Annotated in this window: 78 protein-coding genes, 2 tRNA genes and 3 pseudogenes; 27 read left to right on the forward strand and 56 right to left on the reverse strand. The window is 59.7% G+C overall.

What is annotated here, in order from left to right; translation table 11 throughout:
• Positions 1–211 precede the first annotated feature (211 nt).
• From EGJ27_RS23460 to EGJ27_RS23490, 7 genes are all read right to left on the reverse strand, one after another.
• Positions 212–691, reverse strand: a complete 480-nt coding sequence (locus EGJ27_RS23460; protein ID WP_125833129.1) for an SRPBCC family protein — start codon at positions 689–691, stop codon at positions 212–214.
• Between the two features lie 36 nt (positions 692–727).
• Positions 728–4,183, reverse strand: a complete 3,456-nt coding sequence (locus tag EGJ27_RS23465) for a non-ribosomal peptide synthetase (RefSeq protein WP_125833130.1) — start codon at positions 4,181–4,183, stop codon at positions 728–730.
• Complete coding sequence (locus EGJ27_RS23470) at positions 4,180–5,127, reverse strand: diiron oxygenase (RefSeq protein ID WP_125833131.1); 948 nt, start codon at positions 5,125–5,127, stop codon at positions 4,180–4,182. The genes EGJ27_RS23465 and EGJ27_RS23470 overlap by 4 nt, the downstream gene beginning before the upstream one ends.
• A 35-nt stretch (positions 5,128–5,162) precedes the next feature.
• Positions 5,163–5,933 carry a DUF3050 domain-containing protein gene (locus tag EGJ27_RS23475; RefSeq protein WP_125833132.1) on the reverse strand — a complete coding sequence of 257 codons (771 nt, stop codon included), beginning with the start codon at positions 5,931–5,933 and terminating at the stop codon, positions 5,163–5,165.
• A gap of 794 nt (positions 5,934–6,727) precedes the next feature.
• Positions 6,728–7,465, reverse strand: a complete 738-nt coding sequence (locus EGJ27_RS23480; protein WP_125833133.1) for a GntR family transcriptional regulator — start codon at positions 7,463–7,465, stop codon at positions 6,728–6,730.
• Between the two features lie 308 nt (positions 7,466–7,773).
• Positions 7,774–8,781: an aldo/keto reductase gene (locus EGJ27_RS23485; protein WP_125833134.1), complete on the reverse strand. Its 1,008-nt coding sequence runs from the start codon at positions 8,779–8,781 to the stop codon at positions 7,774–7,776.
• 178 nt (positions 8,782–8,959) lie between these two features.
• Positions 8,960–9,655, reverse strand: a complete 696-nt coding sequence (locus tag EGJ27_RS23490; protein WP_125833135.1) for an HAD-IA family hydrolase — start codon at positions 9,653–9,655, stop codon at positions 8,960–8,962.
• A gap of 339 nt (positions 9,656–9,994) precedes the next feature.
• Here EGJ27_RS23490 and EGJ27_RS23495 point away from each other — a divergent pair, with 339 nt between their 5' ends.
• Entirely contained in the window at positions 9,995–11,479 is a 1,485-nt protein-coding gene (locus EGJ27_RS23495) for a YdgA family protein (protein WP_125833136.1), read from the forward strand.
• 153 nt (positions 11,480–11,632) lie between these two features.
• On the opposite strand, the gene EGJ27_RS25390 is transcribed toward EGJ27_RS23495, so the two are convergent.
• From EGJ27_RS25390 to tssA, 19 genes and pseudogenes are all read right to left on the reverse strand, one after another.
• Entirely contained in the window at positions 11,633–12,541 is a 909-nt protein-coding gene (locus EGJ27_RS25390) for a methyl-accepting chemotaxis protein (protein ID WP_371920882.1), read from the reverse strand.
• Positions 12,542–12,544: 3 nt separating this feature from the next.
• A pseudogene (locus tag EGJ27_RS25395) lies at positions 12,545–13,651 on the reverse strand (FIST signal transduction protein); the annotation flags it as partial.
• Between the two features lie 315 nt (positions 13,652–13,966).
• Positions 13,967–14,580: pseudogene (locus EGJ27_RS23505) on the reverse strand (RHS domain-containing protein); the annotation flags it as partial.
• A gap of 83 nt (positions 14,581–14,663) precedes the next feature.
• On the reverse strand, positions 14,664–15,275 hold the full coding sequence (locus EGJ27_RS23510; RefSeq protein ID WP_158619386.1) for an Imm43 family immunity protein: 612 nt from the start codon (positions 15,273–15,275) through the stop codon (positions 14,664–14,666).
• Positions 15,276–15,285: 10 nt separating this feature from the next.
• Positions 15,286–15,507, reverse strand: a complete 222-nt coding sequence (locus tag EGJ27_RS25400) for an AHH domain-containing protein (protein WP_125833139.1) — start codon at positions 15,505–15,507, stop codon at positions 15,286–15,288.
• Positions 15,508–15,554: 47 nt separating this feature from the next.
• Positions 15,555–16,715 (reverse strand): ankyrin repeat domain-containing protein, encoded by a 1,161-nt coding sequence (locus tag EGJ27_RS23520; RefSeq protein ID WP_177523092.1) that lies wholly within the window; start codon positions 16,713–16,715, stop codon positions 15,555–15,557.
• On the reverse strand, positions 16,712–21,112 hold the full coding sequence (locus tag EGJ27_RS23525; RefSeq protein ID WP_125833140.1) for an RHS repeat-associated core domain-containing protein: 4,401 nt from the start codon (positions 21,110–21,112) through the stop codon (positions 16,712–16,714). The genes EGJ27_RS23520 and EGJ27_RS23525 overlap by 4 nt, the downstream gene beginning before the upstream one ends.
• 12 nt (positions 21,113–21,124) lie before the next feature.
• Positions 21,125–21,550 carry a DcrB-related protein gene (locus tag EGJ27_RS23530; protein ID WP_125833141.1) on the reverse strand — a complete coding sequence of 142 codons (426 nt, stop codon included), beginning with the start codon at positions 21,548–21,550 and terminating at the stop codon, positions 21,125–21,127.
• 15 nt (positions 21,551–21,565) lie between these two features.
• The gene (locus EGJ27_RS23535) at positions 21,566–23,500 is read right to left on the reverse strand and encodes a type VI secretion system tip protein VgrG (RefSeq protein ID WP_125833142.1); all 1,935 of its coding nucleotides are present in this window, start codon (positions 23,498–23,500) and stop codon (positions 21,566–21,568) included.
• 189 nt (positions 23,501–23,689) lie between these two features.
• Positions 23,690–26,371 carry a type VI secretion system ATPase TssH gene (gene tssH / locus EGJ27_RS23540; RefSeq protein WP_125833143.1) on the reverse strand — a complete coding sequence of 894 codons (2,682 nt, stop codon included), beginning with the start codon at positions 26,369–26,371 and terminating at the stop codon, positions 23,690–23,692.
• Entirely contained in the window at positions 26,364–27,416 is a 1,053-nt protein-coding gene (tssG, locus tag EGJ27_RS23545; RefSeq protein WP_125833144.1) for a type VI secretion system baseplate subunit TssG, read from the reverse strand. Before tssG ends, tssH begins: the two co-directional genes overlap by 8 nt.
• Positions 27,380–29,239: a type VI secretion system baseplate subunit TssF gene (tssF, locus tag EGJ27_RS23550; protein WP_125833145.1), complete on the reverse strand. Its 1,860-nt coding sequence runs from the start codon at positions 29,237–29,239 to the stop codon at positions 27,380–27,382. Before tssF ends, tssG begins: the two co-directional genes overlap by 37 nt.
• Complete coding sequence (tssE, locus tag EGJ27_RS23555; RefSeq protein ID WP_371920881.1) at positions 29,236–29,748, reverse strand: type VI secretion system baseplate subunit TssE; 513 nt, start codon at positions 29,746–29,748, stop codon at positions 29,236–29,238. The genes tssF and tssE overlap by 4 nt, the downstream gene beginning before the upstream one ends.
• Complete coding sequence (locus EGJ27_RS23560; RefSeq protein ID WP_125833147.1) at positions 29,745–30,191, reverse strand: hypothetical protein; 447 nt, start codon at positions 30,189–30,191, stop codon at positions 29,745–29,747. Before EGJ27_RS23560 ends, tssE begins: the two co-directional genes overlap by 4 nt.
• On the reverse strand, positions 30,188–30,643 hold the full coding sequence (locus tag EGJ27_RS23565; protein WP_125833148.1) for a type VI secretion system amidase effector protein Tae4: 456 nt from the start codon (positions 30,641–30,643) through the stop codon (positions 30,188–30,190). The genes EGJ27_RS23560 and EGJ27_RS23565 overlap by 4 nt, the downstream gene beginning before the upstream one ends.
• An 86-nt stretch (positions 30,644–30,729) precedes the next feature.
• Positions 30,730–31,218: a type VI secretion system tube protein Hcp gene (locus tag EGJ27_RS23570; protein WP_125833149.1), complete on the reverse strand. Its 489-nt coding sequence runs from the start codon at positions 31,216–31,218 to the stop codon at positions 30,730–30,732.
• 173 nt (positions 31,219–31,391) lie between these two features.
• Positions 31,392–32,885 carry a type VI secretion system contractile sheath large subunit gene (tssC, locus tag EGJ27_RS23575; protein WP_125833150.1) on the reverse strand — a complete coding sequence of 498 codons (1,494 nt, stop codon included), beginning with the start codon at positions 32,883–32,885 and terminating at the stop codon, positions 31,392–31,394.
• Positions 32,886–32,900: 15 nt separating this feature from the next.
• Entirely contained in the window at positions 32,901–33,416 is a 516-nt protein-coding gene (gene tssB / locus EGJ27_RS23580) for a type VI secretion system contractile sheath small subunit (protein ID WP_125833151.1), read from the reverse strand.
• Between the two features lie 95 nt (positions 33,417–33,511).
• Entirely contained in the window at positions 33,512–34,537 is a 1,026-nt protein-coding gene (gene tssA / locus EGJ27_RS23585) for a type VI secretion system protein TssA (RefSeq protein ID WP_177523093.1), read from the reverse strand.
• A gap of 392 nt (positions 34,538–34,929) precedes the next feature.
• Between tssA and tagH the strand changes: the two genes are divergently transcribed.
• From tagH to EGJ27_RS23655, 15 genes are all read left to right on the forward strand, one after another.
• On the forward strand, positions 34,930–36,345 hold the full coding sequence (tagH, locus tag EGJ27_RS23590; RefSeq protein WP_125833153.1) for a type VI secretion system-associated FHA domain protein TagH: 1,416 nt from the start codon (positions 34,930–34,932) through the stop codon (positions 36,343–36,345).
• Between the two features lie 44 nt (positions 36,346–36,389).
• A complete protein-coding gene (gene tssJ / locus EGJ27_RS23595) occupies positions 36,390–36,887 on the forward strand; it encodes a type VI secretion system lipoprotein TssJ (protein ID WP_125833154.1) in 498 nt (165 codons plus the stop codon).
• Positions 36,888–36,902: 15 nt separating this feature from the next.
• The gene (gene tssK / locus EGJ27_RS23600) at positions 36,903–38,237 is read left to right on the forward strand and encodes a type VI secretion system baseplate subunit TssK (RefSeq protein ID WP_125833155.1); all 1,335 of its coding nucleotides are present in this window, start codon (positions 36,903–36,905) and stop codon (positions 38,235–38,237) included.
• 6 nt (positions 38,238–38,243) lie between these two features.
• Positions 38,244–39,563 carry a DotU family type VI secretion system protein gene (locus EGJ27_RS23605; protein WP_125833156.1) on the forward strand — a complete coding sequence of 440 codons (1,320 nt, stop codon included), beginning with the start codon at positions 38,244–38,246 and terminating at the stop codon, positions 39,561–39,563.
• On the forward strand, positions 39,560–43,063 hold the full coding sequence (tssM, locus tag EGJ27_RS23610; protein WP_125833157.1) for a type VI secretion system membrane subunit TssM: 3,504 nt from the start codon (positions 39,560–39,562) through the stop codon (positions 43,061–43,063). The genes EGJ27_RS23605 and tssM overlap by 4 nt, the downstream gene beginning before the upstream one ends.
• A complete protein-coding gene (gene tagF, locus EGJ27_RS23615) occupies positions 43,060–43,713 on the forward strand; it encodes a type VI secretion system-associated protein TagF (protein ID WP_125833158.1) in 654 nt (217 codons plus the stop codon). Before tssM ends, tagF begins: the two co-directional genes overlap by 4 nt.
• Positions 43,713–44,441 (forward strand): PP2C family serine/threonine-protein phosphatase, encoded by a 729-nt coding sequence (locus EGJ27_RS23620; protein ID WP_125833159.1) that lies wholly within the window; start codon positions 43,713–43,715, stop codon positions 44,439–44,441. The genes tagF and EGJ27_RS23620 overlap by 1 nt, the downstream gene beginning before the upstream one ends.
• An 11-nt stretch (positions 44,442–44,452) precedes the next feature.
• Positions 44,453–47,485, forward strand: a complete 3,033-nt coding sequence (locus EGJ27_RS23625) for a serine/threonine-protein kinase (RefSeq protein WP_125833160.1) — start codon at positions 44,453–44,455, stop codon at positions 47,483–47,485.
• Positions 47,485–48,201: an ABC transporter ATP-binding protein gene (locus EGJ27_RS23630; RefSeq protein WP_125833161.1), complete on the forward strand. Its 717-nt coding sequence runs from the start codon at positions 47,485–47,487 to the stop codon at positions 48,199–48,201. Before EGJ27_RS23625 ends, EGJ27_RS23630 begins: the two co-directional genes overlap by 1 nt.
• Positions 48,201–49,397: an ABC transporter permease gene (locus EGJ27_RS23635; RefSeq protein ID WP_125833162.1), complete on the forward strand. Its 1,197-nt coding sequence runs from the start codon at positions 48,201–48,203 to the stop codon at positions 49,395–49,397. The genes EGJ27_RS23630 and EGJ27_RS23635 overlap by 1 nt, the downstream gene beginning before the upstream one ends.
• A complete protein-coding gene (locus EGJ27_RS23640; protein WP_125833163.1) occupies positions 49,390–51,123 on the forward strand; it encodes an SUMF1/EgtB/PvdO family nonheme iron enzyme in 1,734 nt (577 codons plus the stop codon). The genes EGJ27_RS23635 and EGJ27_RS23640 overlap by 8 nt, the downstream gene beginning before the upstream one ends.
• Before the next feature lie 86 nt (positions 51,124–51,209).
• The gene (gene tagQ, locus EGJ27_RS23645; RefSeq protein WP_125833164.1) at positions 51,210–52,151 is read left to right on the forward strand and encodes a type VI secretion system-associated lipoprotein TagQ; all 942 of its coding nucleotides are present in this window, start codon (positions 51,210–51,212) and stop codon (positions 52,149–52,151) included.
• An 80-nt stretch (positions 52,152–52,231) separates the two neighbouring features.
• Complete coding sequence (locus EGJ27_RS23650; RefSeq protein ID WP_125833165.1) at positions 52,232–53,137, forward strand: NAD synthetase; 906 nt, start codon at positions 52,232–52,234, stop codon at positions 53,135–53,137.
• Positions 53,134–53,718, forward strand: a complete 585-nt coding sequence (locus tag EGJ27_RS24815; RefSeq protein ID WP_158619388.1) for a hypothetical protein — start codon at positions 53,134–53,136, stop codon at positions 53,716–53,718. Before EGJ27_RS23650 ends, EGJ27_RS24815 begins: the two co-directional genes overlap by 4 nt.
• 337 nt (positions 53,719–54,055) lie before the next feature.
• Positions 54,056–55,705: an acyl-CoA synthetase gene (locus EGJ27_RS23655; RefSeq protein ID WP_125833166.1), complete on the forward strand. Its 1,650-nt coding sequence runs from the start codon at positions 54,056–54,058 to the stop codon at positions 55,703–55,705.
• Here EGJ27_RS23655 and EGJ27_RS23660 read toward each other — a convergent pair.
• From EGJ27_RS23660 to EGJ27_RS23680, 5 genes are all read right to left on the reverse strand, one after another.
• Positions 55,695–56,519: a hypothetical protein gene (locus EGJ27_RS23660; RefSeq protein ID WP_125833167.1), complete on the reverse strand. Its 825-nt coding sequence runs from the start codon at positions 56,517–56,519 to the stop codon at positions 55,695–55,697. The genes EGJ27_RS23655 and EGJ27_RS23660 overlap by 11 nt on opposite strands.
• 269 nt (positions 56,520–56,788) lie before the next feature.
• On the reverse strand, positions 56,789–57,268 hold the full coding sequence (locus tag EGJ27_RS23665; protein WP_125833168.1) for a glycine zipper domain-containing protein: 480 nt from the start codon (positions 57,266–57,268) through the stop codon (positions 56,789–56,791).
• Positions 57,269–57,468: 200 nt separating this feature from the next.
• A complete protein-coding gene (locus EGJ27_RS23670; RefSeq protein WP_177523094.1) occupies positions 57,469–59,799 on the reverse strand; it encodes an FdhF/YdeP family oxidoreductase in 2,331 nt (776 codons plus the stop codon).
• 2 nt (positions 59,800–59,801) lie between these two features.
• Positions 59,802–60,638 carry a formate dehydrogenase accessory sulfurtransferase FdhD gene (gene fdhD, locus EGJ27_RS23675; protein WP_125833170.1) on the reverse strand — a complete coding sequence of 279 codons (837 nt, stop codon included), beginning with the start codon at positions 60,636–60,638 and terminating at the stop codon, positions 59,802–59,804.
• Between the two features lie 103 nt (positions 60,639–60,741).
• Positions 60,742–61,623, reverse strand: a complete 882-nt coding sequence (locus EGJ27_RS23680; RefSeq protein ID WP_125833171.1) for a LysR family transcriptional regulator — start codon at positions 61,621–61,623, stop codon at positions 60,742–60,744.
• A 153-nt stretch (positions 61,624–61,776) separates the two neighbouring features.
• Here EGJ27_RS23680 and lysM point away from each other — a divergent pair, with 153 nt between their 5' ends.
• Positions 61,777–62,223, forward strand: a complete 447-nt coding sequence (lysM, locus tag EGJ27_RS23685; RefSeq protein ID WP_125833172.1) for a peptidoglycan-binding protein LysM — start codon at positions 61,777–61,779, stop codon at positions 62,221–62,223.
• A 114-nt stretch (positions 62,224–62,337) separates the two neighbouring features.
• On the opposite strand, the gene yrfG is transcribed toward lysM, so the two are convergent.
• Positions 62,338–63,000, reverse strand: coding sequence for a GMP/IMP nucleotidase (yrfG, locus tag EGJ27_RS23690; RefSeq protein ID WP_125833173.1), 663 nt, complete (start codon positions 62,998–63,000; stop codon positions 62,338–62,340).
• Positions 63,001–63,098: 98 nt separating this feature from the next.
• Here yrfG and nudE point away from each other — a divergent pair, with 98 nt between their 5' ends.
• Together nudE and cysQ are read left to right on the forward strand one after the other, a co-directional pair.
• Positions 63,099–63,665, forward strand: a complete 567-nt coding sequence (gene nudE, locus EGJ27_RS23695) for an ADP compounds hydrolase NudE (protein ID WP_125833174.1) — start codon at positions 63,099–63,101, stop codon at positions 63,663–63,665.
• Positions 63,662–64,504, forward strand: a complete 843-nt coding sequence (cysQ, locus tag EGJ27_RS23700) for a 3'(2'),5'-bisphosphate nucleotidase CysQ (protein WP_125833175.1) — start codon at positions 63,662–63,664, stop codon at positions 64,502–64,504. Before nudE ends, cysQ begins: the two co-directional genes overlap by 4 nt.
• Before the next feature lie 67 nt (positions 64,505–64,571).
• On the opposite strand, the gene EGJ27_RS23705 is transcribed toward cysQ, so the two are convergent.
• The 6 genes from EGJ27_RS23705 to rfbB all read right to left on the reverse strand — a co-directional run bounded on the left by EGJ27_RS23705 (position 64,572) and on the right by rfbB (position 70,846).
• The gene (locus EGJ27_RS23705) at positions 64,572–65,039 is read right to left on the reverse strand and encodes a YiiD C-terminal domain-containing protein (RefSeq protein ID WP_125833176.1); all 468 of its coding nucleotides are present in this window, start codon (positions 65,037–65,039) and stop codon (positions 64,572–64,574) included.
• Positions 65,026–66,411, reverse strand: a complete 1,386-nt coding sequence (locus EGJ27_RS23710; RefSeq protein WP_125833177.1) for a sigma-54 dependent transcriptional regulator — start codon at positions 66,409–66,411, stop codon at positions 65,026–65,028. Before EGJ27_RS23710 ends, EGJ27_RS23705 begins: the two co-directional genes overlap by 14 nt.
• A complete protein-coding gene (locus tag EGJ27_RS23715) occupies positions 66,408–68,222 on the reverse strand; it encodes a cache domain-containing protein (protein WP_125833178.1) in 1,815 nt (604 codons plus the stop codon). Before EGJ27_RS23715 ends, EGJ27_RS23710 begins: the two co-directional genes overlap by 4 nt.
• 127 nt (positions 68,223–68,349) lie before the next feature.
• Positions 68,350–68,895, reverse strand: coding sequence for a dTDP-4-dehydrorhamnose 3,5-epimerase (gene rfbC, locus EGJ27_RS23720; RefSeq protein ID WP_125833179.1), 546 nt, complete (start codon positions 68,893–68,895; stop codon positions 68,350–68,352).
• Positions 68,892–69,767 carry a glucose-1-phosphate thymidylyltransferase RfbA gene (gene rfbA / locus EGJ27_RS23725; RefSeq protein ID WP_125833180.1) on the reverse strand — a complete coding sequence of 292 codons (876 nt, stop codon included), beginning with the start codon at positions 69,765–69,767 and terminating at the stop codon, positions 68,892–68,894. The genes rfbC and rfbA overlap by 4 nt, the downstream gene beginning before the upstream one ends.
• The gene (rfbB, locus tag EGJ27_RS23730) at positions 69,764–70,846 is read right to left on the reverse strand and encodes a dTDP-glucose 4,6-dehydratase (RefSeq protein ID WP_125833181.1); all 1,083 of its coding nucleotides are present in this window, start codon (positions 70,844–70,846) and stop codon (positions 69,764–69,766) included. The genes rfbA and rfbB overlap by 4 nt, the downstream gene beginning before the upstream one ends.
• A gap of 259 nt (positions 70,847–71,105) precedes the next feature.
• On the opposite strand from rfbB, the gene EGJ27_RS23735 reads away from it, so the two are divergent.
• The 4 genes from EGJ27_RS23735 to EGJ27_RS23750 all read left to right on the forward strand — a co-directional run bounded on the left by EGJ27_RS23735 (position 71,106) and on the right by EGJ27_RS23750 (position 77,325).
• On the forward strand, positions 71,106–74,018 hold the full coding sequence (locus EGJ27_RS23735; RefSeq protein WP_125833182.1) for an aminotransferase: 2,913 nt from the start codon (positions 71,106–71,108) through the stop codon (positions 74,016–74,018).
• Positions 74,019–74,293: 275 nt separating this feature from the next.
• Entirely contained in the window at positions 74,294–75,409 is a 1,116-nt protein-coding gene (gene aguA, locus EGJ27_RS23740) for an agmatine deiminase (protein ID WP_125833183.1), read from the forward strand.
• Between the two features lie 240 nt (positions 75,410–75,649).
• Entirely contained in the window at positions 75,650–75,814 is a 165-nt protein-coding gene (locus tag EGJ27_RS23745) for a hypothetical protein (protein ID WP_256672910.1), read from the forward strand.
• 230 nt (positions 75,815–76,044) lie between these two features.
• Entirely contained in the window at positions 76,045–77,325 is a 1,281-nt protein-coding gene (locus EGJ27_RS23750; protein WP_125833185.1) for an OprD family porin, read from the forward strand.
• Between the two features lie 78 nt (positions 77,326–77,403).
• Here the strand turns inward: EGJ27_RS23750 and EGJ27_RS23755 are convergent, their stop codons facing one another.
• Positions 77,404–77,880, reverse strand: a complete 477-nt coding sequence (locus tag EGJ27_RS23755) for a hypothetical protein (RefSeq protein WP_125833245.1) — start codon at positions 77,878–77,880, stop codon at positions 77,404–77,406.
• A gap of 182 nt (positions 77,881–78,062) precedes the next feature.
• On the opposite strand from EGJ27_RS23755, the gene EGJ27_RS23760 reads away from it, so the two are divergent.
• Positions 78,063–78,608, forward strand: a complete 546-nt coding sequence (locus EGJ27_RS23760) for a GNAT family N-acetyltransferase (protein WP_125833246.1) — start codon at positions 78,063–78,065, stop codon at positions 78,606–78,608.
• A gap of 828 nt (positions 78,609–79,436) precedes the next feature.
• Here EGJ27_RS23760 and EGJ27_RS23765 read toward each other — a convergent pair.
• The 6 genes from EGJ27_RS23765 to EGJ27_RS23800 form a co-directional block, all read right to left on the reverse strand.
• Positions 79,437–81,107, reverse strand: coding sequence for a P-loop ATPase, Sll1717 family (locus EGJ27_RS23765; protein ID WP_125833186.1), 1,671 nt, complete (start codon positions 81,105–81,107; stop codon positions 79,437–79,439).
• Between the two features lie 584 nt (positions 81,108–81,691).
• Entirely contained in the window at positions 81,692–82,756 is a 1,065-nt protein-coding gene (locus EGJ27_RS23770) for a restriction endonuclease (RefSeq protein ID WP_125833187.1), read from the reverse strand.
• Between the two features lie 660 nt (positions 82,757–83,416).
• Entirely contained in the window at positions 83,417–83,692 is a 276-nt protein-coding gene (locus EGJ27_RS23780) for a hypothetical protein (protein WP_125833189.1), read from the reverse strand.
• Positions 83,689–84,669 (reverse strand): integrase domain-containing protein, encoded by a 981-nt coding sequence (locus EGJ27_RS23785; protein WP_125833190.1) that lies wholly within the window; start codon positions 84,667–84,669, stop codon positions 83,689–83,691. The genes EGJ27_RS23780 and EGJ27_RS23785 overlap by 4 nt, the downstream gene beginning before the upstream one ends.
• Positions 84,670–85,577: 908 nt before the next feature.
• A complete protein-coding gene (locus tag EGJ27_RS23795; RefSeq protein ID WP_125833191.1) occupies positions 85,578–86,906 on the reverse strand; it encodes an integrase arm-type DNA-binding domain-containing protein in 1,329 nt (442 codons plus the stop codon).
• A gap of 163 nt (positions 86,907–87,069) precedes the next feature.
• Positions 87,070–87,145: transfer RNA gene (locus EGJ27_RS23800), tRNA-Thr, on the reverse strand.
• 812 nt (positions 87,146–87,957) lie between these two features.
• Between EGJ27_RS23800 and EGJ27_RS23805 the strand changes: the two genes are divergently transcribed.
• The gene (locus EGJ27_RS23805; RefSeq protein ID WP_125833247.1) at positions 87,958–88,941 is read left to right on the forward strand and encodes a J domain-containing protein; all 984 of its coding nucleotides are present in this window, start codon (positions 87,958–87,960) and stop codon (positions 88,939–88,941) included.
• 324 nt (positions 88,942–89,265) lie between these two features.
• Entirely contained in the window at positions 89,266–89,562 is a 297-nt protein-coding gene (locus EGJ27_RS23810; protein WP_125833192.1) for a DUF6124 family protein, read from the forward strand.
• Positions 89,563–89,934: 372 nt separating this feature from the next.
• Here EGJ27_RS23810 and EGJ27_RS23815 read toward each other — a convergent pair whose 3' ends face one another.
• The 5 genes from EGJ27_RS23815 to EGJ27_RS23835 form a co-directional block, all read right to left on the reverse strand.
• A complete protein-coding gene (locus tag EGJ27_RS23815) occupies positions 89,935–91,152 on the reverse strand; it encodes a methyltransferase (protein WP_125833193.1) in 1,218 nt (405 codons plus the stop codon).
• 58 nt (positions 91,153–91,210) lie between these two features.
• Entirely contained in the window at positions 91,211–91,900 is a 690-nt protein-coding gene (locus EGJ27_RS23820; protein ID WP_125833194.1) for an ABC transporter permease, read from the reverse strand.
• Positions 91,897–92,592: an ABC transporter permease gene (locus EGJ27_RS23825; RefSeq protein ID WP_125833195.1), complete on the reverse strand. Its 696-nt coding sequence runs from the start codon at positions 92,590–92,592 to the stop codon at positions 91,897–91,899. The genes EGJ27_RS23820 and EGJ27_RS23825 overlap by 4 nt, the downstream gene beginning before the upstream one ends.
• 74 nt (positions 92,593–92,666) lie before the next feature.
• The gene (locus EGJ27_RS23830; RefSeq protein WP_125833196.1) at positions 92,667–93,416 is read right to left on the reverse strand and encodes an ABC transporter substrate-binding protein; all 750 of its coding nucleotides are present in this window, start codon (positions 93,414–93,416) and stop codon (positions 92,667–92,669) included.
• A gap of 14 nt (positions 93,417–93,430) precedes the next feature.
• Positions 93,431–94,204, reverse strand: a complete 774-nt coding sequence (locus EGJ27_RS23835; RefSeq protein WP_125833197.1) for an ABC transporter ATP-binding protein — start codon at positions 94,202–94,204, stop codon at positions 93,431–93,433.
• 537 nt (positions 94,205–94,741) lie between these two features.
• Between EGJ27_RS23835 and gabP the strand changes: the two genes are divergently transcribed.
• Complete coding sequence (gene gabP, locus EGJ27_RS23840) at positions 94,742–96,136, forward strand: GABA permease (RefSeq protein WP_125833198.1); 1,395 nt, start codon at positions 94,742–94,744, stop codon at positions 96,134–96,136.
• 169 nt (positions 96,137–96,305) lie between these two features.
• On the opposite strand, the gene EGJ27_RS23845 is transcribed toward gabP, so the two are convergent.
• The 6 genes and pseudogenes from EGJ27_RS23845 to mutY all read right to left on the reverse strand — a co-directional run bounded on the left by EGJ27_RS23845 (position 96,306) and on the right by mutY (position 100,134).
• Complete coding sequence (locus tag EGJ27_RS23845; RefSeq protein WP_125833199.1) at positions 96,306–96,791, reverse strand: hypothetical protein; 486 nt, start codon at positions 96,789–96,791, stop codon at positions 96,306–96,308.
• 101 nt (positions 96,792–96,892) lie between these two features.
• Positions 96,893–97,399: a methyl-accepting chemotaxis protein gene (locus EGJ27_RS25405; RefSeq protein WP_371920883.1), complete on the reverse strand. Its 507-nt coding sequence runs from the start codon at positions 97,397–97,399 to the stop codon at positions 96,893–96,895.
• Positions 97,400–97,462: 63 nt separating this feature from the next.
• Positions 97,463–98,239: pseudogene (locus tag EGJ27_RS25410) on the reverse strand (PAS domain-containing protein); the annotation flags it as partial.
• A 380-nt stretch (positions 98,240–98,619) separates the two neighbouring features.
• A tRNA-Phe gene (locus EGJ27_RS23855) sits at positions 98,620–98,695 on the reverse strand.
• Between the two features lie 102 nt (positions 98,696–98,797).
• Positions 98,798–99,070: an oxidative damage protection protein gene (locus EGJ27_RS23860; RefSeq protein ID WP_125833201.1), complete on the reverse strand. Its 273-nt coding sequence runs from the start codon at positions 99,068–99,070 to the stop codon at positions 98,798–98,800.
• A complete protein-coding gene (gene mutY, locus EGJ27_RS23865) occupies positions 99,067–100,134 on the reverse strand; it encodes an A/G-specific adenine glycosylase (protein WP_125833202.1) in 1,068 nt (355 codons plus the stop codon). The genes EGJ27_RS23860 and mutY overlap by 4 nt, the downstream gene beginning before the upstream one ends.
• Positions 100,135–100,405 lie beyond the last annotated feature (271 nt).

Here is a 100,405-nt window from a genome sequence, read left to right on the forward strand (position 1 = left end):
CGATGTATCGCCGATGGTAGTGTGGGGTTTCCCCATGTGAGAGTAGGTCATCGTCAAGATTCATTCCGAAACCCCTGTCTGCTCACGCAGACAGGGGTTTTGTCTTTTTGGGGGCCACAGCGCACCTTGGCCCTGCTTTCGACTGTAGCCCCACGTATAAAGCCAGCACCTGTTTCCAGGGCTGGCTTTATGCCGAGCGTAGCACTCACATTCAACTAAACAGCTTGCCTACGTTGCGCATGGCATCGTCCGCAAATCCTTGAAGGAATGCCTCGAATGCCGATGGCGATTCAGGACTGTCCGGCAGCGGATCTGCCACGATGGTCCAGGTCGCGATGCACTGCTCGTGTCCTGCGGGCTCTACGGTCATGGCCGCCCAAAGACTGCCAACGGGCAGACTGGTGTGGATCAGCGTCCAGGTCATGAACAGCGCCTCATCGTCGCAACTGTTCAATTGCTCGACGACAACGTTGCCATCCTTGAACTGCTTTCTGCGTACCGAGCCTGGTCCGCTGCCTGTTACCTCGGTGCTTTCCAGGGCCGGGATGAAAGCCTGGAAGCCGCCAAAGTTACCGACGACTGCCCAGACACCTCGGGCGTCGCTTGGGATCGCAATGGCTGAAACCACGCGGCATTGGCTGGGGTTTACGATCCGGGTGTCGGGTTTCAGGTTGTGGTGAAGGGAAGACATAGAGTGCTCCTTGCATGAGGTGAGTAAATCACCGACTCAAATGAAGTCGATGGCTTTCAGGTAGGCGCAGCCGGTTTGCAGCAGCGCCGGGGTTTTGCCTGGGTAGTGCGTGCCCATCTGTCGGACTGCAGCCTGGGCGTTGCTGAACTCGATCATCGAGATATCGCCGATGTCTTCTTCAAAACCGTCGAGGTAAAAACCGAGCACACCGAACAACGCGTTATGACTGTCGACCCGATGAAGCTGGGCCTGCCATTGCGCCACGCTCACCAGCTCGAACTGCCGCCCCGCTGTACGAAATGCGTCCACGTAGCTACGCCAGCTCAGCGGTTCGGGGTTGTGCAGGTTGAATACCGCCCTGTCGGGCTGATAGCGGCTGGCCTGAAAGCCAATGAAACGGGCGAGGAAGTCCACCGGCATCAGGTCAAAGTTGATGGCGAAGTCAGGCACCACGCCTAGCTGCATAGAGCCCTTGAGCATCAGCAGCAAACGGTTTTTTTCCGGCTGGCACACGCCGCTCAGGCTATGAAAGCCAATGTTGCCGGGGCGGTAGATGTTTACCCACGCCCCCAGCGCTACTGCCCGGCCCAGAATGCGTTCGGCCACCCACTTGCTCAGGTTGTAGCCGTTGCGGATATAGATGGGGGGTGTGGTAGCGGCAGGTTGTTCCAGTACCCGGCCTTGGCTGTCCACCGCGCTGCAAGCCGATAAGGTCGATACGTAATTGAAGATCTTCTTGCGGCGACCCTCGCACAGTTTCAGGCACTCATGAATGGGCGCTACGTTGTCCTTGGCCAGCGTTTCGTAATCCTGCACGTGATTGACGTTGGCCGCGTTATGCACAAGGGCACCAAACTCCCTGTCCAGTCGATCATAGGCCTCATCGCTCAGGCCAAGCCGAGGCCGGGCGATATCTGCGGCGTAAACCGTCACGCGGCCGAGGTCGAGATGGTCCAGGCCGTATTCCCGCAAGGCCTGCTGGAAACGCTCATTGGCACTGAGCCCGGCACTTTCCCGTACCAGACACGCTACTTCACTCGCGCCCCACGCCAGCAGTGCTTCGACGACATGAACGCCAAGAAAGCCGTTGGCACCGGTCACGATCACCTTGTGCACGTCGCCCAGCTCGCTGACCGACAGTGCCGCCAGCGTCAACTCGGCATTGGCGTCTGCGAATGCCTGTGGGTTCAGGTTGCTGGCCAGTAAACCCTGGCCATCGATCAGGCTTGCCAGGGTCAGGATGGTCGGTGCTTCGATAAAGCGGTTGATGGGGATACTGCGCCCGAACCGCTCGCGAATGCCCAGCAGCAGGCGAGACAGGAGAATCGAATGCCCACCCAGATTGAAGAAACTTTCGTCGATGGAAATATCGTCTATCGGCAGCTCCAGCAGGTCGGCCCACAGCTCGATCAGCTGTCGCTGTTGAGCGGTTTCCGGCAGACGCCGCGTGCGTGAAGCGGCAAAGGCCACCTGAATGTCCAACAGCGCCTTGCGGTCCACTTTGCCGTTGCTGGCGAATGGCATGCCGGCCAGCTCGGTGTAGGCAGCCGGTTGCATGTAGTCAGGCAGCAGACGGTGTGCGTGAGCGCGCAGCAGCTGCCGGGCGTCAGTGGCAGACGTCATCGGTTGGGAGGTGAACGCCAGAATGCGTCGCTGCTCATCGATCACGACGGCTACCTGCTTATACAACTGGCTGCTGCGCAGGCAATGCTCGATTTCCTCGGGTTCGACGCGAAAGCCACGAATCTTCACCTGATTGTCGCGCCGCCCGGTCAGCTCGATCCCGCCTGGAGTCCACTTGCCCATGTCCCCGGTACGGTACGCGCGCAGCCGCTGACCATCAGGCAAGTTCAGCCATACGTAACGTTCGGCGGTCAGCTCCGGCTTGCCGATATAGCCCAGGCCAACGCCGGGGCCTGCGATATACAGCTCGCCCAGCGTGTGCTCGGCCACCGGTTGCTGCTGCTCGTCGAGAATCAATACCTGGCTGTTGGCGATCGGCGTGCCAAGGTGGCGATTGCCGGTGTCCTGGGTGAAGCGTCCGGCAGTGACCAGCACCGTGGCCTCAGTTGGGCCATACAGATTGTGGAAGCGGCATTGGTCCGCCAGGCGCTCGATGACCCACGGTTCGCAGACATCGCCCCCGGTCATGATGTGCTCAGGCCCAAGCGGTTCATCCAGCGGCATGATGCTCAGCAGCGCGGGTGGCAGAAACGCATGGCTGATGCTTCCACGCAGCAGTTCGGCCAGTCGATGCGGATCGCGACGTTGATGCTCGTCAGGAACCACCAGCTCGGCACCGCACAGCCAGGTGGGGAAAATGTCGATCACCGACGAGTCGAAGCTCGGTGTCGAGAATTGCAGAACCCGGCTGTGCTCAGTCAGCCCTGCATATTCGGCGTACCAGGCCGTGAAGTGGCTGAGGTTGCGCTGGCTGAGCATCACGCCTTTGGGCTGGCCAGTGGTGCCGGAGGTATACAGCGCCATGCAGGGCGAGTCGCAGGCCGATGGCTCGCCGGCCAGCAACGAGCCGCGTGCATCGGCCGGGATACCGCTGATGTCCAATGCCGGAAACTCGGCCAGCGCCAACGGATGCGAGCCGTCGTGCAACAGCAGCATGGCACCGGAGTCTTCCAGAATGTACTGCTGGCGTTGTATCGGCTGGGCAGGATCAAGCGGCAGATAGACCGCGCCGCTACCCAGAATAGCCAGAATGCCCGCATACAAGGCCGGCGACTTCGACAGGCAGATGCCGATAACCGGCGTCTTCTTGTGTTTTGCTCGGGTGGCCAGCAACGGAGCCAGGTGGCGCTGTATGGCCAGCGCCTGGCCGTGCAGCTCCTGGTAACTGAAGGTTCTGCCCGCGATACGCAAGGCCGGGCGCCCGGCGTGGACTTGCATGCTGTGTTCCACGCGCTGGACCCATGGCGTCTGGGCGATTTCAAGCAGATGTGGCTGCGTTGTGTGATTGAAACGGTGTTCGAAGAGTAGAGGCTCCAGGGTCTGCAAGCCGCCTTGGGTATCGCTTTGCGAAGGTAGCTCGGTGGGCAGGTTGGCAAAGTGGTGGGCATCGCGTGCCAGACGGCTGACCTGCAAGGCTACCCATTCCACCAGTGCTGCCACGGCTGCGTCATGCAGCATGCGACCGTTGCCTGAGGCTTCGGGCGGTAGCCATTGCCGTCCGATCAGGCGCTGGGCACGGGCCGTGCCGTACCAGCCCAGCAGCTCCAGACGTGGAAGTCCTTGCGCCGGCGACGAGCTATGGCCGATGCGCAGGCTCAGGCAGGCAGATCTGGCAGGTGATACCGTGCCAGGCGCCTCCAGGTCGAGGCTGCCGTCATCGATCAGCAAGGCGACGTTGTCGAGTCGGCTGCTCCGCACGGCCTCATGGGTTTTGAGCTGACGCACACCGTGGCCATGATCCTCCAGTTCTCGGCTCAACACGCTCAGGGCCGGTGTTCTGCCGATCAGCACAAGATCCAGGCGCTTCATGACAGCACCTCCTGTGCGGGCAGGTAGGCGGCAAGCGCTTGCGCAACGCAAGGATCCTGCAACATCGAACTGGCGCCGAAGAAACGCATGATGTTGCCTACCAACGGATGATGCCGGTTGATGGGAAAGCTCATCGCCCGACTCTCTGCCTTGAGCGCCTGTTTCACCGCTTCGTCCACCGGCAACTGTTCAGTCAGGGCGAAGTCGAAAGCGTTCTGGATATCGTTGGTCAGGTACTGGGCGATGAACACCGGCATAATCTGCGCAATGCACTCGCGATCGGCGACTGACGCCGTGTGCCAGTAGATCCTGACCAGGCGTGTCCAGAACCCGGAGTGACGGCCCTCATCCAGCAAATGGTCGGCCATCAGTCCCTTGATCGACTGTTTGACCGAGTCGTCTCTGGCGAAGGCGGCCACGTCGTTGGTAACGGTATTTTCCGCGACCGCCACGCAGATCAGTTCGACCGCGCTGCGCAGGTGATCCGGCGCCAGTGCCAACGCCGCGGGAATTGCCCGGCTCAGTTCTATTTCATCCGGCAGGGCGATGGGTTCGATTCCGGTCATGGCAATGGTCTGCTGCATGAAATCCATCGCCACCAGTGCGTGATAATCCTCGTCGACGACCACGGTCATCGCGTCATAACGGCAGGCGAAGGGAAAGTGAATCGCAAAATGCCCTTTGGCGATCCCGCGGGCAGTCTTGTCGACGATCTCGGTTTCGAAGATCACCACGTCGTTGATGAATTTGTAGAGGCTCTGGACCAGAGCGTAATCACGCAGCTGCGGGCATTCGCGAATGAAGGTTTCACTGAGCACCAGCGGCTGGCGGCTGAGTGGGTAGATCAGTTTGTCGTCGTTTTCCAGCAACCTGCGTGGACGCGTACGAATGGTGGCGCGGCCTTCCCAGGCATCGATGAATGAGCGGTAGTCTTCGGCTTTCATGACGGCTTCCTTGTTGAGTCCCGGTGGCTTGATCGTCAGGCAGTGGCCTGCATCTCACGCATGGTCAGGCGAAGGGTGTCCCACAGCTGGATACGGCTCTCCACGGCTGCGATGGCGACCTGATACACCTCGCGCTGGCGTTGCTCGTCGCCCTCGACCAGACGAGCAAGCAACTGCTCGGCGGCCGGCCCGTGTTCATCGGAGTCGACCTCGATGTGGCGTTGCAGGTAGTAGCGAAACACCGGCGCCTGCTCGATGCCGATGCCCCAGCGATCAAGGATGGTCTGAAACATTTGGGGGATGACGCTCTCGCGGCCATGCAGGAATGCGGCGGCAACGCTGTGGGCCTGGGCATGCAGTGCGGTATGCAACGTGTGACTGACGAACGTCGAAGCCGCCTGTCCGGCATTGACCCGTTGCAGCGCAACGGCGTAATGCACGCCCTGGCTCTGCAGGTCGATGAAGCGCTCGATCTGCAGCGTGCTGGCGCCGATTTCACGCATGGCATCCAGGTACAACTCGAAGTGGCTGTAATGCCCGCCTCCTGGCCTGTCGTCGGTTTCTTCACCCAGCACGATCTCGTTGATCAACCGGGCCGCCGACGGATCGGTTGGCGGCAGCCACGGTAGCCGGGTGCAGGTCAGTTCCTGCTGAAGCCGTTTGGTCAGGGTCATGAAATCCCAGACGGCAAAGACATGGGTTTCCATGAAGCGCCTCAATACATGCAGCGAATCTATTTCGGCGAAGATCGGATGACGGCTGAGTTCAAGTTTCTTGTGATCAAGTAGCGTTTTCTGACAAAGCATGGCGATACCCTGATAGTTATCAGTTGCACAGGAAGTGAGTAACTTGTCGGTCCAGGACAAGTCGGATTGTGTTCAACATTGCCGCTTCAGGGCCTCTGGAAGACAGGCGAGCTAAAGCCTGTAGTTGAGTAGCTCAACGACCCTTGAAGTTGAATGTTTCCGGAGCTGACGCCCGGTTGATGCCGCGTTTGCAGCGCTTCTTGACGAGGCTGATGGCGATTACGGCCAAATGCAGAAGTGGCTGCCAGGAAAAGTTAGAACACTTTTTGTCGTAGGTGCAATTGTTTTTCAATTTATTTTAGTTTGAGGTTTTTTGAAGTTGCAAGTGCATGTATAAAACTTTGAATATGGTTTTATATGGATGCAGGCAACCCTTTCGGCTAATAAAGGCCAAAATTATAAATAATGAACGAATGCCTCGTTCAGCGTCGCCGTGATGCTGAACATTCAATTTTTTTAAATGGGTGCGGGCGATAGTCGAATGGACATTCCAGTGTCTCCACGCCCTTTCTCAAAAGCTCCTTTTCTCAGGCGTTCGAATGAACGAGGTGCTGCTCCGTCATCCGCAGCAGCGCATCCTGACCAGCGCTCGCCATCCGGCTGGCTCCACTCTGGTCCAAACCGAGTGTGCCTCATTCCATGGATGACGGCCTGTCAGTCCGGCAGGGGGAAAGCACGGAATAAAGGCCGGGCGATGAAGGGGGATTTTCAGCTTGGGCGAGGCGTGGGGGAACAGACCGGAGATGGTCACGCACATTCAGTACCGGCCGAGCCTGGGGCAGGATACGAAGCCGTCAGGCAGGGCTCTTTTTGGGTCCGCCCACGGGTTTTGCTTCTTTTTCGGCGAGGGAGTTGAGATAGCGGGTGATGGCTTTGACGCCTCGGTTGAGATGCACTTGCAGCACTTCCACTGTCCGCTCGACGTCTTTCTCTTCAGCCAGGTGCAGTAGCTGCCAGTGATCATCCTGAGCGAGTTTGCCCAGGTTCATCTTTTCGAGGTTGAAGCGCAGGAAGCGCTCTTCCTCGTTCAAGCCTTGCTCCACCAAACGCATCAGGCGCTGGTTCGACGCCTTGGCGTACAGAGCCATGTGGAACATCCGGTTCAGCGTGCCGAAATGGGTGTAGTCGGTTTCGACTTCCATCATTTCGATGCATCGCCGCGCGGTGGCCAGGTCGTCCGCATCGAGCAGGGGAACGGACAAGCGCAGGGCCTCGGACTCAAGCAGAATGCGCAATGCATAGGCATCGACTGCATCCTCGCCGATCAGTGGCGCGACCACCGCACCTTTATTGGTTTCAACCCGCAACAGCGACTGCGCTTCGAGCTGGCGCAACGCTTCACGGACCGGCATGCGGCTTACCCCAAATAGCGAAGCCAGCTCCTGCTGGCGCAGGGCAGTGCCGCTGGGCAGGCTGCCGTCGAGGATCGCATTGCGCAGTTTTTCTTCGATCAACGCCCTGGCTTGGTTCGCGGGAATCTGCTCGTTACCCAGTACGGCAAGCAGGAATGCCTCTCTATCGGTTTTGCGCATGGGCATAATTCTTCACCACCTGGCTGGACTGGACCCTGGAACTGTCCGGACTCTATCCGGCCAGGACGCAGCTTGCTTGCACATCACAGGGTCAACTGCAGATGTCAGTTTCACAGGGCGGGACAAATTCGGCATATTCCTTTTCGACTGGGTGGTGGGTCGGGATATGTCGCCAGTTTAGCCGGTCCTTAGGCAGGCGAAGCATGAGCATATAGATGCTTATGGATTTTTCAGCTAAAGCCTTATAACCAAACCGGCTCATCACGTGCGCTGTGATGAGCTGGCAGGATGAGCAGCATGCCCATGCTTCAGCCGGGGAACCGCCCGGAAACGAAATGCTGCACGTCATTGAAACCTGGTGTCGACGCGTGGCCCGGTGTGACCAGCGAGTCGATGAACGCCTCATCCTCGGCAGTGATCTTCACATCCAGCGCACGGGTGTAGCTGTCCCACTGCTGCTCGGTGCGCGGGCCGACAATCGCCGAGCTGACTGCCTTGTTGTTGAGAACCCAGGCAATGGCGAATTCGACGGTACCCACTCCTTTATCCGCCACGTATTCCTGAATCCGCTGGGCAATGCGCAGCGATTCCGCGCGCCATTCGGTTTCCAGAATGCGTTTGTCCTGTCGCCCGGCGCGGCTGTCGCTGTCCGGGACCGCATCCGGTGCATATTTTCCGCTCAGGACGCCGCGGGCCAGCGGGCTGTAGGGCACTACACCCAGCCCATGAAAGGCGGCGGCGGTGATCTGCTCGGTTTCGGCCTGGCGGTTGACGATGTTGTACAACGGCTGGCTGATGACCGGCTTGTCCACGCCAAGACGCTGGGCAACGTTGACGATTTCCGCAATGCGCCAGCCGCGGAAGTTCGACACACCCCAATAGCGAATCCTGCCGGCGCGGATCAGGTCGCCGATTGCCGACACTGTGACTTCCAACGGCGTGTCGTGATCCTCTTTGTGCAGGTAGTAGATGTCCAGGTAATCAGTTCCCAGACGCCGCAGGCTGTTATCGATGGCATTGAAGATGTGCTTGCGGGTCAGACCCGAGCGATTGGGCAGGCCATCGGCAGGGCCGATGGCGACTTTGGTTGCCAGGATCCAGTCGCTGCGCCGTGAAGCGATGGCCTTGCCGACTATTTCTTCAGAGCGTCCGGCGTTGTACACATCCGCCGTGTCGACGAAGTTGACCCCTTGATCCCACGCCTTGTCGATGATGCGTGCCGAATCCTCGGCGTTCGTCTGCTCGCCGAACATCATTGATCCCAAGGTCAGGGTCGAAACTTTCAGGCCGGACTGGCCAAGGGTTCGATAGGTCATCTCGCTATTCTCCATGTCGTGGTTGGGCTGTGAACGGGGAATACTGGCCGGTTGGCGACCGAGTGGGAAAGAATGAAAAGTCAGGTCGTTAGAAGATAGAAGCGATTCGGCGGTGGCGGCCAATGGGAGAGGCTATGAGCATGTCGCGAACCGACCACAGCCGGTTCGCGGCCACGCTTCAGGACTCGGTCATGGGCGGCAAGCCCCAGGCCTGGAGCGGAAACTCGGCCAGCGAAGCCAGCAGGAGATCGGCGTGCGCGTATTGCTCGACCGGCATGTGCGAGTCGGGCACCGCCACGGCAGACATCCCGGCAGCCTTGGCAGCGGTCACGCCAAAAGGGGAGTCCTCAAAGACCAGGCAGTCTTCAGGCGCCACACCCAGCCGGCGTGCCGCCACCAGAAAGATATCCGGAGCGGGCTTGGCAGCGCCGACTTCCGGGTCGTCCGCCGTTACGACCGTCTCGAACAGTTCGAACCAGGCGCGATGGAGCGTCGTCTTGGCGTGGAAGTAATGCACCGACGAACTGGTGCCCACGGCGATAGGGATGTTGTTGGCGGCCAGATGGCGCACCAGCGCCTCGGCACCTGGCATCGCCGCCGCGCGTGGAAAGCGCTCGTCCAGCATGGGCTCGCGGACTTCCAGAAACTCCTCGATCGAGATCGGCAGCTCCAGCGCCTGAATCACATAGCCTGCGAAGTCCCGTGCACCCCGGCCGATGGTGTGCTGTTTTACCGACCAGTCGAAGGTCTTTCCATAACGGTTGGCGATCAGATTGGTGACTTCGGTATAGACCCCTTCGGTATCCAACAGCAGACCATCCATATCGAAAATCACGGCCTTGATCGGGCGTCGCTGGTTTTGCTCTGCACTCATGTCGTCACATCCGTTAACCAATTCGTTACCAGACTAACGGTTCGGCCAAGAACATGGCTACCCCTGTATTTGCGCATCGGCGACGGTAACGAACCACGGAACGCAGGTTCCACTGAGCGCGAAAAGGCGTGGTCCGCCACAGATCCGGGCATCACTGCTGGGCCGAGTGTGCGGTCGATGATAATCTTTCGCGTCTCTTCACCCTACGCCCGATCCTCGGGCAGGCGGTCCGCAGCGCAATCGGCACCACAGTGCAAAAGCCTGTCATCCCGCCGTTCATGCCCATGCCGTGGGACAGGGAAGACCTTCAATCAATAGAACGGATATCGTCGAGTCACTATGAACAAAGCAGCAGGTATAGCAGTAGGTGTCGTGGTCGTGGTGGGTGCCTTGGCAACCGGTGGTGCCTGGTACACCGGCACCAGGCTTGAAGGCGTCCTGACCGATTCGATTCAGAAAGCCAACCAGGAACTGAGCAAATCCTTCAAGGGCAGCAACACCAGCGTGACCCTGGAAATGGTCTCGCTGGATCGTCATGTCTTCAGCAGCACCGCACATTACCGTGTCGACATCCAGAACCTGACCGATAGCACCCTCAGTTCCGAACTGCGGTTCGTCGATCACATCGAGCACGGTCCGTTGCCACTGTCTCGAGTGAAAAGACTGAACCTGGTGCCAGTCATGGCACTGAGCAATGTTGAAATGGAGAAGACCGAGGCCTGGGAGAAGTGGTTCGCGCTGAGTAAGGACGCGGCGCCGATCAAAGGCCAGACCAGCGTCGGTTACGACCGCTCCACCAAGGGCTGGTTGCAGATGGCACCGTTGGAGATGAACGATACGGACGGCACGTTCAAGTTCTCCGGCCTGAAGGTGAACTTCGATGCCACGGAAAATGCCGAGAAGCTGCGCCTGGATGGCGCCATGGACAACCTGCAACTGAATGTCGATTCGCCGGACGGCCCGGTGAGCATCGAGGCCAAGGGCCTGACGTTCGACACCGGCGGCACCAAGGGCAAGTCCGGGTTCTATCTGGGCCACTCGACGATGAAGCTGCAGGATGCGGGGTTCCAGGTAATGGGCAAGCCGCCGGTTCGGCTCAAGGACTTCACCAATACCAACTTTGCCCAGGAAGAAGGCGGCAAGTTCGCCGCGCAGGTGAACTACGACATCGGCATGATTGCCTACGCGGGCAAGGATGTGGGCGCTGCGCACCTGGGCATCAAGATCGCCAACTTCGACGTGGTCGCCACGCAGTCGCTTTATGAGCTGTACCAGACCAGGATCCTGCCGCAACAGCAGGCCGCTGCCGCAACCGGCATCCCGCAGCCATTGCAGCTGGAACCGGCTGACGAGCAGCGCCTGCATGCCGATCTGGCGACGCTGCTGGCGGGCAAGCCACATATCGAAATGGACAAGCTGTCGCTCAAGACCACCAATGGTGAAAGCCACATGCGTCTGGCGATCGACCTGACCGAGCCGGGTTCGCTGGACCAGCCTGCCGACGCGATCGCGATGAAGGCACTGGGCCAAATCAACGCCAAAGTGGTGCTGTCCAAACCGATGATTCGCGACCTCGCCACTCAACAGGCGATTCGTGAAGGCCAGACCGACCTGAAGCTGATCGCGGAGCAGGCTACCGCAGCCAGCGACATGGCCAGTGCCATGGCGGAAATGATGCAGTTGGCAAAAGTCGAAGGCGACAACATCGTTTCTGAGCTGCACTACGCCAACGACGTAGTCGACTTCAACGGCCAAAAGATGCCAGTGCAGCAATTCATGGCAAACGTGCTGGGCAAAGTCGGCGCGCTGGGCGGCGGTCAGTAAGGTTGCAAGTCCGTCATCGCCAGCAAGCCGTAATCCTGTGGAAGCCCGCTTGCTGGCGAAGGCGCTGGATCAAGCGATAGAGCTGTGATCCAGACCACCGTCGCGGGCGAGCGCGCTCCTGCAATCAGGCATGAAACCCGGCGCTGCCCGTCATTACTGGGTCAAACCCACCAGGGTATCCGCCAATTGGCGGGTACGTTGCGAGGTGCCGGCTGTCATGTCGCTGGAGCCTTCCAGCTCGGTCAACAATCCAGTCAGCGTGCCGACTTCCGCCGACTGCTCCTCGATATGCTGCGCGACCTTGCGAATCTCTTCGGCAAGCCGGTCGATATCGGTCCCGATGTCACTCGCGTTCTGTGAAGTCTTCTGCGCCAGCTGGCGCACTTCATCGGCCACCACCGCAAAGCCCCGACCCATATCGCCCGCCCGTGCCGCCTCGATGGCCGCGTTGAGGGCCAGCAGGTTGGTCTGCCCGGCAATCTGCTGGATGGTCTGCACCACCGACTGAATGCGCAAACTGGACTTGGCCAGTTCCCGCGAACTCAACACCACATCGTCAGCCTGCTCGGCCAGGCTCTTGACCGTTGCACCGGCCTTGTCGATAACCTTCTCCTGATTGGAAATGGTCTGCGTCAGCTCATCCATCGACACGTGCAGCTCGCCCGAGTAATGGCGCAACTGATCGGCGATTTCTTCCTGATCCTGATGCGCCTTGATCAACACATCACCCAGATCACTCAACCCGCTGAACACCGGCTGAATCTGTTCGTCCAGCCCGCTGGGATCGATGGACTGCGCAAAGTTGCGCTGTTTGAACTGGTCGATCTGCTTGACCACCACATGGCTGAGCCCGGCCAGTTTCTTGATCTGCCGACGCAGAAAGAACGCTTTGAACTCGCCGTAGTAGGCGATGAAGTTATCGATGTATTCATCGCGAAACGGCTGGTCCTCGGCGGCCTTGAAAAAGAACACCGCCGTCAGCGTCTGGTTCAGGTTCAGCCCAAGGATCTCACCGAAGGTCGAGAACCCCACCACGGGCGTGTCGCCAAACACATCGTTCATGCGCCCCAGTTCGCTGCCGTTGTTCAGGCGACGCAGAATGCAATCGCTGAGCAGACCAAGCAGCGGCTTGCCGGACTTACCCTGCAGGAAGCGGTTGAAGTCCTTGCGCGTGGTATCGATCATCGAGGTGCGCTTGACCATCACCAGCTCTTCGCCGGGCGCCACGTCGCAGAACAGGTGAACCCGCTCGCTTTCATAATCGATACGCGCGATGGAGCGCACGAACAGTTCTTCCCCCACGCGAATGGCGAAGGAATACTGCGCCAGCTTACTCTCCAGGTCGCGGCGTTCGCATTGCAACGCGTCGCACAAGGCCGCGACCATGGTGGTGATCTCGCCTCGAGAGTTGACCACCTGGCTGATGTAGCGCTCTTCCAGCGATGCAGTCAGAACACTCAGGCTCAGTGAGGTGGCCTCGAAGTTCTGGCTTTTGAAAACGCCGAAGCGTACGTTCCTGGCGCTCTTGAGAAACACCACCTGAGCATGGTTCTGGTAACTGCGCTTGCCATCGTGGATCAGGGTTTTCTGGAAGTCCCCTTTACCACCGGCCGAGCCGCCGACGAACAGGCACGGAAAACGCCCGGACTCGTACAGCGCCTCCATGAAAAAGGATTCCGACGCCGACAACCCGTCGAAAGTGACATAGGCCAGCGTGTCGCGATGGTCGATGGGCGTGCTGACCTGGGTACGCTTGATCGAGTCGGTCAGGCGCGCGATCCGTTCACGCATGGACAAGCGCTTGCCTTGACCGCGGATGTCTTCGCTGTGCAATGGAATATGCACCACTTCTGCACTCTTGATCACACTGGAATCGAACAGTGCCAGGACAATCCGATCCCACTGGTTACCGGCGGCGCAATACAGCGAATCGTTGCTGGAACTCAGCTCGCCTGAAGTCGTGCACAGGCTGATCTTCGCGTTGGGAAACCGCGAAGCAACGGCACGCGCCACTTGATCGAAATCGACATGCGGAGAGACAAAACCGGTCAGGTACACCGGCTCGAAACTCAGGCCCGACAATTTGTCATTCAGATCCCGGGCCGTGGTGATGACACTCAGAACACCACCGGCGCGTGAAGCCTTGGTCTGAAAACGCGATAGAAAACTCATGGTTGAATCCGCAAAGTAAGGGGAGGGATCGCAAAAAACGTAGCCCGATGCTTTGCCATCGGCGGAGAAACGATTCAGCGTAGTAGCCTGGCAATGAATTTTGCCTATGAGTCACGCCCGTGCCGCCAGAATGCCGCTGCTGGGGATGGGGAAGAAGTGCAAGGGCCGGAGAACAGGGTGTTTTTAGAGGAGCAGCGCTGACGCCGACGGAAACGGGAAGGCACCGGGTAGAAATCGATCTGACGAACGGTCGCGAGGTTTCAGGCTGGTGCAGCTTCAGTCCCAAGGGCCTAATCACCTGGACTGGAACGGTAACCGTCCGATATCCGGTTCATAAAACCGAAACGTGTTGAAGCGCAGACCCGTCACTCGGTCCCGGGACTGGCCCTTAAAGCGCAGGTTTTGTTTTTCTAAGTATTACGGCTCGCGGGTTTCTTAGGCGGTATTGCCCCAGACGTGGTAGCGCGCCTGCCAGACGGTGTGGCCGTCGTTTTCGGTCAGTTGTTCGGGCAGGCCGTTGAGGTCGATGTAGTAGTAGCGGATGTTTTGTAGGGCGCCATTGCCGTCGACGCGGGCCAGCGGTTCGTAGCCGTTGTCGGCGTACACGTACAAACTGGTCTGGCTGTTCTTGTGTTCCTGCAGCAGGCGCATGCCGTCCCAGGTGAAACGGGTTTCGCCCAGCGGGAAACCGTGGCTGTCGTGTTCAGACTTCTCGATTCGGCGTCCCAACGGGTCGTACACCATCTTCACGATGGTTTCCCGCGCGCCATGCTGGTTGCGCACTTCCACGAGCCGGTGTTCAGCGTCGTAAGCAAAGCGCTGCACGCGATGGCTGCCGCTGCGTTTCTCGATCATCGCCCGAAGGCGTCGTAGCGATGACGCTTGTCCTGATAGGCCAACAGCTCGTTGTGAACCACAAGGTCTACGCCTTGAGGTGAGCTGTCCGGCATGCTGAAGCGTCCGATATAGTCAGTATCGGTCCAGATCCATTATGGTCGGTGACGATCGATATTTAAGCTCGACCAATTTTCCCAATTTCCCTAGAATCAACGATTTCAAAACCTTTTAGTTCTATTTTTTGGAGCATTTCAGCTGCGTAAGCCGAGAAAAAAATATACCCCAACAGGCTCGTGTCTCGAATACTGAAAACGTCCTTGTCGACGTCCGGTTTGACTGCCAGGCTTGCAATATGTTTTATTTCTCCAGTCTTTCTATAGTCAATATTTGAATTCGAACGGTCGATGATCTCGATGGATTCTCGATGCTCTGCACGCTGGCGAATGAAGTAATAATTGCTGGCCCCGCTTTTTTCGCCTTTAGGTGTCACTATATCAAGCTTTGCGATCTCCCAATTTCCTTTTGATAGAGTTTCAAATATAGAAAAAAAATGTTCGCTAATGATGTGTCCGCCAAAAGCTGAACGGAAATCGAAGTCGTATTTTTTGTCTTTGGTGACGAGGATAAGCTTAGCAGGAAGGCTCGCAAGCGTTTCGCCGGGTTCTACGTAGTACCAGCTTTCTCCCATGCCTTCGTCATAGATGCCGGCGTAAAATACCTCATTAAGCACGCCGTCAATAAAGGATGGGCAATATTTTTCTTTTTTCATTGCAAGTGTGTAATGCATTTGAACCTCGTTAGCAAAGTCGACCAGTTGTCGATTTGGTTCGTATTCTTCCTGAGATGGTTTTCTTTCGAAGACTACGTTGGAGTGACTCGACTTGTTGTTTTGCCTGCGCCTTTGATAAAGAATTAGCATAGTAGCGATTCTTGATGCGCTCTATTTTCTCATCGACAAGTGCCGAATAGTCTTTGTGCGAGCCGTTGTGATAAATCTTGGCGCCAATTGTTGAACACATTTTAGTTTAGCGGCGATAATATCATAGCTTTATCAGCCGCTAGGTGGCTATTCGATACCGGCGGGCTTGGGCAAGCATATACTGCCCCAGCTCCCTGTCTGCTTTCGCTGTACAAGAGATATTAGAGATTCTCCTGAAGGACAGCCTTTTTTTCCGAATTTAACGGGTGTCAGAACAAAGAGAAAAACTTTATCGTCTTCATCTGTATCGGCTGCGTCAGGTTTTTTGTTCCATGCCTTGTTCACTACAAGGAGTGCATCTATTTCATCTGGCCAGGCAAGATCGGAGTAGGCGTCTTGCGATCGACAGATCAGCATACTTTCTTTGAGTGGAGCATTATTTTTCGTGCGATCCGCAAGCCTTGAAAGAAGGTGTACTGGGAATGCCCAAGGGTCGTCGAGCGAAAGATCTAGACGAGGCAATGGCCAGTCCCCGGGGAGGCACAGAAAAAGCTCGGTACGAGGAACGTTGCGGAACAAACCAACGGTGAAGAGCAGTTTTAGTTTGTTTTTCCCATCGATACAACTGATACGCAGCTGTACGCCATTCGTGCTTATGGTGGGCGCAAATTTCTCTGGTAATACCCAGCCGGCTGTATTGTGAACAAAATTTATAATCGGCCCGCCGAACTGTTCATCTGCACTGACAGTAATATCCTTGACGCTTAATGCGCCCCGCTTTTCGAGAATCTCTTTGATCTCGTCTTGCCCCCAGGCTTCGGCTAGATCTCTTGGCGAAATATTCAGCCTTGTGTGCAGCCTGTTGATATCTGCCCCATTATCGATCAATAGCTCACAGGCTTCCCGATGACCGGAAATTACTGCTTCCATCAGAGGAGTAGTGATACTCAAATTGTCGGCATCGACATGAGCTCCTTTTTTCAGGAGAAGTCGCATGGTCAGCAAATGGCCGTTGGCGGCAGCATTATGAAGAGCTGTAGAGTATCCTTCTTCGCTGGCAGTGACGTTAATGTCGATACCCAGCTCGATCAATCTTTCGCAGATGCGCGACTTTCCATACTCTGCAGCTTCGTGAAGTAGCCCGCCGCGTCCACGCAGCCCATGTCTTGGCGCATCCCTAAGCTCTGGGATGTGTTTTAATGCCTCCTCAACGCAAGAAAGCTGGTCATTTTTTATATAAGAATATAAGTCTAATAAAGTTCCACGATTTTTTTCGCATATAACTGCCATGTCGTCATTTTTTTTCAAAATCTGTTCCTTTCCATTAACTTGCCCATCGCTCGGAGCTCTTCTACCACTGATGCTTTTCCGCCTTTGTCTGCAATGGACAGTGCTTCAAAAACCTTCTTCGCGCTAGCAATAGAATGATTACCTGCGCCGTTCTGCGCCCATGTGAAATTACGTAGGTCATTGTTCAGGCCGATCTTGTGCTTTGCTAATATCTCCTGCGCACCCGTAATGTAGCGTTGATTCTCAGGCTTCCAGGTGCGAGGCGCCTTTTCTCTTACAATATGGTGATAGTGCGGATTGACCATGCCTGCGGGGGCTGGCCCCATTTTGGCCTTATCCGCTTTGCTCAAGCGGCAGACCTCCCACCCCCACGGATCCACCCACCCAATCGGATTCGGCGCGTATTGATACAGGTTGATCCCACCCGCCAACCCAATCGGATCCGGGGTGGTAAACCGTCCGATATCCGGATCATAGAACCGAAACGTGTTGAAGTGCAGCCCTGTCTCTCGGTCCAGATACTGACCCTGAAAGCGCAGGTTCTGTTCTTCGAGGTAGTACGGCTCGCGGGTTTCTTCGGCGGTATTGCCCCAGACGTGGTAGCGCGCCTGCCAGACGGTGTGGCCGTCGTTTTCGGTCAGTTGTTCGGGCAGGCCGTTGAGGTTGTTGTGGTAGTAGCGGATCCTTTGCAGGGCGCCAATGCCGTCGACGCGGGCCAGCGGTTCGTAGCCGTTGTCGGCGTACACGTACAAACTGGTCTGGCTGTTCTTGTGTTCCTGCAGCAGGCGCATGCCGTCCCAGGTGAAACGGGTTTCGCCCAGCGGGAAACCGTGGCTGTCGTGTTCAGACTTCTCGATTCGGCGTCCCAAGGGGTCGTACACCATCTTCACGATGGTTTCCCGCGCGCCATGCTGGTTGCGCACTTCCACGAGCCGGTGCTCGGCGTCGTAAGCAAAGCGCTGCACGCGATGGCTGCCGCTGCGTTTCTCGATCATCCGCCCGAAGGCGTCGTAGCGATAACGCTTGTCCTCATAAGTCAGCAGCTTGTTGTGGACCACCAGACCTGCGCCTTGGGGTGGGCCGTCGAGCAGGTTGGCGGCGGCGTCGTAGGCGAAGGTTTCGCGCTGACCTTGCTGGCTGTCCTGGCTGGCGATGATGCGCCCGGTGGCGTCGTAGTGCAGCAACTGGCGATGTTCGCTGCGTGGTTGCTGGTCTAAACGACCGATCAGGTTATCGGCGGGGTCGAACTCGAAGTGCTTTTGCGCGGCCGCCGGCAGAATCGGTGCTTGGCTAGCATGTCGGCGTTTACGCGAGCGAAGACGTCCGCTGCGGTCGTATTCGCTGCGGGTGCTGATCTGGCCCTGGGTGCGCAACACTTCACGATGCAGGCGATCACGCTCGAAGTCGCTGATCAGCTGACCATCCAGATTAATCTGGTGCAGATGACCGCTGCCGTAATACAGATGGTTGAGCCATCGGCCGTCAGGAAGCTGGGTCTGGAGCAGATTACCCAGCTCGTCGTAGTGATGTTTCAAGCTGCCGGCAGCACTTTGATCCTCCACCAGCTGGCCAAGCGCGTCGTAGCTGAATTTCAGCCGGGATGACTGGCCGGCGTGGTCGATGAACGCTGCTTCGGTCAGTTGATCGACCGGGTTATAGGTGTATTCCGTACGGCCGTCGTCGGTGATTTTGGCGATCAGGCGCCCGACCGGGTCGCGCTCCAGCAGATGAATGATCGGCGGGACGGCTTCACTCGGTACCAAGGCCAGACCGCTGCCGAAAGGCGCCGGTACCCACTCCACGCGAGTGGCATTATCCAGAGGGTCATAGCCGTAGCGTCGGGCGCTGCCGTCAAGGTCGGTTTGTTCAGTCAGGCGATCACCTGCATCCCACGCAAACCGATAGCTTTCACCATTTTCGTTGGTCAATGCCTGCAAGCGGCCGTAGATGTCGTAGCTGAACTGCACACCTCTGCCGACCGCATCGATTCGTTGACGAACCTGGCCGCGACGGTCGTATTGATAACCGGTGGCGTGTCCCGCGGGATCGACATAGCCGGTGAGCTGCCCGCTGCCGTCGCGCAAGTATTGCTCGACCCGCCCATCCGGCAGCTGACTGCGCAGCAGTCGGCCTTGCGCGTCATGTTCATAGGTGGTGCGCTCGCCCAGCGCGTCGGTGACGACCTGTAGATAGCCATGCCGGTCGTAGCTGAAACGGGTTGGATATCCCGAGCAGTCGACATGCTCGATCAGCTGCCCCAGCTCGTTCCATTGAAGGGTCTTGCGTTTGTCGGTGGCGTCGATGATTTCCACGGTCTGGCCATGGTTGTCGTAGCGATAGCGGGTCACCTGGCCGAGCGGGTCGATCTCGTCGGTGCAATTGCCGCGTGGGTCGTAGCGATACTGCCAGCTGTTGCCCGCCGCATCGGTTTCTACCGCCGGCAGCGACCAGTGCTCCAGCCACAGAGTCGATTCGCGGCGGCCCAGCGGATCGAGCGTTTCGGACAAGTTGCCCGAATCGTCGTAGCTGTAGCTGTACTGCCCACCCTGAGGATCGGTAGCGCTCAGCAATTGACGTTCATCGTTCCATTCAAAGCGCCAGGTGTTGCCGAGATTATCGGTGTATTCGGTGATTTGATGTTGCGGGTTCCAGCGGCGCAGGCTGCTGCGTTGCAGGCCATCCACCACACGGGTCGCGCCATTGCTCAGGTCATAGCTGAACGCATAGCTGTCACCTTCATCGGTCCAATGTCGGACCACACGCCATTCAACGCCATCGATCTGCGCCCACTCGTAGAAGCAGCGCAACCCCGTGGGTAATTGGTGCTCGACCATGCGCCGATCAAGGTCGTAGGCAAAGCGGCGCTGGATCTGGCCCAGCGCATTGCGAACTTCCGCAAGGTCGCCACGACTGTCGTACGCATAGCTGACCAGTACCTCGCGCTGTTGATCGGGATAGAGCCGCTCGACTTGCTGCAGCCGCTCGGGCCATTGCTCGCTATAGACCAGTTCCACCTGGACCCAATCGAGCGTGTCGCGCAGGCGCACCAGCTTGCCCGCCGCATCGTAGTCGAGGTAGATGCGGTTGTCGTTGCGGTCGCCCAACTGGCTCAGTCGTAGATGCGAAGCATTTTCCGGCGTGGGCTCGAAAAGCCGATACAGGCCCTCGTCGCTTTCGATCAGCAGACGACCATCGGGATTGCGTCGCACGACCAAGCCTTGGCCAGCGCTGAAGGCTGCGCTGCCTGGCGCAATGGCGCCCATGTCGATGCGCCGTGCTTGTTCATCGTTGTACAGCAGTCGCTCACCGCCATCGGGGTGAGGTTCGATGTGTACGCTGATTTCATAAGACAGGCTCCAGCCCGCGCCGAGCAGACTGTTACTCCGCTCGTCACGGCTGTTGTAAAAGCGTTGCCAGTCGATGGCGAGCACGCCCGGCAGCACGAAATCCAGTTCATCCAGACCGCCCAGTACCTTGGCGCCAGTGGCGGCATGTACCGGGTTGGGCGAGCCGGTCATGGCGTTGCTCAGCGCTCCGGTCGCCTGGCTGACCACAAAGGAATTGACTCCAGACAACAACATGCAGGGCAGATTGGCCTTGAAGTTGCCTTTCTTGCCTTTGAGCATCATCAGTGCCGTCAATGCCAGGCCGACGCCAGGCGTTTTACCACTGCGGATCTCGCGGACCACCACCGATCCGCCGCCGATGGTGACATTCGAGGACACCATTCCGGACGACACCACCTTGGCGTCACACGTACTGCGGTCGCCACTGCGCACGGCGGGCTGGCCGTTGATGCTGACCTTTTCCGAGCCTTCGGCGAGAAACTGCGGAGGCATCGGCGGGTGCTTGCTGCAAATCACCAGATCCAGCGGCTTGGGCACTGCGCCTGGCGTCGGTGTGGCGACAGTCGGGCGCCACATCTGCGAGAAAAACTCTTTGGCGACATCCACAAAGCCGGGTCCTTCACCCTGCGGCTGTTCGGCAGGTTTTGCCGCTTCAGACTCGCTGTTCGATGTGCCGCCTGGATTCATATGTGCGGGCACGGCACCGGCTGCGCGAGCCGCCGGGATCGAGTTGGTGAAGGTGTCAGTGGAGCCGGTGAGAATGGTGGCCTGTACCGTGGGCGGGAACAGGCTGTTGGCAAGGCCCTCGCACATCTCGCTCAGGCCTTTGTCGACGCAGGTCTTGCTCATCGCCAGGCCGACAATGACGCCCACCACCGCGCCCAGCACGCAGCCGCCGACCCCGGCCGTGGCAATCGTGAATCCCGTCGCCGCCGCCACGGCTGCTGTTGCCAGCATGCCGATGGCGACGTTGGCCGCCACCTCCAGAACGCCGCCCAGAATATCGGCCATCATCGAGCTGTGTTCGAGCCCGTCGCCCAGTCGGGCGGCCCAGAGAGCGTCAGACATTCAGAAGGCTCGTCACGCGAAAGTCAGTGTCTGCTTGAGGACAGCCCAATGGTTGGCCTCTGGTTCGCCCAGTGGCTGAGCTTTCACGTAGCTGAGGGCAATCATTTTGCGAGTACCCGGCTGTACAAAGGCGAGCTGGAGCTGATAGACGTTTTCCGTGCCCTTGCTGAACTGGCTTCGCATTTCGATGGCATCGATAGCCTGGTCAGCGGCTATACGCACGTTCTGAACCTGCTGATAGCGCAAGTCCTGTACCTGCTTTTCCAGGCGCTTGAGTTGATCGTCGAAATTGCTCTGCAGGGTTTCGCCCTCGGCCAGCACGCTGCGACTGATGATCAGCGAGGTTCCCAGTGTCGGAAACTTGAGAATATTGATCGAAGCGTCCTGCAGCTCGCTTTCCGGTAGCTGAAACTGAAGCTCATTGATGCGATACGTCATGAAGGCGAAATCTCTTTATTTGGGCTTGGGAAAGACAGCAGCGACGTTGGCGTCGATGGACGCTTTGACGCCCTGGCCTTCAGGTGCCGCGTCGGGACCTTTGCCGTTGTTCAGGTGCAGCACGCCGCCGGTATTGAACTGTGCGTCGCCGCTTGCATGGAAACTGATCTGCACGCCGCTCAGGTTGATCTGGCCACTGGCGTTGAGCTCCAGCACACTGGCGCCGCACACCAATCGCAGGTTTTCACCCACCTCGATCAGATAGCTCTGGCTGATGCTGTCGGTCTTGCTCTTGCCGACCGCCAGCACATCGTCCTGTCTGACGATGCGCACGCGGTTATTGCCGATCAGCACCGTTTCATCGTGGCCGATGCTTTTGACCCGGTCGTGGCCGACCGAATGACTCTCATCCACTTCAACCACAATGTCCTGATTGCGCTCGGCATGGATGTACAACTGCTCGGCTCCCTTCTTGTCCTCCATGCGGATTTCGTTGAAGTTGGCCGGCGTGCCGCCTTTGCTTGAGCGGCTCTTCATGCCGCTCTGGGTCGCGTTGGCGGGCAGGTCGTAAGGCACGGTCTGTTCGGCGTTGTAAACGCGGCCGGTGATGATCGGGCGGTCGGGGTCGCCTTCCAGAAAACTGACGATCACTTCCTGGCCGATCCGCGGGATCTGCATCGCCCCCCAGTTCTTACCGGCCCAGGCCTGTGACACTCGAATCCAGCATGAGCTGTTTTCGTTGGACTGGTCGTGGCGATCCCAATAGAAATGCACCTTGACCCGGCCGAACTGGTCGGTCCAGATTTCCTCGCCGGCGGGACCGACCACCAGCGCAGTTTGCGGGCCTTTGACGATCGGGCGCGGGCTGTTGGCCAGCGGGCGGAAGCTTTGCTGGGCGTCGATGCAGGTCATACCGCATTCGAACTGCACGCCGCCCGCGCCCGCGCCGCTTTCCAGGCTTTCCTGAGCGATGTAGTAACGCGTCGCGACGATCAGGTATTCGCGGTTCTGATCCTGACGCCCGAAGCCGGACAGGCTGAACAGATTGCCGGCGCCCAGACCCCGTGCGTTGCCGCTCAGCTCGATTCGCTCGTGCAGACTCTGCAACGCTTCGAGGCGAGTGCGGGCGTAATGCTCGCCGTCCTGGCTTTGCACGTAGGTGCCGGGGTAGTCGAACAGCGGGTAATCGCCAGCCGTGTGCGGGCGCGGCATCGCCGAGCGCACTTCGATACTGGCGCTGGGGCGCTGGAAGTCGTAGTCGTTGAGTTCCAATGAGCCGGACTGGACTTCCTGCGCCAGGCGCCAGTCGTTGATGTGGTCGCGTTCGCGATGCTGGCCGTCGGGCGGGAAATAGGGCACCGATTCATAACCGGGCACCGGCTGGTGAGCGCCGTAGGCGTCGGCCAGTACCAGCACATGCCGGTCCTTCTCATGGCGGAAGAAATAGTAAATCCCTTCCTGCTCCATCAGACGGCTGACGAAATCGAAGCTGTTTTCCCGGTACTGAACGCAATATTCCCACTCGCGATAAGGCTTGCTGAGGGCGTCCTCGAAATCGGAGAAGCCCAGGTCGCGGAAGACTTGTTTGATGATCTGCGGGATCGTCTGGTTCTGGAAAATTCGGCAATCGGAAGTGCGGCTCAGCAGCCAGAGCCAGGGGCGCAAGGTCACGTGATAACTAGCGAACTGGCCTTGTTCGACGCTCTGACTGCAGCGCGCCACGATGCCGTGAAAATAGCGCTGACCGCCGCCGGCCAGTTGCAGCGCCAGACTCATGGGTTTGCCCAGCAACTGATTGAGGTCGATGGCGCCATCGGAGGAGGTCAGCTGCAGGTCGTAGCTGAACAGACGCCCCAGCTCATCGCCGCCGCTCATGTCCTTGAGCAGCAGCACGTCCGGCCCTAACGGGCTGGTGATTTGGGCCAAGCGGGTGAGTTGCTGGAAATTCATCGGTTATCTCGTTGCACTGAGTTCATTGCTTCCCCGACGGCGAGGTTGCGATGCACGTACCGGCCTTTTCAACAGCAATTGAGTTGGGCCCGTAGGAGCGAGCTTGCTCGCGAAGGCGGCTTTTCGGGCGACAGGGCTGGCGAGGCTGCACTGGCCGGTACGCCGACAAGCTGGGTCCTACGGCTTTGATCATTGGATCTGGTCACTGAACTGGTAATGAAAGTCGTTATCCCGCTGGCTGATACGCACGCCGGCCAAGGCCTTGCCTTCGAGCATGCGGGTCAGGAATTCGCGACTCATGTCCGGCAGCAGGGTATTGGTCAGGATGGTGTCGATCATGCGGCCGCCGCTTTCGGTTTCGGTGCAGCGCGATACGATCAGATCGATGACCTGGTCGTCGTAATCGAACGCAACCTTGTGGGTGTTTTCCACGCGCTTCTTGATCCGGTCCAGTTGCAGGCGGGTAATCGCCTTGAGCATGGTGTCGCTGAGCGGGTAGTACGGAATGGTCACCAACCGGCCCAGCAGCGCAGGCGGGAAAATCTCCAGCAACGGCTGGCGCAGGGCCTTGGCGATGGCTTCGGGATCCGGCACGTCCAAGGTGTCCTTGCACAGGTGCGAGATCAGCTCGGTCCCCGCGTTGGTGGTCAGCAGGATCAAGGTGTTCTTGAAATCGATGACCCGGCCTTCGCCATCTTCCATGACGCCTTTGTCGAATACCTGGAAGAAAATCTCGTGCACGTCCGGGTGGGCTTTCTCAACCTCGTCCAGCAACACCACGCTGTAGGGCTTGCGCCGCACGGCCTCGGTGAGCACACCGCCTTCGCCATAGCCGACATAGCCGGGTGGCGCGCCCTTGAGCGTCGATACAGTGTGAGCTTCCTGGAACTCGCTCATGTTGATGGTGATGACGTTCTGCTCACCGCCATACATGGCTTCGGCCAGCGCCAGCGCGGTCTCGGTCTTGCCTACGCCGGAAGTGCCGGCCAGCATGAAGACGCCGATAGGCTTGCCCGGATTGTCGAGCCCCGCGCGTGACGTCTGGATGCGCTTGGCGATCATCTGCAGCGCATGGTCCTGGCCGATGATGCGTTTTTTCAGATGCTGGTCCAGATTGAGGACCGTCTCCAGCTCGTTACGCGCCATGCGGCCCACCGGAATTCCGGTCCAGTCGGCGACCACCGAAGCCACTGCCTGATAATCCACCGTGGGCAGGATCAGCGGGTTCTCGCCTTGCAGTGCGCTCAAGCGCTGTTGCAGGTCGACCAATTGTTCACGCAGCGCCTGACCTTGATCGGTGCCAGCATCGCTGTCGACCACGCCTGCGCTTTCCCGCAATTGCGCGCGCAGCGCCAGCAATTCGTCGACCAGCGCTTTCTCATCGGCCCAGCGGGTTTCCAGTGTGGCCAACCGTTCGTGTTCAGCGACCAGCAGCGCCTCGGTACTGGTCTTTCGCGAGCCGATGCCAATGCCGATGGCCTGCTCGCGGGCGATGATCTGCAGCTCGGTTTCCAGTGCCTCGATCCGACGGCGGCTGTCGTCAACCTCGGCTGGAACCGCGTGCAGGCTGATGGCGACCCGTGCGCAGGCAGTGTCCAGCAGGCTGACGGATTTGTCGGGCAACTGACGGGCCGGAATGTAGCGGTGAGACAGTTTGACCGACGCTTCCAACGCTTCATCGAGGATCTGCACCTGATGGTGCTGCTCCATGGTCGAGGCGACGCCGCGCATCATCAACAGTGCCTTGTCTTCGGATGGCTCGGCCACTTGCACAACCTGGAAGCGGCGAGTCAGGGCAGGGTCCTTCTCAATGTGTTTCTTGTACTCGGCCCAGGTGGTCGCCGCGACCGTACGCAACGAGCCGCGTGCCAGCGCCGGCTTGAGCAGGTTGGCGGCGTCTCCGGTGCCGGCCGCGCCACCAGCGCCCACCAGCGTATGGGCTTCGTCGATAAACAGGATGATCGGCTTCGGCGAGGCCTGCACGTCTTCGATGACCTGGCGCAGACGCTGCTCGAATTCGCCTTTCATGCTTGCGCCCGCTTGCAATAGCCCGACGTCCAGGCTGCGCAGTTCGACGTCCTTGAGCGCAGGCGGCACATCGCCGGCCACGATGCGCAAGGCAAAGCCTTCGACCACTGCGGTTTTGCCGACGCCCGCTTCACCGGTCAGGATCGGGTTGTTCTGGCGACGGCGCATGAGGATATCCACCAATTGGCGAATCTCTTCATCGCGACCCACGATAGGGTCGAGCTTCCCGCTGCGCGCCTGCTCAGTCAGGTCGACGGTGAATTTCTTCAGAGCTTCCTGCTTGCCCATGGCGCTGGGCGACATCGCACCACTGGCTTCGCCCGGCACGGCACCGGCACTGAAACCGTCACTGGCGCCAAGGGCGTTTTCCGGGGAGTCGCCCACATATTCGTCGAAGCGCTCGCTCAGGCTTTCGACCTTGACCTTGTCGAACTCCGCAGACAGGCCCAGCAGTGCATGGCGCAGGCTGGGCGTTTTGAGGATACCGATCACCAGATAGCCGGTGCGCACCTGACTTTCGCCGAACATCAGGCTGCCGTAGACCCAGCCACGTTCAACCGCTTCCTCGACATGGGACGACAGGTCGGTGATCGACGTCGAACCCCGCGGCAGGCGATCCAGGGCGTCGGTCAGATCCCGTGCCAGACGCGCCGGTTCGATGTTGAGCTGACGCACGATGCGGTGCAGGTCCGAATCCTGAAGCTGCAACAGTTGGTGGAACCAGTGCGCCAGTTCGACATACGGATTGCCCCGCAATTTGCAGAAAACCGTGGCGGCTTCGATGGCTTTGTAAGCCACGCTGTTGAGCTTGCCAAACAGTGCTGCGCGACTGATCTCACCCATGTTCATTGCTCCCTGAAAGTTGTGCGGACGAAGTCTGGTCGGCGTAATGCCGGGCCAGAATCAGATCCTTGGCATCGTGTTGGCGTTTGCCCAGCCAGGTGTTGAAACCCAGCCGCTGGCGTCCGTTGAGTTGGAAGGGCGGGATTTCGGGTTGTTCCAGAATCAGGTTCAGATCCCAGTCCAGCTCGTGGCCCATATATTCGGCGACCCAGGCCACCAGCTCTTTGAACGGCTGGCCGTCAGGCAGCATGCCCATGTAGTCGGCAAGCTTGAGCGGCCCCAGGCGAATGCGGAATTTGTGCTGGCGATCCCATACGTAGCGGCCCAGACAGAAGTCGTTGCCCAAACGGTTGGAGCTGACGCCCACGCGGCTGCGCTCAGGCAGTTCTAGCCATTGACCTACGTATTCCTCGATCTCGACCGGCAGCCCAAAGTACTCAGCCAAAATGGCCCGCAGCCCGTCGGGATAACGCGTCTGGGCGGCCAGATGGCCGCTGAAATGCAACTTGGCGGTATCGGGAATCAGCCCTTGGCCCAGCAGGCTGGACATGCCGCGCCCGCTCAGCGAGGCCAGCCTGACCGACCAATAATCGTCGTCGGGTCGGTCGTGGCTGACCGTGGGCCTGGCCTCTGCCCAGGCGCGATAGAACAGGCTCAACAGACGATGATGGAACACGTCCAGGAAACGTTTGCTGGCGCTGTCTGCGTTGTTGCGCTGGCGCTCGCGCACATATTCGGTGATGTGCAAAGGCAGCGGTCCGTTCGGGCCGCCGAGGCCGAAGAAGAATTGCTCCAGTCGGGCCGGCTTGTCGCCTTCCGCTGGTTTCACCGATGCCAGTGTGGCGGGCGCAAACGAGCTTTCCGGTTGCTGGCCCAGGCGCAGCGGATCGTCTGCCAGGCGTAGCGAATGGCCCAATCGCGGCAAATCGGGCGACTCGCACTCGATGCGACGCAGTGCCTGGAAGAAATCGTATTCCCAGGGCTGATCCTGCATGTCGTTTAACGTATTCACAGGGTCGGACGGCGTCCTGGCTTGGCTTTCCATCGCATGATCTCGCCGCGTTCGGTGGTACGGATCACCGTCTCGGTAAAACTGTTGATCGACACGTAACGTGCCAGGAAACGCTCGAAAACAGCACCCAGCAGAAACACGCCGGTGCCGCGGAAAGCGTTCTCGTCGAATTCCAGAGTGATTTCCAGCCCACGACCAAACACGATCGGCCCCGGCATCGGCAGGCGCCTTGTGCAAGGTTTGCTGCTGACGTCGCGCAAGCCTTCGATCTGCAATTGCAGCGCCGCATCATGGTCGTCGCCGTACAGGCGCAGCAATTCACGCAACGCCGCAGCGCCCTGACCTCGCTCGCTCAGCGACAGGTAGTTGAGCGACAGCTGGCTGATCAACCGCCATGCCTTGTTGTCGTGCGCATGACTGGCGCGGGGTTGGCTGGGGCCGGCCAGGCAACGAATGGCTGCCACCGGAGCGCTGTCGGCCAGGGTGAAATCGGTCTTGCCGGTGCCCACGCTCATGAATAGCGGCAGGTCGCGGTTGGTGCATAAAGCGCTAAGGCCCAGTTGCCGCAGATCATGCCGATAAGGCGCCTGCTGGCTGTCGACCAGGCTGATGAACGTTTCGCTGCCGACGTAGTTCGAGCGTGTCCCGTTGCGCCGCTGCTCGCTGGAAAGTACCCGAGGCTCGCGCCGCAACACGTAGTAAGCCTTGTCGCGACCATAGCGTGACGGATCGCGCACGGCGTAGAACGGCAGGAATGGTTGATCCGGGCCGGTGCCATGGCCGGTCACGGACTTGAGCGAGTGGACCTCGAAATCCATCGGCCGGGTACGGTCGGCGATGGCGTGGTGCTCGTTGACCCGGTCAGACAAGTGAATACGGTCCAGGCGGCGTGGGAACAGGTTGATGGCCGGCGTGCAGAACGGCACGAACTGGTCGGCGCCAATGCTGCTTTCAAGGGGCTGGTCGAAGCGGTCGAACAGCACGATCAGCTCCAGTTCCTGACCATCGCAACGCTGTACGGCGCGAGTCAGCTCGGCGAATTCGACGAACAGAAAACGCTGGGGCAGGGCGAAGTATTCCTGCAACAGCCGATAGCCCTGGAAGGCTTGCGGCACCACTGGCAAAGCGGCTTCGCGGTCATCGAACCCGCAAGGGCGCAATGCGTCCGCCGGCAGGCGCTCGACCCAATCCGCTCCAGGCTGGCGGGCAAATACCGCGCAGGCATTGCCCAGCAATTGTTCGTAAAGCCTGAACGGCTGCTCATCCGCGCCACTGAGATAGAGCGGCAGGTTGTTCAGGTCCATTTTGTCGAACGTCAGCTCGGCACCTGCGCGCAGCGTGATGCGCAAACCGGCCTTGGCCTTCGGCTCACTGGCGGCCAGACGACCCAGCACTGCGGAAGGATTACCAAAATACTGCGCATCGCTGACCTTGATCGGCCACAAGGTCACCTCATGAGCGGTCCGGTATTCGCAGGACGTCTGTGAGTCACGTCCCAATGCGCCACGCAGCACACTGTCACGGGGCAAGGTGAACCCCTGGCTCAGCGAGCCTTCGTCCGGGTCGGTCTGCATCTGCACGACGGTCATCGACGGCGTCGGCGCCAGGTAGTGCGGGTAGGCGATTTCCAGCAGGTTGTGGGTGAAGGTCGGGTACTCGGCATCGAGCTTGAGGTGCACTCGGGCTGTGAGATAAGCAAAACCTTCCAGCAAGCGCTCGACGTAAGGGTCAGCGCAATCGAGCCCCGACAGCGTCAGGCGCCCGGCAATCTTGGGGTACTCACGAGCAAACTCGGCGGCACTTTCTCGAATGTGCTGCAGTTCCTGATTGTAAAGCCCGAGCAGGCGCGGGTTCATGTACGTCTCCGTTGATCGGCGGGCAATACCTTGACGTGGCCGGACTCCAGATCCAGTTCAGTGCGCAGCAACAAGGGCAGGGCGACGGGCTGTGCCCAAAGATCGCCCTGAATCTCGAAACTCAAGGCGTTGTGATTCATCTGGTCGTGACCCACCCGAGCGCGCACGCTCAAGGTGTGAGGCAGGATGCGCGGCTCGAAGGTGACGATGGCGCGGCGGATCAGGCTTTCCAGCATGCCGATATCGATGCTCGATGCGCTGTTGCCCGCCAGCGCCGGTAGCCCGAAATTCACTACCGTGGTGCCCGCCTGACTGTGCAGCGTCGTATCGGCATCCAGCAGGGAAGTGGTGTTCAACAGCCAGGCGAGGTCACGCAGCACCGAAGCCTTGAGCTGGTTCAGGGACAGCACCCGCTTGTCCGCGCTTTCCTGCGGATTGGTCGGATCGTCGTCGGTAAGGCGATCGAGCAGGGACGGTTGCAGACGCTCGCGCGGAATCAGGTCGTTCACCAGTCGAACATCGCCGTGAACAGTTTCTGATCATGGCCGCGCGAGCACATGCCGGCCTGATTGACGCTGGAGATCTCCAACACGCCATTGCGCAAGCGCAGCGCCTGGGCAGTCTGCACGCAGTCGAAGCCAGATTCAGCGGCGCGCTCATCGTGGGTCAGCAGGACAATGGGCGTTGATTTGAAGGTTTCCACTCGCGCCCGGCCGTTACGATCCTGGCTGAACTGGCAGGGCCAGGGCAGTTTGGTCGCGAGTCGGGCACCGTTCGGCTTGAGCACCGAGCATTTGCCCTCGACATTGATAAGCGAGAGATTTTGCCCGCCCAGGCTGACTTGAGGTGAGTCGCCCGTTGTGGCGGAAGTCGAAGATCCGGACTCGGCGCAGGCGTTGAGGCTGAACGACAGCAGGCCGAGCAGGACTGTTCTGACGATAACGCGGCTCATGTCAGCTCCCAGAACCAGACTTGTCTGGACATGTAGTTGCCGTCGGAATAGCCGGTGGTACGGCCGCGATTCCATAGGTCGATATGGTCGCCCGAGCGTTGGTCCAGGTCTTCATTGGGCTGGGTGAAGCAGTCCTTGAAAAAGATCAGGCCGGTCTTGTGCTGAAGCTTGAGCCGTTCGGTCGCCGATCCGCCGAGAATCAGCGGCCGTCCCAGGTGGTGTTTCCATAGCCAGTTCGCCAACGATTCGGCGCCTCGGGCGTGCTCGTGCTTGCATTTGGGTTCGGTATAAGTGGATTTGTTGACCTTGATGGTCAGCTCGGCATTCAGCGTCATGCTCATGCGTATGGCGCACTGGTTCGCCCAAGGCCCGTCGCAGGGCTTGGCGTCAGGGTAAGTGTTCAGTAGATCGGAATACGCCCGCCACAGGTTGATGAACGAAGGCTTGGCCATGACTCTGTTTCCCTACAGAAAGAGGAGCGAAATGACGTTTCGTCGTCAGCAGATGCCCCCGGCCTGAATCGCCGGGGGCCGGCTAATCAGCGCTTGGTGTTAGAGCGAATGTTCCAGCCGTACTTGATCGGGCCGCCTTCCTTCGAGCCGTCGGCCTTCTGTGGCTGGTAGTCGACCGTGACCTGAGCGAAGTTCAGGGTGACGTTTTCCACCATGCGGTCATCGCTGCCCGAGCCGCCGGTGCTCAAGGAGGTGATGATCACTTCTTCCAGGTTGATGATCATGTACTCGACCTGGCTTTCGCCGCCGGCCTTGCGCACGGTCAGTTTGACCTTGTCGATGTGCTTGCCGCTGGAGCAATGCATCATCAGGTTTGGAGTGGCCTTGTCGACGTATTTGGTGATCGACAGGTCCTGGATGTTCACTTTGCCTGCACCGCCGCCGGTGCCCTGATGCATATTGCCGGACTGGGACATGCCCCAGCTCCAGTTCAGTACATCGACTTCGTCCTTGTGGGCCTTGTCCATGGACTCACCCTTGATGTCACCGATCTTGATGAAAATATCGACAGCCATGTTATCTCCTGATGTGGCATGGGCCACTGAATTGATTGATCACACCCAGGCATGAACTGTAGGAGCGGACTTTTCCGCGAAGAGGCCGGTACAGACGCTGCATTTGCGCGCCCTACTGCTCCGTCATCGCGGGCACGTCCGCTCCTACCTATGCCGCTTGAAGCATCCTTTCCTCAGGCACCCTTGGCCGAAGGCAGCTTCGAAACCAGGCGCAGCGATACGGTCAGCCCTTCCAGCTGGTAGTGCGGGCGCAGGTAGAAGCGCGAGTTGTAGTAACCCGGATTGCCCTCGACGTCCTCGACAACCACTTCGGCTGCAGCCAGCGGATGCTGGGCCTTGGTGGTTTCGGTGGAGTGCGCCGGGTCGCCGTCGACGTAATTGAGGATCCAGTCCTGCAGCCAGCGCTGCATCTCGTCCTTCTCTTTGAACGAGCCGATCTTGTCGCGCACGATGCACTTGAGGTAGTGAGCGAAGCGGCAAGTGGCGAACAGGTACGGCAGGCGCGCGGCCAGGTTGGCGTTGGCCGTGGCGTCCGGATCATCGTATTCGGCAGGCTTCTGCAACGACTGGGCACCGATGAACGCCGCGAAATCGGTGTTCTTCTTGTGCAGCAGCGGCATGAAACCGTTCTTGGCCAGCTCGGCCTCGCGCCGGTCGGAGATGGCGATCTCTGTCGGGCACTTCATGTCGACGCCGCCATCGTCCGTGGGGAAGGTGTGCGCCGGCAGGTTTTCCACTTCACCACCGGACTCGACACCGCGAATCCGCGAGCACCAGCCATAGTGTTTGAACGAACGGTTGATGTTCACCGCCATCGCATACGCGGCGTTGGCCCAGGTGTATTTGGCGCTGTCTGCGCCGTCGGTGTTTTCTTCAAAAGCGAAGGCTTCCACCGGATCGGTCTTGGCACCGTACGGCAGGCGCGCCAGGAAGCGCGGCATGGTCAGGCCGATGTAGCGCGAGTCTTCCGATTCACGCAGCGAGCGCCAGCCGGCGTACTCCGGTGTGGTGAAGATCTTGGTCAGGTCGCGAGGGTTGGACAGCTCCTGCCACGAACCCATGCCCATTACCGTCGGCGAAGCCGCAGCGATGAAAGGCGCATGCATGGCTGCGCAGACCTTGGACAGCTCGCCCAGCAGCTCGACATCCGGAGGCGACTGGTCGAAGTAGTAATCTCCGACCAGGCAGCCATAGGGCTCGCCGCCGAACTGGCCGTACTCTTCTTCGTACATCTTCTTGAACAGCGGGCTCTGGTCCCATGCCGTGCCCTTGAATTTCTTCAGGGTCTTGTGCAACTCAGGCTTGGAAATGTTCAGCACCCGAATCTTCAGCTGCTCATCGCTTTCGGTGTTGCTGACCAGATAGTGCAGGCCACGCCAGGCGCTTTCCACTTGCTGGAAATCCTGGTGGTGGATGATCTGGTTCACTTGGGCGGTGAGCTTGGCGTCGATGGCGGCAATGATCGACTCGATCGATTTGATCGCATCGTTGGACACCAGGTCAGTCTGCGCCAGAGCCTGCTCGGCCAGGGTGCGCACGGCAGTTTCCACCGCCTCGCGAGCACGCTCGGTCTTGGGTTTGAATTCTTGCAACAGCAGCGATGCGAATTCACTGGTCTGTTCGGTGGCCCCTGTCAGGGCCTGAGTTTCGCGACTCGATTCGGTCATGATCTGTGGTCCTGATTACGCGTTGGGCTCGGCGTCCTGAGGCTTTGGCGCACTCGCCAGGGCCTGGAGCAGCGCGGGGTCCTTGATGGCTTTCATGATGATTTCTTCTGCGCCGGTCTTGCCGTCCATGTAGGTCAGCAAGTTGGCCAGTTGAGTCCGCGCTTCGAGCAGCTTGTTCAGCGAGTCGACTTTGCGCGCCACGGCGGCCGGGCTGAAGTCGTCCATGCTTTCGAAGGTGATATCCAGGCTCAGGTTGCCTTCGCCGGTCAGCTCGTTAGGCACGTGAAATGCCACGCGCGGCTGCATGGCCTTGAGGCGCGAGTCGAAGTTGTCGACGTCGATCTCAAGAAACTTCCGGTCGGCGACGGCGGCCAGGGGCTCGGCAGGCTTGCCGGCCAGATCGGCCATGACGCCCATGACAAAAGGCAGCTGGACCTTTTTCTCGGCGCCATAAAGCTCGACGTCATATTCGATCTGGACGCGAGGTGCGCGGTTACGCGCGATGAACTTCTGAGAACTGGTTTTCGCCACGTTGCTCCTCCTGGTCGCTATTGCGACGATGTTGGCGTCATCGGTCGGTGCCGGTAACGGGATTGCGTGGCCCAGGCTGGGACTCCCATCGGGTGTCAGTCAGCCTCAGGCCCGCGCAAGTTTTCAAATTGGGACATACCGTCCGGGATCAGATTGCGCACGATGGTCTCGAAGTCCGCATGCACCAGCTTCCTGGCCCGGTTCAACAGCATCGGCAGCGGGCTCGACGGCTCGTGGCGTGCGTAATAGGTCAGGATCTGATCCAGGCCGCGCAGTACATCGTCGCGGCTGCCGATGCCGACATTGGCCCGCGTCCCGACCGAAGTCGGTGTTGTCGCAGATTCATGTGGGGAAGGGCTGTCAGACGATTCGGTGTCCGAAAGCTCTCTCTCGCCACCTGTCAGAACCAGCTCGCCCAGTACTTGCAGAGCCTGTTTGAGAGGCTGTTTCAACGCGGTCAGATCCACGCCCTGGGCCGAACCCACCTGATCGGACACCCAGCGCTCGATGGCTTCGGCTGCGGCGCGAGCTTCGTTGAGGGCGACGCGGGTAGCGGCCAGTTGATCGGGATCGCTGTCGCGTAGAGCACCGGATAACTCCTCGATACTCAGCTGTTCATCGCTGAAATGCTGCAGTCCGCTGGCGTTCAATGCCGCGCGCAGCGTGATGGTCCCGAACGCGCGTGAACGGATCAGAACGCTATCACGCAACAGGCGCACATTGGTGTCGCAGGCAAGGCCTGACAATGCGTTGACCCGAACGGTAGGGTCGTTGTTGTCATCGACATCGAGCTGCGGATAGATATCGGCCCAGTAGTTTTCGAGCAGTTGCTGGGTCAGAGCCAGGCTACTGCTCAGTCCGACGATTCCTTCAAGGGCCAGGGTGCTTTGCAGGAGGAAGTGGGTGATACGCAGATCTTTACTGCGCTGCAACAAAGCCACGCAGGTCTGCTCGATGGCACGCCACTGCGGGGGTTCGGCAGGTTGAATAGCATCGCCCATGACTCGTTCCGGTTTGCCTTGGGCGTCACGCTCCAACTGCAGAAAGTCCGGGTCATATTCCAGATCATCGCCACAGGGAAAGTTGGCGGAAATGGGGGCAAGCAACAACGGGACATCCACCAAAACCGATCTCCTTATCAAATCAGATGATGTATTGCTGTGCTTTGGGAAATTTTTTCTAACAAGTTCCGGGAATTGCTACCGGCAATCAATCCGTGATATCAAAGTGGCATCATGTATGTGCTGGCGTTGTGCATTTTTGGTGTAGTACAGATGCGTTGTCAAGGTTAAGCTATACGCCCTTTGTAACGCTGAAGGCGCCGGTAGCAGGGAACGTGCGGGCGTTCACGACTTTGACTCATTGTCATGAAACTGTTCTTGATTGCACGCGGACAGACAGCGGCACAATAGACCTTGAATGTTGCAATCGTTTCGCTCGTGCGAGGCGCGATTACGCCCACGCACACTTTCAATATTGAATTGCTCATGCGCGATATATCCAGGGAGGCGCGATGTCGCTGTGCTTGACTATCACTAGTTACCATAAGATCACCCCCGGACAATGTCCTGAGAAATCAATGGACATGGGCGTGATGGCAATTGGCCGTGGTCAAGAAAATGACTGGGTACTGCCTGATCCGGAACGACTGGTTTCGCAAAAGCACTGCGTTATTCAATACAAAGACGGCCGTTACTATCTAACGGACTTGAGTACCAATGGCGTGGAACTGGTAAATGCCGGAGTACGTCTGCGGAGGGGCAACAGCGAGCCTTTGCAGGATGGCGAGGTTATCCGTATTGGTGAGTATGAGCTTCGTGCGCGGATCGACTTCAAGATGCAACTGGTCGACGGCGGCATCTCAGGTGTCGACTCTGCGAACAGTTTCGAAGCCTTGATGGCGCGCCAGGGTAATCAGGCACCCTTGTATGACCCCGTTGCCATGCCTCCACCGGCTGTCGCCGCGACGGCCCAGTTCATGGGCGGCTCATCTCAGGATACCTTTCCCGATCTGTTCGACTTCCTGGCACCGTCGAGCGTGGCACCGCCTACCCGACCTGACCACGTGCCGGCGCAACGGCACGATTTCCGGCCGCCCGCGCCCGTGAGCCCGTCGGTTCCAGCAACGCCGGTCGCGCCCGTCGTCGAGCCTGCGGCTGGGGTCGGGCTGATTCCCGATGACTGGGACCCTTTTGCCGACATCGCCGGCAGCAGCCTGCCGCCCGTCGTGCTTGCCAAGCCCGAGCCCGGGGCCGCTCCCGAGCCTGTTGCCCCTGCGGCCGAGTCCAGGCCAGCCGAGCCGGTTGCCAGCGAACCCGTAGCCGCCCCACACGTGCGACCCGACTTGCTCCAGGCTTTCCTGCGCGGCGCCGGCCTTGATCAGTTGCGGATCGACACCGTGCAGGCCGAAGCGCAGATGGAAGCCATCGGACGCAGTTATCGGCTGATGGTCGAGGGACTGATCGATGTATTGCGGGCGCGTACCAGCCTCAAGGGCGAGTTCCGTATGCAGCAGACCATGATCGGGCCGGTAGAAAACAACCCTCTGAAGTTCGCGCCGAACGCCGACGAAGCGCTGTTGCTGTTGTTGCGTCACGGCAACCAGGCATTCATGGCGCCGGAGCAGGCGGTCAGCGACAGTTTCGATGACCTGCGCGCCCATCAGCTGGCAGTGATGGCCGGCGTCGAGGCTGCCATCAAGCACTTGCTCAAACGTTTCGAGCCGGCGGAGCTTGAGGCGCGAATGGGCGGCAAGGCCGGTGGTCTGTCGAACCTGTTCAGTGGTTCGCGCCAGGCTCAGTACTGGCAGCAGTTCACCACGCTGTACAGCAACATTTCACGCGAGGCCGAAGATGATTTTCAGGATCTGTTCGGTCGCGAATTCAGTCGCGCCTATGAAGAACACAGTGCGCGACTGCGTCGTCGCTGAACCACATAAGTCAACCCGATAGCCAACGGCCCCGAGGAAACAGGATGTATCGCAGCGTTGTATTGGCAGCATTGACCGTATTGCTGCTCTCTGCCTGTGCCAAGGATGTGCAGCCTCTCGACCAGAAGCCCGCAGCGGCGACCGACAGCGCTACCACTCTCGACTTCCAGGCGGCCGCCGGGCTCAACCCCGGCGCTGACGGACAGCCTGCGCCGGTGCGCGTGCGCGTCTACGAGTTGAAGAACACCGGCGCTTTCATGCGCGCCGACTATTTCGCGCTGGCCGACCGTGCGGCAGCGACCCTGAGTGTCGATCTGATCGATCAGGACGAAGTGCTGGTGCAGCCCGGCGAGCGACAAATCGTGGTGCGCACGCTTGATCCTGCGACCCGTCACATCGGCCTGGCGGTGGGCTATCGCGAAATCGACCGCGCATTGTGGCGCGCCGTGCTCAACGTCCCGCCACACGGCGGCAGCGAACATCGAATCAATCTTGACGTGCGAGCCATGCGCACCGACGTCGTCAACCGCCCCGCTCAATAGGTAATCGGAGAAATCATGTCCTGGAACAATCGAGTGGTCTGGTCGGAAGGCATGTTCATCGGAACGCAGCACTTCCAGCAGCATGACCGTTACCTGGAAAACCTCATCGACGCGCGCAGCCGCCCGCTGTCGGCCGGCGCCTGGGGCTTCTCCGAGCTGTTGATCGACCAGGGCCTGCTGGCTCAGGGCAAGCTGGCAATCGTCTCCGCTCGAGGCCTGTTACCTGACGGGACGCCGTTCAACATTCCTCAGGATGATCTGGCGCCGAGCCCGTTGTGCATCGAAGACAGCTTGCGCGATGGCGTGGTGTACCTGTCCTTGCCGCTAAAGCGGGCCGGCGCGCGGGATACCGTGGATGAAGGTGAAGTGGTGGGCGCTGCGCGGTATGTCAGCCAGGTGCGCGAAGTGCGCGACGACAACGCCCCGTTTGAGAACCGTGCGCCGGTCGCCATCGGCTCCCGTGCGCTGCGTTTGCTGACGGCTCAGGACGGCTTGAGCGATTACGCAACGATTGGCGTGGTTCGGGTCAAGGAAAAGCGCGCCGATCAGGCGCTGGTGCTGGACGACAGCTACATCCCGCCATTGCTGGACGTCACCGCCAATCGCTCGTTATCGGCGTTTCGCAATGAGCTTCAAGGTCTGCTGCGCCAGCGCGGGCAGGCCCTCGCAGGCCGGGTAGTGGCATCGGGCGCGGGCGGCGCGTCGGAGATCGCGGATTTCATGCTGTTGCAACTGGTCAACCGTGCCGAACCGCTGATCAACCATCTCAGCCAGTTGACACCGCTGCACCCCGAGCGCTTCTACAGCGAACTGGTGAGCCTGGCCGGTGAGTTTGCGACGTTCTCCAGCGCCGAGCGCCGCCCGGACGACTTCCCGCGTTACCAGCACGACGATCTCGAGTTGAGTTTCACGCCCGTCATGCACGCACTGCGCGAGGCGCTGTCGATGCTGATCGACAGCAAGGCAGTGCCGATCCCGATCATCGAGAAGGCCTATGGCGTTCACGTCGCGATGCTGGCCGACAAGAATCTGATCGACAGCGCCAGCTTCATTCTGGTGGTGCGCGCCGATATTCCGAGTGAGACCCTGCGTGGTCGTTTCAGTCAGCAGAGCAAGATCGGCTCGGTGGAACACATCCGCGATCTGGTCAACCTCCAGCTGCCGGGTATCGGCCTGCTGCCGTTGCCGGTCGCGCCGCGGCAGATCCCGTTCCATGCCGGTTCCACTTATTACGAACTGGACCGTGGCAGCGAGCACTGGAAGCAACTGATGCACTCGGGCGGTTTCGCATTCCATGTGGCCGGAGAGTTCCCAGGCCTGAACCTGGCTTTCTGGGCTATTCGAGGATAAATCGCGATGCAGTCCAACGACGATTTTCCCGGGTCGGGCGCGCCGGCCGGCGACCGTACCCAATTCATGCCTCGCCCTGGTGGTCGGTCTGCGCCTGCCGGCGCGCCGCAGCCACAGGCGCCGTTGCAGGTGCCGTCCGCGCCGTTGAGCGGCGGCCAGGCGCAAGGGCTCAATCCGCTGGAAAGTGCAGCCGGTCCGTTGTTGGCATTGCTCACACGGCTGCGCAGCACCATCGCCCACCCCGCGCCTGCCAGTCTGCGTGCACAACTGCTGGCCTACCTGCGCCAGTTCGAAGAGCGGGCGGAAGAGGCGGGCGTGGTGCGCAACGACGTACTGCTGGCGCGTTACGTGTTGTGTACCGCGCTGGACGAAGCGGTCATGAGCACGCCTTGGGGCAGCACCAGCGAATGGGGCAAGCAAAGCCTGTTGATCACCGTGCATAACGAAGCCTGGGGCGGGGAAAAGGTCTTCCAGTTGCTCGATCACTGCCTGCAAAGTCCGCGTGAACGGCTGTACCTGCTGGAGTTGCTGTACCTGTGCATGTGCCTGGGTTTCGAAGGACGCTATCGGGTCATGAACAATGGCCGCAGCGAACTCGAAGCGCTGCGCGAACGCACCAGCGCAGCGATTCGAAGCGCACGGGGCGAATACGAGCGCGAGTTGTCGCCGCACTGGCGCGGTCTGACCATGGCGCGTGACCGCCTGACTCAGTTCATGCCGCCTTGGGTCGGCGTCGCAATCGGTCTGGCGCTGTTGTTGCTGCTGCTGTTCGTGTTGCGCCTGAAGCTGGCGTCCGATGCCGAGCCGGTGTTCAAGAACATCCATGCACTGGGCGAGATTCCAGTGCAGTCCATCGACCGGCCGGTAGTCCAGCCCAAACTGGTGGAACGGCCACGTCTGGCCGGCTTCCTGGCCGAAGAAATCAAGGCTGGCAAGGTGGCGGTCGAAGACGCGGTGGATCGTTCGGTGGTGACCATTCGTGGCGACGAACTGTTCGCTTCGGGCAGCGCCACTATCGTGGACGACTTCCAGCCGTTGATGCTGCGCATCGCCGATGCGATTCGCAAAGTGAAGGGCGACGTGCGGGTCGCCGGCCACAGTGACAATCGACCTATCGCAACACTGCGCTTCCCGTCCAACTGGGCGTTGTCCGAAGCGCGCGCCGAGCAGGTTCTGCACATCCTCGCGGCCAAGACCGGCCAGCCTCAACGCTTCACCGCCGAGGGCCGCAGCGACACCGAACCGCTGGCTTCCAATGCCACCGCCGAAGGCAGGGCGAAAAATCGTCGGGTTGAAATCACTGTGTTGGCGGAGGGGGTCGAGTGAAGGCGTTTTTCGGTTTTGTCGTTCGCTGGGTCGTCCCGCTGCTGGGACTGATTGCCCTGAGCCTGATCATCTGGTTCGTCGGCCCGCTGCTTGAAGCCCTGGTCCCGGAAGGACGTCGCTGGGCAGTGATTGCCCTGCTGTTTGCGGTGTGGATCGGTTATCGCACCTGGCGCATCGTCCAGGCCCGCCAACAGGCGGCCAAGGTCATGCAGAGCCTGGCCGCCGAAACCGCGCCGGATCCTGCCAGCGTCGCAACCGCCGAGGAACTGGCGATCCTGCGCGAACGCATGGATGAAGCGCTGGCTCTGCTCAAGAAAGCACGTCTTGGCGGCGATCAGCGGCGCAATCTGTACGAATTGCCCTGGTACGTGATCATCGGCCCGCCCGGTTCGGGCAAGACCACCGCGCTGGTCAACTCCGGACTGCATTTTCCTCTGGCTGCGCAGTTGGGCGCCGGGGCGATTCGCGGCGTGGGCGGTACGCGCAACTGCGACTGGTGGTTCACCGATCAGGCTGTGTTGCTGGATACCGCAGGCCGCTACACCACCCAGGACAGCCATGCGCAGGTGGACAAAGCCGCCTGGCTGGGCTTTCTCGACCTGCTGAAAACCCAGCGCGCCCGACGGCCCATCGACGGCGCGTTCATCGCCATCAGTCTTTCCGACCTGCTGTTGGGCAGCGAGGCCGAGCGCGCTGCGCATGCCATTGCGATCCGCTCGCGAATTCAGGAGCTGCACACTCAGCTGGGCGTGCGCTTCCCGATCTACCTGATGCTGACCAAGATGGACCTGGTGCCCGGTTTCATGGAGTTCTTCGACGCCTTGAGCAAGGATGAACGGGCTCAGGTGTGGGGCATGACGTTTGCGCTGGACGACGGCAAGAGCGTCGACGGTCCGTTGCAGGACTTCCAGAGTGAATTCGCCGCGCTTGAGCAGCGCCTCAACGCCCGGCTGGTAGAGCGCCTGCAACAGGAGCGCGACCCGGCTCGGCGCGACCTGATCTACGGTTTTGCACAGCAATTTGCGGCCATCCGCCAATCCCTTCAGCAGTTTCTCGATAGCGTGTTCAAGCCTAATTCGTTCGAGGAGCGTGCATTGCTGCGCGGTGTGTACTTCACCAGCGGCACCCAGGAAGGCAGCCCGATCGACCGTCTGATCGGGGCGATGGCGCAGAGCATGAACCTGGACCGCCAGCAGCTGGCGCGTCAGACCGGCACCGGCCGCAGCTATTTCATCGAAAAACTGTTCACGGCTGTGGCCTTCGCCGAACAAGGCCTGATGGGTGTCGATCCGAAGGTCGAGAGGCGCCGCAAGTGGATGGCCCGGGGCGTGCTGGCTGCGACCGTTGCCATCGTGTTGCTGGTGAGCGCAGCCTGGCTGGTGAGCTACAACGCCAACCAGGCGTATATCGCGCAGGTCGACCAGAAGGTCGCGCCGCTGGGCCAGACCGTGCAGAACCTGAGCCCGGCGCAGCGCGATGTGCTGGCGGTCCTGCCGTTGCTTAACGCGGTCCGGCATCTGGCTGGCGATCCGCCGTCCTGGTCCCGCGGGCTGGGCTTGTATCAGGGCGACATGCTGGAAGCCGAATCGAGCAGCGTCTACCGCAAGCTGTTGATTGCCGTGTTCGCGCCACGGCTGGTGACCCGCATCGAGGAGCAATTGCACAACGGTGGCTCGTCGGACTACCTGTACGAAGGCCTCAAAGCCTACCTGATGCTCGCCGACAACGAACATTACGATCCAGACTTCATCAAGGCCTGGATCGCACTGGATTGGGAACGCAGCCTGCCTCGCGATCTGGCACCGGAGCAGCGCCTGGCGTTGGGTGAGCATCTGCAGGCGTTGTTCGAGCGGCATCCGCCCAATGCACGCCTGGACCAGCGGCTGATCGACGATCTGCGTCGGCAGTTGCAGCAATTGCCGCTGGCCCAGCGAGTCTATGACCGGGTCAAACGGCAAAAACTGCCCGACGGCGTGTCCGATTTCCGGCTCAGCGAAGCGGGTGGCCGAGATGCGGCGCTGGTGTTCAGTCGCAAGAGCGGCAAGCCGCTGGCCGAGCCGCTCAGTGGATTGTTTACCGCCAAAGGCTATCGCGAAGGGTTCTTGCTCAGCAGCCTGAACCAGGCCGGGACCATCGCTGAAGAACAGTGGGTGCTGGGGCGTGATCAGGCTGAGCAGCTCGACGTCGCCAGCCTTGCCGCTGAAGTGCGCAGCCTGTATTTCCAGGACTATGTGCGCCAGTGGGATGCGTTGCTGGCGGATATCGACTTCGTGCCCATCACCAGCGTGGCCCAGGCGGCTGACGTGCTGCGGGTGATTTCCGGCCCGGCTTCGCCGCTCAAGAAGGTGCTGGCGGCTGTTGCGAAGGAAACCGACCTGCAAGCGGAGCAGCGTCTGTTGGCCGAGCAAGGCAAGAAAGCCGACGACAATGTCGATCAGCTCAAGCAGCGCTTGGGTTCTCTGCTCGGCCAGCAACAAGCCGCTGCCAACAGCGCGCCGGTCGCGGTGGATGATCCGGTCAGCGCCCATTTCGCCGAACTCAAGGCGCTGGTCAGCAAAGGTGAAGGCGAGCCTGCGGCCATCGATGCGTTGTTGAGCGACATGAATGCGCTCTACGTGCAGGTCAGCGCCATGGTCGGCGCCAGTGGCGACGCCTTGCTCGGCGAAGCCAAGAATCAGGCCTCAGCGGCGGCTGCGCGGGTCAGCCTGACTGCCGAACGCCAGCCTCGGCTGGTGCAGGGCCTGGTCAAGTCCGTGGTGAACTCCACCACCAACACCATGATGGGCGGCGTGCGTAACCAGCTCAATGCGGCCTGGGTCAGCGAAGTGGTGAACGTCTATCGCCAGTCCCTCGGTGGCCGCTATCCGATGTCTCCGGGCAGCGCCCGCGACGCAACGCTGGACGACTTCGGTCAGTTTTTCGGCGTTGGCGGCGTGATGGACAACTACTTTCGCAAGTACCTGCAACCTTACGTCGACACTTCGGCGAGCGCCTGGCGCTGGCAGCCGGGCGCGGCCCAGAAGCTGGGTATCAATGCCGGGGTGTTGCAGACGTTCCAGCGCGCCAGTGCCATTCGTGATGCGTTCTTCCGCGCAGGCGGCACTCAGCCGACCGTGCGCTTTGAACTCAAGCCGGTGGCGATGGACGCATCCATTACCCAATTCCTGCTTGACCTCGACGGACAGCAGATCAGCTACGACCACGGCCCGAGCCGTCCGGTTGCGATGCAATGGCCCAACCCTGGCAGTATCGGCGTGGTGCGGCTGTCGATCTCGCCGCCTTCCGCCAGCGGGCGGTCGGGCATTACGCTGGACGGACCGTGGGCGTGGTTCAGGCTGCTCGATCAGGCGGATCTGACCGCCGGCAATTCGCCGGACCGTTTCAACCTGCGGCTGCGGGTCGATGGCGCGAGCATCGCCTACGAACTGCGCGCCAACAGCGCGTTCAACCCGTTCAAGAGCCGTGTATTGAGCGGCTTCAGCCTGCCGGAGCGGCTATGACCACCTCAGGCTTTTACGGAAAGCTGGCCAGCCGGGGCGATTTCGTCAGCCGTGGCTTGCCGCAAAGCTTCATTCAGCCTTGGGACGCGTGGCTGGCGTCCGGCCTGCTGGCCAGTCAGCAACAGCTCGGCGCCGCCTGGCTGGACGCGTATCTGGTCAGCCCGCTGTGGCGTTTTGTGCTGGCCGCGGACGTCTGCGGAGCGGATGCCGTAGTCGGCGTGCTGATGCCGAGCATCGACCGGGTAGGGCGTTACTTCCCGTTGACCCTGGCCGTGACCCTCGACCATGAACAGGCGCTCGCGGGACTCATCGGCAGTGCGGACGACTGGTTCGAACAGGCGGAAGACCTGCTGTTGGGAACGCTGGAAGCTGACGCTACCTTCGAAGCATTCGAAGCCGGATTGCAGGCACTGGGCCGTCCTGCCGTGAATACCCGAGAAGCGGTCAGTGAATTCGCCGGGTTGCAGCGCTTTGCGGCCGCCTCGCCCCAAGCACGTCATGCGGCATTGGCCGAACAGGCGTGTGTCGGCGCCAGCCTGTGGTGGGGCAAGGGCTCGCAGAGCATTGCGCCCGGCTTGCTGCGTTGCTCAGGGCTGCCGGCCGCTGCGCAGTTTGGTCGTTTCCTGTTGGGCCGGGAGGCGTCGGTCTGATGCTGCCAGCTTCGTCCATTACGTATAAATCGGCCAGCTACAGCCATGTAGGCATGGTGCGTCAGATCAACGAAGACGCGTTCCTGGAAGTGCCCCAAGACGGGCTCTGGGTCGTGGCCGACGGCATGGGCGGCCATGCGGCCGGCGATTACGTCAGCAGCCTGATCGTGGACAGCCTGCGCGGCGTCCAGGCTCGCGACCTGCTCGATACCTACTGCGAGCATTTGCGTCAGCGTCTGGACGAAGTCAACGCTGCCGTGCGCGAAGAAACCCGGGTACGCGCCGTGAGCATGATGGGCAGCACCGTCGTGTTGCTGGTCGTGCGCGCCGATGAAGCCGTCTGCCTATGGGCCGGTGACAGTCGTTTGTACCGGCTGCGCGATGGGGTGCTCGAAAGCATCTCGCGTGACCACAGTTACGTGCAGGACCTGATGGACAGCGGGCTGCTCGATGAAGCCCAGGCGCGGGTTCACCCACGCGGCAATATCGTGACCCGCGCCGTCGGTGTTCAGGATCGGCTGGAGCTGGCGCAGGTCCAGCTTGAGGTGAAGCCCGGCGACAGCTATCTGCTGTGCAGCGACGGTCTGAACAAGACCGCCGAAGACCGGGAAATCCGCGACGTGCTCGGGCACCCGGACCCTTACGAAATCGTGCGCAGCCTGGTGCATCTGGGCCTGACCCGGGGCGCTCCCGACAACATCACCGCCATCGTCGTCAAAGCCGGGTAAAGAAAGAGCACATGGACATACTGATTCCTGGATTCGATATCGAGGGCGAAATTGGCGAAGGCGCCATGGCCACCGTGTACCTGGCGACCCAGCGCTCGCTGGAACGCAAGGTCGCCCTCAAGGTCATGGCCGCCTCGCTGGCCGCCGACCCTTCGTTCTGTGAACGCTTCCTGCGCGAAGGCCGCACCCTGGCGCGCCTGTCTCATCCGCATACCGTGACCATCCACGACATCGGCAATGTCGACCAGCTGTATTACATGGCGATGGAGTTCCTGCCCAACGGCACGCTCAAGGAGCGCATCGCCGCGGGCCTGGCGCCCGAGCAGGGCCTGCTTTACATTCGCCAGATCGCGTCCGCGCTGGGCTACGCCCATGAGCAGGGCCTTGTGCATCGGGATGTAAAGCCGGCCAACATCCTGTTCCGGGCAGATGGCAACGCGGTGCTGTCGGACTTCGGGATCGCCAAGTCGCTGGACGATCGCACCCAGTTCACCCAGGCTGGATTCGCCGTCGGCACGCCCAGCTATATGAGCCCGGAACAGGCGCGGGGCCAGGATATCGACGGGCGTGCCGATTTGTACGCGCTAGGCGTGGTGCTCTATGAAATTCTGGTCGGCAAGCTGCCTTACAACGGCGTTGATGCACTGTCCACGGCATTGGCGCACCTGACCGAGCCGCTTCCGGCGCTGCCGATTCATCATGATCGTTATCAGGACATCCTGAGCCGGCTGCTCGCCAAGGACCCGGCCGAGCGTTTTCCGGATGCCAGGACTTTACTCGCGGCGCTCGATCAACTGACGCTGGTGGGTGACGAGCGAACCGTATTTCAGCCGGTATTCAAAGCTCCGGTCGATGACGGGCTGGCAGGTCTGACGCCTGTTTCAATCGACATTCCTGTCACTGCACCACCTGCTTACAAGCCGGCTCCCGCGTCTGAATCCACGCTCGACAAGACCGAAGTCGATAAACCACGGCGCGGCTCTGCCGTTGCCTTGCTGGCGCTGGCCGTGGCTGCCGCGTTAGGTCTGAGTGGCGCGGGATACTGGTGGCTGAACTCCGGGTCGCCTGCATCGGTTCCGAGCGCAGCCACAGCGACGCCTGCGGCCAGCGCGACTCCGCCGGTCGTTCCGCAAGCTGCCTCGGTAGCCGCATCGACAAAACTGCCGGCCACGACAGACGCCGACGGCGGCCAGCGGCCATTGCTGATGGCAGGTAAAAAGACCCTGTTCCAGCGGGTATTGAGTAAGCCGGGCGCGGCCTATGCCAGCGCGCCGGGCCAGTCGGCCGATAAACCGCTACCGGCGTTTTCGGTGCTCTACGTCTATCAGCGACAGAGCCTCAATGGTCGCCAGTGGCTGCGGGTGGGTGCGGCCACGGACGGGCGCAGCGAAGGCTGGTTGCCCGCCGAACAGGTCAGCGACTGGAAACAGAGTCTGGTTTTGAAGTTCACGGAACGCTCCGGTCGTGCGCCGGTGATGTTCGTCCGCCAGCCGAGCGAATTGGAAAAGCTGATCGCCGATCCGGCAGCGGCGAAGAGCTTGTTGCTCAAGGCCCAGGCCGAACGCTCCGACAACAGCCAGGTTGTTGCGCTGGAGCCGGCTGCCAGCGCCGTGCCGCAGGACCAGTTCTACCTGCTGCCGATCTTCGAATCGCGGGAAAGCTTCGACGAAAACGGCCAGCCCGTGCAGTTGCTGAATGTAGCGTCCATCGATCCGGGCAACCTTCCGCAGAAAACCGCCGGCAACGAACTCCGCAAACCGACCGGGGTAGATGCGTTCCGTACCGCCATAGTGCTGGTGGTCGATACCTCCGTGTCCATGCAGCCTTACATTGATCGCGTGCGCGAAGTGGTTCACGAGCTGCAAAACAAGATCGCCCAGCGGGGCGAGCTGGACAGCGTCAGCTTCGGCCTGGTCGGCTTTCGCAATAACCCGGAAAAGACGCCCGGGCTTGAGTACCTGACCAAGACGCTGGTCACCCTGGATCAGGGACGTGATCCGCAGCGTTTCATGCAGCTGGCCCAAGAGGTCAAGGCCACTTCGGTGTCGAGCCACTCGTTCAACGAGGATTCATTTGCGGGTGTCATGCAGGCGGTCAATGGCCTGAACTGGTCCGGCTACGGCGGGCGCCTGATTCTGCTGGTCAGCGATGCCGGCTCGCTGCGCAAAAGCGATCCGTTGAGCGGCACCCAGATGAACGAAGCCGAGGTGCGCCAGGCCGCGCTTGGTAAGCAGATCAAGATCTACGCGCTGCATTTGCGCACCGATGCAGGCAAGAACAATCACGCCTTGGCCGAGCAGCAGTACCGCGTGCTGACCGCCGATGCCAATCCGAAGATCGGCGATTTGTACATTCCCGTTCAGGGCGGTGATGTACGCAAGTTCGGCGAGCGGGTCGACGAAATTGGTTCGGTGTTTGCCGACCTGGTGCATCAGGTTCGCAGCAACCAGAACCAGGCCGTGCCGCTGCTCGCTGCCGCGCCAAGCGTCGCAGAGAAGTCAGCCGCTGTGGGTTACGCCATGCACATGGACTTTCTCGGGCGCAAGGCGGCCAGTCAGGCACCGCAGCTGGTCAGCGCCTGGACCGCGGATCGCGACCTGACCAATCTGTCGCTGCCCGCCTTCCAGGTGTGCGTGATGCTGACCAAGCTGCAGCTCAACGATTTGCAGCAATCGCTGAAGCTGATTGTCGATTCAGCACGCAAGACCCAAACCTCGCCCAAGGATTTCTTTCAGGAAATCGCCAGCGCCAGTGCCTATATGAGTCGCGATCCGTCTGCTTTGCGCAAAGGCGGCAATCTGGCCGAAGGTGGCGTATTGGGCGAATACCTCGAAGGACTGCCGTACCGCAGTAAGTCGCTGAACATGACCCAGGATTTGTGGCTGTCGCTCAGCGTGGCCGAGCAGGAGGACTTCATCGACGAGCTGGATTCCAAGATTCGCTTGTATGAAACCTTCCACAACGATCTCGCCAATTGGGTGCGGTTCGGCGATGCCGAGCCGGGTGATGCGTTGTACCGCGTTCCTTTGTCGACGTTGCCGTGATGTTGAGCCTGCGCGATGTACACAAGACCCGCGGTGCGGATCGCCAGCGCTATAGCCTGGCAATCCCGCATCTCGAACTCGAAGCGGGGCGACAGTACGCGCTGGTCGGGCCAAGCGGTTGCGGCAAGAGCACGGTGCTGGACCTGCTGGCGCTGGTGTCCTCGCCGGACAAGGTACAGCGCTTCGACTTTTCCACGGCCCAGGGCGAATACGATATTGGCGGCCTGTGGCGCGAAGCCCGGCACGATCAGTTGGCCGGGTTGCGCAGTCGGCATCTGGGTTACGTCCTGCAAACCGGCGGCTTGCTGGGCTATCTGGATGTGCGCGACAACATTTCGCTGCCACGCAAGCTGCTGGGGCTGGCCGATGACGGCAGCGTGCAACGGCTTGCCGATCAGCTGGAGATCGGCGACCAGTTGCGCAAGAGGCCCGGCGCGCTTTCCGTCGGCCAGCGGCAACGGGTCAGCTGTGCCCGGGCGCTCGCCCATGCACCGCAGCTGTTACTGGCTGACGAACCCACGGCCGCACTCGACCCCCTCAACGCCGGTCGGGTGATCCAGTTGCTGCTCAAACAAGCCGAACGACAGGGCACCTGTTGTGTGATCGCAACCCATGACGAAGCGCTGGTGCGCGGCGCGGGTTTGCAGGTGCTGCGCATCGGCTGCGAGCGCGACGCCCATGGCGGTGTCGTTGCCACGCTGGAGGCCTGTCGCTGATGCGCGCTTCTCTGGTCGCTGGGATGGCCTGGCAGGACTATCGCGCCGAGACACGGTTGTCGGCGTGCAATGTGCTGGCACTGGTCGCGGTGATTGCGCCGCTGCTGGTGTTGTTCGGCCTCAAGTTCGGCCTGATAGGCAGCCTGACCGAGCGCCTTGAACGCGATCCCGCCGTGCGGGAAATCATTCCCCTCGGCGGCGGGCGTTTCACGGCACCGTTCATCGACCAGCTTGCCACGCGCCCCGATGTTGCCTTCGTGCTGCCGCGCACCCGCCAGATTGCCGCGACCGTCGACCTGACTCTGAACGGCCAGGCCGTGAACGTCGAAATGATTCCGACGGCCATTGACGACCCCTTGCTGGGCGCGTTGCCGGCCCCAAATCGGCTGGATACCGTGGTGCTGAGCAAGACCGCCGCCGACAAGCTGGGCGCCAGGACCGGCGACTGGCTGGAAGCCGCTTTCGGTCGGCAGGTCGATGGACGTATCGAGGCCCGGCACACTCGGCTGCAGATTTCGGCCGTGTTGCCGCTGGAAGCATTCGGGCGTGATGCGCTGTTCGCCTCCCTGAAACTGCTGGAGGCGGCCGAAGATTATCGGGACGGACGCGCCGTGCCGACGCTGGGGTGGCCTGGAGAAGCTACCGATTCCACCGTGCAGCGTATCTATCCGGCATTTCGTCTGTATGCCCGCCATCTCGATGACGTCGAGGGGCTGCGCCAATACTTCGCCAATCACGGGCTGCTGGTTTCCACCCAGGCGTCGGCCATTGCTCAGGTGCAGTCGCTCAGTCGCAACCTTTCCATCGTGTTCTGGCTGATAGCGGGTCTGGCAGTTGCCGGTGCCTTCGCGGCGGTCTTTGCCGGTGCGCTGGCAGCGGTCGAACGCAAGCGCCGTGATCTTTCGGTCTTGCGCCTGTTGGGTTTCAGCACGGGCGCATTGCTGTTGTTCGTGGTCTTGCAAGCGCTGTACAGCGGCGCAATCGCGGCCCTGCTGGGCGCGGGACTTTATGGTCTGGCCGAGCAGGGTCTCAATCGTTTATTCGGACAAGTGGCCGGTGAATACGCCAGCCACCTGTTGCCTCGTCATTATGTATTCGCCCTGCTGGCGGTCCTCGGTGCCAGCGCATTTGCCGCCGCGCTGGGCGGCTGGCGCGTTGCGCGAATCGAAGCTTCGGAAGGAATCAGAGATGTCTGAGTTGCGCGGCGCCGCCCTGGCGCTGGTCATCGCCACCTTGAGCCTGGCGTCATTGAGCGCCGGTGCCGACGACAACAAGCTGGACAACCCCAAGCCGTTGGCCGACGACGTCAGTCTGCCGTTGCCGTGCGGGGGTGAGATGGTGTTCCGCTATGTCTACATCCTGGCGCAAGGCAGCCTGGACGACCGCGAGATCAGCCTCGGCTATCCGTTCAGCGAAGGTGAGGCCGGCTATAAGCAATCGTTCATTTCCGGCTATCGCCGCGACTTCATCAACGGTCAGTTCACGCTCAAGGACTTGTCCGGCGACTGGCGCAAGACCATCAGTCCGCTGCTGCCCAAGTCCGAAGCCGGAACGCCGCTCAAGCCGATGATGTATTTCATTGGCAAATACGAAGTCACCGCACGGCAATACGCGCAGGTCATGGCGCAGGCGCAGGCGCAGGCGCAATCGCTGTCCGGTGGCGAGGCGGCTGCGGCCTGTGAAGCGCCGGCAGGCATGGAAGGGCGCTTGCCCAAGGTCAAACTGTCGCGCTTTGAAGCCGAGCGTTTTGCGGCGGTGTACAGCGCGTGGTTGATGAAAAACCATCGCGACCTGCTGCCGGTCAGCGGACGCGGCACGGACGTGGAAGAGGGCGGAATCGGCTTTGTGCGCCTGCCGACTGAAGTGGAGTGGGAGTTTGCCGCTCGTGGCGCTCAGGCGGTGAATCGTCAGGATCTGGAAGGCCGGCTGTTCCCGCGCCGTCTGGAGGGCAGTGAAAGCGATGGCCCGCTTGCCGACTGGGCGGTGTTCAACCAGGTCGCCGGTGGCACCGGCCAGGCCGCGCGCCTGATGCCGATCGGCACCAAATTGCCTAACCCCATCGGCCTGTTCGACGTGATCGGTAACGCTGCCGAGATGGTTCAGGAATCCTTCCAGCTGGTTCATGCCGGGCGCCGTCAGGGTGCATATGGCGGCTTCGTCGCCAAAGGCGGCAACTATCTGGAAGGCGAGGGCACACTGTTTACCGGCATGCGCCGGGAGTATCCGCTGTTTGCCGCCGACGGCAGCGAGCAGAGTAACGAGACCACCGGGTTCAGGGTCGCGATTGGGGCGTTGTCTGCGCCGCGCTCGCGTTACAAGGAACTGTTCGACCAGTGGCAGAAGGAAGGACGTCTTGCCGCGCTGACCGATGACATCACGACCGACGACGATCCGACCAAGCGCCTGGACAGCATCATAGCCGCCAGCGTCGATCCGCGTCTGCAAGCCGAGCTGGGGCTGGTCAACGAAGAGCTCAAGCGCAACGTTTCGCTGATCGCCCGGCAGCGCGAGGAAGCCGCCGGCAACCTGATCCAGTCCGCAGCGCTGGTGGCCGAGACCGTCAACAACTACAACATTCGCCTTACCAATCTCAAGAAAAGCCAGCAGCAGGCCGAGGCGGCGAAAGATGCCGCCAGCGCCCAGCTGTTCGGTACCGCCATCGCCAACGGACGCAGCGCGCTGGACGGCGCGGTGGCGATCTACATCGATAACCTGGCCACCGGCACCCGTTATACCGACGCAGTGATTCAGGCGCAGTTTCAGCGGGTCAAGGAAGAACTCAGTCGCAAACCGATCATCGGCAAGAGTCTGGTGGCCCGCGCCACCCTGTTCGTGAATCACGTCGGCGAGTACCGCAAGAACAAGCGCGCCGACCCGGAAACGATAGTGAAACAACTGCTTGCGTCGGCCGGTCAGCAATGACCGGCCGGTGTCTGGCAGCTAAAAAGGGGACTCGGGCGGCATCCGGCTGCGCCGAGCCAGTTAAACCTAAGGAAGAGAACGCAACTATGCTTTTGTCCCGTAACCCGCTCGTTTCTGCCTCTCGCGGCCGCGCCATGCTGCTGGCCACTGCCGGTTTCAGCGCCGTTCTGCTGACCGGTTGCGCCGGTTCTCCGGTGTCCAAGGTGGGCGCGTCCACCAAGGTCGAGTACTACCCGTCTTGCTATGAGCCGGTACAGCACTTGCGCCAGACCGATTCGGATATGACCAAATCGGTCGCGACCGGCGCGGCGCTCGGCGCAGTCGGTGGTGCCCTTGCCGGTGCCCTGACCGGCGACTCCGACAAGCGTGCTCGCAACGTAGCCATCGGCGCGGCCGGCGGCGCACTGGTGGGGGGTGCGGCGGGTTACTACACCGAGCGTCAGAAGCAGATCTCGGACGACAACCAGCGTATCGCTTCCTACGCCAGCGACATCAGCAAGAGCAGCGGCGACATCGACCGCAGCACGGCATACGCCAAGGCCTCGCAGTCCTGCTACCAGCGTGAATTCACCAGCCTGATTTCGGGTCGCAAGGCTAATACCATCGACGCCACCGAAGGCCGCAAGCGCCTGGCGGAAATCGTTGCCGGTCTGAAAGAGTCGAACGACCTGATCGCCGCCGTCAATGGCCGCGCCAGCGAAGACCTGAGCAGCTACACCCAGGCCTACGAGAAAGATCTGCAACAGGTTGGCGTGAAGCGTAACGACGTGGTGATCGTTGCCAACGCCGACGCTGCCCCGGTCGCCACCACGTCGACCAAAAAAGTGTCGAAGACCAAGCAACCGGCCAAGGCCAAACTGCCGACGGTGCCGAAAGAAGCCGTGACCACCGAGAAGACCTTGCAGCAGGCCAAGACCAAGCAGGCTGAAAGCCAGCAGGTCGCCAACGCTGGCCAGAGCCAGGTCAACAGCATGTGCAAGAACCCGGACGTAGGTGACTGGGCGCCGGTGCCTTGCCCGAACGTCTGAGCGACTGAGGCTCAACGTTGAATTCATCGGTCTCCGCAGGGAGGCCGGTGAAGTCTGGCAGATGGATTCAAGGAAGACCGATGTCCCAAGTCATGATCGGGTTGAGCAACAGCCCCTCTCAAGTTATGGCGCGTCAGCGCATCGAAAGTCGGATCAATGTCCGAAAACTTTTCGCAGCCATCGACTCCGATCCCGGAATCGTTGGTGCAGGTGTCGTGTACATCGATGCCGATTTCAACGTCGTCACCCTTCGCGAATTCACGCCGATCTGTAGCATTCAGCCCAAGCGGCTGATTCTACGCGAGGCGCAGCGGCACATCACCCCGCAACAGTTCGTCCAGCAAGTCCAGAGCAGTCCCAGGGAATCGCGCCTGGTGTATGAAGCGTTGAATACCACCTTGTCCTGTGGCGGCGCGATTCTTGGTTGGATTGCGATACTCGGTGCTGGCGGGGCCGCGCCGTTCACGGCCGGAGCCAGCGCGGTTATTGCCAGCATGGGTGTGGCATCAACCGTAGCAAGCACGGGCCAATGCATGATCGGCCTTGCACGTACCGTCAACGAATGGGGCGATCCGGCTGCCAATGACATGCTGGACGATGCCGAGTGGTACCAGAACGTATCATCCATACTGGATGTGGCATCACTGATGGGCGTCGGGGCCACCGGGCTTGCAACCTTCAAACTGATGCGGGCGCGCAAGGCCGCCACGGGCCGTGCCTGGTATGACCTGACCCGGGAGTTGAATCGGCAGCAACGCAAGGCATTGACTCAGGAGCTGTTGACGCTTCAGAACCCCAGGCTGACGCCGCGGTTGCTGAAACTCCAGCAACGCAGCGGCGCACTCCCCCGGCGCATGACACCTACCGAATTGAGACCCGCGACCGTACTGCAGATGCAGGATGTCTGGAGCATGGGAATGGGGCTGGCCGGTAGCGGCCGCGTGCAAAACATGGCGGTGGGGCTTTATGAGGAGCTTGCCGAGTGACCGGCATGGGCGTTAACAAGGAAAAGAAGTTGAGTAAGAAACAGCGCGATACCTCTGGCGAGGACGGCCGTAAGAGCGCGTACTACTGGGATTTCCTGGCTTTCCTGAGGCGTTATTTTCCTTCGTTCATCAGCTCCATCTTCATGTGTATCTTTTCGATAGCGCTTGCGACGGTACAGGTGTTCCAGACTCATTTCAGTCATGACCCTCAACGAGCGAGCTATATGGTGGGCTTCCTGCTCGTAGCTTCAACGGTTCTGACTCTGGGCGGTTTCATGCTCAGTCGGGGACGGTTGTGGGCGACCTGGATACTGGTAGCCGTCCTGGTGGCGTGCATGTTGGTTGTGCTTTCAAGTGTGCCGGTACGTACGCATGCGCCTCACCTGATCACATACGTACTCAGTCTGATATTCCCGCTGCTTGGGCTGCTGTCGCTCAACAGCGAGCGTAGTCGGGAACTGCGCAGACAGTTTGTCTATAACCGTTCGATGCGAGCTTCTCTCCGGCAAGCCAGTTGCCAGCAAAACCCGCTCGAACGCCACCGCGAAAACCTGCGCAAGAAAAAAAGCCGTCGCCAATAGCCGCCCCTTTCCCGCAGACAATAAAAAACCCGCCGAGGCGGGTTTGTACAAAGACCATTCCAACTCCCTGTCGGCAGCCATCCGGGCATGGTCGATCGTCCTTGATCCTGGTGAACTCCTTGTTCACCAGTTGTTGGATCCAATCTTACGGGCAATACCACAGGCCACAAAGGGCCAACCTCCGCTAGCGCGTGTAAGCCTTTCGCTATGCTGGGGTGAGCTTTAGCCGAAGGTCTGGTCTCGAAAGCCTTGGGTACAGGCTATAACTGAGTACAGTCAAACCTGAAATCACCAGCCTGTACGGGCCTAGAGCTAACAATTCGCCAAGGTGTTCGTAATGTCGATCTTCAATCAGGGGCTTGCCAAAGGCCCGGCCAATCACATGGCCCTGACACCGCTCAGCTTTCTCGAACGTACCGCCGCCACGTATCCCGATTATCCGGCTGTCATCCACGGCGCCATTCGCCGCGACTGGGCGCAGACCTATCGACGCTGCCGCCAGCTGGCCTCGGCATTGAGCCGGCAGGGCGTGCAGGCGGGCGATACGGTCGCCGTGATGCTGCCCAACATTCCGGCCATGCTCGAAGTGCATTTCGGCGTGCCGATGCTCGGTGCGGTGCTCAATACGCTGAATGTCAGGCTCGATGCCTCGACCATTGCCTTCATGCTTAAACATGGCGAGGCCAGGGTGCTGATTGCCGACCGCGAATTCCATACCACCCTCCAGGCCGCGCTGGCGCAATTGGACAATCCACCGCTGGTCATTGACGTCAATGATCCTGAATACGGCGAAGGCCGGCCGCTCAGTGGCCTTGACTACGACAGCCTGCTGGATTCGGGCGATCCGGACTTCGACTGGCAATGGCCGCAGGACGAATGGGCACCCATTTCCCTGAACTACACCTCCGGTACCACCGGCGACCCCAAGGGCGTGGTCTATCACCATCGGGGTGCTTTTCTTAATGCCATCGGCAACCAGATGGCCTGGGGCATGGGCTTGCATCCGGTGTATCTGTGGACGCTGCCGATGTTCCACTGCAACGGCTGGTGTTATCCGTGGACCATCACCGCCCAGGCCGGCACCCATGTGTTTCTGCGTCGCGTCGATCCACAAAAAATCATCCAGCTCATCGAAACGCATCAGGTCAGCCACCTTTGTGGCGCGCCCATCGTGCTTAATGCACTGGCTAACCTGCCCGAGGCGGCGCAGATCGGCTTTCGGCATTCCGTGAGCGCCATGACCGCCGGCGCAGCGCCTCCGGCCCGAGTGATCTCGTCAGTCGAGGCGATGGGCATCAGCATCACCCACGCCTATGGCCTGACGGAGACCTACGGGCCGGTCACTGTGTGTGCCTGGAAGTCGGAGTGGGATGAGATGACGGCCGATGATCGGGCGTCGATCAAGGCGCGTCAGGGCGTGCGTTATCCGACGCTGGAAGGGGTCATGGTCGCTGATCCGGTGACCCGTGAGCCGGTCCCCCGCGATGGTCAGACCATCGGCGAGATCTTCATGCGCGGCAATACCGTGATGAAAGGCTATCTGGGCAATCCGCAGGCCACCGACAAGGCGTTCGAAGGCGGCTGGTTTCATTCCGGTGACCTGGCGGTCTGGCACGCCGATGGTTATCTGGAGATCCGCGACCGCAGCAAGGACATCATCATTTCAGGCGGCGAGAACATCTCCACCATCGAAGTCGAGGGCGTGCTGTATCGTCACCCGGCGGTAATGGAAGCGGCGGTGGTTGCCAGGCCGGATGAGAAATGGGGCGAGACGCCGTGCGCGTTCATCACCCTCAAGGTCGGCCAGGACGATACCAGCGCGGAGCAGATCATTCAGTTCTGCCGCGAGCGCCTGGCGAGCTTCAAGGTGCCCAAGACCGTGATCTTCACCCAGCTGCCCAAGACCTCCACCGGCAAGATCCAGAAATTCCTGCTTCGGGAATGGGCCTGTTCGGAGCCGGGCACGAACACTGAGGTCAAGGGGTGAACGTGGTTGCTACTTCACAATAGCGCTGCTCGGTGTCCGCACTTTTTTTATCGCGGTCACGGGCGGCGCGCCTGGTCCACTCGCGGCACAGCTCCTTGAAGTGGCCTTGTGCCGACTTGCGACATTCACGCCGCTCTACCGAGCGGCTGGTGAAATTGCCGCACACGCTGTCCTGATCGATGTGGTTGTCGTACATACGCCATTCGGCACGATAGCGGTCCGAACCGTCCCACTCACGGATCGACATGGAAACCAGCGTGTAAGGTTTTGCGCGCGGCTCCTCCTTGCGCGCCGCGCCGGATTTGAAGTCGGCCAGGTAACTGTGCGACACCATGCCCTTGGCCGGTTCGGTGTGGGCCGGACGAGGGACTTCGCCAAAGCGACAGTTCAACACGCTTTCGTCGATGACGTTGCCGTCCTTGATGCAGTTATCCAGAGGCTTGACGCCGGTGGCGGCTGGCTGCACGGCGGCTTGCGGCGCGACATACGACACCGGGCGAGCAGCCGGGCGCGTGGTTTCAGCCGCTGGCGGCTCCATGACGGGAGCCTGTGGCACGGCCTGGGTGTCTTCAGGTATCGGCGCGCTGGCAGCCACCAGCGCGGGTGCGGGCCTGACCAGCAAGGCCGAGCTTACCCAACAGGCCAGGCTGACGAATGCCAGGCAGGCGATCACCAATCCGTAAGGGCGGGACTTGCGGCCGCCAGGTAGCGGTTTTCGACGTGGGTGCGAACCCAGCACCACATCCACCTGGGCCGGATTGAGACGCTCAATGAGCGTGACGCCGTTGTCATCGGCTTGTTGTTTGGATTCCATTCCTGCTCCTCGGGGCGCAACGCCAGACAAGGGTTCCCGGTAGTCTTCGCGCAAAAAAGTAAAGTTACACCGATGTATCGGCAGCCAGGCGATTTCCTGCAGGAACGGACCGGGCGGCGCTCCGCTTGTCCGCGAAGAGGCCGGTATGCCCGCCGCAGATGTATCGACCGGGCCTGTACCTTCGCGGTCAAGCCTGCTCCCAGGCAATTGCGGCGCCTGAACGCAAACTGGCCGCTTCGAGGGCGGCCAGTCTGGTCATACGGTATGGATCAATGGCGCCAGTGACGCTTGTGCTTGCGATGGCCGTAATGCTTGCCGCGTGGGCCGTGGCCATGGCGATAGTCGCGACGGTCGTCACGGCCACCACGGTAGCGGCGATCATCGTCGCGGCTTTCGTTGCCCATGTAGTTACCCAGTGCCGCGCCGGCGCCGCCGCCTGCTGCCGAACCCACCAGGCTGCCAGTGTTGCCGCCTACACTGCGGCCCAACACGTTACCGCCGGCAGCGCCAAGGCCACCGCCAATGGCCGCTTCGGTACGGTTGCGACGGTCTGCGCCCACCGCGCCACCGGCCGCGCCGCCCAGGCCGGCACCGATTGCCGAACCTGTACTGCCGCCGATCTGTTGACCGACGACTGAACCGAGTACCCCACCCAATGCTCCGCCTACGCCGGACTCGAGATTACCGCCAGCTGTGGCGAAACCGCTTGCAAGCGTAAGAGACAACAACAGAATCGAGGAATACTTCATGTGTGGAATCTCATAGGGATGACGGCGCGATCCTGAGGTCAGACCGCATCCATGGCAACGCAAATCCGACGAGTAACACGATTGGTACACAAATACCTAAGTTACTGTTTTCACTAAGGAACTTAAGTGGGTTTTGGCAGTCTGAGGTTACTTGATCAAGGCCCGTTTCTCGCGAAACGGGCCTTTTTTGTGGGCAGGGATCAGACGATCCGACCGGTCTCGCTGGCTGGCTCGAGGCGAATCGCCACGAACTTGGAGGTTGGCGTATGGCTGCCTTCGCCAACACTTTCCAGCGGTACCAATGGGTTGACTTCCGGGTAGTAAGCCGCCGCCTGACCGGCCGGAATATCGAACGCCAGCAGCGTGAAGCCTTTGACGCGGCGTTCCACGTTATCGCTCCAGATCGACACGATGTCCGCTTTCTGGCCCGGCTTGAAACCCAGGCGAATGATGTCGGCCTCGTTGACGAACAGCACGTCACGCTGACCTTTCACACCGCGATAACGGTCGTCCAGGCCATAAATGGTGGTGTTGTACTGATCGTGGGAACGCATCGACTGCATGATCAGGTCCGGCGTCTGGCCAGTGGCGCTGATGCCTTCGTGGATCAGCGTCAGCGGCAGCGTGTTGGCCTTGAAGTTGGCGCGAGTGGTCGGCGTGTTCCAGCGGCGGGCGCCGGCAGCGTTGCCCAGGTAGAAACCACCCGGATGTTTCAGGCGCTCGTTGAAGTCCTTGAAGCCGGGAATGGTATCGGCGATCAGCTCGCGGATACGGTTGTAGTCTTCCACCAGCCACAGCCAGTCCACCGGCTTCTTGCCCAGCGTCGCGTTGGCAATGCCGGCAATGATGGCCGGTTCCGAGCGCATCAGCGAGCTGGACGGCTGCAACTGGCCGTTGGAAGCGTGGACCATGCTGAACGAGTCTTCCACGGTCACGGCTTGCGGGCCGTTGGCCTGCATGTCGATATCGGTACGGCCAAAGCACGGCAGAATCAGCGCATCCTTGCCGTGGAACAGGTGGCTGCGGTTGAGCTTGGTGCTGATCTGTACGGTCAGGTCGCATTTGCTCAGCGCCGCTGCGGTGCGGTCGCTGTCCGGCGTGGCCTGGGCGAAGTTACCGCCCAGAGCGATAAAGACCTTAGAGCTGCCGTCGGCCATCGCACGAATCGCCTCGACCACGTTGTGGCCGTTGTCGCGCGGAACCTTGAACTGGAAGCGCTTTTCCAGCGCGTCGAGCAAGGCCACCGGAGGACGCTCGTTGATGCCCATCGTGCGGTCGCCCTGCACGTTGCTGTGGCCGCGCACCGGGCACAGGCCCGCGCCCGGCTTGCCGATGTTGCCGCGCAGCAGCATCAGGTTGGAAATTTCCTGGATGGTCGCCACCGAGTGACGATGCTGGGTGATGCCCATCGCCCAGCACATGATGACGTTCTTGCCCTTGGCGTACATGCGCGCCGAGCGCTCGATATCCTCAAGGGTCAGGCCGGACTGCTCGACGATCTCGTCCCACGTGGTGTCGTCCAGGGCCGCCAGGTAATCCAGCACACCTTGGGTGTGTTCGTTGAGGAAGGCGTGGTCGAACACCGACGGCGCATTGGCAGCTTGGGCTTCGCGTTCCCATTGCAGCAGGAACTTGGCCATGCCACGCAGCAGCGCCATGTCGCCACCCAACGCAGGGCGGAAGTAAGCGGTATTGGTCGGGCGGTCGCCGTTGGTCAGCATCTCGATCGGCTGCTGCGGATGCTGGAAGCGTTCCAGGCCACGCTCCTTGAGCGGGTTGACGCAAACTACCTGGGCGCCGCGCTGGACTGCTTCGCGCAGAGGCTCAAGCATGCGCGGGTGGTTGGTGCCGGGGTTCTGGCCCAGGACGAAGATCGCGTCAGCATGTTCGAAATCTTCGAACGTGACGGTGCCTTTACCCACGCCCACGCTCTGGGACAGCGCCACGCCGCTGGCTTCGTGACACATGTTCGAGCAATCGGGGAAGTTGTTGGTGCCGTAGGCGCGCACGAACAACTGGTACAGAAAGGCCGCTTCGTTGCTTGCCCGACCGGAGGTGTAGAACTCGGCCATGTTCGGGCTGGGCAGGTTGCTCAGGTGCTTGGCGATCAGCGAGAACGCGCCGTCCCAGCTGATCGGCTTGTAGCGGTCGGTTTCCTGGTCGTAGACCATCGGCTCGGTCAGGCGGCCTTGGTACTCCAGCCAGTAATCGCTCTGCTCCAGCAGCGAGCTGACGCTGTAGCGGGCGAAGAATGCCGGGTCGACACGGCGCTTGGTCGCTTCCCAGTTGACGGCCTTGGCGCCGTTCTCGCAGAACTTGACCATACCGCTTTCCGGCGAGTCGCCCCAGGCACAGCCGGGGCAGTCAAAGCCGCCGTTCTGGTTGGTCTTGAGCATCATGCGCAGGTTCTTCAACGCGTTGTCGCTGCCCAGCCAGTGCTGGGTCACGCTGATCAGCGCGCCCCAGCCACCGGCCGCGCCTTTGTAAGGCTTATAGCGGGGCTTTGGGGTCTTGTCGGCTTGGTGATGCATGCTCACGGTTGAATCTCCATAGCAGGGCTATAAACCCGCGGCGCACTGTGCTGCGGCAGGTGAATTAAATTTAGGTTATGACGGCGTGCCCATTGCAGGGCCAGGCCGGTGGGCGACGACAGGCTGACCAGCGTCTGGATACCGGCGCGCAGGACTTTCTGGATCAGCTCCAGGCTGCAGCGGCTGGTCACGACAGCAACGCCGCCTTGCAGCGCGATGCCCTGACGGATCAGCGCGCCGATCAGTTTGTCGAGGGCGTTGTGGCGCCCAATGTCTTCACGGCCCAGCAGCAATTGCCCGTGGCTGTCCATGAAGATTGCGGCATGCACAGCGCCGCAGTGGCGCCCTAGAGGTTGGAATTCGCCGATCCGCTGCCTGAGGCCGTCCAGCCACTCGACAGGCGGCAAAGGCGCGCCGGGTAACACGTCAAGCTCGGGCAATGCCTGCTCGACTGCTTCCACGCCGCACAGTCCACAGCCGCTGGTGCCGGCCAGTTGGCGGCGTTGCTGCTTGAGGTTCCAGAAGGCGCGGCTGGCGATTTCGACTTCAGCCTGCATGGCCGAGCCGCAACCGCTGAGCTTGAAATCGTAGATATCGTCGGGGGATTCGATAATGCCGCTGCCCAGGCTGAAGCCGACGATGAAGTCTTCCAGATCGGTCGGGCTGACCAGCATGACCGCCTGGCTGATGCCGTTGTAGGCAATGGCCAGCGCGACCTCTTCGGCAAGCGCGGCGTCTACCGACTCGTCCCCTTGGAGGTTCGAATAAGAGTAGGTCTTGCTTGCTTCGGGCACGGTCCCGGTGGCGGGCGCCGTGACGTCCGTGCGCTTGACGTGCATGGGCTCAGATACCGGCAGATTAGTGGCCCTAAGCCTAGGCCTCTTGTCCGATATCGTCTAATCGCTAGTTCTGATGCGCCGATAGATGACGTCGATCAATGTTTCAGCGCGGCATTTCTGCCAGCAGGGCAAAGCAGGCTTCGGCCAGTGCCGAGCGTGGCGCACTGCGGCGCATGATCAACCCCAGAGGCGCCAGCGTGCGGGCTTCGGCGATCGGATGCAGGCGCAAATGCTCGGTCAGTGTTTCCAGTCCGCCGTCCAGCGGCATGATCGCGCAACAAAAACCGCCATGCACCGCCTGCAGCATCTGATGAACGGCATCGGTTTGCAGCACCGGTTGCGGTTGCAGGCCACGGCTATGGAAGTTGTGGTCGATGGATTGGCGGAAATGCATGCCGCTGGTCAGCATGCCCAGTGGCAGCTCGATCAGTTCGGCCCAGGTCAACGGCTGCTCGCCAAAGCTGAAGTAACGCTGATCGTACAGCAGGCCCATGTTGGTTTCGCTCAGCGGCATCGAGTCGAAGCGTTCACTGTCCAGCCGTTCCAGGAACGACACGCCCAGATCGATCCGGTTGCTCGCCAAGTGTTCCAGCACGTGTTCGGAGCTGAGCGACGACAGCTCGAAGCGCAGGTTGGGGTGCAGCCGATGCAGAGGCTTCAACAGCAGCAGCGGATCGAAGCTCGACAGCGGCACCACGCCAAGCCGCAGCGTACCGACCAGATGCCCGCGGCAGGCAGCGGCTTCGGCCTGCAACCCGTCATAAGCCGCCAGTACCGTGCGCGCCCAGGCCAGCACCCGTTCGCCCGGCGCGGTAAAACCTTCGAAGCGCTGGCCGCGGTTGACCAGCGGCAGGCCGAGTTCTTCCTCCAGATTGCGCAAGCGCATGGATAACGTCGGCTGGGTGATATTGCAGCGCGCGGCGGCCTGGCCGAAGTGTCGGGTTTCGTCGAGGGCGATCAGAAATTTTAGTTGTTTGATGTCCATCTTCACTCCGAAGGTGCGATGCAAGCGGCCGATTCTACCCCCTCGGCAGAAAGGATGAACGGACAACGTTGGTCGGAAGTCCAAATCCCACCTGCCTCGAAGACTATGGTTATCGCGGCGGGTACGGAAATTCAATCTATTGGAGGACGAGTAATGAGTGTGTTCAGTTTCCTGAAAGAAGCCGGTGAAAAGATCCTCGACGCGCTGACGCCGGGCAACGCCAACGCCGACGAAGTCCTGAAAAAGCACATCTCTGACGTCGGACTGGGCAACCCCAATGTGCAGATCAAAGTCGAGAACGAGACCGTTACCGTGACAGGTGAAGTCGCCAGCCAGGAAGAGAAGGAAAAGATCCTGGTGACGCTCGGCAATATCGAAGGTGTGGAAAAAGTCGACGACCAGATGACCATTGCTGCCAGCGCGCCGACCACCACTGCAGCCAAATTCGTCACTGTGGAGAAAGGCGATACCTTGAGCGCAATTTCCAAACGCGTTTATGGTGACCCGAACAAGTACCAGAAAATCTTCGACGCCAACAAACCCATGCTCAAGGATGTGAACAAAATCTATCCGGGCCAGACGTTGCGGATTCCGGAGTAAGCCTCGCAGATCCACATGCTGTAGGAGCGACCTTGGTTGCGAAGGGGCCAGCCTGGATCACGCGGCCGTATCGCCTGATAGCACTTGTCGCGGACAAGCGCGCTCCTACCAGCATCACAGTCCTCTGATCAGTTCCCGATAATCCACCAGCGCCGCAAACTCTTCGGTGTCTTTCGGCCCTTTCTGGCTGTTGGGCTGGCTCACCGCAAGCAGGTGGGCGACGCCGAACGTGTGGGCGCTGCGCAGCACCGGCAAGGTGTCATCGATGAACAGGCTGCGCGCCGGATCGAAATGGGTGTCTGCCTGCAAGGCATCCCAGAACTGCTGGTTCTCCTTGGGAAACCCGTAGTCGTGGGAGCTGATCAGCCTCTCGAAGTACGGCGACAATTCGATCCGCTCCATTTTCAGACTCAACGAATCCCGGTGCGCATTGGTGATCATGATCACCCGCTTGCCGGCCTGCTTGATGGCGGCCAGAAATGTCTCGGCGTCAGGGCGCAGGGCGATCAGGTGGGCGATTTCCTGTTTCAGCTCGCGAATCGACAGCTTCAACTCGGTGCTCCAGAAATCCAGACAGTACCAGTTGAGCGTGCCGGCGTTGTTCTCGAACAGGGGTTTGATTTCCAGCCAGGCCATCGCAAAGCTGATGCCGTGCAGGTCGGCATAGCGTTGCGGCAGATGCTGCATCCAGAAATGTTCGTCGAAATGCAGATCGAGCAGCGTGCCGTCCATATCCAGCAAGACGGTGTCGATGTCGCTCCAGGGCGTGGGAAGCATTCTGGCCTCTTCAGGGTTGATGGCTGATGTAAGCATATCCGACACAGACAATCGGAAAAGCCACGGTATAGTAACCCGTCCATGCAAAGGAGCCCTTCATGCGCCAGAAACCTACCGTACTCGCCCGTGAGATTGTCGCCAGCAGCCGCCTGTTTCGCGTCGAAGAGCTGCAGCTGCGATTCGCCAATGGGGTCGAGCGTACTTACGAGCGGCTGGTGGGACGTGGTTCGGGCTACGGCGCGGTGATGATCGTCGCCATGCTTGATGCCGAGAACGCAATTCTGATCGAAGAGTACTGCGGCGGCACCGACGAGTATGAACTGTCCTTGCCCAAGGGGCTTGTCGAACCTGGCGAGGACGTGCTGGCCGCCGCCAACCGCGAACTCAAGGAAGAAGCCGGCTACGGCGCCCGCGTGCTGGAACACTTGACCGAGCTGTCGCTGTCGCCGGGCTATATGAGCCAGAAAATCCAGGTGGTGCTGGCTACCGATCTGTACGAAGAACGACTGGAAGGCGATGAGCCCGAAGCGATCCGGGTCGACCGCATCAACCTGCGGGAGCTGGCCAGCCTGGCGCAGAATGCCCAATTCACCGAAGGTCGCGCCCTCGCTGCGTTGTACCTGACTCGCGATCTACTGACCCAACGTGGACTCTTCCAGCCATGACCGATCTATCCTGTGATCTGCCACACCCGCTGCTTGCGCCCGTCATCGAACTGGCCCGTCTGGCGGGTGAGCTGACCCTGCCGTTCTGGCGCGCCAACGTTACCGTCACCGCCAAGGCCGACGACTCGCCGGTGACCGCTGCCGACCTGGCCGCACATCAGGTTCTGGCTGAAGGTCTGCAAGCCCTTGATCCGACCATTCATGTGTTGTCCGAAGAAGACGCCGACATTCCATTCGTCGAGCGTGCCCGTTGGGAGCGCTGGTGGCTGGTGGACCCGCTGGACGGCACCAAGGAATTCATCTGCGGCAGTGAGGAGTTCACCGTCAACGTGGCACTGATCGAGCGTGGCCGCGTGGTGTTCGGCGTGGTCTGCACGCCGACCGACAACCGTTGCTGGTTCGGCGGTGCCGGTCTGGGTGCGTGGCGCAGTGATGAAGGTCTGCAAGCCACGCCCATCGCTGTGCGTAACGAGCGGGCGCCAGGGCAGGCGTTTACCGTGGTCGCCAGCCGTCGCCATTCAAGTCCTGAGCAAGAGCACTTGCTGGCCGGCCTGAGCGCAGGCTTGGGGCCTTTGCAACTGACCAACGTCGGCAGTTCGTTGAAGTTCTGCCTGCTGGCCGAAGGCAATGCCGATTGCTACCCACGCCTGGCGCCGACATCCCAATGGGACACCGCTGCCGCCCAAGGCGTGCTCGAAGGTGCTGGTGGCGCGGTGTTGCAACTCGATGGCCAGCCGTTCAGCTATCCGGCCCGGGAGTCGCTGCTCAACCCGTTCTTCCTGGCCATGCCCGCCGAAGCCCCGTGGCGCGATAAGCTGCTGGCGCTGGCGCAGCCCTGAATCCTGCGCAGGAATGGTGGGACCCCTTCTACAGTTTCAGTGCGCGCAGCGGCAGCAAAACGACGCATCACTTGTGCAACACAAACTGCCCGGTGAAGCGCACGGCGTCTGCATCGCTGTCCTGCGCGGTGATGCGGGTCTGCAGGATCAGGCGCGCGCGGCCTCGGCGTTGGTAGGTGGTGATGAATTTGTTCCATTGCGCGGCGTCGGGTGCGTCGCACAAGGCGATGGCGTCGCCGCGAACCGGCAATGGATAGCTGATCTGGCCGTCCTGAATCACGATATGCCCATCCTCGATTCCCGCTTCGCGCAAGCGCAGATGCAACCAGCCCCAACCCGCCAGCACCGCGCCGCAATACAGGCTGCCGCCAAACAGCGTGCTCTTGTGATTGACGTTGGGTGCCAGCGGCAAGTGCAGGCGCAGCCGGTGCTGTTGCCAGTCGATGACGCGCACACCCATCTCGCGGGTCAGCGGAATGTCACGGTGCAGGACCTGTTCAAGCGCCTGCGCCTGGGCTGATTCATTCTTGCTCATCGGCGGCTCCGTTGCTGTCGCCAAAGCTCAGGCCATGTTTGCGCAATTTGTCATGCAGCGTCTTGCGCGGCAGGCCCAGCGCTTCGGCCAGGCTGCGTACCGAACTGTGCGGCCGCGCCAGCTCGGCGGCAATCAATGCCCGTTCGAAGCTTTCGACCTGATCGCTCAAGCCTCCGCTTGCAGGCGGTACTTCCTGTGCGTCGCTGCCTTCCAGTTCCAGCTCCAGGCCAAGGGCAAAACGCTCGGCGGCGTTTTGCAGCTCGCGCACATTGCCCGGCCAGTTGTGCCGCAGCAACAGGGCGCGCTGGCCCGGCTTGAGTTCATGCTTGGGAATGCCGTGGCGCGTGCTCGCCGCGTCGGCGTAGTGTTCGAACAGCATCAGCGCGTCATCACCGCGCTCACGCAGCGGCGGAATGCGCAGCGACGCTACATTCAGGCGGTAATAAAGGTCGGCACGGAATCGGCCTTGATCCGCCGCCTGACGCAGGTCTTCCTTGGTGGCGGCGATGATGCGGATATCCAGCGGAATCTGTTGATTGCTACCCATCCGCTCCACGACCCGCTCCTGCAACAAGCGCAGCAGCTTGACCTGCACGTCCATGCTCATGCTCTCGATCTCGTCGAGAAACAGCGTGCCGCCGTTGGCGAATTCGAACTTGCCGATCCGGCGCTTCTGCGCGCCGGTGAACGCGCCCGGCTCGTGCCCGAACAGTTCGCTCTCCACCACCGACTCGGCCAGCGCCCCGGCATTGATCGCCACGAACGGCCCGTTGCGGCGGTTCGACAAGTCGTGCAGCGCGCGGGCCACTACTTCCTTGCCGGCGCCGGTCTCGCCGAGAATCAACACATCGGCGCGGGTTCCGGCCAGCGCGCCGATCTGTTCGCGCAGGCGCAGCATCGGTTGCGACTGGCCGACCAGACGCGTGCTCAATTGCTGGCGATCACTCAGCGCGAGCCGCAGGCTGCGGTTATCCAGCACCAGGCGGCGCAGCGCCAACGCTCGGCGCACGCTGTCGAGCAACGAATCGCTGGCGAAGGGTTTTTCCAGGAAGTCATAGGCTCCGGCGCGCATTGCTTGCACCGCCAGCGGCACGTCGCCGTGGCCGGTAATCAGCAAAACCGGCAGTTCCGGGTCTTGCCCATGCAAGTGGCTGAGCAGCTCCAGGCCATCCATGCCCGGCATGCGGATGTCGCTGACCACCACACCCGGCCAGTCGCGGCCGATACGCCCGGCCAGGCCGTTGGCCTCGGCCAGGGTCATGACTTTGAGGCCGGCCAGGTCCAGCGTCTGACTCAAGGCCTGGCGCAGGTGCGAGTCGTCGTCGATCAGCACCACTTGTATCTGGCTGTCGATGGCGGTATCCGAACTCATGCTGAAAGATCCTCTGGCGGTTGAAGATTGGCGCCGGACGCTCCGGCCCGCATGCGCAGCGTAAGCACTGCGCCGCCGCTGGCGTGGTTGGCGAACAGCAATTCGCCGTCCAGCGCCCGCATCAGCGTATCGCAGATCGCCAGCCCCAACCCCAGGCCCTGAGTGCGGGTCTTGGTGGTGAAGAACGGCTCACGGGCGCGGGCCAGTGCTTCCTGGGAAAAACCGGGGCCGTTATCGCGAATGTAGAGGTTGACGCCTTCGCTGGTTGGCTCGGCACTTATCCACAGCCTGCGCGGCGGACCTTTCTCGGTCAGCGCATCCAGGGCGTTGGCCAGCACATTGCCCAGCACCTGGCGCAAGCGGGTTTCCCCGGCCTGAACCCACAAGGTGGCGGCCGGCAGGTCACGAATCAGCTCGACTTCCATTGCCCGTCGGCGTTTGGCCAGCAGCGCCAGCGCATCGTCCAGCGCCGGTTGCAATGCCACGCTTTCCGGTGCGTGCCGGTCGCGACGGGCGAAGGCGCGCAAGTGGGCGATGATCGACGCCATGCGCCCGGTCAGTTCGCTGATCAACTTGAGGTTGCCGCGTGCGTCCTCGGTGCGTTGATGGTCGAGCAACACTTCGGCGTTTTCAGCGTAGCTGCGGATGGCCGCCAATGGCTGATTGAGTTCATGACTGATGCTGGCCGACATGGTGCCCAGTGCCGACAGCTTGCCGGCCTGAACCAGTTCGTCCTGGGCGCGGACCAGTTCCTGTTGCGCCTGCTCGCGCTCCAGCACTTCCTGACGCAAACGGCTGTTGAGACCTTCCAGGTCGCTGGTGCGCTCGACAACGCGTACTTCCAGCTCGCGCCGGGCCTTGGCCTCGAAGGCGATGCGATCCAGATAATGGCGACGGCGCTGCATCATCAGGCTGAGCAACAGCATCAAGACCAGTAACGCCGCGCCACCGATGGCCACCACCGTGCGAACTTGCCGGTCCAGCAGCGCACGAGGCGCCAGAATGTTCACGTTCCAGCTGGTTTCTTCGATGGCCTGGCTTTGGGTCAGCCAGGCTTTTTCATCCAGTTGCAGCGGGCGCGGGTCGCGGGTCGGGTAGGGCTGGATGGCGACAATGGCTTTCTTTTCGTCTTCGCTCAGCTCGCGGGTCGCACGAAAGCGCCAATCGGGGTTGGAAGTCAGGATGACCACGCCGTTCTGGTCGGTCAGCAGCAGTTGCTCGGGCGTCTTGCCCCACAGGGTTTCGGTGTGGTCCAGGTCGACCTTGACCACCAGCACGCCCACGACCCGGCCGTTGTCGCGTACAGGGGCGGCGAAAAAGTAGCCGCGCTTGACCGACGTGGTGCCCAGGCCAAAAAAGCGCCCCAGCTTGCCGGCCAGTGCATCGAAAAAGTACGGCCTGAACGAGAAGTTGCGCCCGACGAAACTGTCTTTCTGGTCCGAATTGGAGGCCGCCAGGGTCATGCCGGAGCTGTCCATCAGGTACATCACGTCTGCGCCGGTCTGGCGGGTAATATCGCGCAGCAGGCGGTTGGCGTTCTCGGCGGTCGCCTTGTCCTGAGGCGCAGCCAGCGCGGCGCGCAGCGCAGGCAGGTCGCCGAGGATCTGCGGCAGCGTTTCGTAGCGGTGCAACGTGCCCAGCAGGTTGGCGACGTAAAGGTCCAGGGTCTGGCGATTCTGGTTGGTCAGCACGCCGCGGTAATAGCGTTCGGCCAGATGTTCCAGCGGCCAAAGCAACGGCGCCAGGCAGAGCGCGACCAGCGCAAGGCTGCGCCAGCGCGGGCGATGTGGAACATGGGACGTCATGGTCATGTGCGGGTGGCCGGCCGAAATTCATCATGCAACCGGACGGCGATCTGCCCGGCTATCGAGCGCCCATTATGCCTGCCGCCACCCCGGCAGGCACTCCGGCAATGTGCGCCGCTGGCTGCGCCGGCCGTCAGCCGAACAGATCGGCCTCTCGCAGGCTTTTGCCTTGCCGGTCTTTGGCAGACAGGTTCGGCTCGCCGGCCAGCTCCCAATCGATAGCCAGATCCGGGTCGTCCCAACGAATGCAGCGCTCGGCGGCAGGCCTGTAGTAATCAGTGGTCTTGTACAGAAACTCGGCATATTCACTGAGCACCACGAAGCCGTGGGCAAAGCCCGGCGGAATCCACAGCTGGCGGAAGTTGTCAGCCGACAGCTTTACGCCGACCCACTGGCCGAACGTCAGGGAGCTGCGGCGAATGTCCACCGCGACATCCAGCACTTCGCCGGCGGTGACCCGCACCAGCTTGCCCTGGGCGTTTTCGATCTGGTAGTGCAGCCCGCGCAGCACACCCCGTTGCGAGCGCGAGTGGTTGTCCTGCACGAAATGCGGCGTCAGGCCCGTGCCGTCCTTGAAGCTCTGGGCATTGAAACTTTCATAGAAGAAGCCCCGCTCATCGCCGAACACCTTGGGTTCGAGAATCAGGACTTCGGGCAACTCTGTGACAATCACGTTCACTTCGATTCCCCTGCCAGTTTGAACAGATACTGACCATAGCCGGTTTTGCCGAAGTAATCGGCGTGCCTGAGCAACAGCGCCTCGTCGATCCAGCCGTTCTGGTAGGCGATTTCTTCGAGACACGCGACCTTGAGCCCTTGGCGGTGTTCGATGGTCTGCACGTAGGCCGACGCGTCGAGCAGGCTGTCGTGGGTGCCGGTGTCGAGCCAGGCGAAGCCGCGGCCGAAGCGCTCCACTCGCAGGTTGCCGCGCCGCAGGTAAGCGTTGTTCACATCGGTGATTTCCAGCTCGCCACGGGGCGAGGGCTTGACGTCCTTGGCGATGCGGATCACTTCGTTGTCGTAGAAATACAGGCCGGTTACCGCATAGCTGGACTTGGGCGCCTTGGGCTTTTCCTCGATGGACAGCGCTTTGCCATGCTCGTCGAAATCGATCACGCCGAAGCGGTCCGGGTCCTTGACCCAATAGCCGAACACCGTGGCGCCTTCGGTCTGCGCGGCGGCCTTGTGCAGCTGTTCGCTGAAGTGCTGGCCGTGAAAGATGTTGTCGCCCAGGATCAGGCACACGGAGTCGTCGCCGATGAACTCCTCGCCGATCAGAAACGCCTGTGCCAGGCCGTCCGGCCGGGGTTGCTCGGCATAATGGAATTGCACGCCGAACTGGCTGCCATCGCCCAGCAGGTTGCGGTATTGCGGCAGGTCGTGGGGTGTGGAGATGATCATGATCTCGCGGATGCCGGCCAGCATCAGCACCGAAATCGGGTAATAGATCATCGGTTTGTCGTAAACCGGCAGCAGTTGTTTGGAAATACCCAGGGTAATGGGGTGCAGGCGTGTGCCGGAGCCTCCGGCGAGTACGATGCCCTTGGTCATGCAATCAGATCCTTGTGGTCAGTGAAACCCAGTCGTTCGCCTTGGTAACTGCCATCCTGGACCCTGCGGCACCAGTCCAGATTTTCCAGATACCAGGTCACGGTCTTGCGCAGTCCCGACTCGAACGTCTCTTCGGGTTTCCAGCCCAACTCTTTTTCTATCTTGCCGGCATCGATCGCATACCGCTGATCGTGGCCGGGGCGGTCGACCACGTAGGTGATCAGGTCGCTGAAACGTTCCACGCCGGCAGGGCGCTGCGGCGCCAGTTCTTCCAGCAGCGCGCAGATGCCACGTACCACATCGATATTTTTCTGCTCGTTGTGGCCGCCGATGTTGTAGGTCTGGCCCACTTCGCCTTCAGTCACCACCTTGAGCAACGCCCGGGCGTGATCCTCGACGAACAGCCAGTCGCGCACTTGCAGGCCGTCGCCATAAACCGGCAAAGGCTTGCCCGCCAGCGCGTTGAGAATGATCAGCGGGATGAGCTTTTCCGGGAAATGAAACGGCCCGTAATTGTTGGAGCAATTGGTGACGATCACCGGCAGCCCGTAAGTGCGATGCCAGGCGCGCACCAGATGGTCAGACGCCGCCTTGCTCGCGGAGTAGGGCGAACTAGGTGCGTAGGGCGTGGTTTCGGTGAACAGGTCGTCGACGCCATGCAGGTCGCCGTACACCTCGTCGGTGGAAATATGGTGGAAGCGAAACGCCTGGCGCTCGGCCTCAGGCAGTCTGGTCCAGTAGCTGCGCGCGGCTTCCAGCAGGCTATAGGTGCCAACGATGTTAGTCTGGATGAACGCCGAAGGCCCGTCGATGGAACGATCGACATGAGACTCGGCTGCCAGATGCATGATGGCGTGGGGCTCGAATCGCCGGAGAACTTCGCTCACCGCGTGCTGATCGCAGATATCGGCCTGAACGAACTCGTAGCGCGTGTCGGTCGCGATACCGGCCAGGGATTCCAGGTTGCCGGCGTAGGTCAGTTTGTCGAAGTTCAGGACTTCATGTTCGGTGTTCCGGATCAGGTGTCGGATCAATGCAGAGCCGATAAAGCCTGCGCCGCCGGTGACGAGTATTCGCATGAGCTGGTTATCTTCCTTATGGGTCCTGGACGTTGTGCAGCATAGCCTGTGCTTCGACGGCTCCCGCGCAGACAGCATCGACCACGAATGACCGGTCGGTGATGAAATATATTGATGGCCTGTGGCCGTGCTGCCGGAAAACCGTCACTCCACCGGTTGGTCAGGGTTGGTGGCTCGCCTCGACCCACCCTATAGTTGTGCGACCAGATCACCTGCCTCCGGCCTCGCCGGATTGCCTGACCACAGATTGAGGTTGCACATGCCGCTTGCCACGCTTATTCGCCGCTCCAGCCTGCCTTGCCCTGACATCGGCGAAGACCAGGCCCGCAATGTCCTGCGGCATCATTACGGACTGAGCGGTGTTTTGAAGGAGCTTGGCAGCCAGCAAGACCGCAACTTCCTGCTCGATACCGGCGAGCGGCGTTATGTGCTCAAGGTTTGCCACGGGGACTACTCGACCCTCGAGATCGAGGCCCAGCACGCCGCATTGCAGCATCTGGCGAGCCACGCCGGCGTGCGCGTCCCGCACGTCATCGGCTCGATCAGCGGCGAGCAGCTGCTGTCGCTGAATCTGGATGGCGAAGCGGTGCATGTTCGCGTGCTGGAATTCATCGACGGCCAGTCGCTGGCGCATGTGCCGCATCTGAGCCACGAAGTGGTGGTCGGGCTGGGCGAGCTGTGCGCACAGGTTGGTCAAGCGCTGGCGCGCTTCGAGCATCCGGGCCTGGAACGCGTGCTGCAATGGGACCCGCGCCATGCCGCTGCGTTGACCAAACATCTGTTACCGGTCATTGAAAACGCCGATGAGCGCGCCTGTCTGCTCGAAGCCGGCGAACAGGCGCAGCGGCATCTGCTGCCCTTGATTCCGGCGCTGCCGGTGCAGGCAGTGCATCTGGACATTACCGAGCACAACGTCATGTGGGCGCGCGATGCCGGCATGAAATGGCAGCTTCAGGGGTTGATCGATTTCGGCGATCTGTTGACCACCTGGCGCATCGCCGATCTGTCGGTGACCTGCGCCGCGCTGCTGCACCACGCCGAAGGCGACCCGTTGTATGTCCTGCCGGCGGTCCGCGCCTATCACCGGATCAACCCGCTGCATAAAGAAGAGCTGCAAGCGCTGTGGCCGCTGATCGTCGCCCGCTCGGCGGTGCTGGTGCTCAGCGCCGAACAGCAGGCCAGCGTCGAACCGGAGAACGCCTACATTCAGGCCAATCTGGCGGGCGAGTGGAATATTTTCGACGTGGCAACCTCGGTGCCGATTCCCCTCATGCAGGCGGCGATTCTCCAGGCGGTCGGGATCGAGCCGGAGCCTGTCGAGCAGCCGATCTATTTCCCGCTGTTACCCGGCCTCAATGGTCGGGCGCCGACACTGGTCGATCTGGGCGTGCTCAGTGAACACTTCGCGGCCGGCAACTGGGAGCAAAGCGGCATCGACGAATATCTGCTCAGCCAGGCCGCCGAGGACAGCGGCTGGGCGGCGAGCCGTTTCGGTGAGTATCGACTGTCGCGCACGATACCCGACAGCGCCAAGGAGCCGGAAACCTGCGCCTTGCACGTCGAACTGCATGTGCCGCCTGCGACCGCAGTGCATGCGCCGTTCCAAGGCACCGTGCGCCTCACGGCCGATGGCTGTCTGCTGCTGGCGGGCGAGGGAATAAGCCTGCGCTTGTGGGGCGCGGTGTCCAAGTGCGCCTCGGGCAGCCAGGTGGCGGCAGGCGACTTGATCGGCGAAGTAGCCGGTTCGCTGCTGGTGCAGCTGTGCAACGCGCCGCAACTCAGCCCGCCGCTGTTCGCCACGCCGTCCTGGGCCGATGTCTGGCGCCGCGTGTGCCCGTCGCCGGCAACGCTGCTGGGGCTGGATTGCGATGCGCCGCCGCTCGCTGATCCCGGCGCATTACTGGCGCGGCGCGACGCCAGTTTCGCCCGGTCGCAGAAACACTATTACCAGGCGCCGCCACAGATCGAGCGCGGCTGGCGCAATCATCTGATCGACATGCAAGGCCGCTCGTATCTCGACATGCTCAATAACGTCGCAGTGCTCGGCCATGGCCATCCGCGCATGGCCCATGAAGCGGCGCGGCAATGGTCGCTGCTCAATACCAATTCGCGGTTTCACTATGCCGCCATCGCCGAATTCTCCGAACGACTTCTCAAGCTGGCACCGGATGGAATGGACCGGGTGTTTCTGGTCAACAGCGGCACCGAGGCCAACGACCTGGCGATTCGCCTGGCCTGGGCCTACAGCGGCGGGCGTGATGTGCTGAGCGTACTGGAGGCGTATCACGGCTGGTCGGTGGCGACCGATGCGATCTCCACCTCTATCGCCGACAACCCGCAAGCGCTGAGCACCCGGCCGGACTGGGTCCATCCGGTGACCGCGCCCAACGTATATCGAGGACCGTTTCGCGGTGCCGACAGCGGGCCGCAGTACGTGCAGAGTGTCGAACGGGTGTTGGCGGCGTTGGCCGAACAGCAGCGGCAGGTGGCGGGGTTCATCTGTGAGCCGGTCTATGGCAATGCCGGCGGGATTTCCTTGCCGCCTGGTTATTTGCAACAGGTGTATCAGAAAGTTCGGGAGCAGGGCGGGGTGTGCATCGCCGATGAAGTACAGGTGGGCTACGGCCGGCTCGGTCATTATTTCTGGGGCTTCGAGGAGCAGGGTGTAGTGCCGGACATCATCACCATGGCCAAAGGCATGGGCAATGGGCATCCGTTGGGCGCGGTGATCACTCGGCGCGAGATTGCCGAGGCGCTGGAGGCCGAAGGGTATTTCTTCTCGTCGTCTGGCGGCAGCCCGGTGAGTTGCCGGATCGGCATGGCGGTGCTGGACGTCATGGAAGAAGAACGGCTGTGGGACAACGCCCGCAGCGTCGGCGATCACTTCAAGACGTTGCTGCAAGGTTTGGCTGAACAGCATCCGCTGGTGGGCGCGGTTCACGGCATGGGCTTTTACCTGGGCGTCGAATTCGTCCGCGATCGCCAGACCCTGGAACCGGCTACCCAAGAAACCGCCATCCTTTGCGACCGCCTGCGTGAGCTGGGCATCTTCATGCAGCCTACCGGCGACTACCTCAACATCCTCAAGATCAAACCGCCGATGTGCACCACCCGGCAAAGCGTTGAATTCTTCGTGGCGATGGTGTCGAAGGTGTTACGCGAATTGGAATGAAGACGTTCGGCTGAACCCCGAGCACTGTAGGAGCGAGCGGGCGGCGATCCGTCTCGCTCGCGAAGGCGTCCTTCCAGGCGATGCATGACTCACATTTGTCCTGGCCCCTTCGCGACCAAGGTCGCTCCTACGGCTTCTGCATCATTAGTCAGATTTATATCGGCGAATATCGTAGTTTTTTTTATTGAATGCGTTGCTAGTCTTTCATATGCAGATTTTTATCGGGTATAAAGTCGCCCTGCAATCCACGTCGGTCCACGGAGTCCACGTTACCCATGACCACAACACTCAAAACCACACCACGCGCCGATGGCTTCCACATGCCGGCCGAATGGGCGCCGCAAAGTCAGGTCTGGATGGTCTGGCCCGAGCGGCCTGACAACTGGCGCCTGGGCGGCAAGCCTGCGCAGGCCGCTCACGTTGCGGTCGCCAAAGCCATCGCCAGGTTTGAGCCCGTGACGGTCGCGGTCTCCGCCGGCCAGTACGACAACGCTCGGTCGCGCCTCGACATGCCCAACATCCGCGTCGTTGAAATCAGCAGCAATGACGCCTGGGTACGCGACAGCGGCCCGACCTTCGTTATCAATGACAAAGGCGAAGTGCGCGGCGTGAACTGGGAGTTCAACGCCTGGGGCGGCTTCGATGGCGGCCTGTACGCACCATGGAACCTCGACTCGCAGCTGGGCGGCAAAATCCTGGAAATCGAACGCTGCCCGCGTTACGTCACCGAAGGTTTCGTGCTTGAAGGCGGCTCGATCCATGTCGATGGCGAAGGCACGTTGATCACCACTGAAGAATGCCTGCTGAACCGCAACCGTAACCCGCACATGACCCGCGAGCAGATCGAGCAGGTGCTGAGCGATAACCTGGCGGTCGACAAGATTGTCTGGTTGCCGGAGGGCCTGTTCAACGATGAAACCGACGGTCATGTGGATAACTTCTGCTGCTACATCCGCCCGGCTGAAGTGTTGCTGGCCTGGACCGATGATCCCAAAGACCCCAACTACTCACGTTGCCACGCGGCGTTGAGTATTTTCGAAAACACCCGTGATGCGCAGGGCCGTGAATTTATTGTGCACAAGATGCCGATCCCCGGTCCGCTGTTCGCAACCGAGGAAGAATGTGCCGGTGTCGACCAGGTGCACGGAAGTCAGGAACGCACCCCTTCGGTGCGTCTGGCCGGTTCCTACGTGAATTTCCTGATCGTCAACGGTGGCATCATCGCCCCGAGTTTTGATGACCCGATGGACGCCAAGGCCCATGAAATCCTGCAGGGTCTGTTCCCCGAGCATGAGGTGGTGATGGTCCCTGGTCGTGAGCTGCTTCTTGGGGGAGGAAACATCCACTGCCTGACTCAGCAGCAGCCGGCAGCGATCAAGGCGTCGTCGTAAAACTATATTCGCACCGGGACCCGCCAATGGTCCCGTTCTTGCTGTGTTAAGCCCATCATCCGATGGGCTTTTTTATGGGTAACACTCTGTAGCATTTTCCGGGATGGCTACCCGACAGCAGAACTTGAAATCGTGATTTTTTTAGCTGGACTGTCATACAGCGTGGGTACATTTAGCCGCTCATGAAGCCAAGAGGTTGTCCCTATGAACGCAGGTATTGGCCATTATCGGGCCCGTGGTATGTCTGCCAGTAACGAGGCTCGGCAGATCCTGGCGGATTGGTTAAGGACTACCAGATCCCTCAAGCCGCGCCGCGATGCGCGCACCATGCTGGTGCGGCGTTATCCGGCGGGTTTGCTCAACGAAGCGGAACTCGACGCACTGGTCAACGTGCTCGACGATTAGCTCAGGAGTCGACCGCTCTACGGCGCGGTTTTCCTTGATTGACACCGCGCGAGCCTTGCGACTAGCATTTGGCTCCCACCGGCTGTGGCAATACGCCATGTACGTGCATCAGTAGACCACTGCGATGATTGCGTGCGGCTTTTTCTGCTCCTGTTCTTCAGCAGAGATGAAGCCCGGGGCAGCCCCAGGGCTGTCGCCACAGCGTTCGATCCGCAGAAAAGGAAAACAAGATGCGTCAATACCGTTTGGGCCTGCTCGCTTTGGGCATCATCAGCGCTGGCCAGGCAATGGCCGCAGGCCAGGTTGATTCGAAAGGCTTCGTGGAAGACAGCAGCCTGGTTATCAACACCCGCAACGCTTATATCAACCGTGATTACAAGAACGGCAATGAAGACCGTGGCGAATGGGGCCAGGCCTTCATGGGTATCTTCAACTCCGGCTTCACCCAGGGCACGGTCGGTGTCGGTGTCGACGCATTCGGCTTCTACGCACTGAACCTGGACAGCGATCGCTCGCGCAGCGGCGCCGGCGGCGTCGACTTCTTCAAGCGTGACTCCAGCGGTGACCCAGCCGAAGACCTGGCTCGCGTTGGCGCGGCGGTCAAGGCTCGCATCTCCAACACCGTGATCAAGTACGGCGACCAGATGCCTCAGCTGCCCGTGCTGAGCTACGACAACTCGCGCCTGCTGCCGGAAACCTACACCGGCACCATGATCACTTCGAATGAAATCGAAGGTCTGGAGCTGGTCGCCGGTCGTTTCACTCAGCAGGTCCGCAAAAGCGCCACCGGCCATGACAGCGGCGATCTTAAGAGCATCAACGTCTACGGCGGTAGCTACAAGTTCACCGACGAATTCACCGCTGCGTTCTACGCCTCCGACGACGAAGACGTGCTCAAGAAGCAGTACGTGAACCTGAACTACGTGTTCGCGCTGCCGCAAGACCAGTCATTGACTCTGGATTTCAACGGCTACAAGACCAAGCTGGACAAGGACTTCGCCAACGACAACTTCGCTGGTGCTCGTGACAACAAGATCTGGAGCCTTGCGGCGACCTGGGCTGTCGGCATTCACTCCTTCACCCTGGCTCACCAGCGCAGCACCGGCGAAACCGGCTACAACTACGGCGGTTTCCGCAATGCCGGTGGTTTCGGCGACGGCGGCAACACCATCTACCTGGCCAACTCGTACTGGTCCGACTTCAACGGCAAGGACGAGCGCTCCTGGCAGGTCGCCTATGGTGTTGACCTGTCCACGCTGGTTACGCCAGGTCTGAGCTACAAGACGGCATACGTACGCGGTTACAACATCGATGACGGCACTGACGGCGGTCGCGGCGAAGAGCGCGAAATCTTCAGCCAGCTGACTTATGTCGTACAGAGCGGCCCGGCCAAGGATCTCTCTATCCGTCTGCGTAACTCGTTCCTGCGTGTCGACAACGACGCCATCAACTACAACAACGAAGGCAACGAGACTCGCATCTTCGTTGACTACCCGATCAACGTCTTCTAATGACGTAAGCGTGTAGCGCTAGCCAATGCCTCGGTCTTCGGATCGGGGCATTTTCGTTTCAGCACGACAAAGGCTTGCTCAGTTATCCAGAGCGAGCATCTGCACGAACACAGCGAACCCGCCCAGAAACACCCAGAGAATGCTGAAAACCCACGGCGTTCGAATCGAAAACGACAGCGACTTCTTCGGGCCTTTCTCGCTGTTCTCCCAATCACTGAACAACGGCGAGTCGTCATACGCCTGACCGATCACCGGCTCGCTGCGCAGCAGCTGGCTCTGCTTGTGATGCCAATGTTCGATGATGTCGCAGGCTGCACGAATTCCCGGCCAAGCAGCCACCGTGCAGATCAGACCGAGCAACGCCAGCACTGCCGGCACGACCATCGTGAAATAAACGCCCCAACCCGGGTTCACATTCGCCATGGAAGACGCATAGGCGATCACCAGAAACGATTGCGCGGAAAGATAGGCGTTGGTGCGGTTCGACAGGTTCGTCGTCTCGTAGTGAATCTCGCGCCGATAAAAGTCCAGGCGCTCCTTGGGCGAGCCGAACATCTTCACGCTTTGTTCTTCGACGACGTGCTGAGGCGTTTCGTCGGTGATGATTCTGGGCACAGCGATTACCCGCTTTCTAAAGATAAAAAATAGACCTCCGGCACATTGCGCGGTTCGACCTAATGCGCGGCGCCTCAAGATCGTTCATCGTGTCGTACCCGTTCCACTGGAAGGAAAGCGGCATGACTTACGTTCCACAGCTGGAAACCGAGCGCCTGCTGCTCGTCCCGCTCAGCCTTGAAGACGCACCCGCTGTGCAGAAGCTATTCCCTACCTGGGAAATCGTACGTTTTCTGAACAATCGCGTGCCCTGGCCCTACCCGGAAGACGGCGCGTTGAGCCACATCCGTGACGCCGCCCTGCCCGCCGTCGCCAACGGAACCGAATGGCACTGGACCCTGCGCCTGAAAAGCGCAGCGGAGCAAATCATCGGCAACATCAGCCTGATGACCGAACCCGGCAACAACCGCGGCTTCTGGCTGCACCCCGACTGGCAGGGCCACGGTTACATGAGCGAAGCTTGTGTAGTCATCAATCGACAGTGGTTTGAAGTCATGGGCCAACCCCTGATGCAAGTCCCCAAGGCCGCGCAAAACATTGCCTCGAAACGCATTTCGATGAAAGAGGGCATGCGGCTGTTGGGCACGCAGGAAGGAGAGTTTGTGGGCGGGACGATGATGGTGGAGGTTTGGGAAATGACACGGGAGGAGTGGGTGGGGCGCAGGTGAGCTGAGTCGCTACCACGTATACGGCAGGCTGATGGCGAGCTGCCGTATTACGGCGGTTACTGATTTCGGACTCATGGGTATGTAAGGTCGATCTTCATTTTCAAGGTATTCACTCATAAATACGCGACGCAAGATAGCTTACGAAATCATCGTCGGGGTGACTGAGTTGTGCAGCAATGACACGCTTTATCTGTCCCACATGCTTCTGAACGGGAATTGAGCGCTTCAAGAAAATCTATTTTATGCTCCGTGCCGGGCGCGACGCCCTTTATTCAACCCATAGAAGCCCAACGCTACTACGTCGTCTCAGAGAATAGCTGCTGGATTTTTGATTTGCGTCGCTAAGGCAGTTGCACAGCTTTTGGCTGAGCTGCGCTTCCTTCGAGCCGCTGCTCACCGATTGTCTGGATGGGTCCATCTGGGAGAGTCTTGTGGGCTCGCCATCGCGGGCCCTTGTGCCCTCGCAAAACAAGCGGGCACAAAAAAGGCCCACCTTTCGGTGAGCCTTCTTCGGTATTGCGTATGGTGCGGCACCAGACGAACGGTATCTTTGGACGAGGCTAGGATTTCTGCAGATCTGGAATACGGTGGAAAATTTAGCGTACCCCAACTAGTAACTATAAATAAATCAGCTAGTTATGGTCTTCAGTGGAATCGAATCTGGGGTTTACGCATTGGTAATTCTTGTGAGGATGGACGTAGCCAGCATCATAGTTGACAGGCAGGAGTCGGCCTGGACCTGCAGTTCCTCCCCCAACGCGACGGTAATCGTCACTTATTTATGAGTTATGAAGTTTTATTCCTTCATAACTATAGGTTGTGCGTTGGTTAGCTATGATTTGGAGCGGTTTTATATAAAATAGGAAGCTCGTAACCCCGCTTTTTTATGTCTGAGTGATGCTCGGATATTTTCAAATATCCTATCACTTGTAAGAAAGATAAAAAATCTACCGAGTCTTGTTCGGAAACATCTGATAAATTTGCTCTGATCCATTTGAAATCAAATTTTGTTTTATTGCCTTTCTTTGATGTGAAGTTACTAAATTGCTTGGCCCACTTCTCGTCTACTGTGCCGATGTTTTTGACGTATATATCTTTGGCATCAATATATGCTGTGTATACGCATTTCTTTTTGAAAAGATCCCATTCATAGTCTTTGTCAACTAGTACTAGTTCGGATATTTGGTCTGGGTTTTCTTCGTAATAAGAGGATACGTTGTTCACAACCTCTTTCAAAAATATAAGCATGTACCTAGGAGTGCAAACCGAGTTGCCATCAATAAAATGACCGCCAAGAAATTCAAATATTCCAATCTCTTCTGTCTGCTGACTACTTGCGCAGTAATGAATCGCTTTTCTTGGAAAGACCTTGGTTATGAAAGACTTATCGAATTTTCCAAATAGGTTTTGATCACGCTCAACCTTTTGTTTCTTACTGACTACTTTTTTTAGTATTTTAGGTATCTTTGGATTAAGTAAGAAGCGTTCCCTGAAAGATAGTCCATACTCGCTCAAGTCGGTAGCTAAAATCATGTTGTGGAAGTTTGCTATTTGAGCGTTGTGTAAAGCCATGCAAATTCTAGTCGCAAGAAAACGTAAAGTTTCGTCTTTGCTCCATCGAAGTATTACCGCGTTGTCAACGACCTTGTCATAGCCAAGGTTTGAAAAATTCAATCTTTCAAAAAGGTCGTAACGGATAAAAATTTTAAGGTTTAAGTGGCTGTCAGACGCCATGTCATCGTCTACTTCGAGAAGTGCAGTAAGAAAGTTTCTCTGTATGGCGTACTCAATTCCAGCAACAAATCTGTCGATTTTGTCGATAATTATTGTGGCTTTGTCAAAGCCTCGCTCTTTGACTGCGGATGAAATAGCTCTTTGTACTTCCTCTAAATTGATTTTCTTTTTATTGGTGCTTGGTTTTTTGATGCCCGCCTCAAGCGTAATCGGATGGTCAGCAATATTGGCCTCAAATTTAATGTTGGCGTTCGAGATGAGGTCCTTAACTTTGCTGATGATGCTGCTATAAGCATCTGTGCTTAATGACTCTTTTAGGAAATTGTTGATGGTTTGCTCGGATTTGCTTTCAGGGAAATTTGGCATTCCCGATATTGCAATTGCAGTCTTAGATAATATATTAAACTTCCAGAGCAACTGGTAAAGTGTTCTCTCGTCTTTTCCAATGTAATATTCCTTGGTGAAGTCGGACAGCTCGGAAAATGATAGCGCTTCTTCAAGTGGTATTATTAGGTCATTTTTAAATGCATCAATTTCTTTGTGACGATTCTTCAATAGTCTGAAAAGTGTACTTTTCCCAGTGCCGATGGCGCCAACGATAACAGAGTGTTTGTTTAGAAAGAACTTCTTAACAGCTGAAGTTACGATGAACATATCTTGTGCGAGATCATCTCGATGCCCATCATTACTACCAAAGTCTAACTCACGGAGTTTTTCGATTGGAAATGGGTCTGGAAGTGTTGCTTTGGCTTTTCCTGGAGTCAATTCCTAAATCCTTGCATTACGATATTTTTTTAAAGAAAACTAATTTTTGTACTGGCCAGATGCCATTCTATAGTGAGCAATAGCAGAAAGGGCACTAATTTATTTTTGCTGAATGCAGAGGAAATCCTTGACCTCCATATAAAGCAAAGCCCTTGAAGGCGGCGTCAATCGACACGTAGTTGAGCTTGCATCGCTACATCTGCGCCGTTGCTGGATCAACCCAGAAGAGGATCCAGATTTCTTCGAGTAGGCAGATGCATGCGACTGAACTTAGGTGTGACGTTGCATTTTGAATTTTCGCTTCAGGTCGTCTCCTTTCATTCGTGACAGGGCGCCTACGACCTAGGCTGTGTGAAAACACATGCTCCGTTTTGAAGTTTGCGTTGCTACGTAAAATCTGTCGGTGTTTGGCTAGTCAGCAGGCCTAAGATTTACGTAGGAGCAATTTTCGTTCCGTTTTTTACTTTCAAACTTACTCTTAAACATTTTCACACAACCTGATCCCGTAGTAGACGTTCGCTGAAGCGTCAGTAATGCGACTTATGCTAGTGGCATCCGTTTGAATGACACGCCATGTGATGTGTTCACCTTGGGAGCTCCATTAGGAATTTATCTACTTTCTCAAATAATAGTTCGTTCGGGTCATCGCCTGAGACTTTGCAACTAATCATTTCAGTCAATCCCTTTTCATCAAGGCAAAGTATTAGTTTTCCGTGTTCTCTCATTGCGCCTTGGCAAGCAGCGAGGGCGTTGTCTGATGCTCCAGTTCTAGAGATAAGAAAGCAAACTTTACGTTTGGCTTTCTCATAAAGGTACTTTTCTGTTGAGTAAATTTGAGATTGGCCTATCTGCTCTTTGTAGTTCTTGAACTCAAACAATACATATCTTGAGTCAAGATTCTGCGAAATGAATTTCCAAATGGTTGAGTTGTCGATTACGCGGCAAATTAAGTCGTAGCGGTGTAAATCATCGGTTGTTCTTTTTTGCTGATGCCAGCCAGTAAGACTTTCGTCAAATAAATATTTTAGGATTTCACTTGCGATATCCTCGAATTCATAACAGCCATCCCTGCCAAGCGGGATGGATTGTAGTTTTTCAATTAATCCCCGACCGATTCTTTCATTCTCATTCGCTGAGGATGTGATAGGTTTTACTCTAATATGTTTAGGGTTGATAATAGAGTTTGCATTGCTGTCAAATTGCCGCTCTGATAGATCAACTTCGCAGAGTTGTACTAATCTGTCCATAAGCTCTAGGTCAATGCTTGCCAAAGAGATTAGGTCGTTTAAGTTGAGGATTTGTAAGTTATATTTGTCTTGCATTCGATTCTTTATTTCGGGACGGATATCAGCGGCTACTATGAGTACAGCCTTGTCTACTCCCGCCGCACTTACCATTTCTATAAGCCGTTCAGCTGATATTATTAGTGCCGATGTAGGAAAGGTGGAGTTGCGTGTATATTTAACCTCAAACGCTACACGATCTCTGGTAGTCGGCTCCGTAGCGGTTATATCTATGCCATAATCCGGAATTGAATCTAGAGGATCAATCTGCCAGTGGTTGGCTTTCAAAATATCGCGACACAGGTCTTCTAAGGCATATCCCCGTCTCGTGCTAGATCCCGATCCAGATGCAGTTCTTATATCCATTCCCTACCCTTTTCTATCATGCCTGCGTGATCACGAAAACTTATTAGAAGGTTTTCTGTTAGTAACTAATCAACAAACTTGTCGTTAGCACGTTCCTCGCACAGAGCATGCCATGTTTGTTGTGGTATAAGTTTGCTTGCCCAGCCGTAGTAGCCCCAAGTTTTTGAGATGTCGTCCTGCCAGCAGGCATCACACATCAAAGAATGATAGTGAACTCTATTGTTTACTATGTCCTGATAAATCGCAAAAAGGCTTTTGGGGTAGTTGCAATAACAGCTGAATCTTTTGTCTCTTTTGCGCTCGTGGAGTGGTCCAACGAGGCGCTCGTAGATTTTTGGATAGTGCTTTCTTAATCGCTGATTTACCGCATCTATGACGTCAATCCGATTCTTTTTGATAGCGTTAACACGTAAGTTCACCAGACTCTTTTCTGAGTCATACCTGCATTGGTTGATTCTGGAGACAATCCCAGTCACCTTGACCTCCGTGTACCTCTAACCTCAAGGTCATAGACCATGACGGCGATCCCTATGCTTTGGATGAGTAGCAAAGTCTGAGGGTAACGCAGGGCGATAAGGAAGGGCAATGAACGGAACTGCCATAGAAGCAATTATCTGAGAGGATTCTTGAGCGTTCAATTTTGGTCGGTTGCTCCTTCGTCTATTGCTTGAACTGCCAAGATTTACCTAAGCGAGTAATGAGTAAATGTACAGTCAGCAGATAGTAATAGCGCGTCGATTCAGCGTTCGGGTTCACTTGGTAGTTTAGAAACCACGCGAGATGTTTTCGCTGCCAGGTCCATGGATTGTCCCGTTGCCAGCGATTAGCGATCGCCGTTTGAATGGCTTTCGCTTGGCGAAGGTGACGGTGGCGAGTGGCGTGCGACCCAGTTAGAACGCCCCCCAGGAACAACTCCATATCGAATGGCTTGCTCATGCTCGACCACCGATGTACGCCGATATCACGTCGATACGGCCGTGTCCGAGCTCATAGCTGATTTGTGAGCGTGCCTCTCGATCAAGGCGTGGATCGAGGCGCCTGCACCTACCATTGTTGATGGGTGCGAGATGATGGGTGATTTGCTCATAGCGTTCGCACGCGTAGGCTGCCCGCAATTCGTGGAAGCCTTTGAGGTTGTGCTGATGGAGGATGTCCCGTGCAGGGCGAACAATCCCCTGTTGGAAATCGAGGTAGCTTTCGTCCAGTGCCAGCAGGTTGCGGCTCCCGTCGGGCGAGACCTGTTCGGCAAACCTCAGCGCGTCACGGATGTGATCATCCACAGTGATCCAGCGAGGTGCCAACGCGCCTGAACGGCCACCTTTGGTGCCATCCTGGATGTTGATCTTGCCGTAGCGTTCGGCCTCACGTTTTAAACGCGGTAGGTCGGCCAAAATCGCCTCGCGTAAGCGCATGCCGGTGGCTCGCGCCAACTGAGCGATAGCCGCCGCGCGCGGCATTTGGTGTTCGCGAAGCGCTTCGACGATGCGCATAACTTGCTCACGATCTTGGCCTTGGGGAGCGGTTGTGCGAACGGTGGTCCGCCGCATTCCTAACGCCTTGCTCGGACTCGGCACTTTCACATACTGATCACCGCGAAGCGCTGCCAAGGTCCGGTTTACGCTGGACAATCGGTTTTGCGCAGTCGCTACGGCGACCTCACCTTGTTCAACTTGCTTGCGCAGATGTTTGGCATAGTCCAGCAAAGTCTGTCGATCAATCTGCCGCGCATCGTTAAACCCCGGCCCATCCTCCGAGCGACACCAGCGCACAAACGCCTGCCACCGATCACTGTGCGCCTTGACGGTGCCGTAGTGCCCGCCGCCAAATAGATCTTTCAGCGCCAGCGGCCCGGCAAAACTCAGTTGCCTCCCGTAGCCAAAATTTCGCCCATCCCGCCTACCGACCAGTGCCATGATCAAACTCCTCGCGAAGCCGAACCTTTAAAACCTTCCCCACGTCATCCCGCCAAGAATGTTGAGTGTTATCAGGGATCAAGGCCCCTGCGACCTGTTAGGGTTGTCCACTAACGCGGGACTGACGGCTCTTTACGACCGGGAGCTTGGGCATCTCATGATCTGGCCTCCTGAACACTTCCGAAGAAGTGGGCGGGTGGAGGCTGCGCTGGCTGACGAGACCGGCGCCGCGAGATCCTGAGTTGGGTGAAGGCAGCGATGCCTATGACCGGGGCATGCCTGACTGTCAGTCAGGTGCAGTCCATTCCGTGGGCTGCGGCACCATCATCTGCATCGCTGTTGCTAGTGACGTCGGTGTTTGTCACGCCGATTGTCACGCGGTGAGCTGCCGCAAAGCCTTGTGCGACATGGGTTGCAGCAGTGTCCTGAGCGCCCGTCTCTTTCCAGATGAAAGAGACGGGCGCAAGTTGGCGCAGGAAAATGAGCCAAGCGGTGGAGTTGCTGCAGGGCAGCGAAGTTTGTTTCAGATGCCGCGCAGGGCAGAGGGATCAGTAGGCATCCATCACAGAGAGCGCTGTGACCGTGCGAGCTACCGGATGCTTATCGCACTTGGGGAGAACCACCCACTATGTGGCGTAGCCTTTTAGGTTCGGGCTACCTCTAAGGGTTGCTGTCGATGACAGCAGGCTTGCACCATCTTTTCTACGCCGGTGGATAATTCGGGTCAAGACTCGATTTGATGGTTGTTGCAAGCCTGTGGATGGAATTATCCACCGGTGGACATCAATGGTTGTCCACAGACCGAATGATTTTTTTGATTTTTTAAGTGAGGTCCATTCAAGCGGGGCGGCTTTGCAGCCCTGCTTGAATGGACCCGCGTGATAGCAGACCAACCTAGATCTTTCAGGCTACCTACGCCTGAATGTGCCGTGGTTGTTTCCCAAAGTCGTGATGTTGTCGCCTACCGGATGGGCGAACTCATAAGGCGTTACATGCTCGCTGCGATTGGCATCAATGTAGTTGCTCCACCACGCCATGATCAGTCTGCGTTGCTCCAGGAATTCAGCTTTGTGGATGTATGCAGCGCGTACGCGGTTACGCTCCTTGTGGCTCATCTGCCGTTCAATGGCCGCGTCTGTCCATAATCCGGATTCCAGCAACGCGCTACAGGCCATGGTTCTGAAGCCATGGCCGCACACCTCCTTCGCCGTGTCGTAGCCGATGTTGCGAAGCACCTGGTTGACGGTGTTCTCGGACATCGGCTTCCAGTACTTGTGATCGCCGGGCAGTACCAGTTCTGAAAAGCGGCTGAGGCTGCGCAGTCGTTCGAGAATCTCGATGACTTGGGGCGACAGAGGGACAATCTGAATATCGCCATTCATCTTGGTCCCACGTGTTGAGTTGAGCACTCCTTCAATTGGTGCGCGCACATCCGGGATTTCCCACATCGCCCGTTGGAGGTCGAACTCACTCCACCGCGCGAAGCGCAATTCACTGGAGCGGACAAACAGGTGCAGCGTGAGCAATACAGCAAGGCGTGTCAGTTCGCGGCCGTTGTAGTTGTCGATGCGGTGTAGCAGTTCAGGGAGGCGATTAAGTGACAGGGCGGGGCGGTGGACGGTACGCGGCGCGTGAATTGAACCGGCAAGATCGAGCGCAGGGTTGGCGTTAATCTGCCGCGCCCTTTTGGCTCCCCGCATGATGGTTGATAGGTAGTTCTGCACTCGTAACGCCACATCCATGGTGCCGCGATCCTTGATGCGCAGGGTAATCTCTAACAGGTCGTGGGTATCGAGTTCGGCGATGGGACGCTGGCCGATTAGAGGGAAGACGTGAGTGCGCAGTCGGCTCATTACGGTTTTGGCATGGCCTTGGGTCCAGCGGCGGGACATGTCTGCGTGCCAGTCCAGAGCCACCGTCTCGAACAGAAGTGAGGCTCGCTGAGCTGCGATTTTGGCCTTCTTCTTCTCTTCCATCGGATCAAGGTTATCGAGCAGCAGGGCTTTGGCCTCATCACGCTTACGTCTAGCGATAGCCAAGGGCACGATGGGGTAATTGCCGATGATCAGCGTGCCTTCCTTGCCGCTGGGCTTGAAGTATCGCAAGCGCCAGGTCTTGACGCCGTTGGGTTTCACAAAGAGGTACATGCCGCCCCCGTCGAAGAGCTTATAAGCGCGTTCGCGGGGTTTGGCGGTGCGGCATTGCAGGTCGCTGAGCGGGGTGGCTAGACGTGGCATGGGGTACGGTCTCCAAGTGACAAAGACGCTGTACCTCTAAGATAGTCCTGCAGATGGGGGATTTTGCTGGAAGCCGACGGAGGGTGGTAGAACGAAAAAACCCGCCAAAGGGCGGGTTTTCGGGGCTTCCAGAGCATTCAGTGGAATGCAATGGAGCCTAATGTGGTGCCGGCACCAGGAGTCGAACCCGGGACCTACTGATTACAAGTCAGTTGCTCTACCAACTGAGCTATACCGGCGTAATGGCGGGTGAGTATATAGAGTCTGTTGAGCTTGTAAAGCCTAGCTGTCTGATTCGGTTGAAAAAAATCGGGCGGGTGACGAACGTGGGTTTGGCTGGGGTGTGGGAGGGGGAAAGGGTGTACGGCGGTGCAGGAATTTTCTGTGGGTGGCTGGGAATTAGGCTGCTTGGATGCTGCAAAAATGGGGCTTGTGGCATAGGCATGCTGGGCGTGGCGGCGGGATTTGGGCGGTTGGGCGGGTCGGAAATTTTACCTGGGCTTCTGAATCAATGGGTTGCGGGCGCAGGCTGGAGGCGCCTTGTCGGGCGTGGGTTTGTGGGTTGGCGTTTTGCCGGTATTTGCGGCCTTGGGGCGCTTTGCATAGGCTTGGTTTCAACGGCCGGCGCTGACGAGTGAGCAGCGAGGGCCGTTACTTTTCAGCCAAGCGGGCAATGGATTGTCCATGAATAGCACGATGGATCGTGGCCGGGCTTCGGGGTGCAGCATGCGATGGCCGGAATTCACTGGAAAGTCATGTAGAAAATTCGTGATTGTTGGCACCCGGGTGGGGTGGCCGCCAAGGATTACCGACTCATTCGCATGAATGTGCGGCGTGGCGGTAATGACATCCTCACCGAAATCGAATGCGGTCAAGGTTGCTTCGGTAACTCAGATTGCATCGAAGCGTCAGGGAAATGCCCGGATCTGGTGGTCCGGGCATTTCTTTTGCCCATTGCGGGCTGCTGGTGGGTTTGCGACTGGAGTTGGCGCGTTTCAGGCCGATACAGAGGGTTAACCCATCGGCCGGCCGCCTTGGACAGCATGTGCACATTCAGAAAACGCCCACGCATTACCAGCTGCTGAACGTTCCAGGCGATGCCTCTCCTGATCAGATCAAGAAGGCTTATCGCAAGCTGGCGCAAAAGCTGCACCCTGACAGAAACCCGAACCCGTCCGCCTCGGACATGATGGGGGTGATCAACGCTGCCCACGATGTGCTGGCTGATCCTGTGCGGCGCGCTGCGTATGACGCTCATCTGGCGGCGCAAGCCCGGGAGGCGGCGGCTGGTCGCGGCCAGGTGCAGGCGGCCGTTCGGGCCTACGGTGCGGCGTCTCCCGCTGCTGCGGTTTCGCCGTCCCGCACCACTCGAGGCAAGCCACAAGCCCGTTCGACCGGCAAACCGCGCCCAGCGGGTCGGCGACGTCGCAGTGTCCTGCGTTGGGCCGCTGTGTTTCTGATCTTTTGTGCGGCCGGTGCCTGGATGGGTTATGACCCGGAGGCGGGCAAAGCCTATGTGCCGTCCGGCTCCGCGCCGGTGGCGCAAACCTGGGTCAGGCCGACCCCCGAACCCCGGGAGGCGCCGCTGGGCAACCCGGTCAAGCTGGTGGACCCGACGCAGCCGGACTGCGAAGTGCCAGCGCTCGATCCGCTGGGCGCGCCATGGCCGGATAAAGCCGGCTACTTGCAGGGCATGCCGTTGCGCAAGGACGGCGGATGGTCGCAGATCACCATCGACAACACCGGTGGCGAGTCCGCCGTGTATGCCAAGGTGACCGACGCAGTAGGGCGTAATGCCTTTCGGCATGCGTTCATTCCGGCCGGAGCGGTCTTCACGTTCGGCAAGATGAACCCGGGTTTGTATCTGCTCAAATACAAAATGCTCGACAGCGGCTGCGCGTTTGCATCGAGCCGGATCTTGCTGGAAGAAACGCCGATGGGCAGCCAGGTGAAGTCCAGCATGTACAAGTTGACGTTGCGCAAACTGGAAAATCGCAACACGCAGTTTTCCCACCTGCGCAGTGATCAGTTTTAAGTCGCTGTCAGGGGCGTTTTTGCAGGGCTCGTCTCTTTCTTTTGAAGGACATTTCCGAGAGAATCCGCAGCCGCTTGCGCCTCTCGAATTGCGCTTTTAGTCTCCACCGGTCGCTGATTGTCGGCGACCGGGTTTAGTAGCCCGAGTGAGTTAAGGCGCTTCGCAGTTACGTTTCGGCAGGTATCAAAACCTGCATGTAATGGCGGCTGTGCGCGAGGCACTTTCGGGTGCGCCGGTTCTTAGCTCGCCGGTCTACTAACTTGCGTACAGTCGCCGCCCTTCGTTTAGTAGCGATGCCGCAGCGACTCCACTGGAGAGCTAGAGATGATGAACGTTACTGCCGATACACTCCTGAATTCGACTGCCACCACGCCTGTGCTCGACGAGTCCATCGTCAAGCGTGCCCTGGCCTGTTACCTGCCAACAGCCACCAAGCCCGAAAGTTGTGAAACCGCCTTGAACCACGCCCTCGAGTTTTTGCGTTGCGCCGCTGCGACCGCCTATGAGTTGGGCGACAGCCTGCAGGGTTCCAAGCGCGATCTGGCGTTTGCCTCGATGCACATGATGGAAATGGCCAGGGTGATGGTGGAGCAGTCGTTGGAGGTAGTAGAGCGCCGTTGAGAGCGGCACGGCATATTCCTGTAGGAGCGATCACCGGCGGTATTCAGGCCTGTGGATCTGCTGGCGATGTGCGGGCTTCTTCGCCAGCAAGCCGGCTCCTGCAGAATGCGCGGTATGTCAGTAGATGCTGGCAGGGGCAGGCTCGTTTTAGAGCCCTTGCCAAATGTTTATGCACAATGGCTTCACAATTTCACGACGCTGTGCGCAATTTTCATCCAGAGGCGTTGATGTTGCGCAAAGCACCGCATTTACGGCTTTTGATCGGCAGGACAAGAATAATCAAGCGCCTGGATTACTGGCGCGCAAAGGGTTTTTCAACATGTTCCGGATTTTCATCAACAGACTTATCCACAGGTTGATCCGGATATAAGCCTATACCCGTTCAGCGAGGATCAGCAGGTTGCGCGGGGTCAGTTGGCTCTCGCAGAAGGTGCCCACGCGGACCCGATAACCGTGCTCCTGCACATACAGCGCCCGGTCCAGCACCAGCCACATCTCCAACGGCCTGCGGAACAGGTTGCGAACCAGCTCCAGATTGCGCACCTGCGCCAGCCGTGCCCAACCCGCTTGCTCCAGCGCCATCCAGTTCTGCTCACCAGGCGCGGGCAGGTTTTTCAGTTCGACCAGCTCACGGCAGTAGTCGGCGTAGGGTTTGTCGAGCCATGCGGTAGGCAGCGACGGTGTGGATAAGTAAGCGTCCTCGCTGCGCAGTTGCCGTTGCAGCAAATCGAACCCCAGGCGGCGTGCCATCGACGTGTCCCGCTGGCGTCGCACCCTGGCGCCGGCGGTCACGGTTTCGCTCAGCGGCAAGCCCAATTCGTCCCGCGACAGTTGCAGCGCCGATTCTTTGCCGGTGCTCGACAGTGCCTGGTAATGCTCGCTCTGGGTACGGTTATAGCAGCACGGCGCTATCGCCATTTGCGCGCAGCCATTCTGGCTGGCCAGTTGCATCAGTTGCACATGCAGGTCGCCGCAGGCATGCAATGCCACAGGTGTCTGTTCGGGGTGCAGGCTGCGCCAGCTGTCTTCGGCCATCACGTCTTGTTGCACATGGCTGGCCGCAATATTCAGGCGAGCACTGAGTTGGCGACCGGCCTCGACCAGTGCCGGATCAAACTCCAGGCAGGTCAGCGCTTGCCCTTGTTGCGCCAGGCGTCGGCCGAGGTGGCCTTTGCCGGCGCACCAGTCCAGCCAGTGAGAGGGTCGGTGATGGAAATCCAGATGCCGGGCCAGCGCCTCGATCTGCAACCACTTGCGCCCCGGCACATCGACGCTCATGCGCGGCGCTACCGGGTCAATGGCGTGGGCGGGCAGTTCACCCACCTGCGCCAGCGCCACGGCTTCGGCTGCCAGTTGCGGGAACGGGTAGGGCGCGTCCAGTTGCTCGGGATGATTGTGAGCGCTTTCGGCCTGCTCCAGCGAGCGCCCGCGCAGCCACTTCGCCAGCTCGGGATAGCCGTCTTCCCACGGCATGCGCAGTTCGGTGAAGGGCTTGGGGCGCCACAGTTGCTGATGGGCGAACAGGAAACTGTCCAGCGCCCGAAAGCGCTCGCCAAGCGAATCGTCCTGCAAACAAGGGTCAGAAGACATGGTCGGCCGTGTGGTGAGCGGAAAAGGGCTGCCGATTGCTCGGCCAACCCCCTTCATATCAGCGCCCTTGGCTGGCGTCTACGCGCAAGATGCGTTCGAGCAGGCGGAAGCCCTGCACCAGCACATAGGCCATGACCAGATAGAACATGCCCGCCGCAAAGAAAATCTCCACCGGCAGGTAGGTGCGGGCAATGATCGTGCGGGCCATGCCGGTCAGTTCCAGCAAGGTCACGGTGCTCGCCAGCGCGCTGGCCTTGAGCATCAGGATGACTTCGTTGCTGTACGCCGGCAGCCCGATGCGCGCTGCGCGTGGCAGGACGATGTAGAACAGCGCCTTCCACTTCGACATGCCCAACGCCCGCGCCGCCTCGACTTCACCAACCGGCACGGCCTGGATCGCGCCGCGCAGGATCTCGGCGATGTAAGCCGCCGTGTGCAGGGTCATGGTGATCACCGCACACCAGAACGGATCGCGCAGATAGGGCCACAACGGGCCTTGGCGCACGGCGTCGAACTGCGCCAGGCCGTAATAGACCAGGAACAGTTGCACCAGCAGCGGCGTGCCACGGAAGAAAAAGATGTAGGCGTAAGGCAGCGCGCGAACCGACAGATGTTTCGACGAACGAGCAATGCCCAGCGGAATGGCGATGATCAAGCCGGCGATGACCGCAATCGCTACCAGCTCCAGGGTCAGCGTCGCGCCCTGGGCCAGGCGCGGCAGCCACTTGATGATGACTTCCCAGTTCATGACGCGCTCCTTGTGAAGCCGCGTGCGGCACGTTTTTCCAGGAAGTGCATGCCGGTCATCGCGATGATGGTCAGGCCCAGGTACATGAAGGCCGCGACCATATAGAACGTGAAGGCTTCCTTGGTGAAGCCCACGGCGATCTGCGCATGCCGCATGATTTCTTCAAGGCCGATGACCGACACCAGCGCGGTGTCCTTCATCAGGATCATGAACAGGTTACCCAGGCCGGGCAGGGCGATGCGCCACATCTGCGGCAGGATCAACCGCGCGAAAATGCGCGTGCGCGACATGCCCAGTGCCAGACCGGCTTCGCGGTGACCCTTGGGGATCGCGAGGATCGCGCCGCGAAACACTTCGGTCGCGTAGGCGCCGAAACACAGGCCCAGCGCGATGACGCCCGCCGCGAAAGCGTTGAGCGCCAGGTCCTGGATGCCGAGCATTTCGCCCAGCGCCCGCATGCCGTTGACGGTGCCGAAATAGATCAGCAGCACCCACAGCAGTTCGGGGATGCCGCGCACCAGTGTCGAGTAGGTTCCGCCCAGCCATTGCAGCGGCTTGTACGGGGAAGTCTTGGCCAAGGCGCCGAGCAGCCCGAGCACCAGCCCCAGGCACAAGGCCGACAGGGCAAGCTGGACAGTCATCAGCGCACCAGCCGCAAGGGCCGGGCCGAATCCGTGGAGGTCAATGTTCATGTATTAGAGGCAGGCTTTGCAGAGGACGGGCCGCCGCGCTTCATGACAAAGCAGCGGCGGCGCCATCAGGCGGTTCAGAGGATGCTGAACGGGAAATACTTGTCGTTGATTTTCTTGTAGGTGCCGTCAGCGATGATTTCCTTGATGGCAGCGTTGAGCTTTTCGCGCAGCGGATCGCCTTTGCGAACGGCGATGCCGATCTTGTCGTTCTCTTCCACCGGCTCGCCCTTGAACTCGAAGCCTTTGCCCGCTTCGCTTTTCAGCCACTCGTAGCTGACGTATTTGTCGGCGAGGATGGCGTCGACGCGCCCGGACACCAGGTCGAGGTAGGCGTTTTCCTGGGTGTCATACAGCTTGGCGTCTACGTCCATGCCCAGCTTGTCTTCCAGCCAGGTGCTGGCGAGGGTCGACCGCTGGGCGCCGATGATCTTGCCTTTGAGCGAAGCGACGTCGGTCTTGAAGTCGCCGCCCTTGGCTGCCAGGAACTGCAATTTGTTCGAGTAGTACGGGTCGGTGAAGTCAACGGCCTGCTTGCGCTCTTCGGTGATCGACAGCGACGAGATCAGGAAGTCGAACTTCTTGGCGTTCAGGGCCGGGATGATGCCGTCCCAATCGGAAGTCACCACGTCGCACTCGACCTTCATCTTGGCGCACAGCGCTTTGCCGATCTCGTAGTCGAAGCCGACAACCTGCCCGCTCGCGTCCTTGTTGTTGAACGGAGGGTAAGCCGCTTCGATGCCCATTTTCAGGGTTTCGGCAAAGGCATTGCCGGTCATTGCCAGAGTGGCAGCTGCAACCAGCAGCAACTTCTTGTATTTCTGCATGAGGTGTTGCTCCGTTAACGATTACTCGACATGAATTGTTTGCACCTTACCGACAGCGGATTATCGAACACTTGCTGCGGTGTGCCTTGTTCTTCGACCAATCCTTGATGCAAAAAGACGATTTCGCTGGACACCTGACGGGCGAAATTCATTTCGTGGGTCACTAACAGCATCGTGCGGCCTTCCTCGGCCAGGGCACGAATCACGTTGAGCACTTCCTGAACCATCTCCGGGTCGAGCGCCGAGGTCGGCTCGTCGAACAGGATAACTTTAGGCTGCATTGCCAGGGTTCGCGCGATGGCCGCGCGTTGCTGTTGGCCGCCGGAAAGTTGCGCAGGGTAGACGTGGCGTTTGTCGCCGATGCCGACCTTGGCCAGCAGCGCCTCGGCAACTTCCGTCGCCTCGGCCTTGCTCTGGCCGAGCACGCGCCGCGGCGCCTCGATGATGTTGTCCAGCACACTCATGTGCGGCCACAGATTGAAATTCTGGAAGACGAAGCCGATCTCGCTGCGCATGCGGTTGATCTGCCGGTTGTCCGCCGCCACCAGTTCGCCATTCTTGGCGGCCTTGAGCTTGAGCTCTTCACCGGCCAGCAGGATCTGGCCCTGATGCGGGTTTTCCAGCAGGTTGATGCAGCGCAGCAGGGTGGACTTGCCGGAGCCGGACGAACCGAGGATCGAAATGACGTCGCCGTCACGCGCGGTCAGCGAGATGCCCTTGAGCACCTCCAGCTCACCGTAGCGCTTGTGCAGGTCGCGGATTTCCAGGGCGGGCGTGGCCTCAGCCATGTGGGGTCCTCATTGGTAACGAGCGCTCATTCAGCGGGCCAGCGCCAAGCTAGCACAGCGTTTCAAAGACAACCATCTGCGCCCGGTGCCGGGTGTGGCAGGGGCGAAGGGTCGTCGCGTGGCCGCAGCAGAATGACGCTGACAGGCGCACCGGTAGCGAAGACGGTGCTTCATGCCGGGCGGCTGTGCGCGAAAAAGGCGCGATGTTGCCAGCTTTGGGCCATGGTTGGAAGCAGCTTTTGCTGAGCGGCGCCCGTTGCGGCGCACCATTTGCGAGCCTGGTCGGCGGGAGTGGACGTTTTCGGTGCGCGCATGTTTCCCTGTTCTGAGGTATTCGGTAACAAATCCTACATACAGGCACACGGATTCTTTCGTGGCCTTCCCTTGCCGGGTGGACCCCGAGCCTTCTAGTCAAGGTGCGACGTCGTTTTTGAAACATCTTGGCGTACTTCTTGCGTCAAGAATAAAGAACGGTACCGTTTCTTTCTTTTTACGAGCGCTTCGGTGTCCATCGGTCGTCTTGCAAAGGTAGTTTCAATGAGCAATACCGCTAATTCTTCCGAGCTTGAACAGGGGCTGAAACCTCGCCATATCACGATGTTGTCGATTGCCGGGGTGATCGGTGCAGGTCTGTTCGTCGGCTCTGGCCATGCGATTGCCGAAGCCGGCCCGGCCGTGCTGCTGGCTTACGCCGCAGCGGGTACGCTGGTGGTGCTGGTAATGCGCATGCTGGCCGAAATGGCCGTCGCTTCGCCGGATACCGGTTCCTTCTCTACTTATGCCGACCGCGCCATCGGGCACTGGGCCGGTTTTACCATCGGCTGGTTGTACTGGTGGTTCTGGGTTTTGGTGATTCCGCTGGAAGCCAACGCCGCCGCGACCATCCTGCATGCCTGGTTCCCGGACATCGCGATCTGGGCGTTCACGTTGGTCATCACCTTGCTGCTGACCGCGACCAACCTGTTCAGCGTAAAGAACTACGGTGAGTTCGAGTTCTGGTTCGCGCTGATCAAGGTCGTGGCGATCATCGCCTTTGTGGTGTTGGGTGTTGCGGCGATTTTTGGTCTGCTGCCCACCACGCAAGTCAGCGGCGTCAGCCATCTGTTCGACACCGGCGGCTTCATGCCCAACGGCATGGGCGCAGTGCTGGCGGCCATGCTGACCACCATGTTCTCGTTCATGGGCACGGAAATCGTGACCATCGCCGCTGCCGAATCCAAGAACCCGGGCAAGCAGATCACCAAAGCCACCAACTCGGTGATCTGGCGAATCTTCCTGTTCTACCTGGTTTCGATTTTCGTGGTGGTGTCGCTAGTGCCGTGGAATGACCCGAGCCTGGCTGAAGTGGGTTCGTACCAGACCGTGCTGAATGTCATGGGGATTCCCAATGCCAAGCTGATCGTCGATCTGGTGGTGTTGGTTGCCGTGACCAGCTGCCTGAACTCTGCGCTCTATACCGCTTCGCGCATGCTGTATTCGCTGGGCAAGCGTGGCGATGCACCGGCCGTGTCCAAGCGCACCAGCAAGAGCGGCACGCCATACTGGGCAGTGATGTTGTCCACTGCCGCGGCGTTCCTGACCGTGTTCGCGAACTATGTCGCGCCGGCGGCGGTGTTCGAGTTCCTGTTGGCCAGTTCCGGGGCGATTGCCCTGCTGGTGTATCTGGTGATCGCGGTGTCCCAACTGCGCATGCGCCAGAAGCGCATTGCGGCCGGGGAAGCCATCGACTTCAAGATGTGGCTGTTTCCCTGGCTGACCTGGGCGGCCATTGTGTTCATCGTCGCGGTGCTGACCATCATGCTGATTCAGGAAGACCACCGCATCGAAATCATCGCGACCGGCGTGCTGAGTCTGGTGGTGGTGGGTGCAGGCCTCACCGTTTCCCGCCGCCGCAAGGCCGAGCGGTTGAGTGGTGCTGCGGTTCTGAGTTGATCAGGCCGCAAAACCGTCTTCGCCAGCAGAGCTGGCTCCTACGATTCAGCGAATAATTTGTAGGAGCCAGCTTGCTGGCGAAAGGGCCGGTACATCCACAGCGGGTGTATGACCCTGGAACAAAGCCTTCGAGAGCAAGACGGATCGCCGCCCGCTCGCTCCTGCAGGTTCAGCGTGCTGCCTTCTCATTCCTCAACATCAACAGCTCTGACGCCTTGTTGTAATCGGCCTGGAATGCCTGGCTGCTGATCCATTCGATGGCGGTGTCTTCGTCTTCGTTGTGGACGATGGCGCGGTACATGATGAGCAGGCCCATCATGAAGTCGGTGGCCGGCTCTTCGTCTTCTTCGGCAATCACCAGTTCCAGCACCGGGTATTGCAGGAACACCGCGCACAGCGCCAGCTGGCTGATGGCTTCGGCCTGTTTCATGGCCTGAAACAGGTCGTCATATTCAGCGGGGTCGAACCCGTTCTCGACGATGTCCTTGAAGTCGAATGTGCTCAGGTCGATCTCGACGTCATCGAAGGGCTGATCCACCAGCGCCGAGGCGAACAGCGGATGCACTGCGTTTTTCACCGGTTTGCCCGAGCGGTTCTGCTTGGCCTTGAGTTTGGCGCGCTTGGCGCGTTTTTGCTGTTTGTCTGGCGAAGCCATGGACGAGTCCTTTGCGGGCAATAGGGTGCAATGGCCGCCATTGAAGCGCAGACCGCCGCAATAGCCAAGCGAACACCCTTACAACATGCCCTGTGGACCCATCAGCGCGGATTGATCCTCGACACCACTTCAGACTCGTCCATGCGCGTGGCGAACATGCTGACCGCTTCCACCGCATCGCTGGCGCCGTCACGAATCTGCACGATCACCTGCCCGGCCTGATCGGCCAGGGTCACGCCGCGATTGGCGCCTTCCTGAGTGGCGTTCATGCTCGAAACCGCTTCACGGGTTTCGGCCAGGATCTTGCTGATCATCTCGGCGATTTCCTTGGTCGAGCCACTGGTGCGCCCGGCCAGTTGCCGGACTTCATCGGCCACCACCGCAAAGCCGCGTCCCTGGTCGCCGGCCCGCGCCGCTTCAATGGCAGCGTTGAGGGCCAGCAGGTTGGTCTGGTCGGCAATCCCACGGATCGTGTTGACGATGGCAGTGATCTGCTCGGAACGGTCACCCAGCTGTGCAACCAGCCTGGCGGAAACTTCGATGTTCTCTGCAATCTGGCGCATCTCCCGCGCCGTCTCCTGAATCACCTCAGTACCGTGCTCAGCCACTTTCTCGGTTTCGGCAGAGATGTGGTACGCCCGCGAAGCGCCATGGGAATCGGCTTCCTGCTTTTCGACGCGCTCGGTGATATCGCTGGCGAACTTGACGATCTTGTCCAGCTTGCCTTCAGCGTCATACACCGGGTTGTAAGTTGCTTCCAGCCAGACCACCTTGCCATGTTTGCCCAGGCGTTTGAATTGCCCGCCGACAAACTGGCCCAGGTTCAACTTCTGCCACAGTTCGGCATATTCAGGGCTGTTGACCAAAGACGGCTCGCAAAAGCCACGGTGATGCTTGCCCTTGATCTCATTGAGGGCGTAACCCATGGTGTGCAGAAAGTTCTCGTTGGCCGTCACGACAGTTCCGTCCGGATTGAACTCGCACACCGCCATGGCGCGCTCGACAGCGGCCAGCTTGCCCTTCATCTCGTTTTCGAGGGCGATATTGCTGGTGACGTCCAGCGCGTACTTGATCACCTTGACGACACTGCCCTGAGCGTCGGTGACGGGGTTGTAACTGGCTTCGAGCCAGACGGCCTCACCGCTTTTGTTCAGGCGATGGAAAGTCCCGGACATGAACTGACCGGCGCGCAGGCCATTCCACAGCCTGGTGTACTCCGCGCTGCGCTGATGGGCAGGCGTGCAGAACTCGCGGTGGCTTTTGCCGATCAGTTCATCGGCTCGATAGCCCATCGTTTTCTGAAAGTTTTCATTGGTGCGCAGGATCTTGCCTTCAAGATCGAACTCCACGACCGCCATGGAGCGCTCCAATGTGTTGACCAATCCCTTGAGTCCCTCCACCTCGGCCTTCATGGCTGTCAGTTCAGCGTTGATTTTTTTTCCGAACATATCCGGCACCGTATTTTTATAAGGACGTTTGCTTACGGGTTATCGCGCTTGAACGACAACTCATGAATGCAGGGCAGACCAGCGGTGCACGTATTTTCTGGCGTCAGAAGTTTGCTGCCCAACTTGAGTTTACTTAGGGTGGGAAATCTTTTTCGGGAGTGGAATTGCCCTGTATGCAGGAACAGTAATGTCCAGCCCCTGTAATAAATCTGTAGTACTTGCAGGCAAGTTCGTTCAAGCGCGGCAAAGGAGTGATCGGGCAGTTTTCGCGGAGGAGGTCGCCCGTCGGGCTGAGAGAAATTCCAGACAACAAAAAGCCCGCACGAGGCGGGCTTCTTGTGTGCTTTCAGGTGTGCCTGGCATCACCTGAAAACGAAAGGTGGTGCCCAGAGACGGAATCGAACCGCCGACACGGGGATTTTCAATCCCCTGCTCTACCGACTGAGCTATCTGGGCAACGGGGCGCATTAGACGTGTTTTTCAGGAGGTCGTCAAGCGTGTTGTCGAAAAAATTTTGAATCAATACCGACGCTTACGACCTTCACTGCCTGAAACGCTTTACTGGGCGGGTGGAACGTAGCCTTCGGCCTGGGCGTATTCCTCGCCGGAAAGGTACTTGTCCATCTCGGCCTGGAGGAATTTGCGGTCTTCGGCGTTCATCATGTTCAGGCGTCGTTCGTTGATCAGCAGGGTCTGGTGCTTCTGCCAGTCGGCCCAGGCTTGCTGCGAAACGTGGTTGAAGATGTCTTCGCCCTTGGCGCCCGGATACGGAGGGCGTTCCAGGCCTGGAAGTTCTTCTTTGTACTTGCGGCACATTACGGTGCGGGTCATGACGGTTCTCCTGCGTTCAAAACGTCGGCTGCGCGTTTGAGCAGCTTTTTCACCGGGGCGGCAAGGCCCAGGCGCGGCGGGGTGGCGAGGTTATACCAGAGCCAGTCGGCCTCGGCCACGTGATGGGCCGACTCCTCGACCGGCACCAGCCAGGGTTCGATGCTCAACTGGAAGTGGCTGAAGGTGTGGACCAGCGCCGGCAGCTCATACGGCTTGCCCATTTCCAGCGAGTGCTGGGTTGCCAGGTGCTGGAGTTCGTCGAAGTCATTGAGCTCCGGCAAACTCCACAACCCGCCCCACAGGCCCGTGGAAGGGCGTAGGTAAAGCAGAATGGCGCCGTCGCGATTGGCGAGCATCGGCATCAGGGTGCGCTTCTGTGGGACGGTCTTGCGCGGCTTGGGGATCGGGTAGCGGGTTTCCAGGCCGAGCATGTGCGCCTGGCAGCCGCGCTCCAGCGGGCAGAGCAGGCAGCTGGGCTTGCTGCGGGTGCAGAGCGTGGCGCCCAGGTCCATCATCGCCTGGGTGTAGTTGTTGACCCGGCTGTGCGGCGTGAAGCGCTCCGCCGTAGCCCAGAGCTGTCTGGCCACCTTGGGCTCGCCCGGATAGCCTTCCTGCGCGGTGAAGCGTGCCAGCACGCGCTTGACGTTACCGTCGAGGATCGGCGCGCGCAGGCCCATGCTCAGGCTGGCGATGGCGCCTGCGGTGGACAGCCCGATACCCGGCAGCAGAATCAGCTGTTCGACATCGCGAGGAAATTCTCCGCCGTGCTCGGCCACCACGATCTTCGCGGTTTTCTGCAAATTGCGGGCGCGGGTGTAGTAACCCAGGCCGGTCCACAGATGCAGCACTTCGTCTTCCGGCGCGTCGGCCAGAGCCTGCACGGTGGGCAACGCAGCCATGAACCGGTCGAAGTAACCCAGCACGGTGCTGACCTGGGTCTGCTGCAGCATGATTTCAGACACCCAGACCCGGTACGGCGTTATGGCCTGCTGCCAGGGAAGGTCGTGGCGGCCATGACGGTCATACCAATCCAGCACGGCGCTGGAGAATTGCTCGGGTTGCATGGTTTGGTGGGTTCTCTGGTTTGACGGTATGAATATGTTCGGCGGTCTTGAGGCCGCCATCGCCAGCGAGCTGGCTCCTTCAGTTCGGTGAAGATCCTGTAGGAGCGAGCTTGCTCGCGAAGACGTAATGCCAAACGACATGAATGCTGCGCCTGTACTGGCCCTTTCGCCAGCGAGCTGGCTCCTATAGTTCGGTGAAGATCCTGTAGGAGCGAGCTTGCTCGCGAAGACGTAATGCCAAACGACATGAATGCTGCGCCTGTACTGGCTA

It is taken from the genome of Pseudomonas sp. v388 (assembly GCF_003935425.1).
GTDB lineage: Bacteria > Pseudomonadota > Gammaproteobacteria > Pseudomonadales > Pseudomonadaceae > Aquipseudomonas.

Bases quoted from the DNA above. Each gene is read 5' to 3' on its own strand.
- EGJ27_RS23460 (WP_125833129.1), bottom strand. From the start codon at position 691: ATGTCTTCCCTTCACCACAACCTGAAACCCGACACCCGGATCGTAAAC.
- EGJ27_RS23465 (WP_125833130.1), bottom strand. From the start codon at position 4,183: ATGAAGCGCCTGGATCTTGTGCTGATCGGCAGAACACCGGCCCTGAGC.
- EGJ27_RS23470 (WP_125833131.1), bottom strand. From the start codon at position 5,127: ATGAAAGCCGAAGACTACCGCTCATTCATCGATGCCTGGGAAGGCCGC.
- EGJ27_RS23475 (WP_125833132.1), bottom strand. From the start codon at position 5,933: ATGCTTTGTCAGAAAACGCTACTTGATCACAAGAAACTTGAACTCAGC.
- EGJ27_RS23480 (WP_125833133.1), bottom strand. From the start codon at position 7,465: ATGCGCAAAACCGATAGAGAGGCATTCCTGCTTGCCGTACTGGGTAAC.
- EGJ27_RS23485 (WP_125833134.1), bottom strand. From the start codon at position 8,781: ATGACCTATCGAACCCTTGGCCAGTCCGGCCTGAAAGTTTCGACCCTG.
- EGJ27_RS23490 (WP_125833135.1), bottom strand. From the start codon at position 9,655: ATGAGTGCAGAGCAAAACCAGCGACGCCCGATCAAGGCCGTGATTTTC.
- EGJ27_RS23495 (WP_125833136.1), top strand. From the start codon at position 9,995: ATGAACAAAGCAGCAGGTATAGCAGTAGGTGTCGTGGTCGTGGTGGGT.
- EGJ27_RS25390 (WP_371920882.1), bottom strand. From the start codon at position 12,541: ATGAACGATGTGTTTGGCGACACGCCCGTGGTGGGGTTCTCGACCTTC.
- EGJ27_RS23510 (WP_158619386.1), bottom strand. From the start codon at position 15,275: ATGCATTACACACTTGCAATGAAAAAAGAAAAATATTGCCCATCCTTT.
- EGJ27_RS25400 (WP_125833139.1), bottom strand. From the start codon at position 15,507: ATGTGTTCAACAATTGGCGCCAAGATTTATCACAACGGCTCGCACAAA.
- EGJ27_RS23525 (WP_125833140.1), bottom strand. From the start codon at position 21,112: ATGTCTGACGCTCTCTGGGCCGCCCGACTGGGCGACGGGCTCGAACAC.
- EGJ27_RS23530 (WP_125833141.1), bottom strand. From the start codon at position 21,550: ATGACGTATCGCATCAATGAGCTTCAGTTTCAGCTACCGGAAAGCGAG.
- EGJ27_RS23535 (WP_125833142.1), bottom strand. From the start codon at position 23,500: ATGAATTTCCAGCAACTCACCCGCTTGGCCCAAATCACCAGCCCGTTA.
- tssH (WP_125833143.1), bottom strand. From the start codon at position 26,371: ATGGGTGAGATCAGTCGCGCAGCACTGTTTGGCAAGCTCAACAGCGTG.
- tssG (WP_125833144.1), bottom strand. From the start codon at position 27,416: ATGGAAAGCCAAGCCAGGACGCCGTCCGACCCTGTGAATACGTTAAAC.
- tssF (WP_125833145.1), bottom strand. From the start codon at position 29,239: ATGAACCCGCGCCTGCTCGGGCTTTACAATCAGGAACTGCAGCACATT.
- EGJ27_RS23560 (WP_125833147.1), bottom strand. From the start codon at position 30,191: ATGAGCCGCGTTATCGTCAGAACAGTCCTGCTCGGCCTGCTGTCGTTC.
- EGJ27_RS23565 (WP_125833148.1), bottom strand. From the start codon at position 30,643: ATGGCCAAGCCTTCGTTCATCAACCTGTGGCGGGCGTATTCCGATCTA.
- EGJ27_RS23570 (WP_125833149.1), bottom strand. From the start codon at position 31,218: ATGGCTGTCGATATTTTCATCAAGATCGGTGACATCAAGGGTGAGTCC.
- tssC (WP_125833150.1), bottom strand. From the start codon at position 32,885: ATGACCGAATCGAGTCGCGAAACTCAGGCCCTGACAGGGGCCACCGAA.
- tagH (WP_125833153.1), top strand. From the start codon at position 34,930: ATGTCGCTGTGCTTGACTATCACTAGTTACCATAAGATCACCCCCGGA.
- tssJ (WP_125833154.1), top strand. From the start codon at position 36,390: ATGTATCGCAGCGTTGTATTGGCAGCATTGACCGTATTGCTGCTCTCT.
- tssK (WP_125833155.1), top strand. From the start codon at position 36,903: ATGTCCTGGAACAATCGAGTGGTCTGGTCGGAAGGCATGTTCATCGGA.
- EGJ27_RS23605 (WP_125833156.1), top strand. From the start codon at position 38,244: ATGCAGTCCAACGACGATTTTCCCGGGTCGGGCGCGCCGGCCGGCGAC.
- tagF (WP_125833158.1), top strand. From the start codon at position 43,060: ATGACCACCTCAGGCTTTTACGGAAAGCTGGCCAGCCGGGGCGATTTC.
- EGJ27_RS23620 (WP_125833159.1), top strand. From the start codon at position 43,713: ATGCTGCCAGCTTCGTCCATTACGTATAAATCGGCCAGCTACAGCCAT.
- EGJ27_RS23625 (WP_125833160.1), top strand. From the start codon at position 44,453: ATGGACATACTGATTCCTGGATTCGATATCGAGGGCGAAATTGGCGAA.
- EGJ27_RS23630 (WP_125833161.1), top strand. From the start codon at position 47,485: ATGTTGAGCCTGCGCGATGTACACAAGACCCGCGGTGCGGATCGCCAG.
- EGJ27_RS23635 (WP_125833162.1), top strand. From the start codon at position 48,201: ATGCGCGCTTCTCTGGTCGCTGGGATGGCCTGGCAGGACTATCGCGCC.
- EGJ27_RS23640 (WP_125833163.1), top strand. From the start codon at position 49,390: ATGTCTGAGTTGCGCGGCGCCGCCCTGGCGCTGGTCATCGCCACCTTG.
- tagQ (WP_125833164.1), top strand. From the start codon at position 51,210: ATGCTTTTGTCCCGTAACCCGCTCGTTTCTGCCTCTCGCGGCCGCGCC.
- EGJ27_RS23650 (WP_125833165.1), top strand. From the start codon at position 52,232: ATGTCCCAAGTCATGATCGGGTTGAGCAACAGCCCCTCTCAAGTTATG.
- EGJ27_RS23655 (WP_125833166.1), top strand. From the start codon at position 54,056: ATGTCGATCTTCAATCAGGGGCTTGCCAAAGGCCCGGCCAATCACATG.
- EGJ27_RS23660 (WP_125833167.1), bottom strand. From the start codon at position 56,519: ATGGAATCCAAACAACAAGCCGATGACAACGGCGTCACGCTCATTGAG.
- EGJ27_RS23665 (WP_125833168.1), bottom strand. From the start codon at position 57,268: ATGAAGTATTCCTCGATTCTGTTGTTGTCTCTTACGCTTGCAAGCGGT.
- EGJ27_RS23670 (WP_177523094.1), bottom strand. From the start codon at position 59,799: ATGCATCACCAAGCCGACAAGACCCCAAAGCCCCGCTATAAGCCTTAC.
- fdhD (WP_125833170.1), bottom strand. From the start codon at position 60,638: ATGCACGTCAAGCGCACGGACGTCACGGCGCCCGCCACCGGGACCGTG.
- EGJ27_RS23680 (WP_125833171.1), bottom strand. From the start codon at position 61,623: ATGGACATCAAACAACTAAAATTTCTGATCGCCCTCGACGAAACCCGA.
- lysM (WP_125833172.1), top strand. From the start codon at position 61,777: ATGAGTGTGTTCAGTTTCCTGAAAGAAGCCGGTGAAAAGATCCTCGAC.
- yrfG (WP_125833173.1), bottom strand. From the start codon at position 63,000: ATGCTTCCCACGCCCTGGAGCGACATCGACACCGTCTTGCTGGATATG.
- nudE (WP_125833174.1), top strand. From the start codon at position 63,099: ATGCGCCAGAAACCTACCGTACTCGCCCGTGAGATTGTCGCCAGCAGC.
- cysQ (WP_125833175.1), top strand. From the start codon at position 63,662: ATGACCGATCTATCCTGTGATCTGCCACACCCGCTGCTTGCGCCCGTC.
- EGJ27_RS23705 (WP_125833176.1), bottom strand. From the start codon at position 65,039: ATGAGCAAGAATGAATCAGCCCAGGCGCAGGCGCTTGAACAGGTCCTG.
- EGJ27_RS23710 (WP_125833177.1), bottom strand. From the start codon at position 66,411: ATGAGTTCGGATACCGCCATCGACAGCCAGATACAAGTGGTGCTGATC.
- EGJ27_RS23715 (WP_125833178.1), bottom strand. From the start codon at position 68,222: ATGACCATGACGTCCCATGTTCCACATCGCCCGCGCTGGCGCAGCCTT.
- rfbA (WP_125833180.1), bottom strand. From the start codon at position 69,767: ATGACCAAGGGCATCGTACTCGCCGGAGGCTCCGGCACACGCCTGCAC.
- rfbB (WP_125833181.1), bottom strand. From the start codon at position 70,846: ATGCGAATACTCGTCACCGGCGGCGCAGGCTTTATCGGCTCTGCATTG.
- EGJ27_RS23735 (WP_125833182.1), top strand. From the start codon at position 71,106: ATGCCGCTTGCCACGCTTATTCGCCGCTCCAGCCTGCCTTGCCCTGAC.
- aguA (WP_125833183.1), top strand. From the start codon at position 74,294: ATGACCACAACACTCAAAACCACACCACGCGCCGATGGCTTCCACATG.
- EGJ27_RS23745 (WP_256672910.1), top strand. From the start codon at position 75,650: ATGTCTGCCAGTAACGAGGCTCGGCAGATCCTGGCGGATTGGTTAAGG.
- EGJ27_RS23750 (WP_125833185.1), top strand. From the start codon at position 76,045: ATGCGTCAATACCGTTTGGGCCTGCTCGCTTTGGGCATCATCAGCGCT.
- EGJ27_RS23755 (WP_125833245.1), bottom strand. From the start codon at position 77,880: ATGTTCGGCTCGCCCAAGGAGCGCCTGGACTTTTATCGGCGCGAGATT.
- EGJ27_RS23760 (WP_125833246.1), top strand. From the start codon at position 78,063: ATGACTTACGTTCCACAGCTGGAAACCGAGCGCCTGCTGCTCGTCCCG.
- EGJ27_RS23770 (WP_125833187.1), bottom strand. From the start codon at position 82,756: ATGGATATAAGAACTGCATCTGGATCGGGATCTAGCACGAGACGGGGA.
- EGJ27_RS23780 (WP_125833189.1), bottom strand. From the start codon at position 83,692: ATGAGCAAGCCATTCGATATGGAGTTGTTCCTGGGGGGCGTTCTAACT.
- EGJ27_RS23785 (WP_125833190.1), bottom strand. From the start codon at position 84,669: ATGGCACTGGTCGGTAGGCGGGATGGGCGAAATTTTGGCTACGGGAGG.
- EGJ27_RS23795 (WP_125833191.1), bottom strand. From the start codon at position 86,906: ATGCCACGTCTAGCCACCCCGCTCAGCGACCTGCAATGCCGCACCGCC.
- EGJ27_RS23810 (WP_125833192.1), top strand. From the start codon at position 89,266: ATGATGAACGTTACTGCCGATACACTCCTGAATTCGACTGCCACCACG.
- EGJ27_RS23815 (WP_125833193.1), bottom strand. From the start codon at position 91,152: ATGTCTTCTGACCCTTGTTTGCAGGACGATTCGCTTGGCGAGCGCTTT.
- EGJ27_RS23820 (WP_125833194.1), bottom strand. From the start codon at position 91,900: ATGAACTGGGAAGTCATCATCAAGTGGCTGCCGCGCCTGGCCCAGGGC.
- EGJ27_RS23825 (WP_125833195.1), bottom strand. From the start codon at position 92,592: ATGAACATTGACCTCCACGGATTCGGCCCGGCCCTTGCGGCTGGTGCG.
- EGJ27_RS23830 (WP_125833196.1), bottom strand. From the start codon at position 93,416: ATGCAGAAATACAAGAAGTTGCTGCTGGTTGCAGCTGCCACTCTGGCA.
- EGJ27_RS23835 (WP_125833197.1), bottom strand. From the start codon at position 94,204: ATGGCTGAGGCCACGCCCGCCCTGGAAATCCGCGACCTGCACAAGCGC.
- gabP (WP_125833198.1), top strand. From the start codon at position 94,742: ATGAGCAATACCGCTAATTCTTCCGAGCTTGAACAGGGGCTGAAACCT.
- EGJ27_RS23845 (WP_125833199.1), bottom strand. From the start codon at position 96,791: ATGGCTTCGCCAGACAAACAGCAAAAACGCGCCAAGCGCGCCAAACTC.
- EGJ27_RS23860 (WP_125833201.1), bottom strand. From the start codon at position 99,070: ATGACCCGCACCGTAATGTGCCGCAAGTACAAAGAAGAACTTCCAGGC.
- mutY (WP_125833202.1), bottom strand. From the start codon at position 100,134: ATGCAACCCGAGCAATTCTCCAGCGCCGTGCTGGATTGGTATGACCGT.